General features: G+C 67.6%; 105 protein-coding genes, 1 tRNA gene and 4 pseudogenes (2 of these 110 only partly in view). 51 read left to right on the top strand and 59 right to left on the bottom strand.

All coding sequences use genetic code 11. The features are described from left to right. Positions 1-626, top strand: partial view of an anthranilate synthase component I family protein gene (locus tag V9G04_12895; protein ID MEI2714152.1) — the 3' portion only. 625 nt of this gene lie to the left of the window's left edge; only the last 626 of its 1,251 coding nucleotides appear in the window; its start codon lies off the left edge, out of view; it ends in the stop codon at positions 624-626. Between the two features lie 8 nt (positions 627-634). Here the strand turns inward: V9G04_12895 and V9G04_12890 are convergent, their stop codons facing one another. The 6 genes and pseudogenes from V9G04_12890 to V9G04_12865 form a co-directional block, all read right to left on the bottom strand. After that, entirely contained in the window at positions 635-2,032 is a 1,398-nt protein-coding gene (locus tag V9G04_12890) for a HAMP domain-containing sensor histidine kinase (protein ID MEI2714151.1), read from the bottom strand. Continuing rightward, positions 2,029-2,721: a response regulator transcription factor gene (locus V9G04_12885; GenBank protein MEI2714150.1), complete on the bottom strand. Its 693-nt coding sequence runs from the start codon at positions 2,719-2,721 to the stop codon at positions 2,029-2,031. Before V9G04_12885 ends, V9G04_12890 begins: the two co-directional genes overlap by 4 nt. 69 nt (positions 2,722-2,790) lie before the next feature. Beyond that, the gene (locus V9G04_12880; protein ID MEI2714149.1) at positions 2,791-3,648 is read right to left on the bottom strand and encodes a fructosamine kinase family protein; all 858 of its coding nucleotides are present in this window, start codon (positions 3,646-3,648) and stop codon (positions 2,791-2,793) included. Further along, positions 3,645-3,944 (bottom strand): hypothetical protein, encoded by a 300-nt coding sequence (locus V9G04_12875; GenBank protein ID MEI2714148.1) that lies wholly within the window; start codon positions 3,942-3,944, stop codon positions 3,645-3,647. Before V9G04_12875 ends, V9G04_12880 begins: the two co-directional genes overlap by 4 nt. Positions 3,945-4,062: 118 nt before the next feature. Beyond that, positions 4,063-4,161, bottom strand: a pseudogene (locus tag V9G04_12870) (low molecular weight phosphotyrosine protein phosphatase). A gap of 1 nt (position 4,162) precedes the next feature. Then, positions 4,163-4,561 carry a phage holin family protein gene (locus V9G04_12865; GenBank protein ID MEI2714147.1) on the bottom strand — a complete coding sequence of 133 codons (399 nt, stop codon included), beginning with the start codon at positions 4,559-4,561 and terminating at the stop codon, positions 4,163-4,165. Between the two features lie 42 nt (positions 4,562-4,603). Between V9G04_12865 and hisC the strand changes: the two genes are divergently transcribed. After that, a complete protein-coding gene (gene hisC, locus V9G04_12860) occupies positions 4,604-5,674 on the top strand; it encodes a histidinol-phosphate transaminase (protein ID MEI2714146.1) in 1,071 nt (356 codons plus the stop codon). A gap of 62 nt (positions 5,675-5,736) precedes the next feature. Here hisC and V9G04_12855 read toward each other — a convergent pair whose 3' ends face one another. Continuing rightward, positions 5,737-5,937 (bottom strand): hypothetical protein, encoded by a 201-nt coding sequence (locus V9G04_12855; GenBank protein MEI2714145.1) that lies wholly within the window; start codon positions 5,935-5,937, stop codon positions 5,737-5,739. A 337-nt stretch (positions 5,938-6,274) separates the two neighbouring features. Here V9G04_12855 and V9G04_12850 point away from each other — a divergent pair, with 337 nt between their 5' ends. Then, positions 6,275-6,496, top strand: coding sequence for a hypothetical protein (locus V9G04_12850; GenBank protein MEI2714144.1), 222 nt, complete (start codon positions 6,275-6,277; stop codon positions 6,494-6,496). Next, positions 6,462-7,016, top strand: a complete 555-nt coding sequence (locus tag V9G04_12845; GenBank protein MEI2714143.1) for a glutathione S-transferase C-terminal domain-containing protein — start codon at positions 6,462-6,464, stop codon at positions 7,014-7,016. The genes V9G04_12850 and V9G04_12845 overlap by 35 nt, the downstream gene beginning before the upstream one ends. A gap of 116 nt (positions 7,017-7,132) precedes the next feature. Here the strand turns inward: V9G04_12845 and V9G04_12840 are convergent, their stop codons facing one another. Together V9G04_12840 and V9G04_12835 are read right to left on the bottom strand one after the other, a co-directional pair. Next, entirely contained in the window at positions 7,133-8,179 is a 1,047-nt protein-coding gene (locus V9G04_12840) for a family 43 glycosylhydrolase (protein ID MEI2714142.1), read from the bottom strand. Between the two features lie 7 nt (positions 8,180-8,186). Further along, the gene (locus V9G04_12835) at positions 8,187-9,572 is read right to left on the bottom strand and encodes a PQQ-binding-like beta-propeller repeat protein (protein MEI2714141.1); all 1,386 of its coding nucleotides are present in this window, start codon (positions 9,570-9,572) and stop codon (positions 8,187-8,189) included. A 249-nt stretch (positions 9,573-9,821) separates the two neighbouring features. Between V9G04_12835 and pdhA the strand changes: the two are divergent. From pdhA to V9G04_12820, 3 genes and pseudogenes are all read left to right on the top strand, one after another. Continuing rightward, positions 9,822-10,953: pseudogene (gene pdhA, locus V9G04_12830) on the top strand (pyruvate dehydrogenase (acetyl-transferring) E1 component subunit alpha). Beyond that, a complete protein-coding gene (locus tag V9G04_12825; GenBank protein MEI2714140.1) occupies positions 10,953-11,936 on the top strand; it encodes an alpha-ketoacid dehydrogenase subunit beta in 984 nt (327 codons plus the stop codon). Before pdhA ends, V9G04_12825 begins: the two are co-directional and overlap by 1 nt. A 90-nt stretch (positions 11,937-12,026) precedes the next feature. Continuing rightward, positions 12,027-13,514: a dihydrolipoamide acetyltransferase family protein gene (locus tag V9G04_12820; GenBank protein ID MEI2714139.1), complete on the top strand. Its 1,488-nt coding sequence runs from the start codon at positions 12,027-12,029 to the stop codon at positions 13,512-13,514. A 119-nt stretch (positions 13,515-13,633) separates the two neighbouring features. Here the strand turns inward: V9G04_12820 and V9G04_12815 are convergent, their stop codons facing one another. Next, entirely contained in the window at positions 13,634-14,404 is a 771-nt protein-coding gene (locus V9G04_12815; protein MEI2714138.1) for an SDR family oxidoreductase, read from the bottom strand. Between the two features lie 173 nt (positions 14,405-14,577). Between V9G04_12815 and V9G04_12810 the strand changes: the two genes are divergently transcribed. Further along, positions 14,578-15,546 (top strand): DUF2804 domain-containing protein, encoded by a 969-nt coding sequence (locus tag V9G04_12810; GenBank protein ID MEI2714137.1) that lies wholly within the window; start codon positions 14,578-14,580, stop codon positions 15,544-15,546. Positions 15,547-15,556: 10 nt separating this feature from the next. Here V9G04_12810 and V9G04_12805 read toward each other — a convergent pair whose 3' ends face one another. From V9G04_12805 to V9G04_12780, 6 genes are all read right to left on the bottom strand, one after another. Further along, the gene (locus tag V9G04_12805; GenBank protein ID MEI2714136.1) at positions 15,557-15,910 is read right to left on the bottom strand and encodes a hypothetical protein; all 354 of its coding nucleotides are present in this window, start codon (positions 15,908-15,910) and stop codon (positions 15,557-15,559) included. Next, positions 15,805-16,416 carry a hypothetical protein gene (locus V9G04_12800; GenBank protein MEI2714135.1) on the bottom strand — a complete coding sequence of 204 codons (612 nt, stop codon included), beginning with the start codon at positions 16,414-16,416 and terminating at the stop codon, positions 15,805-15,807. The genes V9G04_12805 and V9G04_12800 overlap by 106 nt, the downstream gene beginning before the upstream one ends. Positions 16,417-16,517: 101 nt before the next feature. Further along, positions 16,518-16,865, bottom strand: a complete 348-nt coding sequence (locus tag V9G04_12795) for a carboxyl transferase domain-containing protein (GenBank protein MEI2714134.1) — start codon at positions 16,863-16,865, stop codon at positions 16,518-16,520. Further along, positions 16,865-18,058, bottom strand: coding sequence for a carboxyl transferase domain-containing protein (locus tag V9G04_12790; GenBank protein MEI2714133.1), 1,194 nt, complete (start codon positions 18,056-18,058; stop codon positions 16,865-16,867). The genes V9G04_12795 and V9G04_12790 overlap by 1 nt, the downstream gene beginning before the upstream one ends. A 9-nt stretch (positions 18,059-18,067) precedes the next feature. Further along, the gene (locus V9G04_12785; protein MEI2714132.1) at positions 18,068-19,528 is read right to left on the bottom strand and encodes a M1 family metallopeptidase; all 1,461 of its coding nucleotides are present in this window, start codon (positions 19,526-19,528) and stop codon (positions 18,068-18,070) included. Between the two features lie 9 nt (positions 19,529-19,537). Beyond that, positions 19,538-20,584: a phosphotransferase gene (locus V9G04_12780; protein MEI2714131.1), complete on the bottom strand. Its 1,047-nt coding sequence runs from the start codon at positions 20,582-20,584 to the stop codon at positions 19,538-19,540. A gap of 85 nt (positions 20,585-20,669) precedes the next feature. Between V9G04_12780 and V9G04_12775 the strand changes: the two genes are divergently transcribed. Next, positions 20,670-21,464: a hypothetical protein gene (locus V9G04_12775; GenBank protein MEI2714130.1), complete on the top strand. Its 795-nt coding sequence runs from the start codon at positions 20,670-20,672 to the stop codon at positions 21,462-21,464. 237 nt (positions 21,465-21,701) lie between these two features. Here V9G04_12775 and V9G04_12770 read toward each other — a convergent pair whose 3' ends face one another. Then, positions 21,702-22,391: an aldehyde dehydrogenase family protein gene (locus tag V9G04_12770; protein ID MEI2714129.1), complete on the bottom strand. Its 690-nt coding sequence runs from the start codon at positions 22,389-22,391 to the stop codon at positions 21,702-21,704. Then, a complete protein-coding gene (locus tag V9G04_12765) occupies positions 22,388-22,561 on the bottom strand; it encodes a hypothetical protein (GenBank protein MEI2714128.1) in 174 nt (57 codons plus the stop codon). Before V9G04_12765 ends, V9G04_12770 begins: the two co-directional genes overlap by 4 nt. A 126-nt stretch (positions 22,562-22,687) precedes the next feature. Here V9G04_12765 and paaA point away from each other — a divergent pair, with 126 nt between their 5' ends. The 5 genes from paaA (at position 22,688) to paaE (ending at position 26,564) form a co-directional block, all read left to right on the top strand. Then, positions 22,688-23,656 carry a 1,2-phenylacetyl-CoA epoxidase subunit PaaA gene (gene paaA / locus V9G04_12760; GenBank protein ID MEI2714127.1) on the top strand — a complete coding sequence of 323 codons (969 nt, stop codon included), beginning with the start codon at positions 22,688-22,690 and terminating at the stop codon, positions 23,654-23,656. Continuing rightward, positions 23,653-23,946 carry a 1,2-phenylacetyl-CoA epoxidase subunit PaaB gene (gene paaB / locus V9G04_12755; GenBank protein MEI2714126.1) on the top strand — a complete coding sequence of 98 codons (294 nt, stop codon included), beginning with the start codon at positions 23,653-23,655 and terminating at the stop codon, positions 23,944-23,946. The genes paaA and paaB overlap by 4 nt, the downstream gene beginning before the upstream one ends. Further along, a complete protein-coding gene (gene paaC / locus V9G04_12750) occupies positions 23,943-24,872 on the top strand; it encodes a 1,2-phenylacetyl-CoA epoxidase subunit PaaC (GenBank protein ID MEI2714125.1) in 930 nt (309 codons plus the stop codon). Before paaB ends, paaC begins: the two co-directional genes overlap by 4 nt. A gap of 114 nt (positions 24,873-24,986) precedes the next feature. Continuing rightward, positions 24,987-25,442, top strand: coding sequence for a 1,2-phenylacetyl-CoA epoxidase subunit PaaD (paaD, locus tag V9G04_12745; GenBank protein ID MEI2714124.1), 456 nt, complete (start codon positions 24,987-24,989; stop codon positions 25,440-25,442). 72 nt (positions 25,443-25,514) lie between these two features. Then, positions 25,515-26,564, top strand: a complete 1,050-nt coding sequence (gene paaE / locus V9G04_12740) for a 1,2-phenylacetyl-CoA epoxidase subunit PaaE (GenBank protein ID MEI2714123.1) — start codon at positions 25,515-25,517, stop codon at positions 26,562-26,564. 4 nt (positions 26,565-26,568) lie between these two features. Here the strand turns inward: paaE and V9G04_12735 are convergent, their stop codons facing one another. From V9G04_12735 to V9G04_12720, 4 genes are all read right to left on the bottom strand, one after another. Then, on the bottom strand, positions 26,569-28,161 hold the full coding sequence (locus V9G04_12735) for a hypothetical protein (protein MEI2714122.1): 1,593 nt from the start codon (positions 28,159-28,161) through the stop codon (positions 26,569-26,571). Between the two features lie 53 nt (positions 28,162-28,214). Further along, a complete protein-coding gene (locus V9G04_12730) occupies positions 28,215-28,835 on the bottom strand; it encodes a TetR/AcrR family transcriptional regulator (protein MEI2714121.1) in 621 nt (206 codons plus the stop codon). 20 nt (positions 28,836-28,855) lie between these two features. Then, positions 28,856-30,448 (bottom strand): hypothetical protein, encoded by a 1,593-nt coding sequence (locus V9G04_12725; protein MEI2714120.1) that lies wholly within the window; start codon positions 30,446-30,448, stop codon positions 28,856-28,858. A gap of 67 nt (positions 30,449-30,515) precedes the next feature. Then, positions 30,516-30,728, bottom strand: coding sequence for a hypothetical protein (locus V9G04_12720; protein ID MEI2714119.1), 213 nt, complete (start codon positions 30,726-30,728; stop codon positions 30,516-30,518). Between the two features lie 98 nt (positions 30,729-30,826). On the opposite strand from V9G04_12720, the gene V9G04_12715 reads away from it, so the two are divergent. Next, positions 30,827-31,066: a hypothetical protein gene (locus tag V9G04_12715; GenBank protein MEI2714118.1), complete on the top strand. Its 240-nt coding sequence runs from the start codon at positions 30,827-30,829 to the stop codon at positions 31,064-31,066. 765 nt (positions 31,067-31,831) lie between these two features. Here the strand turns inward: V9G04_12715 and V9G04_12710 are convergent. The 3 genes from V9G04_12710 to V9G04_12700 are packed head-to-tail and all read right to left on the bottom strand — an operon-like array spanning position 31,832 to position 35,610. Continuing rightward, positions 31,832-33,184 carry a hypothetical protein gene (locus V9G04_12710; GenBank protein ID MEI2714117.1) on the bottom strand — a complete coding sequence of 451 codons (1,353 nt, stop codon included), beginning with the start codon at positions 33,182-33,184 and terminating at the stop codon, positions 31,832-31,834. Beyond that, positions 33,174-34,217, bottom strand: a complete 1,044-nt coding sequence (locus V9G04_12705) for a hypothetical protein (GenBank protein ID MEI2714116.1) — start codon at positions 34,215-34,217, stop codon at positions 33,174-33,176. Before V9G04_12705 ends, V9G04_12710 begins: the two co-directional genes overlap by 11 nt. Continuing rightward, complete coding sequence (locus tag V9G04_12700; protein ID MEI2714115.1) at positions 34,162-35,610, bottom strand: helix-turn-helix domain-containing protein; 1,449 nt, start codon at positions 35,608-35,610, stop codon at positions 34,162-34,164. The genes V9G04_12705 and V9G04_12700 overlap by 56 nt, the downstream gene beginning before the upstream one ends. Before the next feature lie 92 nt (positions 35,611-35,702). Here V9G04_12700 and V9G04_12695 point away from each other — a divergent pair, with 92 nt between their 5' ends. Continuing rightward, the gene (locus V9G04_12695) at positions 35,703-36,836 is read left to right on the top strand and encodes a ferredoxin reductase (protein ID MEI2714114.1); all 1,134 of its coding nucleotides are present in this window, start codon (positions 35,703-35,705) and stop codon (positions 36,834-36,836) included. A gap of 10 nt (positions 36,837-36,846) precedes the next feature. After that, positions 36,847-38,112, top strand: coding sequence for an acyl-CoA desaturase (locus V9G04_12690; GenBank protein MEI2714113.1), 1,266 nt, complete (start codon positions 36,847-36,849; stop codon positions 38,110-38,112). Between the two features lie 145 nt (positions 38,113-38,257). Here V9G04_12690 and V9G04_12685 read toward each other — a convergent pair whose 3' ends face one another. Continuing rightward, positions 38,258-39,439 (bottom strand): hypothetical protein, encoded by a 1,182-nt coding sequence (locus tag V9G04_12685; GenBank protein MEI2714112.1) that lies wholly within the window; start codon positions 39,437-39,439, stop codon positions 38,258-38,260. A 314-nt stretch (positions 39,440-39,753) separates the two neighbouring features. Further along, positions 39,754-41,199, bottom strand: coding sequence for a hypothetical protein (locus V9G04_12680; GenBank protein MEI2714111.1), 1,446 nt, complete (start codon positions 41,197-41,199; stop codon positions 39,754-39,756). Positions 41,200-41,287: 88 nt separating this feature from the next. On the opposite strand from V9G04_12680, the gene V9G04_12675 reads away from it, so the two are divergent. The 3 genes from V9G04_12675 to V9G04_12665 all read left to right on the top strand — a co-directional run bounded on the left by V9G04_12675 (position 41,288) and on the right by V9G04_12665 (position 43,980). Next, positions 41,288-42,097: a hypothetical protein gene (locus V9G04_12675; GenBank protein MEI2714110.1), complete on the top strand. Its 810-nt coding sequence runs from the start codon at positions 41,288-41,290 to the stop codon at positions 42,095-42,097. Further along, positions 41,988-42,287: an N-acetyltransferase gene (locus tag V9G04_12670; protein ID MEI2714109.1), complete on the top strand. Its 300-nt coding sequence runs from the start codon at positions 41,988-41,990 to the stop codon at positions 42,285-42,287. Before V9G04_12675 ends, V9G04_12670 begins: the two co-directional genes overlap by 110 nt. Positions 42,288-42,468: 181 nt before the next feature. Further along, a complete protein-coding gene (locus tag V9G04_12665; GenBank protein ID MEI2714108.1) occupies positions 42,469-43,980 on the top strand; it encodes a DEAD/DEAH box helicase in 1,512 nt (503 codons plus the stop codon). 175 nt (positions 43,981-44,155) lie between these two features. On the opposite strand, the gene V9G04_12660 is transcribed toward V9G04_12665, so the two are convergent. Then, the gene (locus V9G04_12660) at positions 44,156-46,261 is read right to left on the bottom strand and encodes an MMPL family transporter (GenBank protein ID MEI2714107.1); all 2,106 of its coding nucleotides are present in this window, start codon (positions 46,259-46,261) and stop codon (positions 44,156-44,158) included. 77 nt (positions 46,262-46,338) lie between these two features. Between V9G04_12660 and V9G04_12655 the strand changes: the two genes are divergently transcribed. Beyond that, complete coding sequence (locus V9G04_12655) at positions 46,339-46,785, top strand: MarR family transcriptional regulator (GenBank protein MEI2714106.1); 447 nt, start codon at positions 46,339-46,341, stop codon at positions 46,783-46,785. Here the strand turns inward: V9G04_12655 and pgm are convergent. Then, positions 46,782-48,422 (bottom strand): phosphoglucomutase (alpha-D-glucose-1,6-bisphosphate-dependent), encoded by a 1,641-nt coding sequence (gene pgm / locus V9G04_12650; protein MEI2714105.1) that lies wholly within the window; start codon positions 48,420-48,422, stop codon positions 46,782-46,784. The genes V9G04_12655 and pgm overlap by 4 nt on opposite strands. A gap of 150 nt (positions 48,423-48,572) precedes the next feature. Between pgm and malQ the strand changes: the two genes are divergently transcribed. Then, the gene (gene malQ / locus V9G04_12645) at positions 48,573-50,648 is read left to right on the top strand and encodes a 4-alpha-glucanotransferase (GenBank protein MEI2714104.1); all 2,076 of its coding nucleotides are present in this window, start codon (positions 48,573-48,575) and stop codon (positions 50,646-50,648) included. Continuing rightward, positions 50,645-51,685 carry an alpha/beta hydrolase-fold protein gene (locus V9G04_12640; protein ID MEI2714103.1) on the top strand — a complete coding sequence of 347 codons (1,041 nt, stop codon included), beginning with the start codon at positions 50,645-50,647 and terminating at the stop codon, positions 51,683-51,685. Before malQ ends, V9G04_12640 begins: the two co-directional genes overlap by 4 nt. A 104-nt stretch (positions 51,686-51,789) precedes the next feature. Here V9G04_12640 and V9G04_12635 read toward each other — a convergent pair whose 3' ends face one another. Then, positions 51,790-52,467 (bottom strand): DNA alkylation repair protein, encoded by a 678-nt coding sequence (locus V9G04_12635; protein ID MEI2714102.1) that lies wholly within the window; start codon positions 52,465-52,467, stop codon positions 51,790-51,792. 86 nt (positions 52,468-52,553) lie between these two features. Here V9G04_12635 and V9G04_12630 point away from each other — a divergent pair, with 86 nt between their 5' ends. The 3 genes from V9G04_12630 to V9G04_12620 are packed head-to-tail and all read left to right on the top strand — an operon-like array spanning position 52,554 to position 56,245. Next, positions 52,554-53,306 (top strand): alpha/beta hydrolase-fold protein, encoded by a 753-nt coding sequence (locus V9G04_12630; GenBank protein ID MEI2714101.1) that lies wholly within the window; start codon positions 52,554-52,556, stop codon positions 53,304-53,306. A 10-nt stretch (positions 53,307-53,316) separates the two neighbouring features. Continuing rightward, positions 53,317-54,546 carry a hypothetical protein gene (locus V9G04_12625; protein ID MEI2714100.1) on the top strand — a complete coding sequence of 410 codons (1,230 nt, stop codon included), beginning with the start codon at positions 53,317-53,319 and terminating at the stop codon, positions 54,544-54,546. A 46-nt stretch (positions 54,547-54,592) separates the two neighbouring features. Next, complete coding sequence (locus V9G04_12620) at positions 54,593-56,245, top strand: hypothetical protein (protein MEI2714099.1); 1,653 nt, start codon at positions 54,593-54,595, stop codon at positions 56,243-56,245. Between the two features lie 174 nt (positions 56,246-56,419). Here the strand turns inward: V9G04_12620 and V9G04_12615 are convergent, their stop codons facing one another. Together V9G04_12615 and V9G04_12610 are read right to left on the bottom strand one after the other, a co-directional pair. Beyond that, a complete protein-coding gene (locus V9G04_12615) occupies positions 56,420-57,337 on the bottom strand; it encodes an oxidoreductase (protein ID MEI2714098.1) in 918 nt (305 codons plus the stop codon). Further along, positions 57,334-58,149 (bottom strand): maleylpyruvate isomerase family mycothiol-dependent enzyme, encoded by an 816-nt coding sequence (locus V9G04_12610; protein MEI2714097.1) that lies wholly within the window; start codon positions 58,147-58,149, stop codon positions 57,334-57,336. The genes V9G04_12615 and V9G04_12610 overlap by 4 nt, the downstream gene beginning before the upstream one ends. Before the next feature lie 261 nt (positions 58,150-58,410). Between V9G04_12610 and V9G04_12605 the strand changes: the two genes are divergently transcribed. The 4 genes and pseudogenes from V9G04_12605 to V9G04_12590 all read left to right on the top strand — a co-directional run bounded on the left by V9G04_12605 (position 58,411) and on the right by V9G04_12590 (position 63,776). Continuing rightward, positions 58,411-59,421 (top strand): hypothetical protein, encoded by a 1,011-nt coding sequence (locus tag V9G04_12605; GenBank protein MEI2714096.1) that lies wholly within the window; start codon positions 58,411-58,413, stop codon positions 59,419-59,421. Positions 59,422-59,514: 93 nt separating this feature from the next. Continuing rightward, positions 59,515-61,260 (top strand): DEAD/DEAH box helicase, encoded by a 1,746-nt coding sequence (locus tag V9G04_12600; protein MEI2714095.1) that lies wholly within the window; start codon positions 59,515-59,517, stop codon positions 61,258-61,260. 156 nt (positions 61,261-61,416) lie between these two features. Next, positions 61,417-63,082 (top strand): annotated as a pseudogene (gene ctaD, locus V9G04_12595) (cytochrome c oxidase subunit I). A gap of 34 nt (positions 63,083-63,116) precedes the next feature. After that, entirely contained in the window at positions 63,117-63,776 is a 660-nt protein-coding gene (locus tag V9G04_12590; GenBank protein ID MEI2714094.1) for a helix-turn-helix domain-containing protein, read from the top strand. A gap of 63 nt (positions 63,777-63,839) precedes the next feature. Here V9G04_12590 and V9G04_12585 read toward each other — a convergent pair whose 3' ends face one another. Then, positions 63,840-65,699: an acyl-CoA dehydrogenase gene (locus V9G04_12585; protein ID MEI2714093.1), complete on the bottom strand. Its 1,860-nt coding sequence runs from the start codon at positions 65,697-65,699 to the stop codon at positions 63,840-63,842. A 210-nt stretch (positions 65,700-65,909) separates the two neighbouring features. Between V9G04_12585 and V9G04_12580 the strand changes: the two genes are divergently transcribed. The 3 genes from V9G04_12580 to V9G04_12570 all read left to right on the top strand — a co-directional run bounded on the left by V9G04_12580 (position 65,910) and on the right by V9G04_12570 (position 67,940). Then, positions 65,910-66,803, top strand: a complete 894-nt coding sequence (locus V9G04_12580) for a sulfite exporter TauE/SafE family protein (protein ID MEI2714092.1) — start codon at positions 65,910-65,912, stop codon at positions 66,801-66,803. Positions 66,804-66,915: 112 nt separating this feature from the next. Then, positions 66,916-67,374, top strand: coding sequence for an Rrf2 family transcriptional regulator (locus V9G04_12575; protein MEI2714091.1), 459 nt, complete (start codon positions 66,916-66,918; stop codon positions 67,372-67,374). Between the two features lie 110 nt (positions 67,375-67,484). Beyond that, on the top strand, positions 67,485-67,940 hold the full coding sequence (locus tag V9G04_12570; protein MEI2714090.1) for a nuclear transport factor 2 family protein: 456 nt from the start codon (positions 67,485-67,487) through the stop codon (positions 67,938-67,940). Here the strand turns inward: V9G04_12570 and V9G04_12565 are convergent. The 10 genes from V9G04_12565 to dcd all read right to left on the bottom strand — a co-directional run bounded on the left by V9G04_12565 (position 67,937) and on the right by dcd (position 75,646). Further along, positions 67,937-68,617, bottom strand: a complete 681-nt coding sequence (locus V9G04_12565; GenBank protein MEI2714089.1) for a GNAT family N-acetyltransferase — start codon at positions 68,615-68,617, stop codon at positions 67,937-67,939. The genes V9G04_12570 and V9G04_12565 overlap by 4 nt on opposite strands. Beyond that, positions 68,610-69,242, bottom strand: a complete 633-nt coding sequence (locus tag V9G04_12560) for a DUF2461 domain-containing protein (protein MEI2714088.1) — start codon at positions 69,240-69,242, stop codon at positions 68,610-68,612. The genes V9G04_12565 and V9G04_12560 overlap by 8 nt, the downstream gene beginning before the upstream one ends. A 24-nt stretch (positions 69,243-69,266) precedes the next feature. Continuing rightward, positions 69,267-70,397 (bottom strand): hypothetical protein, encoded by a 1,131-nt coding sequence (locus V9G04_12555; protein ID MEI2714087.1) that lies wholly within the window; start codon positions 70,395-70,397, stop codon positions 69,267-69,269. A 1-nt stretch (position 70,398) separates the two neighbouring features. Then, the gene (locus tag V9G04_12550) at positions 70,399-71,751 is read right to left on the bottom strand and encodes a C39 family peptidase (protein ID MEI2714086.1); all 1,353 of its coding nucleotides are present in this window, start codon (positions 71,749-71,751) and stop codon (positions 70,399-70,401) included. 215 nt (positions 71,752-71,966) lie between these two features. Then, the gene (locus V9G04_12545; GenBank protein ID MEI2714085.1) at positions 71,967-72,224 is read right to left on the bottom strand and encodes a hypothetical protein; all 258 of its coding nucleotides are present in this window, start codon (positions 72,222-72,224) and stop codon (positions 71,967-71,969) included. A gap of 13 nt (positions 72,225-72,237) precedes the next feature. Continuing rightward, a complete protein-coding gene (locus V9G04_12540; protein ID MEI2714084.1) occupies positions 72,238-72,675 on the bottom strand; it encodes a hypothetical protein in 438 nt (145 codons plus the stop codon). A 420-nt stretch (positions 72,676-73,095) separates the two neighbouring features. Next, positions 73,096-73,695 (bottom strand): hypothetical protein, encoded by a 600-nt coding sequence (locus V9G04_12535; protein MEI2714083.1) that lies wholly within the window; start codon positions 73,693-73,695, stop codon positions 73,096-73,098. Between the two features lie 462 nt (positions 73,696-74,157). Then, positions 74,158-74,233: transfer RNA gene (locus tag V9G04_12530), tRNA-Gly, on the bottom strand. 73 nt (positions 74,234-74,306) lie between these two features. After that, positions 74,307-75,071 (bottom strand): SGNH/GDSL hydrolase family protein, encoded by a 765-nt coding sequence (locus V9G04_12525; protein ID MEI2714082.1) that lies wholly within the window; start codon positions 75,069-75,071, stop codon positions 74,307-74,309. After that, positions 75,071-75,646: a dCTP deaminase gene (gene dcd / locus V9G04_12520; protein MEI2714081.1), complete on the bottom strand. Its 576-nt coding sequence runs from the start codon at positions 75,644-75,646 to the stop codon at positions 75,071-75,073. Before dcd ends, V9G04_12525 begins: the two co-directional genes overlap by 1 nt. Positions 75,647-75,850: 204 nt before the next feature. On the opposite strand from dcd, the gene V9G04_12515 reads away from it, so the two are divergent. From V9G04_12515 to V9G04_12495, 5 genes are read left to right on the top strand one after another with little or no spacing between them, the layout of a single operon-like run. Next, complete coding sequence (locus V9G04_12515; GenBank protein MEI2714080.1) at positions 75,851-76,399, top strand: ABC transporter substrate-binding protein; 549 nt, start codon at positions 75,851-75,853, stop codon at positions 76,397-76,399. Beyond that, positions 76,293-76,883, top strand: a complete 591-nt coding sequence (locus V9G04_12510) for an ABC transporter substrate-binding protein (GenBank protein ID MEI2714079.1) — start codon at positions 76,293-76,295, stop codon at positions 76,881-76,883. Before V9G04_12515 ends, V9G04_12510 begins: the two co-directional genes overlap by 107 nt. Then, the gene (locus tag V9G04_12505; GenBank protein ID MEI2714078.1) at positions 76,883-78,940 is read left to right on the top strand and encodes an iron chelate uptake ABC transporter family permease subunit; all 2,058 of its coding nucleotides are present in this window, start codon (positions 76,883-76,885) and stop codon (positions 78,938-78,940) included. Before V9G04_12510 ends, V9G04_12505 begins: the two co-directional genes overlap by 1 nt. Further along, positions 78,937-79,734 (top strand): ABC transporter ATP-binding protein, encoded by a 798-nt coding sequence (locus V9G04_12500; protein MEI2714077.1) that lies wholly within the window; start codon positions 78,937-78,939, stop codon positions 79,732-79,734. The genes V9G04_12505 and V9G04_12500 overlap by 4 nt, the downstream gene beginning before the upstream one ends. After that, entirely contained in the window at positions 79,731-80,660 is a 930-nt protein-coding gene (locus V9G04_12495) for a siderophore-interacting protein (GenBank protein ID MEI2714076.1), read from the top strand. Before V9G04_12500 ends, V9G04_12495 begins: the two co-directional genes overlap by 4 nt. Before the next feature lie 115 nt (positions 80,661-80,775). Here the strand turns inward: V9G04_12495 and V9G04_12490 are convergent, their stop codons facing one another. The 7 genes from V9G04_12490 to V9G04_12460 form a co-directional block, all read right to left on the bottom strand. Continuing rightward, positions 80,776-81,918, bottom strand: a complete 1,143-nt coding sequence (locus V9G04_12490; GenBank protein ID MEI2714075.1) for an alpha/beta fold hydrolase — start codon at positions 81,916-81,918, stop codon at positions 80,776-80,778. Positions 81,919-82,069: 151 nt separating this feature from the next. Then, positions 82,070-85,357 carry a heterodisulfide reductase-related iron-sulfur binding cluster gene (locus tag V9G04_12485; protein MEI2714074.1) on the bottom strand — a complete coding sequence of 1,096 codons (3,288 nt, stop codon included), beginning with the start codon at positions 85,355-85,357 and terminating at the stop codon, positions 82,070-82,072. A gap of 135 nt (positions 85,358-85,492) precedes the next feature. Continuing rightward, entirely contained in the window at positions 85,493-87,961 is a 2,469-nt protein-coding gene (locus V9G04_12480) for a hypothetical protein (GenBank protein ID MEI2714073.1), read from the bottom strand. Positions 87,962-87,998: 37 nt separating this feature from the next. Then, a complete protein-coding gene (locus tag V9G04_12475; protein ID MEI2714072.1) occupies positions 87,999-88,457 on the bottom strand; it encodes a hypothetical protein in 459 nt (152 codons plus the stop codon). Between the two features lie 53 nt (positions 88,458-88,510). Then, complete coding sequence (locus tag V9G04_12470) at positions 88,511-89,827, bottom strand: hypothetical protein (GenBank protein MEI2714071.1); 1,317 nt, start codon at positions 89,825-89,827, stop codon at positions 88,511-88,513. 30 nt (positions 89,828-89,857) lie between these two features. Continuing rightward, positions 89,858-90,607: an IclR family transcriptional regulator gene (locus V9G04_12465; protein ID MEI2714070.1), complete on the bottom strand. Its 750-nt coding sequence runs from the start codon at positions 90,605-90,607 to the stop codon at positions 89,858-89,860. Beyond that, on the bottom strand, positions 90,604-91,473 hold the full coding sequence (locus V9G04_12460) for a GNAT family N-acetyltransferase (protein MEI2714069.1): 870 nt from the start codon (positions 91,471-91,473) through the stop codon (positions 90,604-90,606). The genes V9G04_12465 and V9G04_12460 overlap by 4 nt, the downstream gene beginning before the upstream one ends. An 89-nt stretch (positions 91,474-91,562) precedes the next feature. Here V9G04_12460 and hutH point away from each other — a divergent pair, with 89 nt between their 5' ends. Then, complete coding sequence (gene hutH, locus V9G04_12455; protein ID MEI2714068.1) at positions 91,563-93,533, top strand: histidine ammonia-lyase; 1,971 nt, start codon at positions 91,563-91,565, stop codon at positions 93,531-93,533. 2 nt (positions 93,534-93,535) lie between these two features. Here hutH and V9G04_12450 read toward each other — a convergent pair whose 3' ends face one another. After that, entirely contained in the window at positions 93,536-93,994 is a 459-nt protein-coding gene (locus V9G04_12450) for a hypothetical protein (GenBank protein MEI2714067.1), read from the bottom strand. Positions 93,995-94,029: 35 nt separating this feature from the next. On the opposite strand from V9G04_12450, the gene hutU reads away from it, so the two are divergent. From hutU to V9G04_12415, 7 genes are all read left to right on the top strand, one after another. Then, the gene (hutU, locus tag V9G04_12445) at positions 94,030-95,727 is read left to right on the top strand and encodes a urocanate hydratase (GenBank protein ID MEI2714066.1); all 1,698 of its coding nucleotides are present in this window, start codon (positions 94,030-94,032) and stop codon (positions 95,725-95,727) included. Positions 95,728-95,794: 67 nt separating this feature from the next. After that, complete coding sequence (locus V9G04_12440) at positions 95,795-97,033, top strand: FAD/NAD(P)-binding oxidoreductase (GenBank protein MEI2714065.1); 1,239 nt, start codon at positions 95,795-95,797, stop codon at positions 97,031-97,033. A 7-nt stretch (positions 97,034-97,040) separates the two neighbouring features. After that, positions 97,041-97,355 carry a TusE/DsrC/DsvC family sulfur relay protein gene (locus V9G04_12435; protein MEI2714064.1) on the top strand — a complete coding sequence of 105 codons (315 nt, stop codon included), beginning with the start codon at positions 97,041-97,043 and terminating at the stop codon, positions 97,353-97,355. 15 nt (positions 97,356-97,370) lie between these two features. Further along, positions 97,371-97,976 (top strand): DsrE/DsrF/DrsH-like family protein, encoded by a 606-nt coding sequence (locus V9G04_12430; protein ID MEI2714063.1) that lies wholly within the window; start codon positions 97,371-97,373, stop codon positions 97,974-97,976. Between the two features lie 23 nt (positions 97,977-97,999). Beyond that, positions 98,000-98,878, top strand: a complete 879-nt coding sequence (locus V9G04_12425) for a crotonase/enoyl-CoA hydratase family protein (GenBank protein MEI2714062.1) — start codon at positions 98,000-98,002, stop codon at positions 98,876-98,878. A gap of 3 nt (positions 98,879-98,881) precedes the next feature. Then, complete coding sequence (locus V9G04_12420; protein ID MEI2714061.1) at positions 98,882-99,514, top strand: DUF1345 domain-containing protein; 633 nt, start codon at positions 98,882-98,884, stop codon at positions 99,512-99,514. Further along, entirely contained in the window at positions 99,511-100,182 is a 672-nt protein-coding gene (locus V9G04_12415; GenBank protein ID MEI2714060.1) for a uridine kinase, read from the top strand. The genes V9G04_12420 and V9G04_12415 overlap by 4 nt, the downstream gene beginning before the upstream one ends. Here the strand turns inward: V9G04_12415 and V9G04_12410 are convergent. From V9G04_12410 to V9G04_12390, 5 genes and pseudogenes are all read right to left on the bottom strand, one after another. Continuing rightward, the gene (locus V9G04_12410) at positions 100,172-101,035 is read right to left on the bottom strand and encodes an SGNH/GDSL hydrolase family protein (protein MEI2714059.1); all 864 of its coding nucleotides are present in this window, start codon (positions 101,033-101,035) and stop codon (positions 100,172-100,174) included. The genes V9G04_12415 and V9G04_12410 overlap by 11 nt on opposite strands. A gap of 123 nt (positions 101,036-101,158) precedes the next feature. After that, positions 101,159-103,304, bottom strand: a pseudogene (gene katG, locus V9G04_12405) (catalase/peroxidase HPI). Positions 103,305-103,422: 118 nt separating this feature from the next. Further along, positions 103,423-103,842, bottom strand: a complete 420-nt coding sequence (locus V9G04_12400) for a Fur family transcriptional regulator (GenBank protein MEI2714058.1) — start codon at positions 103,840-103,842, stop codon at positions 103,423-103,425. A 135-nt stretch (positions 103,843-103,977) separates the two neighbouring features. Then, positions 103,978-104,844 (bottom strand): CoA ester lyase, encoded by an 867-nt coding sequence (locus tag V9G04_12395; protein MEI2714057.1) that lies wholly within the window; start codon positions 104,842-104,844, stop codon positions 103,978-103,980. Continuing rightward, positions 104,841-105,914: a CoA ester lyase gene (locus V9G04_12390; protein MEI2714056.1), complete on the bottom strand. Its 1,074-nt coding sequence runs from the start codon at positions 105,912-105,914 to the stop codon at positions 104,841-104,843. Before V9G04_12390 ends, V9G04_12395 begins: the two co-directional genes overlap by 4 nt. 145 nt (positions 105,915-106,059) lie before the next feature. Here V9G04_12390 and V9G04_12385 point away from each other — a divergent pair, with 145 nt between their 5' ends. Next, positions 106,060-106,623, top strand: a complete 564-nt coding sequence (locus tag V9G04_12385) for a DUF1992 domain-containing protein (protein ID MEI2714055.1) — start codon at positions 106,060-106,062, stop codon at positions 106,621-106,623. A gap of 4 nt (positions 106,624-106,627) precedes the next feature. Here V9G04_12385 and V9G04_12380 read toward each other — a convergent pair whose 3' ends face one another. From V9G04_12380 to V9G04_12370, 3 genes are read right to left on the bottom strand one after another with little or no spacing between them, the layout of a single operon-like run. Next, complete coding sequence (locus V9G04_12380; protein ID MEI2714054.1) at positions 106,628-108,076, bottom strand: MFS transporter; 1,449 nt, start codon at positions 108,074-108,076, stop codon at positions 106,628-106,630. Further along, the gene (locus tag V9G04_12375) at positions 108,073-109,401 is read right to left on the bottom strand and encodes a M20/M25/M40 family metallo-hydrolase (protein ID MEI2714053.1); all 1,329 of its coding nucleotides are present in this window, start codon (positions 109,399-109,401) and stop codon (positions 108,073-108,075) included. The genes V9G04_12380 and V9G04_12375 overlap by 4 nt, the downstream gene beginning before the upstream one ends. A gap of 19 nt (positions 109,402-109,420) precedes the next feature. Then, positions 109,421-110,011 (bottom strand): nitroreductase family protein, encoded by a 591-nt coding sequence (locus V9G04_12370; GenBank protein ID MEI2714052.1) that lies wholly within the window; start codon positions 110,009-110,011, stop codon positions 109,421-109,423. Between the two features lie 449 nt (positions 110,012-110,460). On the opposite strand from V9G04_12370, the gene V9G04_12365 reads away from it, so the two are divergent. The 4 genes in view from V9G04_12365 to V9G04_12350 are tightly spaced (at most 6 nt apart) and all read left to right on the top strand, a layout consistent with a single transcriptional unit that may run on beyond the window. Further along, the gene (locus V9G04_12365) at positions 110,461-111,672 is read left to right on the top strand and encodes an allantoate amidohydrolase (GenBank protein MEI2714051.1); all 1,212 of its coding nucleotides are present in this window, start codon (positions 110,461-110,463) and stop codon (positions 111,670-111,672) included. Next, positions 111,669-112,967, top strand: a complete 1,299-nt coding sequence (locus tag V9G04_12360) for a formimidoylglutamate deiminase (protein MEI2714050.1) — start codon at positions 111,669-111,671, stop codon at positions 112,965-112,967. The genes V9G04_12365 and V9G04_12360 overlap by 4 nt, the downstream gene beginning before the upstream one ends. Next, on the top strand, positions 112,964-114,148 hold the full coding sequence (hutI, locus tag V9G04_12355; protein ID MEI2714049.1) for an imidazolonepropionase: 1,185 nt from the start codon (positions 112,964-112,966) through the stop codon (positions 114,146-114,148). The genes V9G04_12360 and hutI overlap by 4 nt, the downstream gene beginning before the upstream one ends. Positions 114,149-114,154: 6 nt before the next feature. Continuing rightward, on the top strand, positions 114,155-114,797 hold the 5' portion of the coding sequence (locus V9G04_12350) for a CDP-alcohol phosphatidyltransferase family protein (protein ID MEI2714048.1). Its footprint extends 98 nt past the window's final position; 643 of the gene's 741 nt are visible here — the first part of the coding sequence; its start codon is at positions 114,155-114,157; its stop codon lies beyond the right edge, outside the window.

The following is a 114,797-nucleotide window of genomic DNA, read 5'->3' as shown; positions in this document are numbered from 1 at the left end:
GGCTGCTCAGCAGCAGCCCGGAAAGATTCGCGCTGATCACCGGCGACCGGGTGCTGGAGACCAAGCCCATCAAGGGCACGACGCCACGCTCCGACGACGCCGAGATCGATGGCGAGCGACGCGACGCGCTGGCGCGCGAGCCGAAGTTTCGTGCCGAGAACCTGATGATCGTCGATCTGCTGCGCAATGACCTGTCGAGGGTCTGTCGGCCCGGCACGGTCGAGGTGCCCGAGCTGATGGAGGTGGAGTCGTACGCGACTGTGCACCAACTGGTCTCGACGGTGCGCGGGGACCTGCGTGACGACGTGTCGACCGTTGCGGCGCTGCGCGCGCTGTTCCCCGCAGGATCGATGACAGGCGCCCCGAAACTGCGCACCATGCAGATCATCGACGAGGTGGAGGCGACGCCGCGCGGTGTCTATGCGGGCGCGTTCGGTTGGGTCAATGCGGACGGTCGCGCCGATCTTGGCGTGGTGATCCGCAGCGTCATGACGACAGGAGACGGGCGTTGGACTCTCGGCACCGGCGGCGGCATCACCGTCCAGTCCGACGTGGACGAGGAGTGGGCCGAGACCGAGTGGAAAGCCGAACGGCTGCTGCACGCCCTGCGTACGCCGAGGTCGTGACGCCCAACTCAACGGCCAGGGACACCCAACTCAACACGGGAGCCGGGCAGCCGCAGCACCAGGCGCGCGCCCCCGCTCGGTGATGCACCGGCCACGACCGAACCCGAGTGGCGTTCGGCGATCTGCCGCACGATCGACAACCCGAGCCCGGAGCCGGGCATCGTGCGGGACTCCGCCGAGCGATAGAAACGATCGAAGATGTGCGGCAGGTCCTGGGGGCTGATCCCCGGGCCCTGGTCGTCGACGGTAAGCACCCCGTCGTGCAGCGCCACGGTCACGATGCCGCCCGGTGGTGACCACTTGGCGGCGTTGTCGAGCAGGTTGGTGAAGGCGCGCTCCAGGGAGGATTCCTCGCCGTGCACGATCCACGGCGACGACGTGACATCGAAGGCCAGCAGCGGCGCCCGCCGCTTGACTCGCGCGAGCGCTCGATCGAGCACTTCGCCGATGTCGACCTCCTCGACGACCGCCTCGCGCAGCGGCTCGTCGCGCGCGAGCTCGACCAGGTCGCCGATCAGGGTCGTCATCTCCTCGATCTGCGCGCGTACGTCCGCCAACAACTCCGCACGCGCAGCCGCCGGGATCGCGAGTTCCCCGCCCTCCGCCTGCGAGAGCAGGTCGAGGTTGGTGCGCAACGAGGTCAGGGGCGTACGCAACTCGTGTCCGGCGTCCGCGACGAGTTGGCGCTGCCGATCCCGTGAGGCTGACAGCGCGGTCAGCATCCGGTTGAACGCAGCCGAGAGCCGCGCCAACTCGTCGGCTCCCTCGACGGGCAGCGGCGTCAGATCCTCGGTGCGGGCGATGTCCTCCACGGATGCGGTGAGGCGGCGTACGGGTCGCAGGCCATGTCGTGCCACCTGCCAGCCCGCGATCCCCGCCGCCAACACCCCGAGCAGGAAGAACAGCAGCGTCACGGAGCCCAGGTTGCGCAGCACCCGGTCCTGCGGTTCGAGCGACTGCGCCAGCATCAACGCCTGGTCCTCGCCCGCCTGCACGGTGACCACCCGCCAACGGGTGCCGTCCGAGGCCCGCACTGTGCGTACGACCGTCTCGCGCGAGCCGTTCGCCACCGCCAACTCGGGCCCGCCGACGCGAAAACTCGGTCCGTCGTCTAGCGAATAGCGCGGCTGCTTGTCGGCATAGATCACCGCGATCCGGACGTCCGCGGCGCCGATCACCCACGACGGCACCGCCGTGATCTCCGCGATCGCGCCGCCGACCGCCGCCTTGTGGGCGCGGTTGAGCAGCGAGGCGTCCATGCTGCTTTGCAACTGCTGGCGTACGACTGCGAAGGTCGCCGCCGACACGCTGGCGACCGACAGACCGACGACGATCGTGGTGAGCAGCGCGACCCGGCTTGCCAGCGAACGCCGGTAGTGCCAGCGCCGGTCGCCGGCCTCGCTCATGACTCCTTCAGGACATAGCCGACACCGCGCACGGTGTGGATGAGCCGCGACTCGCCTTCGGCCTCTGTCTTGCGGCGCAGATAGCCGACGTAGACCTCGAGGGAATTGGCGGTGGTCGGGAAGTCGTACCCCCACACCTCTTCGAGGATGAACGATCGCTCCAGGACTCGGCGAGGCCGATGCAAGAACATCTCCAACAAGGTGAATTCCGTGCGGGTCAACTCGATAGCGCGCTCGCCTCGGCGGACATCGCGGGTGGCCAGATTCATGGTCAGGTCCGCGAAGCCCAGCACCTCGTCCTGCTCGTCCTCGCGGGGGGCCGCCCGGCGCAACAGGGCACGCAGCCGAGCAAGGAGTTCTTGCAACGCGAAGGGCTTGGTGAGGTAGTCGTCCGCGCCGGCGTCCAGTCCGTCGACCCGGTCGCCGATCGCGTCGCGCGCTGTCAGGACGAGAACGGGGACGTCGTTGCCGCTCGTACGCAAGGCTCGGGTCGCCTCGAGGCCGTCCAGGCGCGGCATCATCACGTCCATGATCACCACGTCGGGCGCGGCTTTCCCGATGGTCGCCAGCGCCTCTGCGCCATCCGCGGCAGTCGCGACCGCGTACCCGTTGAACTCCAGCGAGCGGCGCAGCGAGTCGCGTACGGCCTTGTCGTCATCGACGACGAGGATCGTCGGTCGCGCGGCCATCTGGGGGTTGGGCAGGGCACTCACCTCTTCACTTTGCCAGGCGTGGCTGAAACATCCCTGAGAAGGGCCTCAGGCATAACGGGCGGCGGCAGTCGCGGTGCGCGCTCCGTACGCACCACCGAACAGGCACGCGTGCACCAACAGCGGGAAGAGTTGGTGCAGCCCGACCCGCTCCTCCCACCCGTCGGCCAGCGGCGTCTCCTCGCGATAGGCGTCGAGTACGCGGTGCAGGTGCGGCAGCCCGAAGAGCGCCAGCATCGCCAGGTCGGTCTCGCGGTGCCCGCCATGGGCTGCGGGATCGATCAACCAGACGGGGCCGTCCGTGGACCACAGCACGTTGCCGCTCCACAGGTCGCCGTGCAGCAGGGCCGGGGGCTCCTCGGGGACCAGTTCGTCGAGGCGGCCCGCGAGGGTCTCGATGACTCCGGCTTCTTCCGAGCCGAGCGCGCCGCGTTCGCGGGCCAGGCGGGCGTACGGCAGTAGGCGCCGCTGGGCGAAGAAGGCAGCCCAACTGTCGGCGGTGCCGTTGGGTAGGGGGAGCCGGCCGATGAAACCGTCGGTCGGTGCCCCGAAGCCGTCGGCCGCACGCGAGTGCAGTCGGGCGAGTGCGCGACCGAAGTTCTCGGCCGCATCCGGAGTCGGGCGACCCGTCTCGACCCAGCGCAGGATCAGCGCCTCGTGATCGACGGCGAGCACCTCGGGGATTCGTACGCTCGCGGTTGCCGCGAGACGACGCAGGCCTGCTGCTTCGACGTCGAAGAACCCTGGCGGCGCACCCGTGAGTGTCTTGAGCAGCGCGGTGCTGCCGTCGGAGAGGCGGAGTTTGGTGGCGGTCGCGATGTCGCCGCCGGCGACCGGTGCCGTGGCCGCGACCGACATGCCGAGGAGTTCCTCGGCCTTGCGGGCGAGCCCCGGCTGGCGGGTCATGGCCTCGGTGCCTCGTCGAGTGCGGCGCGTACGAGCGGGACGAGCGCATCCGTGGTGCGTTCGATCATCGTCAACACCTCCTCGAAACCTTCCGGTCCACCGTAGTAGGGATCGGGCACTTCTGCCCCCGGCGTCACGGGATCGAACTCGCCGTACAGGTGTACGCGTCCAGTCGCCCCACTCGGCAACTCGCGGGACAGGGCGTCGAGATGTCCCTGGTCCATGGCCAAGATCAGGTCGACCTCGTCGTACCAATTCCGCCGCGAATTGCTGGGCCCGGTGTCGGTCGGGGTCATAGCCCGCGCGACGCAGCTCGTCGGCCGAGCGGTCGTCCATGCGGTTGCCGACATGCCAGTCACCCAGGCCCGAACTGATCGTCTCGATCGGCAGGCCCGCCTCGTCGACGCGCGACTGGAGGACGACCTGTGCCGTAGGGGAGCGGCAGATGTTGCCCGAGCAGACGAACCCGACTCGATAGCGGTCGGGCACGTGAGGCGCTGGCACCGAAGGCATGTCAGTCGTCGTCCTTGAGCACGGCCACGTTGATGAATCCGGTGACCAAGGTGATCACGATTGCCCCGAGCAACGCGCTCACGAATCCGTCGACGACGAAGTCCAGGCCAGAACGGTCGGCGATCCACGCGGTGAGCAGCAGCATCAACGCGTTGATGACGAGCAGGAACAGGCCGATCGTCAGCACGATGAAGGGGATCGAGAAGAACTTCACGACCGGCTCGACGAAGAAGTTCACCAGGCCCAGGATCAGCGCCACCCCGAGGACCGTGGGGAACTTGTCCTGGATCTGCTCCAGCATCGGGGAGTCGGCGCCCCCGACTCGGATGCCGTCGACGAGCCAGGCGGCGACGGCGAGAGCGGCCGTGTTGGTGGCCAGCCAGGCGATGAGTCTCTTCACGCCGACGATCCTAGGCGGCGCGCGCTCACTAGGGTGCTGTCCATGAGCAGTCCGACCCCACGGGCCAATGTGCTGGCGATCCCGGCGTACGTGCCCGGCAAGCCCCCGACTCCGCGCGACGACATGACCGTCTTCAAGTTGTCGTCGAACGAGAATCCGTACGATCCCCTGCCCGGCGTGGTCGAGGCGACCTTGGTCGAGGTGCAGCGGATGAACCGGTATCCGGATATGGGTTCGACCGCGCTCTTCGCGGCGCTCTCCGCACGTCTGGGGGTGCCGGTTTCGGACCTGGCGCTGGCCACCGGCAGCGTGGCGCTGATCTATCAGATCGTGTCGGCGTTCTGCGAGCCCGGCGATGAGGTCGTCTTCGCGTGGCGATCCTTCGAGGCGTACCCGATCGCCGTCAGCGCGTGCGCGGCGACGTCGGTGCAGGTGCCGGTGACGGCTGACGGTCGCCATGACCTCGACGCGATGGCGGCGGCGATCACCGAGCGTACGAAGGTCGTGCTGGTGTGCACCCCCAACAACCCGACGGGACCGTCGGTGACCCAGGCCGAACTCGACGCGTTCTTGGCTCGCGTGCCGGCACATGTGCTGGTGGTGGTCGACGAGGCGTACGTCGAGTTCGTCCGGATGGACGACCCGGTCGACGGTGTGGCCACCTATGCGAAGCACCCGAACGTCGTGGTGACACGCACCTTCTCCAAGGCCTACGGACTCGCGGGGATGCGGGTCGGGTATGCGATCGCTTCGCCGGATCTTGCTGGGGCGTTGCGCGCGGTCTCGCTGCCGTTTGGCATCTCGGCGATGGCGCAGGCTGCGGCGATCGCGTCGCTGGAGGCAGAGTCGGAGTTGCTGGAACGAGTGTCTTTGCTGGTCGCCGAACGCGACCGGGTCGTGGCCGGGATCCGCTCGGCGGGCTGGGATATCCCCGAGGCGCAGGGCAACTTCGTCTGGTTCGGGCTCGGGGACCGGACCGCGGAGTTCGCGGCCGCCGCCGATGCCCGCGGGATCGTGGTGCGGCCCTTCGCGGGCGAAGGCGCCCGTGTCTCCATCGGCGAGGTCGAGGCCAACGACCGGCTGATCGAGTTGGCCCGCGACTTTGCGTCCTGAGTACGGACATACGGTCCCTTCGGGGCGTTCGCCTTCCGCTCGACCCATCGTCCGGGCACGACTTATGTCCGTACTCGGAGCGTCGACTGCGCGTCCATCGTCCGAAAGGCTGGGACGAGTGTCGGCGCCATCGTCGTCAGCAGATAGCACCCGCCGGCGATCAGGAAGACTGGCGCGAGGCCCAGGGCGGTCACGCCGAGACCGCCGAGCACCGCGCCGAAGGGCATCAGCGACCAGCACAGAGCAGTGTTGAGCGATGACACGCGGCCGAGCAGACCGGGGCGTCGAAGGCCATCACAAAGTAGCGCGGCCCGCCCGGATCCGGAAGGCAATAGGGTCGAAGGGTGAACGACGCGGCGACCACCTACACCGAGAAGGGCAAGCCCTTCGAGCGAGACATGACCTATCTGCCCGACCGGATCCTGGCCGGACAGCGGTCGGCAGATCCTCTCGACGACGACTTCCCCAGCGGTTCCAAAGACTCGCCACGCGACGTGGCCATCTGGCCGGTCGAGCCGGGCCGCTACCACCTCGTCGCGGCTCGTGCCTGTCCGTGGGCCAACCGGGCCATCATCGTGCGCGAACTGCTGGGCCTGCACGATGTCATCTCGCTCGGCACGCCTGGCCCCACGCACGACCGGAACTCGTGGACGTTCGACCTGGACGCCGGACGGACGCGATCCGGTCCTGGGCATCCCGCGGCTGAAGGATGCGTACGAAGCTCGCGAACCCGGCTACCCGCGCGGCATCACCGTGCCCGCGATCGTCGACGATCGAGTCGGGTCGCGTGGTCACCAACGACTTCCCGCAGATCACCCATGACCTCTTCTTCGAGTGGCGCGAGCACCACCGCTCGGACGCGCCCGACCTGTGGCCGGCCGACCTGCGCGCCGAGATGGACGCAGGTCATGAAGCGCGTCTTCACCGAGGTGAACAACGGCGTCTACCGGTGCGGATTCGCCGGCTCGCCAGGAGGCCTACGACGCAGGCGTACGACCGACTCTGGGCCGCGCTGGACTGGCTGGAGGAGCGGCTCGCCGCGCGGCGCTATCTCATGGGGGAGGCGATCACCGAGGCCGACGTACGGCTGTTCACCACCCTGGTGCGCTTCGACCCCGTCTACCACGGCCACTTCAAGTGCAACCGGCAGCAAGCTCAGCGAGATGCCCGCACCTGTGGGCGCTATGCCCGCGATCTCTTCCAGACCCCGGGCTTCGGGGACACGGTCGACTTCGACCAGATCAAGCGGCACTACTACGTCGTGCACACCGACGTGAACCCGACCGGCATCGTCCCGAAGGGCCCGGATCTGGCTGCCTGGCTGGAGCCCCCCACGCGCTGACCGGGCACGAACGCACGTATGAAACACGCTGACCGGGCACAAACGCACGCGTCAACGCGTGCGTTCGCGCCCGCTCGGCGTGTTCTGCGCGTGCGTTCGCGCCCGCTCGGCGCGGGTTAGCGCGGGCTGACCCAGTCGACGAACCTCGGGCGACCCCGCGTGTCGAAGCGTAGGGTCGCTGCGTAGAGCCCCCGGATCGGGAACAGGTCGGGGTCCACGCGGGAGCGGAAGTCGGTGGGGCAGGGGACGTCGCTGCGATAGCAGACCCAGCCGTGCAGATACATCCGCACTCGCTTCTTGCCCGCCGGGACCAGGTCGCCGCCCCCCGGTCCGCAGATGCCCGTCCGACTGTGATCGAACAACACCGAACCCGGCCCCGGGAAGCTCCATTTCGACGACGACTGGCGCCAGGTCGTGACGTAGTCACACCCGACGTACGACCGCTCCGACGTGAACAGCGTCCAGGTCCGGCCACGGCGCACCATCACCGGATTCTCGATCGTGTCGCGACTGTGCGCGATCTTGCGTGAGGGGTACGCCGCGTGCAGACCGTCGCGTGAGAGTGGCAGCATCCGGATCGTCGAGGGCTTGGACTGGGTCTTGTAGAGCAGGAACAGCCGACCGTCCTTCTCCTGGAAGACCGACGGATCGATCACGCCGCCTGCCGGCAGGAAGTGCTCCTTGTCGGCGAGTTCGTCCTCGGCGGAAGGCCAGCCCACACGTGGGGGACACACCAGGGGTACGTCCCCCGCGGGCGTGAACGGACCGGTCGCCGCAGGCCCGATCGCCACGCCGATGCACCGGCCGCTGCGCGCGACTCCCGCAGCGCGAGCGGAGTAATAGAGCACCCAACCGACAGTCGTACGGAAGACGTCGGGCGCCCAGATCCCGCCAGGCAGCATCCACGGCGGAGCCGAGGTGAGCGTGGGGCCGAGACTGGTGAACGGACCGGTGCCGCTGGGGGACACGAACCCGGGGATGTACGCCCCGGTGGCCAGCGCCACCCATCCGGAGTTGCTGCGTACGACCGCCGGGTCGGCCACGTCGGTCTGCCAGACCAACGGTGCGGGCGCTGTGGTGTCGCGTGCTTGGGAGGGACCTGGCAGCAGACTCGCGGCCGCGACGATCAGCGCGACGGCTGTCGTACGAAGGCCGCGGGTCATGCGTCGGCTACTCCGTCTCCTGGTCGGTCGGGAAGAGCGCCGACTCGGAGTCGCTCGGTTCGGGTTCGGTGGTCTCAGAGCCCGACGTCGGCTCGGACTCCGAGGTCGGCTCGGACTCCGAGGAGGTCTCCGACGAGGACGGAGTCGACCCATAGACCGGCACATAGAACGCGACGCCCATGTAGGTGTAGACGCCGCCGTCGGCGTTGACGTCGGTCGGCGCAGCACCCGCGTTGGTGACCAGGTCCTTGCCGGTCTTGGCGTCGAGTACGACCGAGGTCTCGTCGAGGAAGCCGAAGATCAGGCCGTCGGTCACGTTGGTCACCAGCGGCGCGCGACGAGCCGTCGTGGGCAGGCTCCACAGTCGCTTGTTGGCCTTGACGTCCCAGGCGATCACGGTGTTGTCGGGCGAGGCGCAGACCACCGCGCTGGCCGAGGAGGGGCGACAGTTCAGCGTGGTGCTCTGGATCGGCTGGTCGCTCTTGACCGGCGACTTGCCGGTGCGCAGGTTCATCGGCAGCACGATCGAGGCGTTGTAGTACGCGTCGGTCACGGCGACCAGCGCGTTGGGCCCGTTGCGTCCCAGCAGCGAGGCCGTCTTGGCTCCGGTGGTGGCGGCCCAGCGCTGCTTGCCGGTGGCGACGGTGATGCCCATGATGTCACCGGGCTTGACGTTGGTGCCGTTGGTCACCACGGCGAGGTCGCCTGCGATGCCCAGCGGGGTGGCGTTGTTGCGTCGCCAACTGACCTTCTTCTTCTCCATCTCGAAGTTCAGCGTCGTCGACGGCAGCGCGTCGCCACCGGAGACACCGACCAGGACGTTGTCGTCCAAGACCGCCGAGATGAAGCCGATCCGGAAGGAGCCGGTGCCGCTGGAGGACTGCTTCATCTCGAACTCGACGTTGGCGGACACGTCGCCGGTCTCGACGTCGAAACGCTGGACCGCGTAGTACTCCTTGCCGAGTTTGGTCCCGGCGCCGGGGACCTGACGCTGCGACAGGGCGTACCCGGTCTTCTCGTCCTCGGTGACGTAGACGTCGATGTACTGGTTCTCGTCGGGCGAGGTGACGGTGTAGAGGTCCTTGAGGTCCGGTGCCGTGCGTACGATCATCTCGGTCGCGCCGGCGGTGATCACCCGGGTTTCGGTGAGTGCCACGTCCTTGACGTCGGTCTCGGGGAACTCCGTCTCTTGCGAGGTGTCGAACTTCGTCGCGATGCCGCGGATCGCGCTGGGCTCGTCGTTGTCGAGGGCGTCCTCGGAAGCGCTGTCGGTGGGCGTGGCCGACGTGGTGCTCGACTTCTTCGATTCGGGGTCGTCGCTTCCCGAGCAGGCGGTGAGCGCGAACGTGCTCGCGAGCAGGACCGCGAGACCAGTGGTGACCGTGCGAGACATGAGCGCATCCTAAGTGGCGCCCGGTCGTCGATCACGGTCGCCGTCCGCGGGTGCGGTACGTTTGCCGAATCCACCCTGTGGCGCCGATCACACCCTCGTCGGTGTCATGGGAAATGCCAGGCGGAGACCCCGCCGGCTCCGTGAGCGCACGAAGGAGTGCAGGTGACAGCACAGACCCCAGCCGCAGGCGGTTTCGGCCCGGACCTCGTCGAGGTCTTCGGGCCGTCGCAGTCCGACGGTGGACCCGAACTGATCCAACTCCTCACGCCCGAGGGCGAGCGGCGACACGACTCCCGCTTCAACATGGAGTTCTCGGCCGAGGAACTGCGCGGTTTCTATCGCGACATGGTGCTCACCCGACGGCTCGACGTCGAGGCGACCGCGTTGCAGCGCCACGGCGAGCTCGGCATCTGGGCCCAACTGCTCGGTCAGGAGGCCGCGCAGATCGGCGCGGGGCGCGCGCTCAAACCGCAGGACTACGTCTTCCCGACCTATCGCGAGCACGGGGTGGCGTACTGCCGTGGCATCGACCCGCTCAAACTGCTCGGTCTCTTCCGCGGTGTCGACCAGGGCTCCTGGGACCCGGCGGCCAACAACTTCGGGCTCTACACGATCGTGATCGGCGCGCAGACGTTGCACGCCACCGGGTACGCCATGGGGGTCCAGCGCGACGGCCTGGTCGGCACCGGGGACGACGATCGCGACATGGCGGTGCTCGCACACTTCGGTGACGGCGCGTCGTCGCAAGGCGACGTCAACGAGTCCTTCATCTTCGCCGCGTCCTACAACGCCCCGGTCGTGTTCTTCTGCCAGAACAACCAGTGGGCGATCAGCGAGCCGATCGAGCGCCAGACGCGGATCCCGCTCTATCAGCGCGCACTCGGCTTCGGTTTCCCCGGCCTGCGCGTCGACGGCAACGACGTCCTCGCGACGTACGCCGTCACCAAGGCTGCGCTCCAGCACGCGCGCGAAGGCAGCGGCCCGAGCTTCATCGAGGCGTACACCTATCGGATGGGCGCGCACACGACCACCGACGACCCGACCCGCTATCGCCTCTCCGACGACGTCGAGAAGTGGAAGTTGCGCGATCCGATCGCGCGGGTGGAGGTCTATCTCAAGCGCAACGGCCTTGCCGATCAGGAGTTCCTCGACGACCTCAAGGCGGAGGCGGACGAAGCTCGGACACCACCTGCGCGAAGGCTGCAAGGCGCTGCCGGACCCCGGTCCGCTGGAAGGCTTCGACCAGGTCTTCAGCGAGATCACCGACGAGTTGGTCGCCCAGCGTGACGAGTACGCCGCGTACCTCGACTCCTTCGAGGGTGCCGCGGAGTCCGATGCCGATGATGCGACCGTCCGCGAGCAGACGGCAGGTGCGTTCTGATGAAGATCACGCTCGCCAAGGGTCTCAACGCCGGGCTGCGCCGGGCGATGGAGGACAACGACAAGGTTCTGCTGATGGGCGAGGACGTCGGCAAGTTGGGCGGGGTCTTCCGGATCACCGACGGCCTGCAGAAGGACTTCGGCGAGGACCGGGTCATCGACTCGCCGCTGGCTGAGTCGGGCATCGTCGGCACCGCGGTCGGGATGGCGCTGCGCGGCTACCGCCCGGTCGTGGAGATCCAGTTCGACGGTTTCGTCTACCCGGCGTACGACCAGATCGTGTGCCAGGTCGCGAAGTACACCTACCGCTCCCAGGGCAAGGTGAAGATGCCGATCGTCATCCGGATCCCCTTCGGTGGCGGCATCGGTGCGGTGGAGCACCACTCGGAGTCGCCGGAGGCGCAGTTCGCGCACACGCCCGGGCTCAAAGTCGTGGCGTGCTCCAACCCGGTCGACGGCTATTGGATGATCCAGCAGGCGATCGCCCACGACGACCCGGTGATCTTCCTCGAACCCAAGCGGCAATATCACGCCGACAAGGCCGAGCTCGACGACTCCGGCTCGCTCGCGGATGCGTACCCGCTGTTCAAGTCACGGCTGCTCAGACAAGGCGCCGACCTGACTTTGCTGGCGTACGGTCCGATGGTCAAGACGGCGATGAAGGCCGCCGAGGCGGCGGCGTCCGAGGGGCGTGCCTTGGAGGTCATCGATCTGCGTACGCTCTCGCCGCTCGACCTGGCGCCGGTCTATGAGTCCGTACGCCGCACGGGTCGCTGTGTGGTGGCGCACGAGGCGCACGTCAACCTCGGCATGGGCGCGGAGATCGCGGCGCGGGTGACCGAGGAGTGCTTCTATTCGCTCGAGGCGCCGGTGCTGCGGGTGGGGGCGTTCGACACGCCGTATCCACCCTCGCGGATCGAGGAGGAATACCTTCCCGACCTCGATCGGGTCCTCGATGCCGTCGACCGCACCTTCGAATACTGAGCCGCGCGGTGGTTGAGGAGTGACCGTCTCGAAAGCCCGCGCTGGTTGAGGAGGCCGAAGGCCGTCTCGAAACTCTTGGAAAGGAACCTGGTGTCTGAGTTCAAGTTGCCCGATGTCGGCGAGGGCCTCACCGAAGCCGAGATCGTGTCGTGGAAGGTCAAGGTCGGCGACACGGTCGCGATCAACGACGTGATCGTGGAGATCGAGACGGCCAAGTCGCTGGTCGAGTTGCCGTCGCCGTACGCCGGGCAGGTGCTCGCGCTGCTCGTCGCCGAAGGGGAGATGGTCGAGGTGGGCACGCCGATCATTTCGATCGGCGACCCGGCCGCTACTTCGGTGGTGGCGGAGCGTCCGGAGGACGCGTCACGAAACCAGGCGGTTTCTGACGAGATCGACCTGTCCAACCCCGCCGCGACCGGGGGCGGCGAGGGTGAGTCTCTGGTCGGCAGGATGAAGGCCGAGCGTGGCGCCACCCGGCGGGCCCGCCGCCGTGGCGGGGCCGACGAGATCGGTCGGGTCACTGCGCATGCCGAGGTGCACGACTCGTTCAATGCCGGCGCCGCTCCCCAGGTGGAGAAGGTCGAGGCGCTGGTCAGCACGCTGATCACCGACGTCGATGAGGAGCCGGTCGTACCACCTCCTTCCGAGCCTCCGGTCACTGCGCCCTCAAGCGGAGCGCGCGCGCTGGCGACGCCGCCCGTACGCAAACTCGCGCGCGACCTCGGCGTCGATCTGCAGTCGCTCATCGGGTCTGGCCCGTCGGGTTCGATCACGCGCGCCGATGTCGAAACCGCAGCGTCGGCTTCGGCTGCCGCGGCTGCGCAGCCGTCGGTTCCTGAGGAGCCGACTATGTCGGCGTCTCGAAGGGCTCGAAACCAGCGCGAGACCCGCGAACCGATCAAGGGCGTACGCAAGATGATGGCGGCGGCGATGAGCCAGTCGGCCTTCACCGCCCCGCACGTCACCGAGTGGATCACGATCGACTGCACCGCCACGGTGCAGCTCGTCGAACGGCTCAAGGCGCGCCGTGAGTTCCGCGAGGTCAAGGTCTCGCCACTGCTCGTACTTGCCCGCGCGGTGATCCTGGCTGCGCGCAAGACGCCGGCGATCAACTCGTTCTGGGACGAGGCCGCCCAGGAGGTGGTGTTCAAGTCGTACGTCAACCTCGGCATCGCGGCCGCCACCCCGCGTGGGTTGGTCGTGCCCAACATCAAGGACGCCGACAGTCTGTCGATGCTGGAATTGGCGGACGCCTTGACGGGATTGGTCGACACCGCCCGCGCCGGCAAGACTCAGCCGGCCGAGATGAGCGGCGGCACGTTCACCATCACCAACGTCGGCGTCTTCGGCGTCGATGCAGGCACGCCGATCATCAATCCGGGGGAGTCGGCGATCTTGGCGTTCGGCGCGATCAACAAACGTCCATGGGTCGACGAGACGGGCGAGTTGTGCGTACGCGATGTCACGACGCTGGCGCTGTCGTTCGATCACCGCCACATCGACGGCGAAGCCGGCTCGCGCTTCCTGGCCGATGTGGCCGGGGTGTTGAACGACCCGGGGACCGCCCTGCTCTTCTGACCTGTCGCGTCTGCATTTGCAACACCCGCCGACCTGTCGCTAATGCACAGTTTTCTTTACTTTAGGTGAGCAGATGCGACAGGTCGAGGGGGTTGGCCGGAGCAGATGCGACAGGTGGGCTAGGGGACGCGGGTCGGGTTGATGATCGCGTCGGTGCCGCCGTCCACGACGATCGTGGTGCCGACCACCAGCGATGACGCGTCGGAGAGCAGGAACGAGATCAGGGCCGCGACCTCCTCGGGGCGGCCCGGACGCCCGAGGGCACTGGGGTACGCCTCGACGAAGACCCCGAGTTCGGGATCGTTGCGCATCTGGGTCGCCATCGCGGTCTCGATGAGACCTGGTGCGATCGCGTTGAGCCGGATGCCGTCGGCCGCCCAGGCCACGCACTCGCGGCGTACCCACCACCGCAGCGCGGACTTGGACGCGGGATAGACCGACGGCGCGTCGGTCTCCGCAGCGGCGGCGCGCGCGGACTCCTCTGGCCCGGCGAAGATCGCCTCGGCCACCGACACCGGCCAGCCGGGCTGGCACTCGACCGAGTTCGAGGACAGGAGTACGACTGACGCGCCCTCGGCTGCCTTCAGCTGCGTACGCAGTCCTTCGACCACTTCGACCGAGCCATAGAAGTTGACCGAGGCGAGCAGAGCCGGGTCGCCGCCCGTGCCTCCGGCAAGACCGGCGCTGGCCACGATCCCATGAATAACCCCGGCCTGGGCTGCGATCGCCTCGACCACGGCGCCTCTGCCTTCGGCGGTCGCCAGATCGCCGACGACGTCGGCCGAGTGCCGATCGACACCGATCACCGTGTGTCCCTGGTCTTGGAGTGCCTGCGCCGTGGCCGCACCGATGCCCGAGGCCGAACCTGTTACTACATAAGTCTTCGTCACGTCAGGCACGATAGCGGCGCGGGTTCGCGGTTGGACAGGGGTCTGGTCACCTGTCGGCTCCGCACACGCGTGCACTTGCGCCCGGTCGGCGCCCCACACGCGTGCACTTGCGCCCGGTCGGCGCCGCACACGCGTGCACTTGCGCCCGGTCGGCGCCTTGGCAGAATCGGCCCATGCCCGAACGCGAGATCACCGAGCCGGTCGACCTGTGCAACCCCGACGGCACCCTCAACCGGGATGCGGTGGGCTGGACTCGCCAGCCGCTGCACCGCGGCAACCTCAAAGGCTGGGGGCGTACGAAACGCTGGGAATACTGGGGCATCGTGTCGCGAAAGCACATCTTGGGGATCGTGGTGTCGAGCCTGGACTACGCGGCTGTGCACGGCGTCTACCTGCTTGATCGCGACAAGGGCACCGAGCGAATGCAGGACGTGGTCGTCCCGCTCGCACGCAACACCACGATGCCCGAGCGTTGCGGGGACGGCCGGGTGAGCGGGTTCGCCAAGGACCTCGACATCCAGATCGACCACCTGCCGGACCTGACGCACATCACCGTGCGGGGGCGCGAGGTCAGTGCCGATCTCGCCCTTCCGAGGACCGGCCGAGACTCGCTCGGCGTCGTCGTGCCGTGGACCGACAAGCTCTTCCAATACACCGTCAAGGACGTCGGCCGCCCGGTCACGGGCCGGATCACGGTCGCCGGGGAGGCGTACGGTGTCGCGCCCGGTTCCTTCGCCGTGCTGGACCACGGCCGCGGCAGATGGCCCTACAAGATCCGCTGGAACTGGGCGGCCGGGCACCAGGAAGGGCTGAGTCTCAACCTCGGCGGTGGTTGGACCGACGGCACCGGCTCGACCGAGAACGGCATCGTCATCGGCGATCGCCTGCACAAGATCAGCGCCGACCTGGAGTGGACGTACGACACCCGCGACTGGCTACGGCCCTGGCAGATCACCGGGGCGGGGGTCGACGTGGGCTTCGAGCCTTTCCACGAACGCATCGCGAAGACCGAGCTCGGCGTGGTCGGCTCACACACCCACCAGTGCTTCGGACACTTCACCGGCCACGTCGAGGTCGAGGGCGAACGGGTCGCCGTCGACGGCCTCACCGGCTGGGCCGAAGAGGCCCGCCAGCGCTGGTGACTCGAAAGCTTCAGTAGAGCTGCGGCACGAACGTCTGCTCACCCATCGGCGGGCGGACGTACGGCATCTCCTTCATCACCGGCAACTCGACCACGTCGGGCGCGACGTCGTCGTAGTCGAACTGGCTCAGCAGGTGGCTGATGCAGTTGAGCCGGGCAGCCTTCTTGTCGTCGCTGGGCACGACGTACCAAGGCGCCTGTTTGATGTCGGTGTACTGGAACGTCGTGTCCTTGGCCATGGAGTACTTCGACATAGAGCTCATGCTCGGCCAGGTCCATGTCGGAGAGCTTCCAGCGCTTGAGCGGCTCGGCGTTGCGCGCCTCGAAGCGGCGCGCGCTGCTCGTCGTACGACACCGAGAACCAGTACTTGATCACCGTGATCCCCGACCGCACCAGCATCCGCTCGAACTCCGGGCAGGAGCGCAAGAACTCCTGGTGCTCGGCTTCGGTGCAGAAGTCCATCACCCACTCGACGTTGGAGCGGTTGTACCAAGATCGGTCGAACATCACCATCTCGCCGGCCGCCGGCAGGTGCTCGACGTAGCGCTGGAAGTACCACTGGGTCTTCTGCCGCTCGGTGGGTGCGGGGAGCGCGGCAACTCGGACCGTACGAGGTGACGTCCGCTCGGTGATGCGCTTGATCACGCCACCTTTGCCGGCGGAGCCGCGGCCCTCGAAGATCACCAGGACCTTCAGGCCCTGCCGCTGGATCCAGTACTGCAGCAGTACGAGTTGCTCCTGTAGGCGCTCCATCTCGGCGTCGTAGAAGTCGGCCCTGAGTCGGCCGTCCTTCTTGTAACGCTCGGGGTGTTCGTCGATCTCGACCAGGCCGATGTCGTCGGCGCCTTCAGGCAGGTGGTTCTTGGCCATGATCACTCTCCTACGCAACGTCGTTGATCGGTCCTAGCGTGCCGGACCGTCGGCGGTCGAGCAAAGCGGGGGTCGTGAGCAAAGTCGAGACCCGCACGTCCTCAGTAGTCATAACGCAACGTCCGCCGCCGCGCCGAGCCAGGTCCGACCCGCATCAGCGCCGCGAGTTCGTACTCCAAGACGGCTCCCACGCGGCGACAGAACTCCTCGGGCTCGTCGGCGGCGTCGGGCAACTCGGGCACGATCCGGTCGACGATGCCGAGGCGGTGCAGGTCCAGAGCGCGTACGTGTTGCGCGCGCGCCATGTCGGGTGCGTGATCGAGGTCGCGATGGATGATCGCCGATGCACCCTCGGGTGGCAGCGGAGAGAGCCAGGCGTGCTGGGCCGCGATGATCCGGTCGGCGGGCAACAACGCGAGCGCACCGCCGCCGTTGCCCTCGCCCAACATCAGGCACAGCGTCGGAAGCTTCGAGTGAAACCAGGTCTGCCAACGACCGGGCGATCTCGCCCGCGAGTCCGCCGTTCTCGGCATCGGCCGACAACGCGGCGCCCTGGGTGTCGATCACCGTGACGAGCGGGAGCCCGAGCTCCCGAGGCCAGCCGCATCCCGCGTCGCGCTTCACGCAAAGCCTCCGGCCCCATCTGGTGATCGGTGGTCTGACCGCGCCGATCCTGACCCAAGAACACGCACGGCGCGTCCTTGAACCTCGCCAACGCGATCAGCAGGCCGGGATCGGCCTCTCCCTGGCCGGTGCCGTTCAACGGCACCACATCGCTGGCGGCATAGCGCAACAGACGGCGTACGCCCGGCCGATCAGGACGCCGCGAACGCGTCACGCAGTCCCACGTCTCGACGTCGGGCACATCCCCATCGCCAGGATCGGCGACCGGCGCGATGCCCTCGCGCGGGGCGAGCAGGATCCGCAGTGCCCGGTCGAGGATGCCGCCGATCTCCTCGGGCGGCACGACGGCGTCGATGATGCCGCGTTCGTAGAGGTTCTCGGCCAGTTGGACTCCCTCGGGGAAGGGTTTGTCATAGAGCGCCTCATACACGCGCGGGCCGAGGAAGCCCACCAGTGCACCGGGCTCGGCAACGGTGACGTGGCCCAGCGACCCCCAGGAGGCGGAGACGCCGCCGGTCGTGGGGTGGCGTAGATAGACCAGGTACGGCAACCCGGCCTGGCGGTGCGCGGTGACGGCGGCGGTGATCCGGACCATCTGGACGAACGCCGGGGTGCCCTCCTGCATCCGCGTGCCGCCGCTGGTCGGGGCCGCGACGAGGGGCAGCCCCAGACGAGTGGCGCGCTCGACGGCCGCGACCACCCGGTCGGCCGCGTCCCGACCGATCGTGCCCGCGAGGAAGCCGAACTCTCCGATCAGGGCCGCGATCGGCCGACCGTTGAGCGTGCCCTGGCCGGTGAGCACCGCCTCGTCGGCGCCCGACTTCACGGCTGTCGCGTCGAGTTCAGCGGCGTACTCCGGCGACACACCACGTCGCGCCGGTGCGGTGTCCCAGGACACCCACGATCCGTCGTCGAGGACCAGATCGATCAACTGGCGGGCGTTGAGACGGCGCGGCTTGCCGGCAGGCTGGGCCTTCGCGAGGGCGGGTTCGGGAGTCGGCGTGGTGCGCTCGGGCATGGACGGAACTTAACCCGGTGTGCTCTCGCCGGTCAGCCATCGGTCGAAGAACGCGGTGAGTTCCTCGCCGGTCGTCGCCTCGATCCAGGCGAGGTACTCCTCTCGAGTCGCGGTGTCCGGTGCGACCTCCGGCCAGGCTCGGACGAGCTCCCAGAAGGCGTCGTCGCCGATCTGCTCGCGCAGGTCCGCCCACATCACCGCAGGGGAGGTGTAGACGATCGAGCCGCCGAAAGCGTGGGGGTCGTACGCCCCGGGCGGGCCCTCGTCGCCGCGCAGGAAGGAGTCGTTCGCGCGCCAACCCTCGATCGTCGCGCGCAAACTCGGTCCGCCGTGTTTGGCCTCGAAGACGGCCTGGAGGTACATCGCCATGCCTTCGTTCATCCACAGGTCACGCCAGTCGGTGGGGCCGACGAGGTTGCCGTACCACTGGTGCACCAGTTCGTGCACCAGGACTGGTGGCGAGGTGGCGTAGTCGGTGTCGCCCAGGGTGATCAGGGTCTGGGTCTCCATGCCGCTAGTGGATTCGGTGAGCAGCACGCCGGCGCTGTCGAAGGGGTAGTCGCCGAGCTTGGTCTCGACCCATTCCAGCGCCTGCTTGGTGACCCGGAGTCGCGCCAGGCGGTCGTGCTGCTCGGGCAGCACCCAATAGTTGAGCGGCGTGCCGGACGCGGTCTCGTCGGTCTCGTGGGTGTAGTCGCCGATGCCCAGCGTCACCAGATAGGACGCCATCGGGTCGGTGTTGTGGAACTTCGTAGTGGTGCGGCCGTTCTTCGTGGTGCGCTCGGTCAGAGTGCCGTTGGAGACGCCGACGAGCGGATCGGGCACGGTAATGGCCACGTCGTAGAACGCCTTGTCGGCCGGTTGGTCGTTGACCGGATACCAGGTGTACGCGCCGTACGGCTCCTGCATCGTCCACACGTTGCCGGCGCTGGTGAGGGTGAAGCCGAGACCGGGGATGTCGTCGCGGCGAGTCGGTGCGCGTACGGGCTCGGGCTTGCCGCGATAACCGATCACGACCTTGTAGACCTCGTTCTTGGTCACCGGGTGGTGGATCACGAGGTCCTTGCCTTCGTGGGTGGTCTCGGCGGCCTGCTTCTCGATGCGCACCTTGGTCGCCTTGAAGGTCGGCGACAGGTCGAGTTGGAACTCGTCGGCGTCGGTCGTCGCGCGGAACGTGATCGCGTCTCGCCCGGTGAGCGTGTGGGTCTCGGGGTTCCAGCGCAGCTTCAGGTTGTGGTGCAACGTGTCGACCCCTGGGTCGCCCACGTGCGGGTAGTAGGAGTCTTCGCGGGTGCGGCTCGCGGCCTCTTCGTACGCCCCGAGGTCGGCGTCGGTGATCTGCGCGTCTTCGGTGGCGACGGTCGCCGGGGTGAGGACGGGTTTGGTCTCCGGTTCGCTGTCGGGATCACCGGTGCAGCCGGTCAGGACACCCAGGCTCACGGTGATCCCGACGAGCGCGCGCAATCTCATCTTTGGAGCCTAGTGGGGCGGAACGAGCGCCCGCGCCGCTGCTATCTCGCGCAGTACGCGGTGGCACGTCGTCGTCGCGGAACCCTCGCCAAGGCGCGAACCGATCTCGATCAGCCAGAAGAGATCGGCGGCTCTCGCGCGCTCCCTGAGCGTCGCGACGTCGGCCTGCTCCGCAGCCGGGAGCGCCTGGTTGAGAGCTGTCAGCATCGCGTCGGTGAAAGCAGAGTCGGGCCGCTCGCGCAGCGCGTGTCCGACGTCCTCCAGTGGGTGGCCGGAGTGCGCGAACTCCCAATCGAAGAGTCCCGTAATCTCGCCCGACTCGGGATCGCACAAGATGTTGCGCAGGGACAGGTCGCCGTGCACGAGACAGGCGCGCGGGCTGCTCGCGAGGAGCTCGTCGGCGTACGCACACAACTCTCGCAGCGTTGCTCGTTGAGCTTGCGGAAGCTGCAGGATCGGGCCGCGGTGACACCAGCGGTCCCACCAGGTGACGAGCGACTCGGCGCCCTCCTGCCAGACGCGCCGTTTGAGGGTGGCGTCGAGGAAGTCGCCGGGTCCGCGCATCCCGATGTTGCCGAGTCGGGCTAGTGCGGCACCGAGGCTGGTGCCGAGATTTTCGCTGAGGTCGGGGCGCTCGGTAAGCACGTCGTCGAGGATGCTGCCGGGCAGACAGGTCGTGACGAGCACGGCGCTGTCCTCGCACTCGCGCAACTCGACGAGTCGCGGCGCTGGGATCGCGGGATCGATCAGCCGGAGCACGGCAGCCTGCACCCCGGGCGCCTCGGGACCGCGGGCTCGGTGGCCAGCGCCAAACACCCGCAGCACGACCTCTTCTCCGGTTTCTTCGCTGCACGCCAAGAACACCTCGCCGGAGTTGCCCCCGGTGGCCGGGCGTACGTCTCGATATCCCGCAACCTGCGGCGTGCTCCCCACGCGCACATTGTGCGCGCTCCCAGGCGGGATGTCGGCGTCGTGGCCCATCCAGCCGTGCCAGTCGCTGCGGCAGAGCCCTCCCGACTGACGATCCTCCTCGATGAAGAAGAGAACCGATGTCAAGGCTAAGGTCGAGGTGGGGGTTTAAAGAGGGCGTTTGTCTGTGACTGCCCCCGAGTCCCCCCGTTCCCCCCTTATTGGAGCCATCATGGTCATGCCTGCTGTCCCCCGTCGTTCGATCGCGAAGGGCGCCGCGTGGTCAGTGCCGGCCGTCGCGCTCGCCTCAAGTGCCCCGGCGTACGCCTCCTCTCAAGTGCTCTGCACGCCGGGCGAATGCCCGACCGTGACCTTCCTGCCCGGAACCTGGACACTGTCCAAACTGGGCGAGATCAAGGACAACACGGGCAGCACCGACGTGGTGTCGAGTTGGGAGCCGGAGCAGGGCACCAATGGGTGTCTGTGTAACGAAGCCCCCTCCGGCCAGCCGCCCTTGGCGTGTGCGGCCGGAGGTCCCGGCGGCGGTGGTCCGTACACCAACGTCGCCATCGCCGAACAGGACCCGGACGCCGACGGCGCTGGTCTGGTGCTCGCCCAGGGCGGCAAGTGCTTGGCCGCAGGCACAGTGCTGAACTTCACCTTCGACTGGGCCTCTTATGGCGCCAACCCGATCGGCACCAACTTCCGGGTGTTCATCGAGCCGACAACGAGCGCTAACAGCGGCTCGACCTATACCAACGTCACGTCGGCGACGACTGGCACGCAGTTGGGCACCACCGTGAGCGCCCCCGGCGCCGTGAAGCCGGTTGACGGCGAGTATCAGAACTCGTCGCACAACTACAACCAGAGTGGGTCCACCGGCGGCACTTACACGGTCCCGACTACGGGGGAATACACCATCAAACTGGTCTGGACCTTCGACGATGCCCCCAACGGCTACGGCGCCTGCCAGAATGCCAACGACATCGGTGTCTTCAACCCGGTGTTGACCTGCACAACCCCCTGACCACTCGCATCACGCACGTCTCAAGGTGCCCGGCAGTCCGCTGCCGGGCACCTTCGCTTTTGTACGACCGTCGCCAAGCTCCCCCAGATCTCCTGCGACACACTTGGCCTGCCCGAGACAGGAACAGGACATGGAGCCGACCGCAACCCAACTCGAGCGCGAGCAGCGCTTCCGGTCGGTCTATGACGCTGCGTACGTCGACCTGTTGAATTTCGTACGCCGACGCGTACCTGGACATCAAGCTGAGGACCTCGTCGGCGAGGTGATGCTGATCGCCTGGCGACGGCTGGACGACGTTCCTGCTGACGAGTCCGACGCGCGGGCCTGGCTGTTCGGCGTGGCTCGCAACAGCACCGGTGACATCAGCGCGCTCCGCTTTGAGTCCGCTGCGGACTCAAAGTGCAGGAGCGCGTCGCACGAGGAGCGCAACCGCCCGACCGCGGCGGTCACAGAATCGGCCAACGACGACGGCACGATCACGCGGCGGATCGCGGTGCACTTCTGGCCCGACTTCACCGTCATCTCGGTGACGACGGCGCGCACGAAGAGCTCGAACTCCGGATCGTCGACGCTGACGTCAGTGCCCAGGATCGAGCAGTTCAGCGAGTCGGCCTCGACTCCGAGGCGTACGCCGCCCGTCACCACGGCGGGGTGTTTTCGCAGCATGGCAGCCGTGCGCGCGGAGCCCGTGAAACCCACGTGGTCCTGCGGACCGAGCGCTTCCAAGAGTCCGTCCGGGGCACCGCAGACGAGTTGCAAGGTGCCCTCGGGCAGTAGGTCCGCGATCCGGCGTACGACCTCCTCGGCCAGGTAGGCCGTCTGCGCGGCGGGCTTCACGATCTTCGGCAGACCGGCCAGGAAGGCGGGCGCCAGCTTCTCCAACAGCCCCCAGACGGGAAAGTTGAAGGCGTTGATCTGCACACTCACGCCCGGCCGCGACGTGTTGAGGTGCTGGCCGACGAACGTGCCGCCACGCCCGAGTGGCTCCAGCGTGCCGTCGAGCAGATGAGTGGCGTTGGGGGGAGTTCGCGCTTGGCCTTCGAGGCATAGGAGAACACCGTGCCGAAGCCGCCGTAGTGCTCCAACAGGCGGGTCATGTCAGTCCTTTGGTCTCGACTTTGCTCGACCGGCCGCGTGGCGGAGCCGTACGACCGTTTGCCTGGGGATGTGACGCCTGCCACACTAGTTCCCGACCAATCGGTCGGTAAATCGCAAGGAGGGCCATGAGCACCACGCTCGAAGCCGACTTCGATGCCGTCATCGCGCGTCACGACCGGATCGAGCCGCGCGACTGGATGCCTGAGGGCTACCGCAAGACGCTGATCCGCCAGGTCGCCCAGCACGCGCACTCCGAGATCATCGGGATGCAGCCCGAAGGCAACTGGATCACCCGAGCGCCCAGCCTGCGCCGCAAGGCGATCCTGCTCGCGAAGGTGCAGGACGAGGCGGGTCACGGGCTCTACCTCTATTCGGCCACCGAAACGCTCGGGATCTCGCGCCGTGAACTCACCGAGATGCTGATCAGCGGGCGGCAGAAATACTCCTCGATCTTCAATTGCCCGACGCTTTCGTACGCCGACGTCGGCACCATCGGCTGGCTCGTCGACGGCGCCGCGATCTGCAACCAGGTGCCGCTGTGCCGCACGTCGTACGGCCCCTATGGACGCGCGATGATCCGGATCTGCAAGGAGGAGTCCTTCCACCAGCGGCAGGGCTTCGAGTTGCTGGCCACGATGATGCGCGGCACCGAGGCGCAACGCGAGATGGTGCAGGAATCGGTCGATCGATTCTGGTGGCCGGCGCTGATGATGTTCGGCCCTCCCGACGCGGATTCGCCGAACACCGCGCAGTCGATGGCGTGGGGGATCAAACGCAACACCAACGACGACCTGCGTCAGCGCTTCGTCGACATGACGGTGCCGCAGGCCGAGATCCTCGGCGTGACGCTGCCCGACCCGGACTTGAAGTGGAACGCCGAACGCGACTCCTATGACTTCGGCGAACCCGACTGGGCCGAGTTCAAGCAGATCATCAGCGGCAACGGCCCCTGCAACCGCCAACGGATGGCGCACCGCAAGAAGGCGTACGACGACGGTGCCTGGGTGCGCGAGGCGGCGATGGCGTACGCCGCCTCCCCGCTGGTTGAGGAGCCCGCGAAGCGGGCGTCTCGAAACCAAGGAGACCCCCGATGAACAACATCCACCCCGAGTGGCCCCTCTTTGAAGTCTTCGTCCGCGGCAAGCGCGGCCTCAACCACGTCCACGTCGGTTCCCTGCACGCCGCCGACGACGCGATGGCCGTACGCCACGCGCGCGACGTCTACACCCGGCGCAACGAGGGCGTCAGCATCTGGGTGGTGAGGTCGGTCGACATCACCGCGAGCAGCCCCGACGAGAAGGACCCGCTGTTCGCGCCCGCTGGCGACAAGGTCTATCGGCACCCGACCTTCTATGAGATCGCCGAGGACGTGCCGCACCTATGACCGGCACGCCCGACCCGACCCAGAGCGACGAGTCGATCTATGCCGAACTGGTCGACCACGCGCACGTCGATGACGCCGGACACTGGGCTTTCGGCACTGATTTCGAGGACCCGCTCGCGGGTGTCGACACCACGCTGCCCGCAGGCGTCGACGGCGCGGACCTCGCGGCGTACTGCCTCATGCTCGGCGACGACGCCCTGATCGCCTCGCATCGACTCAGCGAGTGGTGTTCGCACGCTCCCGATCTCGAGGACGACATCGCGCTGGCCAACATCGCACTCGACCTGCTCGGGCAGGCGCGGCTGTTGTTGGCGCGTGCTGCAGCGGCTCGCGACGACCGGGATGACGTACGCCCTCCCGAGGACACCCTCGCGTTCTTCCGTGAGGCCCAGGATTTCAAGAACGTACGCCTGGTCGAGGCCGAGAACGGTGACTTCGGCGAGACCATCGCGCGGCTGCTGGTCTTCTCGACGTTCCGGCTGGCGCTCCTGGAAGAACTGCGGCGAAGTCGTGACCACGTGCTGGCTGCGGTCGCGGAGAAGGGCGTCAAGGAGGTGACCTATCACCGCGACTACGCCGCGAGCTGGTTCGTCACCCTGGCGCGCGGCACCGAGGAGTCCAGGCGACGAATCAGCGAAGGGCTCGATCAAGTCTGGCCCTATCTCGACGAACTCTTCCAGGCCGATGACACCGAGACTCGCCTTTCCCAAGCCGGTGTGGCCGCCGATCCCAGCATTCTGCGAGCAGACGTCGACGCCGTGCTCGACCAGGTCTTCGAGGCCGCTGTGATCAGCCGTCCCGAGATCGCCCCGATGGCAGCGGTAGGCGGGCGTACGGGTCGCCAAGGGCTGCACACCGAAGCCCTGTCCCACCTGCTCGCGACCATGCAGTCGGTCGCCCGCGCGCACCCGGAGGGCCGATGGTGACCGAGCACCTCACCCTGCCCGCGACCGGGCACAAAAGCGCGCGTGAATCCCGCCGACCCGGCACAAAAGCACGCATGAATCCCGCCGAGCGGGCACAAAAGCTCGCCGAAATCCGTGGTCGATCCCGAGTTGCCCATGCTGACGCTCGCCGATCTCGGTGTGCTTCGCGGTGTCGAACTGTCCGAGGGCGTGGTCATCGTGACGATCACCCCGACGTACGCCGGCTGCCCGGCGCTCACCGCTATGCGCGACGACCTCACCCGCCGGCTCACCCAGGGCGGCTTCTCGAAGGTAGAGATCCGGCATCAACTCACTCCTGCCTGGTCCAGCGACGACATCACCGAGCGGGGAAGATCGCGACTGCGCGAACACGGCCTGTCCGCGCCGGGCCCGGCGCCACGACAGGCCGGACCAATCCCGCTCACTCTCGGCCCAAGCAGGCGTACGACCCGATGTCCACGCTGCGGCGAGCCGGGCGAACTCACCAGCGAGTTCGGCCCCACCGCGTGCACCGCGCTCTATGTCTGCGGGTCCTGCCACGAGCCCTTCGAGCACCTGAAGGAGCACTGAGATGTCGGGTAGTTCAGTGCGAAATGGCTGTCTCGACCCCCTTCAACACGACCATTTCGCACTGGACTATCCATGAGAGCGACCTTCCACAAACTCCGCGTGGGCAACGTCGAGACCCTCACTGACGACAGCGCGGCTCTCACGTTCGAGGTCCCCGAACACCTGCGAGAGGCGTACGCGTTCACGCCAGGTGAGTCCCTCACCCTCAGGCGCAGGATCGAGGGCCGAGACGAACGGCGTACGTACTCCCTGTGCACTCCAGCCGGACACCCCCTGCGGATCGGCGTTCGCGTCGTGCCCGACGGGCTCTTCTCGACCTGGCTCGTGCGCCAGGTCAAGCCGGGCGACGTGATCGAGGTCCAGCCACCGAGCGGCTCGTTCCGGCTGCTCGATCCGACGAGAAGACACCTGTGCATCGCGGCGGGTTCCGGCATCACCCCGATGCTCTCGATCGCGGCCACCGCACTCCACGAAGGTGGCGATGTCACGATGCTCTACGGCAACCGCACCAGCGCGACGGTGATGTTCGCCGAGGAACTGGCCGACCTGAAGAACTCGTACGGTGAGCGGTTCAACCTGATCCACGTGCTCTCTCGCGAGCCTCGCGACGTCGAGCTCTTCTCCGGTCGTCTCGACGGCGAGCGGATCGAGCGGCTGATCAACGCCTTCGTCCCGATTCGGGCAGTCGATCACGTCTGGGTCTGCGGGCCGCATGGTCTGATCGAGCAAGCCCGAGAGACGTTGCAGTGGCTGGGTGTCGATGCCGAGCGCATCCACTACGAGCTCTTCTATGTCGACGAGCCGCCGCCCGAGTTGATCCGCCCCGAGGCCACCGTGCAAGGAGCCACCACCGAGGTGACGATCACGCTCGACGGGCTGTCGTCGACGGCCGAATTCAGCCGCGCCCAGACCATCCTCGACGGCGCGCAACGGCTGCGATCCGACCTGCCGTTCGCGTGCAAGGGTGGGGTGTGTGGGACCTGCCGCGCGCTCGTCACCGACGGGGCGGTCGACATGCGCCGCAACTACGCGCTGGAGCCTGCCGAGGTCGAGGCCGGCTTCGTGCTCACCTGCCAGTCCTACCCGACCGGCGCACGATGTGCCGTGGACTACGACGCCTGAGCACTCACCGCGCGAGCCGCACTGTGCGGCTCTTGCGCGCCGGGAACCCGAATTGCGTCGGTACCTTCACGCGATAGACGCCACGACGCAGGTCGAGGGTGCGTACGTCCTTGGGCCCGCGCGTGCGCGAACGCTTGACGGTGTTCCACTTCCCGTGGACTCGGCGCTGCACCCGGAACCTGTAGTTGACCGCGGCCGAGTCCGGACCGATGTTGACACGCAACCTGGACCGTTTCTTCACCGCCTTCGCGCGGACCGTGAGCACCGGAGACGTCCCGTCGGGGTCGACGATGATGCCGCGGCTGGCGGGCGTCTCGTCACGGTTGTCCGCGTGGTCGGTGGCGCGCACCTCGAAGACGTGCGGTCCGGCGTCAAGGGTGCGGGTGGAGGGAGAGGTGCACGCCGTCCAGGCCTCGCCGTCCCAGGAGCACTCGAAGGTCGAGCCGACCTCGGTTGCCGAGAACGAGTACGACACCGTCGGCGAGGTGACCGTGCCCACCGGACCCGAGGTGACCTTCGTGTCCGGCGGGTCGACATCTCGGGGGATCCGCAGCGTCGTCGAACCGACGAGCGTGTTGTCGCCCGCAGTGCCCGGCGCGTTCAGGGCGTAGAGATAGAGCGGCTGGTCGCCGAACCTGTCGACCGGGACCGTGAAGTCGAAGCCGTGGTCGCCGGGAACACCGAAGGTCGAATTGACCCCGGGGTGCGGCAGTTTGGCGGGCCCGAGTTCGATCTTCTGTACGCCGGGGGTGTCGAAGTTGCCGCCCACGAAGAGCAGCAGCTGCAACGGCTGTGCGGGCGCGTCATAGTCGAAGGCCCAGCCCTTCACGCGTACGCGGCCTTCCGAGGCGGTCGCGACATCCATGGCGCCCCTGATGACGCCCGGCGGATTGACCGTGACGGTCTGACAACCCAAGTCGCCTGGGCTGGGGTAGCCAGACTCGCCCCACGCGAGCACACACACCTGGTGGGTGCCAGGGGGCACCTGCTGGGTGACTTCGAAGCCGGAGCCGGCCGGATAGCCGGGGTAGGCAGTGACGACGTCGGGACGCGCAACTCCGGTATAGACCTGGCCCATCGGAGCCCGAGGCTCGATCCGCACCGGGCGGTCCAGCTCGAGTGGATCGACGGCCCAGCCGCGGATCTTGATCAAGCCCGCGCCCGGCGAGCTGACACTGTCCAGCCGGCCGAAGGGCTCGCGCTGCAGATCGGGGAGGTAGAGCTCTCGGAAGGGCTGTCCCCCGGACGGTCGATACTCGGAGAAAGCCACGCGAATCTCCCCATAACGGGCGTCGCCGACACGGACGGGCAGATCGAAGGCGTGGCCGTCCCAAGGGGTGCCGGGGCTCGCCAGATCGGCAGTGCCGACGCGCTCGTACTCATAGCCGCCGCCCCGCAGCACCCACACGCCGAGGCGTGCCTGGGGCCAACTTTCCGACATCGCCCACCCCTTGATCCGGACCACGCCGGGGTAGGCGGCCACGATCTCGACGTTGCCCTGCACAGGTTCGTACGCCTGCGCGTGACCAGGCGCGAGCAGGGTGGCGCCGAGGGTCGCGGCGATCAAGGAAGCAAGGAGGCGTACGACGCGAGCCACGGCGGTGCCTTTCGGGGGATTGAGCGGTTCTGCTCGACCCTGCCCTCAGCCCATCACGGGCAAACGGCCGGGTCACGCAAGCCGTCGAAGGCGATCGCCGTCACCGCATCGGCCAACTCGACAGCCGAGGTCGGTCCGCCGGGGCGCCACCACTCCACGAGTGAGTTGACCATGCCGAAGAGCAGGCGTGACACCAGCAACGGGTCGAGATCGGAGCGCAACTCACCAGCGCTGATCGCGTCCGAGACCAGAGCCGCCAACTGTGCGTCGATCTCGCGGCGCCGGTCGAGGGCGGCGACCTCGACGGGCGAGTTCCCGCGTACGCGCAGGAGCAACGTGACCGCCGGCTGATGGGCGACCAGGATCTCGACCGACGAGTGGATCGTCGTACGCAATCGCTCGCCGGCCGACCCGCCGGCGGGGGCTCGCACCACCTCGACCAGCGCGTCGAGCGCCTCGTCCAGGGCTGCGGCGAGCAGCGACTCCTTGGACGCGACGTGGTGATAGATCGCGGACTTGGTCAGTCCGAGGGCTTCCGCCAGATCTCCCATCGACGTGTGGTCGTAGCCACGCTCGTTGAACAGGGTGATCGCCGTCCGCAAGACCGTCTCGGCGTCGGTGCCGGGGCGGCCACGTCGACGCGCACCGGGGACGGAGGACGTGGGCCGCGACATGCGGGCAGCCTGTCACAGGCTCAACGTGTGAGCCGGACCTTGCGGCTCTTGGCCGACGGCAGTCCGAACTGGCGGGGGACCTTCACCCGATAGACCCCACGACGCAGGTCGAGGGTGCGTACGTCCTTGGGCCCGCGGGTGCGCGCACGTTTCACGGTCTTCCACTTGCCGTTCGCGCGACGCTGCACCTTGAACCGATAGTTCACCGCGGCCGAATCGGGGCCGACGTTGACCCGCAGTCGCGACTTCTTCTTGACCGCCTTGACCGCGAGCGTGAGCTTGGTGATCGGGTTGGTCCCGCCGAGATCGACGATGATGCCGCGGTTGGCCGGCGTCTGGTCCTTGTTGCCGGCTGGGTCGACGGCCCGGACCGCGAAGGTGTGCGGTCCGTTGCCCAGTTCGCGGCTCGTGGGCGAGGTGCACGCGGTCCACGGCTCGCCGTCCCACGAGCATTCGAAGGTGGAGCCACCCTCGGTGGACGAGAAGGCGTACGACACGTTGCCGGTGTTGACCGTGCCCACGGGACCTGCCGTGATCTGGGTATCGGGAGGTGTCGTGTCTCGCGTGATGTGGACGGTCTTCGTCAGCACCAGACGATGGCCGCCGGGCGTGCCGTCGACGTTGAGGGCGTAGAGATAGATGGGCTGGTCGCCGAACTTCTTGACGGCCACGGTCTTGTCGAAGCCGTGGTAGTTGCCGACGCCGTACGACCCGCCGACATCGGTGCGCAGCCGGTCGGCCGGTCCGAGATTGAAGGCCTCGACGCCAGCCATGTCCGGAGTGCCCCCGACATACAGGTGCATGGTGACCGGCGTGTTGGGAGCGTCGTAATCGAACGCCCAACCGGCGACGCGTACGGACCCGGGCCCGCCCGTGGCGGCATCGATCCCGGCCTCGATCACCCCTGCCGGGTTGACCTTGACCACCCGACAGCCCAGCTCGGTCATCCCGTTGACGCCGAGGGCGTGAACGCAGATCGGTTTCGTCCCGGGGGAGGAGCCACCAGTGAGGTGGAAGCCGTGATCGGGTCCGTAGCCGGGGTAGGCGTTGCCGACATCGGTGCGGGGGAGCCCAGCGACGCCTTCGACCGCGGCCTCGGTCGCGAATATCCGGACCTTGTTGCCGGGCTGGGCAGGGTCCACAGCCCAGCCGGTGATCGTGACCTGCCCGGCCGCGTTGCTGACGATGTTGTCCACTGCCCCGAACGGCACGAGTGGCGGCAGGTAGAAGGACGCTTGAGCATCGGGGGGTGAACCAGGGTCGGGCTGGGTGTTGGAGAACCACACTCGTACGGCTGTCGATCCGGTGTTGTTGCGCACATGCACGCGCAGATCGAAGGCGTGGCCGTCATAGAAGGTGTTGGGTGCGGGGTCATCCGCGACACCGGCCAGTTCGATGTTCGAGCTGAGCCCGACCTGCACCCACACGCGCACACGGTCGCTGGGGTACTGATCGTGGCGTGCCCATCCTTTGACGTGGAGGAAGCCGGGGTAGGGCGCCGTGATCGTCGCCTGCCCCTGGTAGGGGTAGCCAGCGGTCGCCGTCGGCAGGGCCACGAGGGACACCCCGAGCAGGGCGGTGACGACAAGACAGAGGAGCCGGAGCGCGCGCATCGACCGAGACCTTTCGCGGGATTATGACTGCGACGATGCCCGGTCGATCCCGCGCGCAAACTGCCGCTCAGCGACGCAGCTTCACCCGCTTGCTCCGCTTGCCCTTCAGGCCGTGTTGCGCGGGCACCTTCACGCGGTAGACACCTCGCCTGAGGTTCAACACCTTGCGGTCTCGTGACCCCTTGGTGCGCGACTTCTTGACTCGCTTCCACTTGCCGTTGACCTTGCGCTGCACGACGAAGCGGTAGTTGTGCGTGGCCGAATCCGGTCCGACATTCACTCGAAGTCGCGAGCGCTTCTTGATCGCCTTGACCGCGACACTGACGCGAGAGCGAGTGGTGGTGATGATGACGCCGCGCTGCTGTGGCGTCGGGATCGATGTTGCCGACCTTGTCGATCGCGCGGACGGCGAAGACGTGCGGGCCAGAGGAGAGCGTACGGCTGGCCGGGCTGGTGCAGGCCTCCCAGCCGGCGTCGTCCCAACTGCACTGGAAGCTGCTGTTCGCCTCACTTGAACTGAACGCGTACGACACCGTCGGATTCGACACCGTGCCGGTCGGGCCGGCGGTGATCGAGGTCTCCGGTGGAGTGGTGTCGGGGGCGGCCAGGTGGGAGTAGCGGCCCGGCTTGCCCGCGTTCGCGATCGCATCGGGATCAGTCAGGATCCCCGCGTTCGTCGTGGTGTGGGGGATCGGTGCGCCGTCGACGATTCGATACTTCTTGCCGTCGGGCACGCGCAGGATCGTGCCTTCGTACGGTCGGTAGAGCAGGTGGTTGTAGAGGCCGCCGGAGCCGGCCTTCTCGATGACATCCATCCCCACCTTGATCAACGGCTGCGTGCCGCCGTAGACGCTCCAGGTGCTGACGAAGACGGGGGCGCCGCCGATGACGCGAAACACCTTCCAGTGATCGGGGTGTCCCTCTTGGATCGCGTGCAGGAAGGGGCCGGACAGGGGAAGCTTGCGGATGCGGTTGTAAGGCGCTGTCGAGCTCGCCTTCGCCACGGTCGTCTCATCCACATTGATGACCGTCGGCTTGGTCGCGATGGATGCCCAGAAGGTCGAGGACACATAGAGCGGTGCGCCGCCCGCCATCACGTAGACATGCTTGCTGGGCATGGTGCGGATGTAGGTGTTGTTGCGCGGATAGGTGGGCAGCGCGCTCCACTCCGCGGCAGTGAGGGCGTTGATCGGTGGCGCTGTCGACAGCGTGGCCAGATAGGTGGCGCTGGCGTAGATGGGGGCGCCACCGGCGATGCGGTAGACGCGCCCGCCGTAGGAGACGTACGACCCCTCGGCCGGCGCCGCGGCCTGCGTCGGCGGAGCCGTCAGCAGGCCCACGCCGAGCGTGAGTAGAACCGCGATGACGAGGTGTCGGATTCGATTAACGGACAAGACGCACCTTCTTCGTACGAGTGCCGCGCAGGCCGAGTTGCTGGGGCACCTTCACTCGATAGACGCCCTTGGGGAGGTCCAAAGTTCGCCGCTCCTTGGGACCCTTCGTGCGCGTGCGGCGCACGCGCTTCCACTTCCCGTTCGTTTTGCGCTGCACGACGAAGCGGTAGTGGCGCGAGGCAGAGTCCGGATCCAGGTCCACGCGCAGCCGCGAGGACTTCCGGACCGCCTTGACGCGGGCGACGATCCGCGTGGTGGTGGCGTCGACGATGACGCCGCGGCTTGCCGGGGTCGGGTCGACGTTGCCCGCGTTGTCGGTGGCACGCACCGAGAACACGTGCGCGCCACGGGACAGGTCGCGCGCCGCGGGACTGGTGCACGACTGCCAGGCGGCGTCGTCCCAACTGCACTCGAAGGTGCTGGGTTCGTCTGCCTGGAACGCGTACGACACAGTCGGTGTTGCGACGCTGCCCGTCGGGCCGGCGATGATCCAGGTATCGGGCGGCGTGGTGTCGGGCACGGTGGGCGGCGGGGGCGGTGCGGCCAGGTGAGACCACCTCCCCGGTTTGCCGGCGTTTGCGATGGCGGCCGGGTCGGTGAGCGCGCCGGCGCCGGTCGTGCTGAACGGGATCGGCGCACCCGATTCGACGCGATACTTGGTCCCGTCGGGCACCCGGAGGATGGTGCCCTCGGCCGGGCGATAACGCAGTCGGTTGTAGTAGCCGCCCGAACCCGCCTGCTCGATGGCATCCAGCCCCACGCGTACAGACGAGTGAACGCCGCCGAAGACGGCCCAGTCGCTCACGTGGACAGGCGCGCCACCGGCGACGCGATAGACGGTCCCGTCGTCGGGGCTCCCGGCCTGTACGCCCTGGAGGAACGTCCCGGTCGCCGGGAACGCCCGCAGGCGGTCATTGGGTGCAGCCGAACCCGCGCTGTTGACCGTCGTCTCGTCGACGTCGATCAGCGTGGGCTTGGTGGCCAGCGACGACCAGTAGGTCCACGACACGTACACGGGCGCACCACCGGCGATCACATAGACCGGGTTGCCTCCGGTGGGTGAGGCTGCCCGGATATAGGTGTTGTCGCGCGGGTAGGCGGCCAGCGCACCCCAGTCCGCAGCAGTCAGCGCAGTCACGGTCGGCTTGGTGGCGAACGTGGCCCAATAGGCGGCGGTGATGTAGAGCGGTGCACCGCCTGCGATGCGGTAGATGTGACCGCCATAGGACACGTACGCGCCCTCGGCGGGCGCAGCCGCCTGGCTCGACGGCACGGAGAGGAAGCCCAGGCTCAACGCGAGCAAGATCGCGACTGCGAGCCGTCGGGCGCGATCAGCGTGCAAGGCGGACCCTCCTCGTGCGAGTGCCACCGAGCCCGAACTGGCTGGGGACCTTGACCCGGTAGACGCCGCGTTTGAGGTCGAGCACGCGCCGGTCGCGCGGGCCCTTCGTACGCGCCTTCTTCACCTTGCGCCACTTCCCGTTGACCTTGCGCTGCACCACGAAGCGGTAGTTGAGGGCAGAGGAGTCCGGGCCGAGGTCCACGCGCAGGCGTGAGCGTTTCTTGACGGCCTTGAGTGCGGCGCTGATCTTGACGACGCCCGGGGGCAGGATCTCGAAGCCGCGTCCGACGGGCGTGGTCTCGACGTTGCCGCTGGCGTCGGTGGCGCGGACGTGGAAGTCGTGCGCGCCAACCGGCAGGTCGGCCGTCGAAGGACTGGCGCACGGACTCATCGGCGCCCCGTCCCAACTGCACTCGAAGGTCGCCGGCTCGTTGGCCGAGAAGCCGTACGCCACCACGGTGCCGAGCGGCACCGTGCCCGGTGACGCGGACGTGATGGACGTGATCGGTGGGGTGGTGTCGGGTGCGACGGTGACCATTCCGCACTCCAGGGCGACGTTGGTGCCGACGCCCACATTGAGTGCCTGGACACAGATCTGCTGCTGGCCTGACGGCACGTCGAGAGTCACGTCCCAGCCATGCAGTTCGCCGTAACCCGGGTACGCCCTCCCTACGTCCGTGCGTCGCACGTTCGCGGTGTGTTCGCCGAGGAGTGTGGTGCCGACGGGGCCGCGGAAGATCCGCACCTTCAGGCTCTGGGTCGGGGCGCTGGGGTCTGCGGCCCAGCCGGTGAGGTGCACTTTCAACGGCGCGGAGGAGGTCAAGGTGTTCATGTCACCGAACGGGTCGGGACTGGCGACCGTGACCGTGCCCTGGTGCAGCAACACCGGTGACCCGGTGACCGCGTCGAAGGTATAGACGGCCAGGTTCTGTGCGCCGGTGCCGGCGACCGTCATGGTGCTGTCGAAGCCGTGGTAGTCACCGATGCCGCCACCGTACGTCGCGTTGACGTCTGGGCGCGGCACCATGGTCATCCCCAGATCGAAGCCCTGGGCGCCGACGTAGACATGCACGGTGAGGGTGGCTTGAGGAGCGTCGTCGTCGAAGACCCAGCCGCGCACTCGCACCTGGCCAGGTTGGGGGGAGTTCGCGATGTCGAGCGCGAAGATCATCCGGTCGGCGGCCTGAGCCGGCGCCGGGATCAGCAATGCGGCGAGGAGGCTGAAGAGCGCGACGAAGGCCCGAGCGAACATACGCAGAGGATAAGTCGGCTCGACTCACGCCAGCGCCAGCGTGAGCTCCCCTGATCATCTCGGGGTCCTCCAGGCGATCGCCGTACGCCTCGCGCACCTGACTCATCCGATAGCGCACGGTCTGCGGGTGGACGAAGAGGGCGGCGGCGATGTCGTCGCGGCGGCCCTGGTGCAGCAGCCAGGAGCGCAGTGTCTCGGTGAGTTTGTCGCGGGTGGCAGGACGCAATCGCGCCAGCGGAGCGAGCACCCGCTCACGCAGGTCGCGCAGTGCCTCTGGGTCGGCGGACAAGATCAGCTCTGCCAGCCTGGCCTCGGTGTCGATCGACTCCTCGACAAGCATCGGCAGCGCGCGCAGCGCGCGGACGTACGAGCCGCGTACCTCCAGCCAGGGGCGGGTCGGCCCCGCCACCGCGGATCGGCCCGTGAGCAGCTTGAGCAGGCGCGCTCGGGTGGCGCCGGTGAAGCCGCCGACCATCAGCACCGCCGTCCCCTCAGGCAGCCCCGAGACACCGGCCGGCGCTCGCAGGGCGGGGGAGTCGAGCAGACCGATCACCGGTCGGACCTGTGCCTCGGGGAGCAGGACCGCAGTGAGGTTCGGCGGTGGCATCCACTCGGCGACCGCGGCAGCCTGCGTAAGGGCGTCCGCGGAGTCACCGCGCAACAGGGCTACGGCCAACTGGTCGAGTTGTGCCTGTCGTACCCGCCCGCTGCTCTCCATCTCATCGGCGTGCCCTGCGACACTGGCGGCCGACAACTCGTCGATGTAGGCGAAGACCAGTTCGGCGAAGGTGGCCAGTTGTCCTGCGCCCGCACCCCGCTCCACCGCGATCTGGGACAGCTCGTGCCACGCGACCCGAGCCCCCACCCGATAGGCCGACAACAACGCGTCGGCGCTGCGACCTGAGCGCGCCTCGCCGCGGCCCAGGGCGTACGCCCCTTCGAGCGTGGGGCTCTGCGGGCCTGCCTCCCCGACTCTTCCGGCGGCGGCCAGCCGCAGGAATCCACTCAGCGCCATCTGCACGGCCTGGGCGATGGTGACGCCCAGGGGACCGTCGAACTCCTCCTTGTAGGCAGGCACCTGGGTCATCACCGCGTGGATCGTGTGGGTGGCGACCTCTGCAAGGGGTTCTTGCAGCGCATGGAGCAGTCCGGGTGTCATCTGGGTCACGGTCATGGCCCAACTTTATTCGTAGTGAACAAAAAGTGCCCGAAGATTCACATGCAGATGCCAGGAATCCGCGGCCGGTTGTAAGCCACAGTTGTGTCATGACGGCATTGATGGGTGGCGACGCCGGAGCGCGCCCTTGGCGTGACCGCGCCGTACGCCTGGTCGAGTCGCTCACCACTCCGGCGCTGCCGGCCGACTACCTCGACCTTTTCGCACCGCTGCGCTCGGGCGCCGACCTGCGCGGACGCGTCGTGGCGGTCGAATCCGAGACGGCGGACGCGGCCACCATCGTGATCAAGCCCGGGCGCGATTGGGCCGGGCACGTGCCAGGGCAATACCTGCGACTCGGCGTCGACATCGACGGCGTACGGCACTGGCGGGCGTACTCCCTGACGCACGGACCGCGCAGCGACGGCCTGATCTCGATTACCGCCAAGGCGTTGGCCGACGGGCTGGTCAGCAACCATCTGGTGCGCGAGCTAAAGCCGGGCACGCTGGTGCACCTCGAGCAGGCGGCCGGCGAGTTCGTGCTGCCGGTCGAGCGGGATCGAGACCACGCGCCGCGCAAGCTCCTGTTCGTCACCGCCGGATCGGGCATCACGCCCGTGATGGGGATGCTGCGCAACCTGAGCGCCTCGGGTGCGTTGGACGGGGCGGATCGGCGCTACGACATCGTCGTGGTCCACCTCAACGTGGCGGAGACGACGTCGATCTTCCGGTCCGAGTTGCTCGACGCGCATCAGCGCGAGTCGATCGCATTGCACGAACACTTCGACGAGCGTGACGGCCTCTTCGACGTCACCGATCTGCCCACCCTCGTACGCGACCTCGACGAACGCGAGACCCTCGCGTGCGGCCCGGCCCCGTTGCTGGACGCGCTCGCAGAGTTCTTGGCGGGACGGGGCCTGAAGTTGCAGACCGAGCAGTTCCGGCTGACGCGCATCGAGCCCGGCGAAGGCGGCAGCGTCACCTTCGCCAAGCAGGACAAGCACCTCGACCTCGATGGCGCGACCCCGATCCTGCAAGCCGCAGAGGAAGCGGGCGTGCTGATGCCGAGCGGATGCCGGATGGGCATCTGCATGGCCTGCGTGCTGCCCATGAAGCAAGGCGCCGTACGCGATCTGCGCAACGGCTCCGTGACCACCGTCGACCCGGGTGCCGCCCCGCATGAGTGGACGAAGGTGCAGACCTGCATCAACGCCGCCGCGGGCGAGTGCCACCTCGATCACTGAAGGAGATCAGATGACCACGATCCAGAAGAAGCACCGCCTCGGTCAGACCGACCCCATCGCGCACCTCTCCCGAGCTGACATCGAACAGATCGGCATCGAACTCGACGCGATCCGTCAAGACGTCCTCGACTCCCGCGGCGCGTCCGACGCGGCGTACATCCGCCGGATGGTCAAGACGCAGCGCTACCTCGAACTCGGCAGCCGCGCCGTCCTGCTCGGCAGCATCTTCCCGCCGGCCTTCATCGCGGGCACGGTGGGGCTGTCGCTGGCCAAGATCCTCGACAACATGGAGATCGGCCACAACATCCTGCACGGCCAGTGGGACTGGATGCGCGACCCCAAGATCCACTCCTCGACCTGGGAGTGGGACATGGCGAGCCCCGCCGTGCAGTGGAAGCACGCCCACAACGATCTGCACCACACGTACACCAACGTCATCGGCAAGGACAACGACCTCGGCTACGGCATCATGCGCGTGGACGAGGACCAGACCTGGCACCCGCGGTATCTGGCGCAGCCGTTCTGGAACTTCCTCAACGCGCTGATCTTCGAGTACGGCATTGCGATGTACGACGTCGAGATCGGCGAGAAGATCCGCGGTCGCGGACTCAAGCAGGCGCTCGCCGACGACCCGAAATTCCGCGAGGACGTCGACCTGCTGCTGGCCAAGATCAAGAAGCAGGCCGGCAAGGACTATGTCGTACATCCCCTGCTGTCACTGGTGACGGGCTCGTTCCTGACCACGCTGGCCGCCAACGTGATCGCCAACGTGACCCGCAACGTGTGGAGCCACTCGGTGATCATGTGTGGTCACTTCCCCGAGGGCGTCGAGACTTTCGAGCGCGCTTCGATCGAGGGGGAGACCAAGGGCGACTGGTACGTCCGTCAGATGCTGGGCTCGGCCAACATCTCCGGCTCGAAGTTCATGCACACCATGACAGGCAACCTGTCGCACCAGATCGAGCATCACCTCTTCCCCGACCTGCCGTCCAACCGTTATGCCGAAGTCGCCCCGAAGGTGCAGGCACTTTTCGACAAGTACGACCTGGCCTACTGCTCGCGTCCGCTGGTGCCGCAGGTCGCCTCGGCGTGGCACCGAGTGTTCCGGCTTTCGCTGCCCAACGGCTGGCTTGAGCAGACCAACCGCACCAACGTGGTGTCGCAGGTCAAGAAGTTGTGGAAGCTCTCGCGCTCGGATTACCGGACCCGTCGCAAGATGCTGCGTGAGATGGATCGTGCGGCAGGTCGCCTCGAGTCCGACCGGATCGCTGCCTGACCCTTGTCGCGGGCTGATCGGGAATTCGCTTCGCCCAACCCACGAGCAGGGTCGGCCTCCGGGGGGACGAGGCCGCGACTCCTCGCCTGGAACGTGCGAGCATTTCGGCGATGACGCCGACGTACGCGTGACCTGCGACACCCGATCAGGAGATGGCCACCCGCCACAACGTCTCGTGAGGCGGCTGGCTGCGCGAGATGGTCCAGCGGGTCAGGTACGCCTGGCCGTCGAGGACGGCGAGATTGGTGACGTCGAAGACGGCGCGGGTGGTGTTGGTCCATGACCGGCGCGTGGCCAAGGTGACCGGGTCGACCTCCACGATCGCCTGCGTGGAGTTGTTCATGAACACATAGAGCATGCCGTTGTCGCCCAGGGTGATGCTCGCGGGGAAGCCCTCGGAGGCCGTGCGCAGCGGCACGTCGACATAGCGAGTGCCGTCGAACGCGACCAGGCGCCACTCGTCGAGCGTGAAGATCCTGTTCCCGGCCGAGAGCACCTTGCTGGCCCGGTTGACGCGGTAGATCGGAGGCGTGCCGCTCGTGGTCACCTTCGACCACGAGGTGCCGTCGAAGCGCATCATCGGCAGGGCCGGGCCACGGTTGCCCTGACTGGCCTGGGTGTAGACGTGGTTGCCGATCTGCCCCATCCAGTAGATGCGCTCGTAGCCGTCGCGGTAGGCCGGGTTGGTGTCTGTCTGGGACAACGATTCGGTCCAGGTGTCACCGCCGTCCGTCGAGCGCCACACCACGCCGCGGGCGTCGGACCACGTGGTGGTGTCGCGGGCGACCGCAGCCCCGGACAGGAGCAGGTCGGTGCCGTTCGAAGTCGCCACGTCGAAGACGTGTGCTGCCGCCACGCCCTGCGCGGGCAGTGCCCAGGTGCCGGTGCGGTTGCTCACGACCGACTCGTTCGGTTTGGCCAGTGCAGCCGGGTCGATGGCGGGGACGTGCAGGGCGCCATTGATGGTCCGGAAGGTGTTGATCTCCTCGGTCCTGAAGGAGTTGTACGAAACGCCGAACCCGCCGGTCGTGGGGTCGTAGTAGGCCACGTCCACACCGACGCGGGCCGGGATTGACCCCGCATTGTTGGTGTAGTCGCCATAACCGTAGAAGACCTTGCCGGAGTAGGTGGCGAGGGTGCGGATCCGCCGGCCGGATTCCATCGCCATCGCCTTGGCGCTGGGTGGCGCACCGAGTTGGATCGGGATGGCCGTCGAGGGGTCGATGGTGCCGGTCGAGTTGATCTGCGCGGCAGACGCGGAGCTAGTGGAGGGGGACACGCTGGCCAGGATGAGAGCAGCAAGAACTGCGGGAGCGAGGCGACGCATGGGGGGACGTCCTTCACGGGTGGGGGGAGCGCAGCAGCGCAGGCGCCACCGCGCTGGGGGATGCGGTGGCGCCTGCGTACTGCTGGGTGGGGGGATGCAGTGACTCGAAAATCTCTGCAGTTGGGGGGATGCAGTGACTCGAAGGTCGCTGCAGCTTTCTTGGGGGGACGCCCGAGACAGCCGACTTCATGGTGCGGAGTTTCGGATGATGCACGAGCGCTACTGCTTTACGTTGTAAGCCCGAATGTACAACGACAGCCGGTGTTCGCCAAGCCCCTGAAGGTGCGACGTTGACGGGTGGTCAGCGTGGTGACCTATCTGGCCGAGCCGTATCCCAACACCGCGGCCAGACCCAGTGCGGAGCGCGGCGCGAATCCCGTACGCCAGAGCCCTCCATGGACGGCGTCGTAGGCCTCGTCCTGCCACGGCTCGTCGAACGCCGGACGCTCGGCCATAAGATCGCGTACGAGCAGCGCGGCCATCAGCACTCGAGTCGTCTCGGGCTCGAAGATCTCGACACCGAAACGGTGTGCTCCCGCGTACGCAGCCGCGAGCGCCTTGTTCTTGACCACCGACTGGGTGCGAGTAGGTGGCGCGACGTTCATGGACACGCGTCGGCCGTCGGCTCGCTCGGCCGTCGCGCGCCAGCGGTGCAGGCGCTTGCCCAGGGCATAGTTCGGACCTTGCTGCGGCACCAGCGCATCGCAGACTCCTGGGTCTGATCCAGGCAGATAGGCGCGTGCGAGCAGCCGGCCACCGGTCGCGCCACGCAAGAGTCGGCCCGACATCCGCGAGAGGCCGCCGCGAGATTCGTACGCCCGTACGGAATGCTCGACCGCGTCTCCCGGCACCGCGAAGACATCCGTCGGGGTGGCCAGGAACGCCAACGTCGCCGTGCGTACGCCTTGGACCTGACCGGCCAACGCGTCCGTCGCGGCGGACAGCCGCAGGTTGGTGCCACCGTCGGCGTACACGTAATTGCCCAGGACCAGGTCGCCGTCGAGTGCTTCGATCCAGGCGGCGGCGTCGGTGAGTTCGCGCAGGAGATCGAGTCCGGCGGTGACAGCGCCGCCGCTGCCGCGTACGGGGACCAGGAGCCGTCCCGCGCTGCTCGAGGCGGTGCCCATCAGCGTCGACCAGCGCTTCTCGTCGGGAAGGTCGATGCCTGCGACCGTGGCTCCCCAGGACAGCAGCGTCGGGGTCGGTCCCATCTCGGACGAGGCGCCGAGGGCGACGAGGGTGTGTCCGGGCAGGCTGAGCCAGTCGGGGTTGTCGGCGACCAGGCGTACGGATTCGGCGACGGTGGGCTCCATGGCTCCGGCCTCGACCCAACGCTCGAGTTGGGCCGAAAGCGCTGCTCCGCGCAGTGCGCGGCCACCATGGGGGATCGCCAATTCGTCGACGCGTTCGCCGGTGCCCTCGACGGCCAGGGTGCCCGGTGCGGTGCCCGCCCAGTCGAGGGCGGTGAGCGGGACGTCTCCGTCCGGGCCGGTCCACGCCATCCGCTGGGACACCGAGGCCAGGCCGGCCGCAGCACTGGCGTGGGCGGAGCCGGGAGCGCCGATGCCGGCCTCGATCAGGCGCCGGAAATGGGGCAGATAGCCGCTGCGCCAGGAGGTCTCGGCTCGGGCTGCTCGCGCGCCTACCTGGTCGATGGGGTCCAATGCGTCGGCCACGACCGCGCGGCCGAAGGCGCTGGTGCTCCGCTCACCAGAGGTCTCGGCGGGGAAGTCCACGGTCGGGACGGGGGAGTCGGCCACTGAGCCAACCTAGCGAAGAAGCACGGACCAAAGTCGCAGGTGACACTTTGGTCCGTCCTTCGACGATCGGGCTGGCAAGATGACCCGAATGCCGGACGCGAACCTGCCCGAAGGATTCACCGCCCGTCCCGTCACGGCCGACGATCTCGACGACATCGTGCGGCTCGTGGAGAGATCCCGCGCGCACACCCGGGGCGCGGCGTCGGCCGATCCGGACGCGTTGCGCGCCGAGGCGATCGGCATCGGATCCTGGACCCGTCGCCAGATCGTGGTCCTCGACCCTGATGGTCGTCTCGTGGGCTGGGCGTCGGCGCATGACCGAGCAGCGGGACGTACCGACCTCACGATGTTCGTGGATCGCTCCTTGGACAACCCCGCTTCCATCGCGCTGCCGCTCCTGGACTGGTTGCAGGAGTCGTCGGTCGCGATCGCGATCTTTCGCGAGGAGCCCGAGGAACGTCTGGAGATGCTCGTCGACGAGGGCGACACTGACCTGCAGGCGTGGTTGGCCGCGCACGGTCACCATCACGCGCGGACCTGGTTGAACATGTCTCGTCCCGTGTCGACCGAATCCTTTCCGCCGCTGCGTGAGGGCGTCGAAGTGCGGCGCGTGGCGACCCACGACCTGGGTGACGGCACCACGATGCCGGTCGCGGAAGACCTGCGCTGCGTACACCGGATGTTGGAGGAGTCGTTCGCCGATCACTTCAACTCCTATCGCGAGAAGCTTCCCCGAGTTCGTGCAGCGGTTGCGAGAGGACCCGGGGCATCGCTGGGACCACTGGTGGTTGGCGTACGTCGATGGACAGCCCGGCGGTGCGCTGGTGTGCACCGTGACGCCACCGGACCCGGCGGGCGTACGCGGGTCGTACGTCGAATACATCGGCGTGCATCGTGACGCTCGCGGCCGGGGAGTCGCGAAGGCGTTGCTCAACACGGTGCTGGGTGACGCCGCGTCACGGGGACGTGATCGGGTCGGGCTCGAGGTCGACGCGGACTCGCCGACCGGCGCCGACGGGCTCTATCGCGCGATGGGCTGGGAGACGGCGTACGTCACGCAGAGTTGGCACAAGGACCTCGTCGTCTGAGGATGCGGTCGTTCTTGCCGTTGGTCGCTAACCTTGGCCTCATCAGCTCGTCGAAGTTCTCGTCGCGAGTTTGTCCGTACGTCGCCAGCCACACCTCGTGGCTCCGTGCGGGGCCTGGGTCTTGGGTGATCCGCCGGCCGCTGACGGGACACCTTGTTTCTCACCAGATTGCGATCTTCCCTTGTCTTTCACCGACCTTGGCGTGCCCGCGCGCCTTTCCGACATCCTCACCACCCAAGGCATCACCACTCCCACGCCCATCCAGGCCGCCACGCTGCCTGACTCGCTCGCGGGTCGCGACGTGCTCGGCCGGGGGCGGACCGGCTCCGGCAAGACCCTTGCCTTCGCGCTGCCTGTGGTGGCGCGCCTGACCGACGGCGGTCGACCGGTGACCAAGCGCCCGCGTGCTCTCGTCCTCGCCCCGACGCGCGAACTGGCCACGCAGATCAACGCGACCTTCGCGCCGCTTGCTGCTGCCGCCGGGCTCACGACGACGACCGTCTTCGGTGGCGTCGGCCAGAACCCGCAGGTTCGCGCCCTTCGTGATGGCGTCGACGTGCTCATCGCCTGCCCGGGGCGCCTCGAAGACCTGATCGGTCAGGGGCACGTGTCGCTCGACCGCGTCGAGATCACCGTGCTCGACGAGGCCGACCACATGGCCGACCTCGGCTTCTTGCCCGCCGTACGCCGGCTGTTGAATGCCACGCCACGCACCGGTCAGCGGATGCTCTTCTCGGCCACGCTCGACAAGGCGATCGACGTGCTGGTCAAGCAGTTCCTTTCGTCTCCGGTGACCCACGAGGCCGACTCGGCGCAGTCGCCGGTCGCCAAGATGAGCCACCACGTGCTGCACATCGCCCGCGATCAGCGGGTCCCGGTGCTGGTCGACCTGGCCAGCGCGCCCGGTCGTACGGTCGTGTTCACCCGCACCAAGCACGGCGCCAAGGCGCTGGCTCGCCAGTTGAACAAGAGCGGCGTCCCGACGGTCGACCTGCACGGCAACCTGGGCCAGAACGCGCGTACGCGCAACATGGCCGCCTTCCACTCCGGTGCGGCCACGACGCTGGTCGCCACCGATGTCGCCGCGCGCGGTATCCACGTCGACGGCGTCTCACTGGTGATCCACGCCGACCCGCCGGCCGAGCACAAGGCGTACCTGCACCGCTCCGGGCGTACGGCTCGCGCCGGCGCCGAGGGCACCGTGATCACGCTGATGACCGACGGCCAGCAAGGTGACGTACGGGCTCTCGCGCGCGCAGCCGGCATCTCGCCGCGTACGACGCGCGTCGGGGACACCGGCGCGCCGATCCTGCGCGAGTTGGCGCCGGGCGAGCGGACCCTGGTCCCCGGTGGGTTCGTCGTCGAGGCTCCGCACACGTCGGCTCCCTCCGGTTCGTCCACGGGCAAGCCGCGCCGCAACCGGCGCCGGTCGGGTGGGGGTGCTGGTGGTCAGTCGGGCGGTCAGTCTCGGGGCAGCCAGTCTCGGGGCGGCCAGTCTCGGGGCGGTCAGTCTCGGGGCGGCCAGTCTCGTGACGGCCAGTCCGGCACCCAATCACGCGGCAGCTCGTCGGGCGGTCAAGGTCGCCCGGCAGGGTCCAAGCCCAAGGGCCAGTCGACCCGTCGCCGCGGCGGCGCCCCGAGCGGCTCCGGTCGTACGCACAGCGCGGCGGGGTTCAGCTCCGGTCGCCGCTGATCCTGCTGCGGCCCTGGCCGGGGTTTGATCGGGGCTTTGGCCGGGCTTGTTCGGACAACCGTCCGAAGCGGCTCGCTGGATCGGGGTTTGGCCGGGCTTGTTCGGACAACCGTCCGAAGAGGCTCACCGCCGGCTCGGCCTCACTCAGCCGGGCCGGCGTGCCCAGCCGCTCCGGTCACCCACTGCGGCTCACTTTGCGCGGCCACCAGAAGCGGTCGCCGAGGATCAGCGCGATCGCCGGGACCAGCACCGTGCGTACGAGCAAGGTGTCCAGCAGGACACCCAGACAGATCACGATGCCGAGTTGGGCCAACACCACCAGTGGCAGCACGCCGAGGGCCGCGAACACCGCAGCGAGCAGCACGCCCGCGCTGGTGATCACGCCTCCGGTGGCGGCCAGGCCACGCAGCATCCCGACGCGGGTGCCGTGCTCGCGCGACTCCTCGGCGGCACGACTGACCAGGAAGATGTTGTAGTCCACGCCGAGGGCGCTGAGGAAGATGAAAGCGAAGAGGGGTACGCCGGTATCCATCGCCTCGAAGCCGAAAAGGCCGGTGTAGAGCCACCAGGCGGCACCCAAAGCCGCGAAGTTGGTCGCGATCACCGTCACCACCAGGATCGCGGGCGCGACGATCGAGCGCAGCAGCACCATCAAGGTGATCCAGATGACCAGCAGGACCAGCGGGATGATCAGCCAACGGTCACGCTCGGCGGCATCGGTCTCGTCCACTGCCTCGGCCTGGGTGCCACCCACCCACGTGTCGTCGAAGTCGCTCAGCGTGGTGCGCAGGTCCCGCACCAGGTCACCGGCCTCGGTGTCTCCCGCGCCGTCGTCGAAGACCACGTCGATCCGGCTCAGGCCATCGCCCTCGTTGGCGACGCGGGCGTTGGCGACACCGGTGCTGTCTTGCGCGGCCTCGACCACCTCCTGCGCGTCGGCGCGGGTCAGCACGATCGTCGGGTCACTGGTGCCGCTGGGGAACGACTCGCTCAGGCGCGCCGATGCGCTGATGCTCTCCGGGGTGTCGAGGAACTGATCTTCCACCGAGAGACCGCTCTTGATCTGGAGCAGCCCCAGCGACATCACACCCAGGAGCAGGGTTGCCGCGACCGCATAGAGCGCGGGCCGCTTGGCCACGGCGTCGCCGATGCGCCGCCAGAATCCATGTCCCTCGGCGAGCCCCTGATCGCCGACCTTCGGCACGAGGGGCCAGAAGATGCCGCGACCGAAGATGGTCAAGAACGCGGGCAGCACGCCGAGGACGAATCCCGCCGCGACCGCGATGCCCACCACGCAGGCCAAGCCCAGACCGCGGGTGCTGGGCACGACCGACAGCAACATCGCGAGCAGGCCGAGGAACACGGTGCCGGCACTGGTGATGACCGCTTCGAACGTACGCCGCCACGCGACGCCCATCGCCTCGAAGCGGTTCTCGTGGACACGCAACTCGTCGCGATAGCGAGAGATCAGCAGCAACGCGTAGTCGGTGCCCGCGCCGAAGACCAGCACCGACAAGATCCCGGTCGTCGAGGCGTCCCAGGCCACGTCGAACGCGTGCAGCACCTGGGTCGCCGCGACCACGGCCGTACGGTCGGCGAGGGCCACGGTCAGGAAGGGAACGATCCACAGCAACGGGCTGCGATAGGTGATCAGCAGCAGCAAGATGACCACCCCGCCGGTGACCATCAGCAGAGTGGTGTTGGCTCCGGAGAAGACGTCGGCCAGGTCGGCCTGGATCGCCGCCGGCCCGGTGACGGCGGACTCGACGCCCTCGGGCAGATCTGCTTTCGCGTCTTCGCGCAGTGTGGTGACGGCCTTGGCTGCCGCCACCTCTTCGGCCTCCAGGATGGGCACCACGCCGATGGCGGCCGTGCCGTCCTCGCTCAGGGTGAGCCCGGGCTGACCTTCAGGCCGGCCTGACTCCTTCGGCTGGCCTTCGGGTTGACCCGATCCCTCGGGCGGCTGGGCGCCTTCTGGTGCGTCCTTGACGGCCTCCATCAGCAGCGCGGCGTACTTCTTCTGCAAGGCGCCCACGTCGGACTTGGAGAACCCGCCGTCCTTGGTGAACAGCAGCACGGCGGCCGACCCGTCCCCGCTGGGGAGTTCGGGCAGCAACTCGGTGACCTTCGTCGAGTCATAGCCGCTCGGCGCGTTGTCGGTCGGGCTGGCCTCGCGCTCGGCCTCGCCGAGCCCGCCGATCAGTCCGCCCGCGAGCAGGAAGCCGAGCAGGGTGATGACGACAGCGCGCATGCGAGTCAGGAACGGTCTCGTGGAAGTCATCGAGGTCCTCGCCGAGTAGAATGGGGATAGAAAATCGCTAACTAAGTTAGTTAGTTAGTTGAGTGAAAGGCAAGCTGGTGGCGCGCACCAACAGTGACGTGGGGCTCGTCTCGTCGACCTCCGACCTGTTGCGCGCGTTGCTGGAAGCCGGCCGCAGCAGCGTGCCGTCGCTGGCTCGCCGCGCCGGTCTGAGCCACAGCGAGCTCGCCGCCCTCGAGGTGTTGACCCGCGAGGACTGGGGACCCAGCGAGTTGGCGCGCCACCTGGGCGTGACCACCGCCGCGGCTTCGGGGATCGTCGACCGGCTGGTCGAGCGCGGACATGTCCATCGCGTACCCCACCCCGAGGACAGGCGGCGTCGCATCGTCGAACTCACCCCCGACGGGCGCGCCGAGGTGATCGGACACCTGATGCCGATGTTCGTCCAACTGGCGGCGCTGGACGCCTCCCTCTCCGATGCCGATCGTGCGGTGATCGACGACTATCTGACCCGCGCGCTGGCGGCCGTACGCGCGGTGCTCTAGGCGAGCGCGGCGCTGACCACCTCGCGGGCCTCGGCCTGCACCTCGGCGAGGTGGTCGGGGCCCTTGAACGACTCGGCATAGATCTTGTAGACGTCCTCGGTTCCGCTGGGTCGCGCGGCGAACCACGCGTTCTCGGTCGTCACTTTGAGACCGCCGATCTTGGCGCCGTTGCCAGGAGCCTCGGTCAGCCGCGCCGTGATCTCCTCGCCGGCCAGCGACGTCGCCTTGACGTCGTCGGGGGAGAGGGCGGCGAGCTTGGCCTTCTGCTCGCGGTCGGCGGGCGCGTCGACTCGCGCGTACGCCGGGTCCCCGAACCTCGCGGTCAACTCCGCATAGTGTTGGCTGGGTGTCTTGCCGGTCGTTGCGGTGATCTCGCTGGCCAAGAGCGCCAGCAGGATGCCGTCCTTGTCGGTCGTCCAGACGCTCCCGTCGAAGCGGTTGAAGGACGCGCCTGCCGACTCCTCGCCGCCGAACGGGCCGGACCCGTCGAGCAGGCCGGGCACGAACCACTTGAAGCCGACCGGCACCTCCACCAGCTTGCGACCGAGGTCGGCGGCGACCCGGTCGATCATCGAACTGCTCACCAGCGTCTTGCCGACGAAACCGTCTGGTTGCCAACCGTTGCGGTTGGCATAGAGGTATTGGATCGCCACGCTCAGGTAGTGGTTGGGGTTCATCAGCCCGCCGTCGGGGGTGACGATGCCGTGGCGGTCCGAGTCGGCGTCGTTGCCGGTCGAGATGTCGTACGCATCCTTGTTCTTGATCAGCGACGCCATCGCGCTCGGTGAGGAGCAGTCCATCCGGATCTTGCCGTCCCAGTCGAGCGTCATGAAGCGCCACGTGGGGTCGACCAGCGGGTTGATCACGGTCAGGTCGAGGTGGTGGCGATCGGCGATCTCGCCCCAATAGCCGACGCTCGCACCGCCGAGTGGGTCGGCGCCGATGCGTACGCCCGCCTCCCGGATCGCGTCCAGGTTCAAGACGTGGGGCAGGTCGTCGACATAACTGCCGAGGAAGTCATAGGTCTGGCAGCTTTGCTTGGCGCGCGTGAAGGGGATGCGCTTGACGTCTTCGAGACCACCCTTGATCAACTCATTGGCGCGCTTGGCGATCACGCTGGTCGCATCGGAGTCGGCCGGCCCGCCATGGGGTGGGTTGTATTTGAAGCCACCGTCAGTGGGCGGGTTGTGCGAGGGGGTGACCACGATCCCGTCGGCGAGACCGGCGCCGCTGGTGCGGCCCGCGTTCGCGCGCAGGATCGCGTGCGACACCGCCGGTGTCGGCGTATAACCGTCGCGACTGTCGATCAGGGTCGTCACGTCGTTGGCGATCAGCACCTCGATCGCGGTGATCCAGGCCGGGCCGGACAGGCCGTGGGTGTCGGCGCCGAGGAAGAGCGGGCCGTCGTACCCCTGCTCCTTGCGGTAGTCGCAGATCGCCTGCGTGGTCGCCGCGATGTGGTCCTCGTTGAACGAGCCGTTCATCGACTTGCCGCGGTGACCCGAGGTGCCGAACACGACCTGCTGGTCGACATCGCCAGGGTCGGGCTTGAGCGTGTAGTAGGCCGAGACGAGCCAGGGCACGTCGACAAGGTCCTGCGGTTGGGCGAGTTGACCGGCGCGATCGGAGTTGGCCATGCCTTCATCTTGTCGCGAGGTGTGGGTGGCGTCGAGAGTGCGTTGCTAACTAAGGCAGTTCGGCACCTGCGGACCGGTCGTTATGCGTGTCACTCCTGTCCGTGCGCGCGAACTGCCTTAGTTGTGAACGCCGTGGCAGACTCACCGCCCGTGGATCAGCGGCTCAAAGACCTCGCGCACCGCCACGGTGTCGCCACGGAGTTCTACGACTGGCAAGGCATACACACCGAGACGTCCGAGCAGACGCTGCAGTCGGTGCTGGGCGCGCTGGGGGTCGACACGACAGATCTCGACGCGGCACTGGACGACACCGAGCTCGCCTCGTGGCGCGACGTGCTCCCCCCGACGGTGATGTCGCGGATCGGCTGGACGCCGTGGGTGCCGGTGCACGTGCCGGACGGGTCGGGTGCCCGCGTGCACGTCACGCTGGAGGACGGCACGCGTCGCGAGGTCAACCAGGTCGACCACTGGGTCGACCCGCGCGAGGTCGACGGTGAGCGGATCGGCGAGGCGACGTTCGAACTTCCCGGTGACCTTCCTGCGGGCTACCACGCATTGGTCGCCGTGCTCGACGACGGCCGTGAGGTGCGATCGACGTTGATCGTCACGCCCGAACGGTTGACACTGCCGCCCGCACTCGACCAGCAGGTCTGGGGTGTGATGACGCAGGCCTATCAGGTGCGGTCCGAGCAGTCGTGGGGCATCGGCGATCTCGGTGATCTGGCTGCGCTGACGCAATGGGCGGCGGGGTTGGGTGCGGGATTCGTCCTCGTCAATCCGATGCACGCGGCGCAGCCGAAGCCCCCGGTCGAGGCGTCTCCCTATCTGCCGACGACCCGCCGTTTCGCCAGCCCGCTCTATCTGGGCATCGAGGACACTGCGGAGTACGCCGCGGCCCCGGCGGACGTACGCACCCAGGTCCACGACCTCGGCGCCGCGGCTCGCGAAACCAACCACGACGACTCCCTCGACCGCGACCTGGCGCTGCAGGCCAAACTCGACGCGGCACGACTGCTCTTCGAGCAGATGCTGCCGGGAGATGACTTCCGCGACTGGGCGTCGCGGCAAGGCGAGGGGCTGACCAAGTTCGCCGTCTGGTGCGTGGCGGCGGAGGAATTCGGTGACGAAGATGCGTGGCCGTCTGGATTGGCACAGGCCGACGGCCAGGCCATCGAGGCGTTCCGGGTCGAGCACGCCGCTCGAGTGGAGTTTCACGAGTGGCTCCAGTTTCTGCTCGACCGTCAGTTCGAAGCGGTCCAGGGCACGGCTCGCGCCTCGGGCATGGCTCTCGGGGTGATCCACGACCTCGCCGTCGGCGTACACCCGACCGGCGCCGACGCCTGGTCGTTGCGGCATGCGATCGCGCAGGGGATCAGCGTGGGTGCCCCACCCGACCAGTTCAACCAACTCGGCCAGAACTGGTCGCAGCCGCCGTGGCATCCGCGCGGTCTGGCACAAGTGGGGTACGCGCCCTATCGCGACATGGTGCGCAACCTGCTCGCGCATGCGGGCGGCCTTCGCATCGACCACGTCATCGGGCTGTTCCGGCTGTGGTGGATCCCCGACGGACTCGGCGCTGGCGAGGGGGCGTACGTCCGCTATGACCACGAGGCGATGCTCGGCATCCTCGTGCTGGAGGCCTCCCGCGCTGGTGCGGTGATCATCGGCGAAGACCTCGGCGTCGTGGAGCCGAGTGTGCGCGACGTGCTCACCAGCCGCGGCATCCTGGGCACGTCGATCCTGTTCTTCGAGTGGGCTGACGGGCAGCCGTTGCCGCCTGAGTCCTATCGCGAGTTGTGCCTGTCGTCGGTAACCACGCACGACCTGCCGCCGACCGCCGGGTACATCGAGATGGCGCACGTGGAGTTGCGCGAGCGGCTCGGACTGCTCACGCGTTCGGTCGACGAGGAGCGCGCCGCCGAGAACGAGAGCCTCGACAAGATCAGAGCCGCCTTGGCCTCGCGCGGCCTGCTCTCGGCCGATGCCGGGGTGGAGGAGCAGGTGGTCGCGCTGCACGCCTGGCTGGGCCGTACGCCGTCGAAGCTGCTCGGCGTCGCACTCGCCGACCTGGTCGGGGATCGGCGGATCATCAACCAGCCGGGCACGAACGACGAATACCCCAACTGGCGGCTGCCGCTGACCGGTCCGGACGGCGCGGTGCTGACCTTCGACGACATCGTGGAGTCGCCACTGCCGGGTCGGATCATCGCAGGTCTCGACTCGTGAGCGAGTGGGCCAGCCATGCGGTCGAGGGCGGCGTGGTCATCCGGCATCCGGATCCGGGGCACGCGGCTTCGACCGTGACGTTGTGGTCGGACCTCGAGCTCGACGACACGACATTCGCCGCTGTCCCCGAGGGCTGGGAGCTGACTCTTTCGGACCTGCCGGTCGATCGCCTGGAATATCTCGTGGCGGTCGACGGCGACATGCGGCTCGACGCGACCCAACCGTTGCGGGTGGACGGCGCTTTCGGCGAGCACTCGTGGTTGCCGTTGGCCGGGTATTCGGAACCCTCGTGGCTCGGCTGGCCTCGGATCGAGGGTGAGTCGGACGACGCGCGTCTCGAGGACACTCCAGTCGGGGCGATCGACCTGACCGTATGGGCGCCGGCCGGCTCCTTGGTCGACGAACCCCTGCCGCTGTTGTTGTCTCACGACGGCCCGGAGATGGCGGCGTACGGCGGGCTGCTCGACTACGTCGCGAGTGGGATCGAGGCGGGGATCCTGCCGCGGATGCGGGTCGCGCTGCTGCACCCGGGCGCGCGCAACGAGCGCTATGCGGCCAACCCGGCGTACACCAAAGCCCTCACCGAGGACGTGATCCCGCACCTGCTGGCGGTCTGCCCGACCGAGCATCCGCCGGTGATCATGGGGCAGTCGCTGGGCGCGTTGGCGGCGTTGCATGCGGCGTGGACCGCCCCGACCGCCTTCGGTGGGTTGTGCTTGCAGAGCGGATCGTTCTTCACCCCCGATCTCGACCCGCAGGAGTCGGGGTTCGAGTGGTGGACCGAGATCACGTCGTTCGTACGCACGGTGTTCGACGCGCAGAGCGCGCGCCCCGACGCCCCGCGGATGGCGCTTGTGTGCGGGTCGGCGGAGGAGAACTACGCCAACAACCGGCTGATGGCCGCGCACCTGTCGCTGACGGGCGTACACCTGACCTGGGGCGAGGTCCGCGACGGCCACACCTGGACGTGTTGGCGCGACACCCTGCACCCGCACCTGACGGACCTGCTCACCGCCGTCTGGTCGACCGGGCACTAACGCACGCGTGAAACCCGCCGACCGGGCGGGAATGCACGCGTGAAACCCGCCGACCGGGCGGGAACGCACGCGTGAAACCCGCCGACCGGGCGGGAACGCACGCGTCAGCCCAAGTGTTTCAACGCCTCCCGCCTGCTGAGCCCCGAGAGCCCGGGGTGCCCAGCGACGTACGCCCGCACCCATGCACGGTCAGTGCGGGCGTACTCCCGCAACGCCCACCCGATCGCCTTGCGCAGCCAGAACGAGGTGTTGGCTTCGTTGGTTTCGAGGGCGTACGCCAGCAGTTCGGTGTCGGTGTCGGACTTGTGTCTCAACTGCGAGAGAACCGCCGTGCGTCGGATCCAGAGGTCGTCGTCGCCCGCCCATCGCCGCATCTCACGGGTGACCTCGGTCCGATGTCCAGCCAGTACGCCTCCCACCAGGTGCGCGGCGATCTCGTCGACGAAGTCCCACCATGCGCCGGTCGTGATCAGGTGTCGGTAGAGGGGCAGGCTCTTCGGATCTTGCCAACCGCGCGCCGCGCGGTGCCGAGCCAACGCGATTGCGGCATATCGCTCCTCGCGGTGCGTGGCTCCGTCCCACCACTCCCGGACGGTCGCTTCCCACTCAGTTCGACCCGCCGGGGCAAACTCTGCCAGCACCGGGCGCAGCAGCCTTCTGAGTTCGGGGCTGCGGATGCCGTGATAGGGCATCGATGACTTCATGTACGCCTGCTGGCCCGCCGCTCGCTCGGGATCACCCGCGGCCGCCAGCCTGACTCTCAACTCGTTCAACGAGATCACTTGGCAAGTCTTTCGTGCATTTGTGCCCGGTCGGCGGGTTTCACGCGTGCGTTTCCGCCCGGTCGGCGGGTTTAGGGTGACTGCCCATGGAGCGACACCAGTTCGAGCTCGACGCACCCGGCCTCGACAGGGCGGGCACCGTGATCAGGTACGGGCACTGGGGTCGGCCAGTCGTCGTCTTCCCGAGCGAGCAGGGTCGCGCCTGGGACTATGAGAACAACGGGATGATCGACGCGATCTCCAATCTGATTCAGGGCGGCCGAGTCAAGGTCTATTGCGTGGACTCCTTCGACCACGTCACCTGGTCGGATCGCAGTCAGCCGCTGGAGGAGCGCGCGCGGCGACACGGGGCGTACGCCAACTGGATCACCGAGCATGTGATGCCCGCCGTCGCGGCCGACTCGGGCGGCAGTCTCGGCGACGGTGCGATCGCGACCGGCTGTTCGATGGGCGCCTATCACGCACTCAACTTCGGCCTCACCCGCGCCGACCTCTTCCCGGTGGCGATCTGCCAGAGCGGTTCGTACGATCCGAGCCGCTGGCACGCCTGGGGTGAGCGCGGCGACGCGACGTACTTCAACAACCCGGTCGACTACGTGCCGAATCTGCACGGCGAGCACCTCGACTGGTTGCGTTCGAGGGCCAACATCTTGCTCATTGCCGGCGAGGGGCCCTGGGAGACGCACCCCACCGAGTCATTGCCGCAGGCGCGTCAGATGGGAGCAATCCTCGAAGGCAAGGGGATCCGCCACGAGCTCGATATCTGGGGCCACGACTCGGCGCACGACTGGCCCTGGTGGCAAAAGCAGATCGCCCACCACTTGCCGCGCTTCTGCTAGACACGACCTCATGAGCGAGCGCACTCACCTGATCGGGCTGCTGCTGGGCGCCGAGACCGACTGGCCGGACGCCTTCGAGTCGATCCTGCGGATGGTGGGTCCGATCCGGCAAGGGGAAGAGACGCACACCTTCACGTCAGAACGCCTCACCATCGAGCCCTTCGAGTTGACCGACGACGCGCGTCCGGAGTTGGTGATCGACCGGCTGGCGTACTGGTACTACCACCCCCGCGAGTGGCTCAAGAAGGCGTCGCTGGTCAACGACACCTACCTGCTCAACAGCCCGTTCACCTTCCAGAGCATGGAGAAGCACAGCGCGTACTGTGCGATGGTGCGTCTGGGCCTGAAGGTCCCGCGCACGGTGCTGGTGCCGTTCAAGAACCCGATCGACAACGTGCGTTGGGCCTACACAAGCGAGAAGTACAACCGCGAGTTCGACCTCGACGCGATCGCCGACGACCTCGGCTACCCGCTCTACATGAAGCCCTTCGACGGTGGCGGCTGGCGTGGGGTGTCGCGGATCAACAACCGGGCCGATCTGCACCGGGCGTACGACGAATCCGGCGAGATGCTGATGCACCTGCAGGCCACCGTCGACTACGAGCACTTCGCGCGGGCGTTGAGCATCGGCGCCGAGACGATGGTGATGGACTTCCGCCCCGACGAGCCGATGCACAACCGGTATGCGGTCAGTCACGACTTCCTCAGCGAGCGCGCCGGGCATGAGACGCGCGCGATCAGCCGGATCGTGAATGCCTTCTTCCGTTGGGAGTTCAACTCGGCGGAGATGCTGGTGGCCGGTGACGAGGTGTATCCGATCGACTACGCCAACGCGTGTCCCGACGTGGCCGTCACTTCGCTTCATTACTACTTCCCGTGGGCGATCAAGGCGCTGGTGAAGTGGTCGGCGTACTGCCTGGCGACGGGTCGTCGCGGGGCCGTGGATCTGCGCACGCGCGACTATTTCGAGATCGCGGACAGCGATCGGCCGTACGAGGAGAAACTCGACGCCTATCTGGCTCTCGCGGACGACTACTTCGAGACCGAGGCTTATGAGGACTGGTGCGCCACCAACCTCAAGCACCTCGACGAGGCCGTACACGAGTGGGTCGCGGGTCCGGCCTTCGATCGGCTGCTGCTGGAGACCGTACGAGCGACCTATCCCGCGCATGAACACGAGCGCTTTGCCGCCCACTTCCGTGGCCTCACCAGGATGTGGGTGGCGGACAACGCGTACTGAGTCGGGCACCGGCGAGTCCACTTAGCTGGAAGTTCGCTGCCACCCCATGGCAGTGATCTTCCCCGTAGTGGGTGGCGCCCCGTCCGATAACCTCCCGCACGTGCAGCGGGTCGCAGTGGTCTTCGGGGTCGTGCTGCTGACGTGGCTCTTCGGGCCGCTCGTCCTGGTGCTCGCGCTGATCGCGGCGATCCATCCGGGCGTACGCCGGTTCTTGCGCCCGCATCGCCCGTTGCGAACGCTGGGAATCGCGGCCGGGGTCGGCGCCGTGCTGTTGGGCCTGGTCGTGCTGATCCCCGACGGCTGGCTCCCGATCCCGCCGGGTGCGGGAGTGCTGGTCGGGCCGGACTATGTCGGGCGACCCGCGACGGCGCAGCCGATCGAAGGACCGGACCCGACTCAGAACCCCCACCTGGCGCCCAACGGGCGCAACTCCATGCACAACGATGCGGCGGCGAGCGACGCGTACGAGTGGGGCGGCCCGCTCGGACGCGACCCGCAGGTGGACACGGCTTGGTATGGACTGGAGGAGTGCGCCACGCTCGCCTTCGATTCTCGCGATCGGATCATCGGTCTGTGCGGCGATCTGCGCGGCCCGACGATGCACGTGATCGATCCGGATTCGATGCGCTTCGACGCCACGCTCAAGCTCCCGAAACGACCGGAGTCCGATGACGGCAAGAAGCCCTGGGAGAACCTCTGCGCCGGCGCGTACTTCTACCTCGACAACCAGGATCGAGCGGTTACCGCGACCACCGACCGGCGCATCCTCGCGATCGACACCGCCGATGGGGAGGGCAATCCGGATCTGACCATCGCGCGGTCGTGGTCGTTGCGTGACGTGGTGCCCAAGAGCGACTGCCCGATCGCTTTGATGCCCGGCTGGGACGGCCTGATCTGGTGGCTGACTCAGGACGGGCTGGTCGGCACGCTCGACCCCGCCACCGGGAAGACCCGATCGCTGGATCTGCAGGCTCCGATCGACAACTCGTTCGCTGTCGGCAACGACGGCGCGGCGTACGTCGTCACCACGCACGCGCTCTATCGACTCGAGGCAGGCGCCGACGGCACCCCGGAGGTCAGGTGGCGCAAGGCGTACGACCGAGGGTCTGCCACGAAACCGGGACAACTCGGCCAGGGCAGCGGCACCACGCCGACCATCCTGACCAACGGCTGGATCGCGATCACCGACAATGCCGAGCCGCGGATGAACGTGGTCGCCTACGACGCGATTACGGGTGCGCAGAAGTGCAGCGTGCCGGTGTTCGAGGCGGGCGCGTCCGCGACGGAGAACAGCCTGATCGGCGTCGGCACGTCGGTGATCGTGGAGAACAACTACGGCTACACCGGGCCTGGACGAGTGCTGCTCGGCCGGTCCACCTCGCCGGGAGTCGCGCGCGTCGACCTGACGACCTGCCGGGTCGCCTGGACCGCGGACGTGGCCGCTCCCACTTCGGTGCCGAAGGCCTCGCTGGCCAACGGGCTGGCGTACGTCTACGCCAAGCGCCGCACCTGGACCGGAGTCTCGGCGTGGTATCTGACGGCCCTCGATCTGCGTACGGGTCGGGTCGCGTGGGGCGTGCGTACGGGCACCGGCTCGATGTTCAACAACCACTACGCGGCGATCTATCTGTCGCCTGACGGGGCGGCGTACGTGGCGACGCTCGCGGGGCTGATCCGGGTGCGCGACGGGGGTTCGTGAGTGCCCGCGCATTTCGCGGGTTGAGCGGACTGTGGTGCGCTCAACCCCCGGAGATCCGGGTGCTGAGCGGCCAATTCGGGGGCTTAGTCCCGGCGCGGGGTCGGTCGTGGCCCGTGCCCGTACATTTTGGGGGTTGAGCGGACTGTGGTGCGCTCAACCCCCAAAAAAGTTGCCTCAGCGAGCCGGCCACTCCAACCCGACCGTTTCCTCCGACAACGACCACAACGCTTTGGCGACAGATTCGTCAGCGGCCAGCGACGAGGTGCCGACGACCTTGGGCGGTCCGCTCATCTGCCCCGGGCCCGAGGGTCCGCAATAGGTGCCGCCAGGCAGGTCGGCCGTGGCTGCCATCAGCGTCGGCAACGCACCGGCGGCCGGCGATTGCGAGATTGCCTTGGTCGCGGCATCCATGATCGAGATCCCCGGCAGCGTCGCCTGCCCGTTGACCATCAGATGCGTCCCGGCGACTCCGGGGTGCGCCGCGAGCGCGGACACGGGCAGGCCAAGGGAGTCGCAGCGGCGCTGCAACTCAAGAGTGAAGAGCAGGTTCGCCAGCTTGCTGCGGCCGTACTCCCGCCAACGCAAGTACGGCGACGGCTTCACCCGCGGGTCGCCCAACGGTGCCGACCAGGCGATCCGGTGCATCTGCGACGACACCGTGACCACACGCCCCGATGCGGCCAGGATCGAGTCGAACAGCAGTCCGGTGAAGAGGAACGGCCCGAAGTGGTTGGTCGCCATCTGTGACTCGAAACCGTCGACCGTACGCCGAAATGGCGACGCCATGATGCCGGCGTTGTTGATCAGCACGTCGATCGAGTCGAGGTCGGCCATTTCGGTGGCGGCAGTGCGTACGGATTCCAGAGACGCGAGGTCCACGATCACCGATCGCAACGAGGCATCCGGCACCTCGGCGAGGATCGCTAGCTCGGCCTCGTCGAGCTTGGCTGGCGTACGACCGCACAGCACGACGAGCGCGCCTCGCCGGGCCAACTCCAACGCGGTGAAATAGCCGAGTCCACCCAGCGACGGGCCGGTGACGACGACCGTGCGGCCGTTCTGGTCGCCGATGTCGGCAAGACTCCAGGTCATGGTGTGACGGCCATGCTGGCGAGCACCGAAGCCGCCAGAGCGGCGTCGCCAGACACGCGCACGGCGTCGGCTGCGACTGATCCCCGCCCGCCGGCCAACGTCACGAACGTGTCGCGGGACATCGTCAGCGTCGCGGCGGCATCGGCGGCCGCGCCGGCCTCGCGTACGCCCTTGCCCTCGTCAGTCACTCGCGCAGTCACCGGCGAATGTCCTGCGACGTCGAGCACCACCGAGGTGCCAGGCGGTGCGGCGACCTTCTTGGCCAACACATAGGAGAACGACTCGGCCAGATAGTCGGCCGTATGCACCGCCGCTGGCGAGTCCAGGTTGCCTGGTTGATGCACCGCCGCGCGTACGTCTTGCTCATGCAGCCAAATGTCGAGAGGGCGGTTACGCAGCAACGTGCGTTGCGTCCAGCCGATCGCGCCGAAGAGCCCGGGCGCGGGGTCGTTGCCGTCGCTGGGCGGATCGGACAACAGAGCCGTGTGGCGCGCCGTGGTCGCCTCGCGGATCTCGTTGATCAACTCGTCGGGCGTCCGGTCGCGGCGTGCCACGACACCCTGCTCGGTGAACGTGCCCATCATCCCGTTCACGTGGTCCGGCGAACCGACCTCGACGTCGTCGTGGCTGCCGCCGTTGAGCAGGTGCTCCAGGTGCGCGGTGTGCGCCGCGATGTCGTGCACGCTCCAGCCCGCCAACCGCGAGGGCAACTGCCACTCCTGCGGCGCCAGTGACTCCAGCAGCGCGGTGAAGTCATCCACAGCGCCCCACCAGATGTCGACGTACGTCCCCAACTCCTGCTCATCACTCACGAACAGCAACCTAGTGGGTGCCGCCGACAGTGCCTGGGAAAGTCAAAGTTAGATAAAAGATGAGTCTGGGCTGGCTGCCTGGCTGCATGCTTTTCTCAACCACGGTCGCCGGGAGCAGAGGAAACGACCATGAGCAGACGGCTTGGCACAGTTATCGCAGTAACTGCCGTATCCGCAGTCACGACTTGGGCCACTCTAAGCGCGCCCGCACAGAGCCTGGTGGACAGTCGAGATGCCGCTGCCGTGGGCGGGGCACACATCATGGGCCAAGTCATCGACGACGAGACGGGAGTCCCCGTTGAGGGGCAACGCGTCGACGTCTATATGTATGGCTTGTACGATGGGGGCAGTTATGGCTGGGGTTTGGAGAAATGGACCTACACCACTAGCGATGGCCAGTTCGACGTGGGCGGACTGCAGGATGCGCCCTACGACGACGAGGGCAACACCTATCGGGTGTGTATCAACGCCGAAAATCTCGTGAACAACTACAAGGCGATTCCCGAGTGCTGGCACGACCGGTCCAGCACCTGGGACCTCAAAAACGCTACGCCCGTCGTGGCTACGGCCGCTTCTCCCGCGACCATCGGCCCTATCAGGGTCTCGCCCAAGACCTACTACTTCACGACCGCGCCGTCTGCCTCATCGATGTCACCGATGTCCCATTCGGCAATCACCGCGAGCCCAGGTGTGTGGGCACCTGCTGGCGCCACCATCTCCTACACGTGGGTAGTGCGATCCGGCGAATACTCCTCATCAGAGGTCGGTTGGGAGAGCACCTTTGTGCCGCAGGACTACCAGGTCGGCAAACAACTTGAGTTGACCGTCAGGGCGACAGGACCAGCGAAGGAGGCGGGACACTTCAGGATTATCTTGGGCACCATCACGCAGGGCACCCCGCCCACGAGCCCAACGGTCTCTCCCACGGTGAGCCCCACGGTGTCTCCCACCGTGAGTCCCACCGTGAGTCCCACGGTCTCTCCCACGACTAGCGAAACCCCTCTCGCCAACACGGCGCGGCCAAAGATCAAGGGCACCGCCAAGGTCGGCAAGACTCTCAAGGCAACGTCGGGAGAGTGGAGCACCCAAACCGGGGTGACCTATTCCTACCAATGGTTGGCCAACGGCAAAGCCATCAAGAAGGCTAAGAAGGCCAAGTTCAAGCTCACCGCAAAGCAGGCAGGCAAGCGCATCAGCGTGCGCGTGACTGCCAAATTGGGCGCGCAATCGGTCAAGACGACCAGTGCGAAGACCAAGAAGGTCAAGCGCTAGCGCGCGCACAAACCCGCACGCCAAGGCATTGGTGAGCCAGCGCACCGCGACGAGAAATCCCCACGCGCGCGCGCGAGGGCCTACCGTTGTCGGATGAGCACAGACGAGGCCGACACCACCACCACCTTCGAGGATCTCGGCCTCGGCGACGCCGTCTTGAAGTCCCTGTCCGACATCGGGTACGAAGAGCCGTCCGCGATCCAGGCCGAGACCATCCCCCCGCTGCTGGCGGGACGCGACATGGTCGGTCTCGCGCAGACCGGCACGGGCAAGACGGCCGCGTTCGCGCTGCCGATCTTGGAGCAACTCGACCTGCGTCAGAAGACCCCGCAGGCCCTCGTCCTCGCTCCCACGCGCGAGCTCGCGCTCCAGGTGTGCGAGGCGTTCGAGAAGTACGCCGCGCACCTGCCGGGCGTACGCGTCCTGCCTGTCTATGGCGGCCAGGGTTACGGAGTCCAACTTTCCGCGCTGCGCCGCGGCGTGCACGTCATCGTGGGTACGCCGGGTCGCATCATGGACCACCTCGATCGTGGCACGCTCGACCTGACCGAGCTGCGCTTCCTGGTGCTCGACGAGGCCGACGAGATGCTCAACATGGGCTTTGCTGACGACGTCGAGAAGATCCTCGCCGACACCCCCGACACCAAGCAGGTCGCGCTCTTCTCGGCCACCATGCCGCCGGCGATCCGCCGCTTGGCCAAGGGCTACCTCAACGACCCGGTCGAGATCACCGTCAAGGGCAAGACCACGACGGCCGCCAACATCACCCAGCGCTATTTGATGGTCTCCTATCCGCAGAAGATCGACGCGCTGACTCGCATCCTCGAGGTCGAGTCTTTCGAGGGGATGATCGTCTTCGTCCGCACCAAGAACGAGACCGAGACCCTCGCCGAAAAGCTCCGCGCTCGCGGTTTCTCCGCGCAGGCGATCAACGGCGACGTGCCGCAGGCCCAGCGCGAACGCACAGTCAACCAACTCAAGGACGCCAAGCTCGACATCCTCGTGGCCACCGACGTCGCCGCGCGCGGGCTCGACGTCGAGCGGATCAGTCACGTCGTCAACTACGACATCCCGACCGACACCGAGTCATACGTCCACCGCATCGGCCGCACCGGCCGCGCCGGTCGCTCCGGTGACGCGATCTCCTTCATCACCCCGCGCGAGCGTTACCTGCTCAAGCACATCGAGAAGGCCACCCGCCAGCCGTTGACCGAGATGTCGCTGCCCAGCGTCGACGACGTCAACAGCACCCGGTTGGCGAAGTTCGACGACCAGATCACCGCCGCGCTGAGCGGCGACAAGGTCGACTTCTTCCGCGACGTGATCGGCCACTACGTACGCGAATACAACGTGCCCGAGGCCGACGTGGCCGCCGCGCTGGCGGTCGTACTCCAAGGCGACACTCCGCTGCTGCTGGACGAGGAGATCGTGCCGCCGCGCGAGCGTCCCGAGCGTGGTCGCCGAGAGCGCGAGCAGCGTGGCCCGCGTCCGGGACACAGCGGCCCGTACGCGCCCTATCGCATCGAGGTCGGCAAGCGTCAGCGTGTCGAACCGCGCCAGATCGTCGGCGCGCTGGCCAACGAGGGTGGTCTCAAGCGCAGTGACTTCGGCGCGATCACGATCCGTCCCGACCACACGATCGTGGAGTTGCCCGCCGAGCTGTCGCAGCAGACGTGGGACGCACTCAAGACGACCCGCATCAGCGGTCAGCTGATCGAGCTCAAGCGCGACTCCGGCCCGCCGTCGGCGCGTGCGGGTGGAAACCGCAGGTTCGGCGACAAGAAATTCGGCGACAAGAAGAAGTTCGGGAAGAAGCCGTACGACAAGCGCCGCGACTGAGTCGTGCGGTTGCCCTGAGCAACGTGCCGGTTCGAGCGTACGCGCGAAGCGGCACGGGTTCGGCCGTACCTGTTCGAGCAGGTGCGTGAAGGTGCCCGAATCCAACTCGGTGTATTCTTTTTCACAATCTATTCTGTGAAAAAAGGTGAAGCGTCCATGACCGCCACCGACAATCCGGTTCGGCAGCGTCCAGAGCGGGCCCATGTCGGCACTCAGATCGTGCGGGTGATCACGACCACCGACCACAAGGTGATCGGCAAGCTCTACTTGACGACGTCGTTCCTGTGGTTCCTCGCCGCCGGGATCATGGCGCTGATCATGCGCAGCGAGCTCTGCGTTCCCCGAGAACCAGTTGGTCAGCGACGAGGTCTACAACCAACTCTTCACGATGCACGGCACGATCATGTTGCTGCTCTTCGCGACGCCACTGTTCCTCGGCTTCGCCAACCTGATCATGCCGCTGCAGATCGGCGCCCCCGATGTGGCGTTCCCGCGGCTGAACATGCTGTCGTACTGGCTCTATCTCTTCGGGGGTCTGATCGTCGCCTCGGGATTCCTCACGCCCAGCGGTGCGGCTGCGTTCGGCTGGTTCGGCTACACCCCGCTGTCGGATGCCGTACGTTCGCCGGGCGTCGGCGGTGATCTCTGGGCGATGGGTCTGTGGATGGCCGGTCTCGGCACCATCCTCGGCGCAGTCAACCTGATGACGACCGTGATCTGCATGCGTGCGCCCGGGATGACGATGTTCCGGATGCCCATCTTCACCTGGAACATCTTCGTGACGAGTCTGATGTCGATCATCGTCTTTCCGATCCTCGGGGCCGCGCTCTTGGCGTTGGAAGCAGACCGCAGCCTCGGGGCGCACGTCTTCGATCCCTCGCACGGGGGGCCGATCCTGTGGCAGCACCTGTTCTGGTTCTTCGGGCACCCCGAGGTCTACATCATCGCCATCCCGTTCTTCGGCATCGTCTCGGAGGTGATCCCGGTCTTCGCGCGCAAACCGGTCTTCGGGTACGTCGGGTTGGTCGGTGCGACCGTCGCGATCGCGATGCTGTCGATCTCGGTATGGGCCCACCACATGTTCGTCACCGGGTCGATCGACCTGAAATTCTTCTCCGGCATGTCCTACCTGATCGCGGTCCCGACCGGGGTGAAGTTCTTCAACTGGATCGGCACCATGTGGGGTGGGTCGCTGTCCTTCGATACCCCGATGTTGTGGTCGCTGGGGTTCTTGGTGACCTTCCTCTTCGGCGGCCTGACCGGCGTCATTTTGGCGTCGCCCCCGCTGGACTTCCATGTCTCCGACTCCTACTTCGTGGTGGCGCACTTCCACTACGTCGTCTTCGGCACCGTGGTGTTCGCGATGTTCGCCGGCTTCTACTTCTGGTGGCCCAAGATCACCGGGCGGATGCTCGACGAGTTGCTCGGCAAAATCCACTTCTGGCTGCTCTTCTTCGGCTTCCACCTCACCTTCTTGGTGCAGCACTGGCTCGGCGTCGAGGGGATGCCGCGTCGCTATGCCGACTACCTGTCAGGCGACGGGTTCATGATGCTCAATCAGGTCTCGACCGTGGGCGCCTTCCTCCTGGCGTTGTCGAACATCCCGTTCTTCCTCAACGTCCTGCGCTCCTCGACGGCGCCGCTGGTCGGCGTGGACGATCCTTGGGGTTGGGGCCGCTCGCTGGAGTGGGCGACCGGTTCGCCACCGCCACGACACAACTTCCACGCCCTGCCGCGGATCCGTTCGGAGTCTCCTGCCTTCGACCTGCACCACCCCGACGCCGACGCCTTGGCCCACTCCGGGCGGCAGCCGACGAGATAGCCGGTCGGGGTTCGGCTGGGCGTACGATTTGTGGATGCAAGGGGACCCGGACGAGTCGAGACTCAGCGATGCGGGACGCCGAGTCCTGCGTACGCTGCGTGCCGCCACCACCCCACAGTCGGTCAAGGACGTGGCTACCGAACTCGACCTCCACGAGAACACGGCGAGGTTCCACCTCGAAGCGCTCACACGGGTAGGTCTGGCGGTGCGCGAGACGGAGCGGCGCGTACTGCGTGGCCGGCCGCGCACCCTCTATGCCGCCACTTCGGCGGGCGCGACCATGAGGAACTATCAGGCGTTGGCGTCAGTGCTCGTGCCAATGGTCGCCGAGGGTCTGGCCGACCCCGCGGGCGAGGCCGAGCGTGCCGGTGATGCATGGGGGCGCCGTCTGGCCACGCGCGCCGCACGACCCGGGACCAGTGCCGCAGCCGTGGCGGGGTTGGCGGCGCTGCTCGACGACATGGGATTCGCCCCTCAGCCCGATGGGTCGCCGCGCGCTCCCCAGATCAACATCCGCCACTGCCCGTTCGCCGCCTTGGCGCACCGGCATCCCGACATCGTGTGCGCGATCCATCTCGGCCTGACCCGCGGCTACCTCGACGAGCTCGGCGCGCCGGTGGCCGTGTCGGCACTGGAGCCACTGGTGGAGCCGTCGCTGTGCATCACCCGACTGGCCGCCACCTCCGCATCGTGAGCAGACGACGAAGGGGCCGCCCCGGTCACCCGGAACGGCCCCTGTCGTACGAGGGTCGCAGCCTCAGAAGGACGCCTCGTCGAGGTCCATCAGGCTGAGGTCGATGGACTCGGCGATCCGCCGCTCGGCGGTCAGCTTGGGCAGGAAGTGCTGCGCGAAGAACTGCGCCGCCATGACCTTGCCCTCATAGAACGTCTTGTCCTTGGCGGACACGTCGCCACCGAGCTTGTCCAAAGCGACCTCGGCCTGGCGCAGCAGCAGCCAGGCGCACACGACGTCGCCGAGCACCATCAGCAGGCGGGTGGTGTTGAGGCCGACCTTGTAGATGTTGCGCAGCTCGCCGCCGTTCGAGGCGTCTGCGGACATCAGGTCGTTGATCATGTGACCGACGATCGCGTTGGCGTCCTCGAGCGCGGTGGCGAGCAGGGCCCGCTCGTTCTTCAGACGGCCGTTGCCCGCATCGGAGTCGATGAACTTCTGGATCTCACCCGCGAGGTGGCCCAACGCGCGGCCCTGGTCCTTGACGATCTTGCGGAAGAAGAAGTCCTGGCCCTGGATCGCGGTGGTGCCCTCATAGAGGGTGTCGATCTTGGCGTCGCGGACGTACTGCTCGATTGGGTATTCCTGCAAGAATCCCGACCCGCCCAGCGTCTGGAGGGACTCGGTGCCGAGCAGCACCCATGAGCGCTCGGAACCGTAGCCCTTCACGATCGGCAGCAGCAGGTCGTTGACCGCTGCGGCCAGTTCGTTCTTCTCCTCGGCGTGCTCGGCGATCTGCACCGCGTCCTGCCAGGAGGCGGTGTAGAGCACCAGGGCACGCATGGCCTCGGCGAACGCCTTCTGCGTCATCAGCGACCGGCGTACGTCGGGGTGGTGCGTGATCGTGACCCGCGGCGCCGTCTTGTCGGCCGCCTGGGTCAGGTCGGCGCCCTGGACGCGCTCCTTGGCGTACTCCAAAGCGTTCAGGTAGCCGGTCGAGAGCGTGGCGATGGCCTTGGTGCCGACCATCATGCGGGCGTTCTCGATGACCTGGAACATCTGCGCGATGCCGTCGTGGACCTCGCCGAGGAGCCAGCCGACCGCCGGGGCGCCGTCGCCGTAGGTCACCTCACAGGTGTTGGACACCTTGATGCCCATCTTGTGCTCGACGTTGGTGACATAGACACCGTTGTGCTCGCCGGTGAGGTCGCCGGTCTCGGGGTCGAAGTTCCACTCCGGGACGATGAACAGCGACAGGCCCTTGGTGCCCGGGCCTCCCGCGCCCTCGACGCCGACCGGGCGCGCGAGGGTCATGTGGATGATGTTCTCGCCCAGGTCGGAGGTGCCCGAGGTGATGAAGCGCTTGACGCCCTCGATGTTCCAGGTGCCGTCTTCGTTGGGCGTGGCCTTGGCGCGACCGGCGCCGACATCGGAGCCCGCGTCGGGCTCGGTCAGCACCATCGTGGTGGTCCACTGCCGGTCAACGATGTGGCGGGCGATCTGCTTGTCGCGCTCGTTGCCGTTGCGGTAGATGATGCCCGCGAAACTCGGGCCCGCGCCGTACATCCAGATCGGCGCGTTGGCGCCCAGGACGAGTTCGCCCAGTGCCCACACCACACTGGAGGGCGCGGGGGTGCCGCCGAGGCCTTCCAGGGTCTGCAGGCGCCAGAACTCCGAGTCCATCCATGCCTGGTAGCTCTTCTTGAACGACTCGGGCAGGGGAGCGGTGTGGGTCTCCGGGTCGAAGACCGGGGGGTTGCGGTCGGAGTCGACGTACGACTCGGCGAGGTCTTCACGGGCGAGGCGCTCGACCTCAGCGAGGATCTCGCGGGCGCTCTCAGCGTCGATCTCGGCGAACGGACCCTGGCCCAGGATCTCGTCGCGCTTGAGCACCTCGAAGAGGTTGAACTCGATGTCGCGCAGGTTGCTCTTGTAGTGGCTCATGACCCCACCGTTTCTGTCTCGGACATTTGGCTACTCATCAGTAACAAAACGATCGTACGCCGTCTTGGAGCCAGCTTCCAGTCGAGATCTCGCAGCAACGGCCACGCGAGCATGTGAGGCCTGCCACTGGCGGGTCGGATTGACAGGGGTCTTCTAATCGTTCAAAGTCTACCAAGTTAGTTAATAAACCGATCTTAACGAGGATTCCTCATGCGCAAACTGATCGTGCTGGCATTCGTCGGCCTGCTTGCCCAACTCGTCGACGGCTCCCTCGGGATGGCGTACGGCGTCACGTCGACAACGCTCCTGCTGGCGTCCGGCATCGCCCCGGCGGCGGCGTCGGCCGCGGTGCACTTCTCCGAGATCGGCACGTCGTTGGCGTCCGGCATCTCCCACCACAAGCTGGGCAACGTCGACTGGAAGACGGTGAGCATCCTGGCGTTGCCCGGCTTCGTCGGAGCGTTCGCAGGCGCGACGTTCCTGGCCAGCCTGCCGGGTGATGTCGCCAAGCCGTGGGTCGCCGGTCTGCTGCTGGTGCTCGGTCTCTATGTGATCTACCGCTTCTTGCGCCTGGGAGGTCAGCGCCCCACCTTCAAGTCGCGTCCGTCGTGGCGCTTCCTCACCCCGGTCGGCCTGGTGGGTGGTGCGCTCGACTCCATCGGCGGCGGCGGGTGGGGCCCGGTCGGTACCACCACGTTGCTCTCGTCCGGTCGGTTGGAACCGCGCAAGGTGGTCGGCTCGATCGACACCTCGGAGTTCGTGGTCGCTGTGGGTGGTTCGCTGGGCTTCCTGTTGGCGTTGGGATCGCAGGGGATCTTGTGGTCGTACGCCGCCGCGCTGCTGATCGGTGGTGTGATCGCGGCGCCGATCGCGGCGTGGCTCGTACGGCATCTCCCTGCGCGCGTGCTCGGCACCGCTGCGGGTGGTCTGATCGTGCTGACCAACTCCAAGACGATCGCCGAGGCGCTCGGTGTCTCGGGGGCGGGCGTCGCACTGCTCGCGGCGACGGTGGCCGTCATGTGGATCTCGGCGATCATCTGGGCGGTCAAGCAGGAACGGGCTGCGCGTGTGGTGGAGCGCGCGGAGGTCCTCGTCTCGGTCTGACATCCGACGAAGTGGCTGCTCGGGCAGCCGCTTCGTCGCCCGTCTTGGTGCTGGCTGGTCCTTTCGCGTCGGCTGGACCGCTGGGGCTCCGTGTTGGTGACAGACTGACACCATGCGCGTCTCGACCAAGTCCGACTACGCCTTGAGGGCGCTGATCGAGATCGCCGTACGTGACGACGCCAAGGCGGTCAGCGCCGATGCGTTGGGCAAGGCCCAAGACATCCCGCACACTTTCCTCCAGGCGATCCTGGCCGACCTGCGCAAGGCCGACATCGTGGTGTCGCAGCGCGGGCAGAGCGGGGGCTGGCGGTTGGCGCGCGATGCTCGCGCGATCACCGTCGCTGACGTGATCCGCGCTGTGGACGGACCGCTGGTGTCGGTGTACGGCCTGCGGCCCGAGGCCGTGCAGTACAAGGGCGCCGCCGACGTACTGCAACCGGTCTGGATCGCCGCGCGAGCCTCGCTGCGTGAGGTCTTCGAGAAGGTGACCATTCGGGATCTGGCGTCGGGCAAGTTGCCCCGCGCGGTGACCTCGCGTACGGCGGCGGAGGATGCGTGGCAGCCGCATTGAGCGCGCCCGGGTGCGCCGTGGCGCTGGTCGAGCGGACCGTGGTCCGCTCAACCCCCGGAGAACCGGGGGCTGAGCGGACAATCTGGGTGTCCAGTCCCTAGGGTCAGCCCATGACTGAGTTCGAACTGCCCGAGTACGTCGTCTGGGACGCCCCCAATGGTGACCACCCCGCGCGGCGGGCGTCGCAGCGGTCGTACGCCGCCGTCGGTCGCGGAGTCTTCGAGGACTGGATCGCGCACTACGCCGAGGACGCGGTGATCGAAGACCCGGTCGGGCCGTCGATGTTCGATCCCGACGGCGTGGGACACCACGGCCACGAGGGGATCGGGAAGTTCTGGGACACCGCCATCGCCCCGATCAAGAGCTTCCGGTTCCACATCACCGACAGCCACGCCAACGGTTTGTCCTGCGCCAACATCGGCACCATCACGACCACCTTCGAGGACGGCGGCACGGTTGATACCGACCTGGTGATGATCTATTCGGTCAACGATGCCGGCCTCGTACAGTCGATGCGCGCCTACTGGGAGCCCGAGCGCGCGATGGCGACCTACCGCAAGGGCTAAGCGTCAGGACTGTGCAGCCACGGGCACACCTCGTCGCGTACGCGCAGCATGGCGCGGTCCGCTTCGCGCAGCACGGGGTGCAGTCGCCAGCCTGGCTTCGGTTCGACGACGGGCACCACCGGCCCCTGCTCAGGACCGAGGGTCAGGTCGATCTCGACGTCGTACCCACCGCTGCCGTTGGTCTGCAATGTGAGCCGACCCAGGTGCTCAAGCATCTTCAGTGATGCCGGATTGTCGGAGGACACCTCGGTCAAGATGCGCGTGACTCCGGGCGGCCGCTGGCGCATCAGTACGGGGAGCAGTGACGACGCGACCCCGCGGCCCTGCCAGGAGTCCTTCACCGTCACGGCCAGGTCCGCCGCATCGGGCAGGTCGGGATAGCGCACGATCCGACCGATGGCGACAGGGACGTACGCATCGCCGTCCTCGGCGAACATCACCAGCGCCACGTGGTTGACGCCGTCGACTTCGTCGACAAGTTGCGTGAGCATCGCGTCGGTCAGATGCATGACAGGAGCCAGGAAACGCTTGCGGCGCGATTCTTCGGAGAGTGTCTCGAACTCCCGCGCGAGAGCTTCACGGTCGGTGGGCAGCAGGGGCCAGACCCAGGCGTCGGTGCCGTCGCGAAGTCTCGCCTCGGTGACCGGGTGTTCGTACCCCTCGTCGTAGTTACTCATCGCCGTGCCTCGCGATCCACTCGACCAGCGGGCGCAGTGCCCGCCAGTCCCCACGGACGCGCTCGACCACCCCGGCGCCGATCGCGTCGGCCTCGAAGCCGTACGGCCTGCCGACGAAGAGTTGCTTGCGGCGCAACAGGTCCAGCCGTGGTGCGTCCTTGTCGAAGCCTCGGGGGGCTGTCTTGAGTTGCTCGCCGCCGATCTCCCAGCCGTCTTCGGCGAATCCGGTGACCAGTGCCTCCAACTCCGGTCCGGTCTTGTCGTCGTTGATCGCCTCGCGGATCGCGAGCAGCCTCGGTCCGGTCGCCTCGTAGAAGCCCGCACCCACGCGTACGCCTTGTGCCGACAACTCGACGTAGTATCCGGTGGCCGGACCGATGCCGACGAAGGCTCCCTGATGGGTCTTGTACGGCGTCTTGTCCTTGGCGAAGCGCACGTCGCGGTAGGGCCGGAAGATCTTTGCTTGACCGAATTCGGGGGCCAGTTCAGCGGTCAGCGCCTTCATGGGGGCCGCGACGGCCTCCGTGTAGGTCGCCTTGTGTGCCTCCCAGAAGGTCTTGGAGTTGTCGACCTCGAGGTCGTCATAGAAGTCGAGGGCGGCGGTGGGGAAGCCGGTGAAGGTCACGCCCGTGAGCCTACGCAGGAACTGTCACAGGGTGGCGAAAACCTGCACGTCACCTTGGTCACCAAAGGACGTCAGTGTGATCGTGTCGCCTCCACAGCGTGGGGCGCTGAGGAAGGCGTTGCCGCGGGATTGGGACTCGTACACGATCTCGAAACCGGCGGCATCCGTGAAGCGCATCAGTCGGGCCGGTTGGTCGGAGCCCTGCGGGTCGCGTACCCAATAGGCGGCACCGGCGCAGTAGGTGAGGGTGCCGGAGGTCCCTGGTCCGAGGTCGTACGACGAGTCGGCGCCGTTGGCATAGACGCGGGCTGCATCCATCTCGTTGTCCTTGGGGATCTCACTCCAGACGTTGAGCGACTCGAACGGCACGAACTCCCAGGCCTTGCACTTCGTCGGACCGTCGATGGCGGTGAAGTCGTCGCCGATCATTCCCACCTGGCGACACGAGGGACGTGAGTCGTCGAACTCCATCAGCGCAGTGCCGGTTGGGGTGACGCGGATGTTGTTGAAGCCGTGCCGCTCACCGGCGCACCAGGCGACGCCGGGTTCGCTGCCTTGGAGATCGGCCGTGGCCAGACAGTACGCGCCGTCCTGGACGGTGGGGTAGGCCAGCGTCGAGCCCGAGAGATCCCAGTCGCCACCAGAGGCCGGAGCCAGATCCGACTTCGCGGTGATCTTGGAGACGGTGCCGCTCGCCAGGTCAACGATGGTCGCCTCGGCTGGCTTCTCCTCAAGGGTGTCGGTGAGCACGACCACCGCGTAGTGGTTGGTGCCGTCGGTGGAGAGCAGGCCCTCCTTGATGCGGTAGCGCTTCGTGCCGGCGAACGTACGCGGCTCGGGACCGTCCAGGGTGGCCAGACTGCCCTCCTCGTCGACCGTCAGCGTCCAAGGGCCGCTCTTGGTGACGCGCTGCTTGACGTCGACACCGGTGTCTTGCCACTGCAGCAGTGCCAGGGTGGGATCGGCGCCGGCTCCGGTGGTGGCGTCGGTCGTCGGCTCGGTGGGCTGAGTCGTCGGCGTCGTGGTCTCGGTGGTGGGCGTGGACTCGGTCGGCGCCGAACTCGTGCTCGGGTCCGTGGGCTCGGGCTCGTCGGTGCCGCAACCCGCGAATCCGAGCGTGGCCACCAGGAGCAGTGCGGCGTACGACTTCTTCATCTCACACCCCGATGTTGTGCTGGAAGTGGGCCAGGTTGGCACGGTAACTCTTGTACGCGTTGCGCCATTGGACCCGCTCGATGAACGGCTCGGACGGGTCGAAGCGCTGCTGATTCCACGGCTCGAAGTAGCCGAGTTTCTCGGTCTTGCCCTCGCGCTGCCGGTAGCCGCGCCCGACCTGGAAATGGCCGCTGGCGTCGTCGTCGAGGTAGGGGTAGTACTCCTTGCGCAGCACCGGGTGGAGCAGGACGGGTGCGCGGTAGTCGGTGATGTGCCGCATGATCAGCAGCATCCACTCGTCATAGGTGAAGTCGGAGATGTCGAGCGTGACGTACGGGCCGGCGTACTCCGGCTTGTCCCAGCCCGTATGGCGGTTGATCACGCTGACGATGTCGGTGATCGACGAGCCGCTGCGGGTGGTGCCGATCCTGTCGGCCCAGTGCGCCTGGCCCTTGTCCACCTGCTTCCACCCCCAGGCGATCATCTGCATCGAGGTCGGGCCGCACCAATAGGTGGTCTCCTGCTCGGCTACCTGGTCGTTCTTCAGCACCTTGTCGCGCAGCGGATAGTCGGGTTTGGTCTTGGTGATGGTGGTGGGTGTCGCGGTGGCGGTCACGGCGGCGGTGGTCGTGGCGCTCGGGCTCACGCTCGGGCTGGTGGTGCCGGCGGCCAGGCGGGCACCTGCGGTCTCGCGAGCCTCGGGGTGGCGGTCTAGGAAACCCTTGGGCAGGCGCTCGCCGAGGATCTCGTGGCGCAGCAGCCAGACCTTGGCGACCGAGCGAGCGGCCTGGGTGAGTTCGGCGCGGTCTTGCGCAGCGCGCTGCTCGGCGGGAGCGGCAGCAACCCGGGCGGCTTCGGCGAGTGGGTCGAGGTCGCCGGTGGTCTCCGGCTGACCCTTGCCGCGCGCGGCGATCTCGCGGGCTGCGATGGTCGTACGTGCCTGGACCTGTGCTTGGGTCTGACTGGTCCAACCGGTGCCGAGGCAATAACGCAAGCCCTCGAAGTCGGCACAGCGTGTGGTGCGGGCGACCAGATCAGCAGGCAGCATCTTGGCGGCCGTACGCGCGTTGATCTCGCCCTGCGCTTCGCCCTCGCCGACGACTCGGTCGATCTCGGCCTGCATCTGCGTGCTGATCGCGCCGTACCCGGTTGCGTTGGCGGGTCGCGGCCGGTTGCCCGCTTGCTCGAGGCTGCCTTCGTCGTTGCCGCCCTTGGGAAGGAATGGCGTGATCGCCAGCAGCAGGAGGAGCGCGCCGAGCCCGATCAGGACGGCGCGATTGCGAAACGGGTGCTTCGGACCACTTTGGGGCGCGTGCGTGGGGTCGAGCGGTGATGGCGCGTGGCCAGAAGACATGCGGGAACCTCGCCGATGGGGAAGGAATCGGACACCCCAGGGTGCGCTCTTTTCACTTCAGGCGCAACTTTCACATCCGTCACAGTGGTGAGCCGGGCCGACCGGAGGTGCTGCGCCCTCTCTTCGCGTTGACCGTCGTACGGCGGTTCGGTTCGAGGATCAGCTGGCGGGGCTTGGTGGGCACAGGTGTCTCCTGAGAAGACGACCTGGCTGGGTCAGGCAGAGGGTGGATACGCCTTGGCCAGCGTGGTGACAAACACCTGGGCGACGATGTCCTGTTTGCCTGTGATCCACGTGTCTCGGATGGCGTCAACAAGATCTGGCGGCAGCGGAACGCCTTGCGCAACCACGAACTCCGCTGCGGCGTAATCCACACCGGCCTCGAGGTAACTCCGGACAAACGCCAATTCGTCGGAACGGAGGTGTCGGCGAGCAATAGCCACACACTGAGTGGCGAGCGCGTGCTCATCCATGTGGCGATTCTCCTCAGGATGCCGCCACGGGGGGCGCTTGACGTTGGGGCGACCTCGTCGGGCGACAGTTCCACGCTGGTCGACACCTGCGTGCCGGTGTTGCCCTGCCGGTCCCGCAGGTGGGGCCGATGGCGGGCTGGAGCCCGGCCGCGATCAACTCGTCAGCGTGGGCTTCGAAGTCCTCCTTGGAGGACCCGCGCAGCAGGGACGCGGTCAACCCCTTGGCCCTGGCCACTTCGTCACGCACCTTGAGCTGTTCGGCCCGGGCGTCGTGCTCGTCGAACCGCTTCGCCTTGTCCTGCAACGCGGTGAGTTGCTCGGCCGGGGTGATGGCGGCCTTGAGCTTGGCGACCTGGTCCTTCTGCGCGGCCAGGGTCTTCACCAGGGGGTGATCGTCAGGCAGCGTGATCGGGTTGCTGTTGTTGCTGGTGTCCGGCGCTTCGTCGGTCATTGAGTTCCTCCCGTTTCGGGTGCGAAGGGTCGACCGCTACGGCCGTTTGTCGTGCGGGTGCCGCCCGACCATCGAGAACAAAGGAAGGTCGGGAAGAGGTGAGAGAAATGACGAACACCCCGCCATTGACGGGGTGTTGCGGACCTTGAGCCAAAACTAAGTCAGGACTGGCTGAGATCGCAGCAAGTCATTGATTACCTCGACAATCGCTGGATCACAAAGTTCCTGGGCTGCAGTCACGAAGTCTGCTGGAAGCGTGAGTCCGTGGAGGATGGCGTCTTCGATTCCCAGTTTGATCGCGAGATCTGGCTCGCCCACGTCAACGAATTCCCGACTCCACCCACGCTGTTCAACGGTTCGCACGGCGAAGGTCAGCTCGATCAGAAGCTTCCGCGAGTGCGTATTCATCCATGCTCGACATCATACTGCTGGGCCATTGAGCGGGTAGGCCGTCAGGACGTATCGACTGCCGCCCCGTTCGATGATCACCACTCGGATCAGGCGCCGGCGCCACAGCCTGTGGTGCCGCCATGTGCGGTGTCCCTGTGCCACGCCAGGCGCTTGAAGGGTGTGAGCTACCGCGGACATGACGTCTCGTGGGTCACCGTCAAAGTAGGTGTGGTCCGCTCTCTCGCCGGGGCCGTATGCGTAGTGCGGGGCGAGATGCGAGTGGCCCCCCTTGCCGCGACTTGTGCCGTGCAGAATGTAGGACCAGCGCTCAGGGGAGATTGCGTCAATATCGGCAGGCCACGTGGTCGGGGTTGGCACCTTGAAGAGTGGGAGGTCCTCGACGGGCTGCAGTTTCCCCCTGGGGCCAGTTGCCTTGTGTCGACGCCACGTGAGCATGGGTCCGAGTTCGCCGTGGTCGCGGATCAGGATGTCCTGGTGGTCCACGACCTGGCCGTCTGGCATCGTCACGGCGCGACCCGCGCGGTTGGCGTCGCCGAACTTGTCGCCCACCTCGTAATGCATCTGTTCGAAGAGTTCGGCGTTGAGGACCTCGCCGGGGGTCGATGTCACCGAGGATTGGTGCGACCGAGCAGTCGCAACCTGGCTGCATCGGGGAGAGGACGCCCACGCGGTAACACTGAGTGGAGGCCGCCACACATAGCGCGCAGTTCTCGGCGCCGGTGAGTGCGCACGCGGTCATTGGTGATGGACGCCAGCGGTAGCGAGTTGAGGTCGCTGTAGTAGCGGCGCTGCAGGGACTCGTAGTCGCCCAGCGTGCCCGGAGTGACGTCAGTGAGCCCCTGAAGGTACCGGTCGAATCAGGTGGCGAAGGTGGTCGTTGCACCTGGCGATCCGGCACGGCGTTGGTCGAGCCAGTCAACGCGTGGGTGAGTGATGGTGCCGTCTTTGCCCTTGTTCTCGACGATCTTGCGCACACCGTACGCCCGATTCTTAGCCGTTCCCCGTGTTGGAAAGGGTACGTGGCACTTCCGACAGAAGGCGGGAAACCGTCTCTGACCTGGAGTTTGACCGTGGAGCGGATGACGAGACTCGAACTCGCGACATCGACCTTGGGAAGGTCGCGCTCTACCAACTGAGCTACATCCGCATACCGGTGAGACCGGCAGCCGGAATGGTAGCAACCAGGACTCGTCCGCGGCTCAACGCCCCGGAATCCGCGGTCAACGCTGGGGGCGGGTGAGGGTCGGGTGCTTGGGCGGCAGGCCGTCGCCGCTGGATCGGCCGGTGACGCGGCGGTGGATCCAGGGGCCGAGGTATTCGCGACTCCACTGGGCGTTGGCCCGCCAACGTTCGCGCCGACCGAGGACCGGAAGCTTGTGGCGTTCGGCGTGCTCGGGCTCGTGGGGGAGATCCAGGGCCTGGAGTACGGCGTGGGCGATGTGGCGGTGACCCGCGGCATTGAGGTGCATCCGGTCCTCGTCGAAGACCTCGGCCACGTCCTCGTCGCGCATCCGCCACATGTCGACCAGAGTCACGCCCCGCGAATCCGCGATCTCGCGGACGAACTCGTTGAACAGCGCGAAGCGACCCCGGATGGGTCCGTAGATCCCACCCGGGCCTGGGTCGAAGACGGTGAACATCACCACGTGGGCACCGGTCGTACGCAGTCTCGCGATCGCGTCGTCGTACGAGCGAGCCAGTGCGTCGACGTCGATGCGCGGGCGCAGAATGTCGTTGCCTCCGCCGTGGATGGTGATCAGATCCGGCTTCATCGCGATGGCAGGTTCGATCTGCTCCTCGATGATCTGAGGCAGCTTGCGACCGCGGATCGCGAGATTGGCGTACGTGAAATCGGGGTCGTGCTGCGCCATCGTCTCGGCAACCCGGTCGGCCCAACCGCGTACGCCATTGGGGCGCTGGGGATCCGGGTCGCCGACGCCCTCGGTGAAGGAGTCGCCCAAGGCGACAAAGCGTTGGTACGCCATCAGATGCCGGTGCGGTGGAAGCTCTGGAACGACCGCGACGGCGTCGGGCCACGCTGGCCCTGATAGCGCGAGCCATATTTCGCGGAGCCGTATGGATTCTGCGACGGCGACGACAATTTGAAGAAGCAGAACTGGCCGATCTTCATGCCCGGATAGAGCTTGATCGGCAGGGTTGCGACGTTGGCAAGCTCGAGCGTGACGTGCCCGGAGAAGCCCGGGTCGACGAAGCCGGCGGTGGCGTGGGTGAGCAGGCCGAGACGGCCGAGCGACGACTTGCCTTCGACGCGCGCGGCCAGGTCGTCGGGCAGTGTGATGACCTCGAACGTGGAGCCGAGGACGAACTCGCCCGGGTGCAGGATGAACGGCTCGTCGCCCTCGGGCTCGACCTCGCGGGTCAGGTCCGACTGGTCGACCGCGGGGTCGATGTGCGGATAGCGGTGGTTCTCGAAGACGCGGAAGAAGCGGTCGAGGCGGACGTCCACCGACGACGGCTGCAGCATCTCGTCGTCCCAGGGATCCAGCACGATGCGGCCGGCGTCGAGCTCGGCGAGGATGTCGCGGTCGGAGAGCAGCACGGCGACAACTTACCCGCCGCAGGCGGGGTCGAGCGGACAAAGCGGGTGTCTAGTCGGGCCGGGGTAGCCCCGACGCGGGGCCGGTGGCCGTGGCAGGGGCCGATCCCCGCGAAACCGAATAACCAAACGCCCGACTTGCGAATATCCACCCGAGTGTTGTTAGGGTCGGCTTAGTTAGGGAACCCTAAGACGAAAGTTCGGCTGATGAATCGCACCTTCAAGACGCTCACCGCGTCCCTCCTGCTCCTCGGCGCCACGGCGTGCAGCACCGGCTCGACCGACGCCACGGACGGCACCCCCGGCGCCACGACCACCACGAAGGCCGAAGCCAACGCGTTCCCGGTCACGATCGAGCACGCCTTCGGCGCGACCACGATCGAGGAGGAGCCCGTACGCGTGGCCACGGTCGGCTGGACCGACCAGGATCACGTGCTCGCCCTCGGAGTCGTCCCCGTCGGTGCCACCAAGATCACCTGGGGTGGCAACGCCGACGGGTCCAGCGACTGGTTCGACGCCAAACTGGAGGAGATCGGCGGCGAGGCGCCCGTACGTTATGACGACACCGACGGCCTGCCGATCGACGAGATCGCCAAGCTCGAGCCGGACGTCGTACTCGCCACCAACTCCGGGCTCACGCAGGCCGACTATGACAAGCTTCTCGAAGTTCACCAAGGTCGTCGCGTTCCCCGAGCACCCCTGGGTGACCGACTGGCAGGACTCGCTGGAGATGGTGGGCGAGGCGCTCGGCCGTGAAGAGCAGGCAGAGACGCTGGAGGACCAGGTCGAGGCACAGATCGACCAGGCCAAGTCAGACAACCCCCAGCTCGAGGACAAGGAGCTGATCTACGGCTACCTCACGCCCACCGACCTCTCGCAGATCGGGATCTATTCCGAGGAGGACCCGCGCGTCGCGCTGTGGGACGACTTCGGGCTTGAGGACGCCGAATCGGTCGACGGGATCGTCGAGGACGGGCAGTTCTACGGGATGGTCTCCGCCGAGCGGGCCAACGAGTTGACGTCCGACGTGTTCTTCACCTGGGTGGAGAACGAGGCCGACGTCGAGACGATCACCTCCGACAGACTGCTCGGCCAGATCCCGGCCGTGAAGTCGGGCAACGCCTACTTCGAGAGCGACAAGCAACTCGCCTCGGCCTCCACCAACCCGACGCCGCTGTCGATCCCGGTGATCATCAGCGACGTACTGCCCAAGGTCGTGAAGGCGATCGACGGCAACTGATGCCTTCGCTCGTACGCACTCGAGACGCCGCGGTCGCCACGCCGCGGCGTCTCGCGTGGCCGGTCACCGTCGTTAGCTGGGGGGCGACGGTGACCGTTGCGGTGGCCGTGTCGATGCTGGTGGGCGCGCGTGCGATCCCGTTCGACGCCTTGACCGACTCGGCGCACCCGCTGCACGCAGTCGCGCAGGCGCGCTGGGAGCGTACGGCTCTCGCGCTCGCCGTCGGCGCTGCGCTCGGACTGGCCGGCGCCCTGATGCAAGGACTCACCCGCAACCCGCTGGCCGACCCCGGCATCCTCGGCGTCAACGCCGGGGCGACCTTCTCGATGGTGGTCGGCATGTCCGTCTTGGGGCTGTCCTCGCTGCACGAGTTCCTGCCGATGGCCTTCCTCGGCGCCGCGGTCGCCGCGATCCTCGTCCACGTCATCGCCTCGCTGGGCCGTGGCGGCGCTACGCCCATGAAACTCGTGGTCACCGGCGCCGCGCTCACCGCAGGATTGACCAGTTGGACCTCGGGGCTGCTGCTGACCGATCAGCGCACGATGGAGTCGTTTCGCTACTGGCAGGTCGGCACGGTTGCCGGTCGCGGCTTCGACGTCCTCACCACCGGCCTGCCCTTCCTCGCGGTCGGGACGGCTTTGGCCCTCGCGGGTGCCCGACTGCTCAACATGCTCGCGCTCGGCGATGACCTCGCCCGTGGGCTGGGCAGGCGTACGACGCTCGACCGGATCGTGGTGTCGGTCGCCATCGTGTTGCTGGCTGGCACGGCCACCGCGATGGCCGGCCCGATCGCGTTCGTCGGTCTCGTGGTGCCGCACGTCGTACGCGGGTTCGTCGGTCCGGACTATGCGCGCATCCTGCCGCTGTCGGCGGTCGCCGGAAGCTTCGCTGGTCGTGCTGGCGGACACGCTGGGACGCGTCATGTTGCCGCCCTCGGAGGTCCAGGTCGGCGTGATGGCTGCGGTGCTCGGCGTGCCCGTCTTCCTGGCGCTGATCAGGCGTACGGGGAGCGGGCTGTGATCGAGACTCTGGAACAGCCCGTGACACGGGTGAGTGCCGACCCCGAAGCCGTACGCCGAGCCCGTCGCGCGCCGCGACGTCGTACGCGCGTGTTGTTGTCGGCTCTCGCGCTCGCCGTTTTCGCGGCGTTCGTCGTCCGAGTCCTGCTGGGTGACTACACGATCACGATCCCGGACTTCTTTCGGATCCTCTTCGGGGCCGACATCCCGGGCGCGACCTACATCCTGATGGAGTCCAAGCTTCCGCGCGCCGTGCTCGCGGTGCTGGTCGGACTCGCCTTCGGCATCGGTGGCGCGATCTTCCAGACGACCCTGCGCAACCCGCTCGCCAGCCCCGACATCATCGGCGTCAGCCTCGGCGCCAGCGCGGCGGCGGTCTGGGCGATCGCGATCGTCGGCTGGCGTGGCTGGAACGTGTCGGTGGTGGCCGTCCTGGGCGCCCTGGCGGTTGCTGCGGTCGTACGCCTCCTCGCCGGTCGCCGGGGTGGCTTCCGGCTCGTGCTGGCCGGGGTCGGGATGGCGGCGGCGATGCACTCGGTGATCCAGTACGTCTTCACGCGGGTCGACGAGTGGGACATCCAGTTGGTCCTGCGTTGGCTCACCGGCAGCGTCAACGGCCTGACCTGGTCGGTCATCGGGGTGCTGGCTCTCGCGCTGCTCGTGCTGCTGCCGATCGTGTGGTGGCTGGCCCGTGCCCTGCCCGTGACCGAGCTCGGAGACGACACCGCGGCCGGGCTCGGCGTGGGTCCGGGTCGTACCGATGCGTTGCTCTTCGTCGGCGTCCTGCTGGTGGCGGTCGCAGTGGCCGCGGCCGGTCCGGTCGCCTTCGTCGCGTTCCTGGCCGGCCCGCTCGCGCGGGCGCTCAACCGCGGGCGTACGACCCTGCTCGGTGCCGGGCTCGTGGGCGCGCTGATCGTGGTGACGGGCGACTACGTCGCGGCGTACGCCATCCCCGACACCAACCTGCCCGTCGGCGTGATCACCGGCGCGATAGGCGCGCCGTTCCTGCTGTGGCTGATCGGAAGGAGGACGAGATGACCGTCCTGATGGCTTCACATGTCTCGTTGGGCTATGGGGATCGGGTGATCGTCGACGACCTGAGCACGCAGATCCCCACTGGTCGGATCAGTGTCGTGGTCGGCGCGAACGCGTGCGGCAAGTCGACCTTGCTGCGCGGGATGGCCCGGCTGCTCAAGCCCACGTCGGGTGCGGTGCTGTTGAACGGGTCGCAGATCCACCGGTTGCCGACCAAGCAGGTGGCGCGTCGTCTCGGGCTGCTGCCGCAGAACCCCATCGCTCCCGAGGGGGTCACGGTCGTCGACCTGGTCAGCCGGGGTCGCCACCCCCATCACGGCGCCTTCCAGCGCTGGACCTCCCGCGACGACGAGATCGTCGCCGAGGCGCTGGCGCTGACCGACACCGCGTCGCTGGCCAGTCGTGTCGTGGACGAACTCTCCGGTGGCCAACGGCAACGGGTCTGGATCGCGATGGCCCTGGCCCAGCAGACCGAACTCCTGCTGCTCGACGAACCGACCACCTATCTCGATGTCGCGCACCAGATCGAGATGCTCGACCTGCTCGCCGACCTCAACGCGACCCGGCGTACGACCGTCGTGATGGTGCTGCACGAACTCAATCTCGCCGCACGCTATGCCCATCACCTGCTCGCGATGAAGGACGGCCGACTCGTCGCAGCCGGACCTCCGGCCGCGGTGGTGACCGAGGCGTTGGTGCTGGACGTCTTCGGCCTGCGCTCGCGGGTCGTCCCGGATCCGGTCACGGGCACGCCGCTCGTGGTCCCGATCGGCCGCTTCTCAGGAGGAGAATCATGACCGTCGCCGCCCCTTCGTCCCTGCCGATGGTGCTCACGGAGGTCGAGGTGACCGCGGTGTCGCGGCTCTCGCCGTCGTTCGTACGAGTGACGCTGGCCGGTGCCGGGCTGGGTGATGTCGGTGTCGACGGCTCGTGGTGGGACCAGCGATTCAAGCTGATCGTGCCGGCATCGTCCGGCGCGCTGACCTCGGTGGCCGACGCCGACGAGACGTGGCTGTCGACGTGGCTGGAGCGTCCGGTGGAGGAGCGCGGCCACATGCGGACGTACACGATCCGCTCTCTCGTCGGCGCGGGTGACGACACCCGCCTCGTGGTCGACATCGTGGTGCACCCGGGCGCAGTTGGGCCGGGGTCTGACTGGGCTGCGTCGTGCTCCGTTGGCTCGCGGGCGGTGGCGCTGCTGCCGCGGCGGGGGCTCCCGTTCGGGGGGATCGAGTTCGCGCCACCTGCGGCCTCGCCTCTCCTGCTGGTGGGCGACGAGTCGGCCGTGCCGGCGATCTGCGCGATCGTGGAACAGTTGCCCGCTTCAGCTGTGGGGCGGGCGTTCCTCGAGGTGCCGACCGCCGAGGACGTGTTGCCGGTGACCGGCGAGTCCGGTGTCGAGGTGACGTGGTTGGTGCGTCAGTCCGGCGAGGTCGGCTCGGTCCTGCACCCCGAAGTGCTGGCCTACTTGGGGGCGGGTCCTCTGGCATTGGAAAGGCCAGTCGAGATCGATCCCGACCTGTGGGAGACGCCGGTGTGGTCGTCGTCGGGAGAGACGTTTTCGCCATCCCCGGCGCCGGACGGGTCGCTCTATGCCTGGATCGCGGGGGAGTCTGGGATGGTCACTGCGCTGCGTCGCCATCTCGTACGCGAACTCGGCTTCGATCGCAGTCAGGTGGCGTTCATGGGGTACTGGCGGCGCGGGGTCGCGATGCGCTCGTGAGCGCCGGCTTTGCCGGGGTCGAGCGGACCGGAGTCCGCTCAACCCCCGGAGGATCGGGGGCTTAGCGGACAAATCAGGTGCCTAGTCGGCCGATTCGGGGCGCCAGCCCGATGCCTCACTGGCTCAACAGAGGCTCCAGGAAGTCCCGGAGATTCTGGTCGTACGCATCCGGGTTGGTGTTCCACGCTCGGATGTGACCGGTGTCGGGGAGTTCGACGTACGTCACGTCTGGCGCCCGCTCTGCAAACTCGCGACTGGTCGCCACCGGCACGGTCACGTCGTCGGCGCCGTGGAACAGGAGCACAGGTGCAGTCACCCAGTTGGTGTCGGTCAGGTAGTCGGTCTCCTGCCACGGCACGTGATAGCGCAGCGACGCGATCCGCTTGGCGGTCCAGGTGATCGTGGGCGGCAGCTTCAGTCCGGCGGGCAGTGCGACTTGATCGGCGCCGTACTCCACCGTCCGCTCCAGGCTCAGTGCGGGCGAGTCGAGGACCACACCGCGTACGAAATCCGGGTCCTCGGTGTGACGCAGGTAGGACGCCACGATCGCACCGCCCATCGAAGAACCGATGAGTACGACCCCCTTCGCGCCCTCGTCGCGCGCGTGCTCGACCGCTGCGTCGAGGTCCGCCCACTCGGTGTCGCCGAACCAATACTTCGCACTCGGATCCGCTGGCTGGCCCTGGTCGTTGCGGTAGGCGATATCGAGCGTCGGCAGGCCAAGCGCCTGTGTGGTCTGCATGGTGCGGTAGCCCTCCGCCACAGTGCCACCACGGCCATGCACGAAGATCGCCCAGACGTCCTGGTCGCCGGGCGCGAACACGGCGCCGGTCTCGCCGAGCGGTGCGTCGTACGTGGTGAGTTCGGCACCCTCGGGCGGCGTGCCCTGGAAGGCGAAGAGGTCGATCGACACCTCTGTGCCCTCCTCGGGCAGGGTGCCGACGAGCACCTCGAAGCTCTTCGTGACCTGCTTGCCGTCAATCTCGGGAGCGCCGGTGATCTGGCCGTAGCCACCGTCCCACTCGACGCCGTACGTCCCCTGGCTCGCCAGGCTCTGATTCTGCGCGTCGTCGGTGCCTTCGGCGATGGTGATCTGGTTGGCGCCGATATTCGTGACTTCGTTGACCGCTTCCGGGGTCCAGGGGTCGACCTTCAGTGCGCCCGCGTTGATCTGGGTCGCGTAGTAGTAGCCGCCTGCCAGATTGAGTACGACGAACAGCGTCACCAAGAGCAGCAGGATGCGTCGCAGTCGCCTCATGGGTGAAGCATCCCTGTTCCTCGCCCACCTGTCGCGTTTGCTTTGCGGAAATGGGCTCGACCTGTCGTGTTTGCTCAGCGCTGTGACACGGGGCCGACGCAAACGCGACAGGTCGAGATGTGTGCCTGGAGCAGATGCGACAGGTCGATGCTCAGAGGTCGAACAGCGAGCTGGCTCCCGAGATGTCGGCGTCCTTGCGCGGGGTGTGCCCCGGCTCGGAGTCGTTCGACGCGGCTGCCTCTGGCTCGGTCGGCGCGTCCTCGGAGTCCAGGATCGTCTCCGGGTCGCCGGGCTGGTCGCCTGGGGCGTCGGCGGTGGTTTCGAGACGGGCTTCGCCCTCCTCAACCACCGGCGTTGTGGGGCCCTCCTCAACCATCGGGGTGGTGGGGCTCTGGTCGGCCACCCCGGACGCCGGGGCACTCGTGGCCTCCGGGGCCTGAATGTCGAAGAGCGACACCCCCTCGGGGATCTCGGTCGCCGGTGTGTAACCACCCGACGCTGGGGCTGGGCTCACCTTTGAGTCTTCTGCGGACTCAGAGTGGAGCGTGGCCGGTGCGGGCGAACTCGGCGCATCCTCGGAGTCGAGGATCGTCTCCGGGTCCCCGGGTTGGTCGCCTGGGGCGTCGGCGGTGGTTTCGAGATGGGCTTCGCGCTCCTCAACCACCGGAGCCGGGGCCTCGTCGAGGACGGGGGCCGTGGGGGCCTCAATGTCGAAGAGTGACCCGCCCTCGGGGATGGTCGTAGCCGGCGTCACGCTCTCGGCGGCTTGGGCCGGCTGCTCAGCAGCCGGAGCCTGGGTTTCGAGACGGGCTTCGCCCTCCTCAACCACCGGTGCGGCGGGCGCATCCTCGACCGGGGCAGGGGCCGGCTGTGTCGGGATGTCGAAGAGGGAGCCTCCGGAGCCGAGGTCGGCGGTGGGCTTGGCAGTGGTTTCGAGACGGGCTTCGCCCTCCTCAACCACCGGGGCCTCGGTCGGGGCGACGTCGAAGAGCGAGCCGCCAGTGGTTTCGAGACGGGCTTCGCCCTCCTCAACCACCGGCGCTGGGGCCACGTCGAAGAGCGAGCCGCCCGAGCCGAGGTCTGCCGCGGGTGCGGCAGTGGTTTCGAGACGGGCTTCGCCCTCCTCAACCACCGGGGCCTCGGTCGGCGCCACGTCGAAGAGGGAGCCGCCTGCGGTTTCGAGACGGGCTTCGCCCTCCTCAACCACCGGTTGAGCGGCAGTGGTTTCGAGACGGGGTTCACCCTCCTCAACCACCGGGGCAACGGCGGGGCTCGCGGCGCGCTGGCGCGTCGCCGGGACGCCCTTGACCGACGCCAGCAGCATCTGGGCGACGTCGAGCACCTCGACCTCTTCGCGGGCGTTGCCTGCCGACTGCTCCGAGGTCAGACCATCCGACAGCATCACGCGGCAGAACGGGCAGCCGACGGCGATCTGGTCGGCACCGGTGGCAACTGCCTCACGCGTGCGGTTCTCGTTGATCCGCGACCCGATGGTCTCTTCCATCCACATCCGCGCACCGCCGGCGCCGCAGCAGAAGGACCGCTCACCAGAGCGCTCCATCTCCACGTACGAGGCGCCCGGCAAGACTTGCAGCAGTTCGCGCGGGGGCTCGTACACCTTGTTGTGGCGGCCGATGTAGCACGGGTCGTGGTAAGTGATCGAGCGCTTCGCCGCGCCCGGGCCGGTCGCGACCGGGGTCAGCTTGCCCTCGCGTACGAGCCGGTTGAGCAACTGGGTGTGGTGGGTGACTTCGAGCTCGATCCCGAATTCCTTGTATTCGTTCTTGAGCGTGTTGAAGCAGTGCGCGCAGGTCGAGACGACCTTCTTGACCTTGTATTCCTTGAAGGTCTCGATGTTCTGCTGCGCCAGTCCCTGGAACAAGAACTCGTTGCCCGCACGACGAGCCGAGTCACCCGTACATGTCTCACCGTTCCCGAGCACACCGAAGGAGACGCCGGCGATGTTGAGCAGTTCTGCGACGGCGCGCGTGGTCTTCATGGCGCGGTCTTCGTACGCTCCCGCGCAGCCGACCCAGAACAGCCAGTCGACGGACTCGAGCGACTCGAGGTCCTCGCCCACGACCGGCACCTCGAAGTCGAGGCCCTTGGCCCAGTCCATCCGCGCCGACGCGGACATGTTCCACGGGTTGCCCTTGGACTCCATGCCCTTGAAGAGCTGGTTGAGTTCGGCGGGGAAGTTGGACTCCACCAGCACCTGATAGCGCCGCATGTCGACGATGTGGTCGACGTGCTCGATGTCGACGGGGCACTGTTGCACGCACGCGCCACAGGTGACACACGACCACAACACGTCCGGGTCGATGATGCCGCCCGCAGTCGGCGCCCACGGGTCGCCCTCGGTCTCGCCGACGAGAGGACGTGAAGCCTCCTCGCGGGCCGGACCGTCGTACGACTCCCGAGCCGATTCGTCGCGCAGCAGATAGTCGCCAGAGCCGTACGCGTGGTCGCGCAGCGCCATGATCATCAGCTTGGGCGACAGCGGCTTCTCGGTGTTCCAGGCCGGGCACTGGCTCTGGCAACGCCCGCACTCGGTGCAGGAGTACATGTCGAGTAGGCCCTTCCAGGAGAAGTCCTGGATCGACCCGACGCCCAGCGTGGTCTCCTCGTGCATCTCCTCGATGTCGTCGAGGGTGACGGGCTTGCCTTCGGCCATCAGCGGCTTGGCGGCACCGAGCGCGATCGGCTGGCGCTTGAACAGCACGTTGAGGGGAGCCACGAGCACGTGCAGGTGCTTGGAGTGCACGACCTCGACCAGGAACACGAGCATCACCAGCAGGTGCAGGATCAGACCGCCGCCCTCGAGGAACTCCAAAGTGCGGGGGGAGAGGCCCTCAAGCAGGGCGCCGACGCCGTTGGAGACGTACGCACCGGGGTTGTGGAAGTTGTCCAGCGCCTCGGCAGCACCGCGGAAGAGGAACAGCGTCCAGACCACGCAGAAGATGAAGAACAGCACGAGGTACGCGCCGAACTCGTGCGAGCCCTTGAAGCGTGACTTGCGACCGAGTTTGGCCGGGGCGTTCTTCATCCGGATCCACCAGAACACCACGATCGAGACCAGCACGAGCAGCGCGATCGTGTCCTGGGCGAAGCCGAGGATCCACCAGTCGCCGATGACCGGGATCGCCCACGACCAATTGCGGCTGATCAGGATGCCGTACGCCTCGACGTACACCGTGCCGAGGATCACGAACGCCCAGAACGTGAAGAAGTGCGCCAGACCGGGCACCGTCCACTTCAGCAGTCGCCGCTGCCCGAAGACCTCAGTCAATACCGACTTCACGCCCTCGCCCGCGCTGGCGAAGCGGTCGGGCGCGGGCTGGGCGCTGCGCGCCAGCCGGAATAGGAACCACAGTCGGCGTGCCACGATGGGCAGCGCGATCAGGTGGATCAGCAGGGCGATGATCAGGACCCATTTCACGGCAGGACTCCTCAAGCAAAGCCGGCGTCGCCCGCGCGCGCGGACGGTCACCGAGACACGTGGCGCTGACACTACGCGGGGTCGCGCGGCGCCGCAGCCGACGGGGACGTGAGAAATGCTACCCAGCGGTAGCCGTCAGCGGATCCGGACCACCTTGCGCACCTTCCCGGCCGTCCCGAACCGCACCTTCGCCCGGCCCTGAGTCGTGCAATAGGTGTACGTCGCGCCGAGGCGGCGATAGGGCTGTCCGACCGCGCGCAGCACGTCGGTCGTACGCATTCCCGCGCGCACTGCACGAGTGAACGCCCGCGGCGAACGCTGCAGCGACGGATTGCGGCACGAGTCCGGTTTGATGCCCTGGGCGCGCTCCCAGGTCTGGAGGTACGCCTCGGCGCCGCGCGCCAGGTCGGCGGCGATCTTCGGCCCGTCGCCCGCGCCCGCGACGTGCTGCACGTCGCGGATCCAGTCGGGGTAGAGCCCGTAGTGCGCGACGCCGTCCGTATTGATGTCCCAGGTGCGCTCGCCGGCGTGGTTGCGGTCGACGGTGACGCCCCCGAGGCCGGTGAAGGGGTACGTCACCGGGTCGGGCGCACCGGCTCCGCGCGGATCACCCTGCGCGCCGAGGCCGTTGATGTCGGCACCGAAGCCCATCCCGAAGTAGTAGCGCGAGTCGGCCCAGGTCAGGTGGCGGCGCCACTTCTCCACGAAGCCGGCCGAGTCACCGGCGTACGGCGCGACGAACCCGCCGAGCGCATAGATGCGGGGGTACGCATCCGGCGTCGACCACGAGTGCGAGGACAAGATGCCCGAATAGCCCAACGCCTCGACCTGGTCCAAGGCGGCGTTGCGCGCCTTCCACGACATGTGATCGGGATCGAACATCATCTTGCGTTGCGCCAGACGATTGATCAGATGCTTGCCGAGCGTCGTCAGCCCGCGCTGGTTGCAGTGCTGGGGCGGGCCGTAGAGCGGCAGGGCGGGCAAGGCGTTGAGGCCCGCGATCGTGGCGATCGCGCCGAAGAGCGCGTCCTGCTGCTGGGCGTCGATCGGGACCGACGTCAGTTGGGTCTTGTCCGCCGACTCGCCGTCGGCAGGAGCGCAGTGCAACATATTCCAGTACGACCCGGTCTCCAAGAAGTTGGCCGAGTTCACGGCCACGCCGACCGCACCTTCGTCGCCGGCCACACCCGACAGGGCGTTGTCGAACTTGTTGACCAGCTCCATCTGGCGTACGCCCCAGCCGTGCACCTTGGCCAGCTGAGCGTCGATCTGCTCGGGGCTGCAGGCGGGCACGTCGAGCTTCATCGTGCAGCCGAACGGGATCGAGGTCTCGATGCCCAAGATCACGGCGAGCTTGCCGTCGTTGATGACTCGCCGTGCCTCAAAGGGGTTCTTCACGATCCGGAAGAAGCCCTGGCCCGGCCCGCCATATTGCGCGTCGATGTAGTCCTGCAAGGCGTACGTCGCCTTGGCCTCGCGCTCCATCGTGTCCATGTCGTCGCAGGTGACGTCCTTCAGATCACGCTTGAAGGGATAGAGCCGGCAGAGCTGGTTGTTCTCGACGAGCAGGTTGACGAACAGCCGCTGCCCGCCGAGCCAGGCGCGCTCCAACCACTTCCAATAGGTGCCCTCGTGGGTCAACGAGTCAGGTGCGGGCCAGTCCTTGAAGGTGGGCCAACCCGTGGGGTCATGCGAAGGCCTGCCCGACAGCACGGACTCCAACGGGTTGACGCCAGTCATGTGGTCGGCGCAGTCCTGGAGTGCGTACGCCACGCCATAGCGGTGCCAGGGCCGACCGCAGTGCGCACCACCCAGGAACTCGTACGCCATCAGGTGCGTGTGGGCATCGGCATAGCCGGTGACCTCCTGGAAGGCCGTCTTCCCGCGAAACGGCGACCCGGTCACGTTGGTCTCGGCCTCGGGGTAGGGCGTGCAGCCGCTGCGCTCGACCAACCGGAAGGGGGTGCCGGTCGGCCCGGTGGAGAGGTTGCCTTCGGTCAAGGTCAGAGCCCGGTTGCCGCTGGTGAGCGTGAACAGCCGCTTGCCCGCGCGGCGTACGACCCACTCGCCGGCGGGACTGGGGCTCGGTGCGTTCGTGACGCCGGTCGCGGTCGCGCTCAGGAACGTCCGGTCGGCGCGGTAGAGCAGGTAGATGCCGAGGTCGGTCGCCTGGAAGTGGAAGTCGTCGGCGATCGGGTCGCCGTTCTTTGACGCCAGCGTGTAGCAGCCACCCGCGGCTTCATAACGGGTGCGGGCGGTGCGCACCTTCGTTACGACGTCGCCTGCGGTGGCCACCTGGCTCTCGACCTGTGGTGCTCGCGTGGAGCGTTGCGTCGAGACGTACGCCCGCCGCTGCCGCGCCTGCTCGGGGGTCGTCGGGTCGTCGGCCTCGCCGTCTGCCTCGCCGGAGCGGGAGACCGCGTTCTTGGTCTTGGCGTCGCCGAGCGTCGCGTCGCGTACGGCACGGCGTTGGTCCACGGTGTCGCGGAAGACGACGGCCTCGGCCTCGGTCTCCTCGGACGGATTCACCACCACCGCGCCCGCGACCAGGATTCCCCCGACGCCGAGCGCCAGCCCGAGATGACGTACCCACTCGTTGCCCATGCGGGTTCAACGAGAGCGGCGCCGCGAGGTCACTCGACTAACTGCGGTGACGGTCGTCGGTGTCGTCGTAGCGGGAGTCGTTGCCCGTGTCGGCCGGTCGGTCAGTCGTCGTCGTGTCTTGCGCTCCCGGGGTGGTGGGGGAGTAGTCACGCGCCGAGGTGTCGACGTCGGGGTCGAGTTCGTCGGCGCGACGCAACTGCTCCTCTTGGCGAGCCTCTTCGTACGCGTGCCCCTGCTGGGCTTCCTGGGCGCGCGCCTCGGCCTGCTCGGCCTCGAGACGGGCACGATCGGCCTCCAACTGGCGCTCGCGCGCCTCCAGGTCGGCGTCGCGGACGGTGGTGCCGGTGCCGACGTCGCGGCGCAACTCGTGGGCCTGCTCCCGGTGGGCCTCCGCCTGCTGGATCTTCTTGCGACCGGCGATGACAGCGCCGATGGCGACCGCCAGTGCGAGGACGACGAGCACGACGATGAGCACGATCACGGTGGATTGGGACATTCCACGACGCTAGAGCCTGGCTAGAAGCGCGGCCTCCCCCGCAGGGGTGGTGCTCACCCGGGGGGTGGCGGCGAGAAGTTCAAGGTGACCGGGCCGGATTTGTTCGACCAAACCTCGAACATCCAGGTAGCCAGGTCAGGGCCGATCAGCTGGGTCGTCCTGATGCCGCCCGGCGCGTTGGTCAGGCTCGGCAGCACGCTCGGGCAGAACTTCACGCAGTTCTCTCGCAGCGCACCCTCCGGCGCGCCGAAGACACCCCAGGCCGCGCCGTCGGGCAGTTGTGAATCATTCAGGCTGAGGGTGCTGCCGCGAGGGGCCGTGACTCGTACGACGGTGCTCCGCAGGCCGGTCAGTTGCAAGGGGATCGCGCCGGGGGCGGTCGCGTCGATCACGGTCGGTGTTTCCGCGAGCATGCGACCTCGCACCGACGGCGCGATCACGTGATAGGTGCCGGTGCTGGGCGCGATCCAACCGCCCGCGATCGGTCTTTCGACAGAACTGCCGTCAGGACCGGTCACCACGACGGGCGCCTCGTGGTTCAGCCAGAGATTCGGGGCGGCATCGATGATCCGTTGGCCGGCCTGGGCCGTGAAGGTGAGGTCGAGTTCGCGGCCCAAGATCTGGGCGCGATCGAGAGCTGTCGGCCGGTTGAGGGTGACCGGGACCGCAAAGGGGGTCGAGACTCTGAGGTCGACCCGGCCAGGCGACTTGGCCTGGAGCACGCTCAGCCGATAGCGGCCAGCGGGGAAGGTCGGCGCCATGAAGGTCATCACCTTCTGTTCCGGGATCCGCAGGATCGGACCCTGTGGTCCGTCCACCAGGATCCGCCACCCGCTGACACCGGTGTTGCGCGCGAACGTGTTGCGCAGCTCGGCCAGCGTCACTCGCTGGCCTTTGCGGACCCGGAACTGCAACACGGCCGCGGAGCCCGCGCCGTCGAGCCGCACCTTGGTGGCCGCCCCGTTGAGCGGCATCTTGGTGAACTTCGCCTTGGCGAGGGTGAGTCGGGGTTTCGTACGCGCGGTCAGGCAAGGCTTGTAGGCCACCTTGTACGTGCCGCTGCTCGGCAACCGGAAGAGCGGTGCCATCGGCTGCGGCGTCAGCCATTTCGACTTGCCGGCGGGGGTCGTGAAGATCCAGCTCGGGCAGGGCGCGCCCATGTCGCCCTGCTCCTGGTCGTCGAGTTGGACGAAGTCGCCCTTGGCGCCCTTGAACCGAACTGTGGTGACCTTGCCCGCACCTCGGGAGGCGACCGAGTCGCCGTACGACATCAGCGACGGCCCGGACGGTGCTGGTGCTGGGTCCTGATTCGGGGCGCAGGCCGTCACTGCTCCGGCAAGGAGCAGTCCCGTGGCGAGAGCCAGCCGCATTCTCGAAATATAGGGCAAACGCGGCGCGCGTCAGCCGTGCCCGCCGAGGCGCTGGGTGAGGGCGAGCGCAACGCGGGCGACGGCCTTTTCGTACGACGTCGACTCCTGGTCGGCTGCGAACGTCACCGCGACCGCGGCCACGGGATGCTCGTTGTGGTCCAACACTGGCGCCGCGACGCTGGCCAGCCCCGGAGTGACCTCGCCGTCTTCGGACGCGTAGCCGCGGGCACGAGTCTCGGTCAGCACCCGGCGCAACGCCGAGAGTGATCGCGGTCCCCGGTCGTGCCGGTCCACGAAGGCCGCGGAGTCAGGGAACAACGCCCGCACCTGCGCGGCCGGCAGGTGGGCCAGGATCGCTCGGCCGGTCGCGGTGAGGTGCGCGGGCAGGCGTACGCCCACGTCGGTGACCAACGGCGGCCTGCCCGGCGCCCGCTCCTCGACGACGTAGAGGACGTCGCGACCGTGCAGCACGGCCAGGTGGGTGCTCTCGTGGGTCTCGTCGGCCAACGCCGCCACGTGTCGGCGCGCAATCCGGGCGAGGTGGTCCTGTCGAGCGAAACCGGAGCCGACCTCGAATGCGGCCGGTCCGAGACCGAATCGTCGCTCCTCGGCCAGATGCGTCACGAAACCCTCGGCCACCATCGCCGTCATCAGGTGATAGGCCGTCGAGCGGGGCAGGTCGCAGGCGCGCACGATGCTGGCGAGTGGCACCGGGTCGGGTTGTCGGGCCAGGTAGCGCAGGACACGCAGGGTCCGGGTGGCGGCGGGGACGTTGGTCATAGCGGTCGTACGCCCAACCGCGGGTTGGCGAAGGGTCGATAGCCGAGTCGATCGTTGACCGCGACCATCGGTGCGTTGTCGCCGTCGTTGCCGGCGAAGCAGCGCTTGATCCCGGCGTTCGCCGCCGCGTTGAGCGCGTGCTGTTTGCGCAGCAGCGCCAGGCCCAAACCGCGATGGTCGGGCCGGGTGCCGGTCATGTTGGACCACGCGCGTACGCCTGCGCTGCCGACCTGGGTGAACGCGACGAGCGCTCCGTCGACGAGCACGCCACGGCTGAGTTCGGCACGGTTGCGCGGGTCCTCCCAGTCGGCGAGCCACTCGTCGTACGACGTCTGCAGCGAGAGGCCGGAGGGATCGTCGGAGACGACCGCGTTGAAGAGCGCGTGGATCTCGCGAGGGTCGATCCGAGTCAGGTCGACGACCCGAGCGTCGGTCGCAGCCTGCGGAATGAGACGCGGATCCACGGCCGACATCCGAAACGTGCGAGTCAGTTCGAAACCCCACGCCGCCGCAGCACGTCGCGAGTCCTCGCCGTCCTCCACGATCGCGTGGAGGGTGTCGCGATGGGTCGCCTCGGCCCAGCGGAGCATCCGGTCGAGCAGCGCGCGCCCGACCCCGCGTCGGCGAGCGGAGGGCAACACCATCAACTGCAACGACGTGTGCTCCTCGTCCTCGTACGCGCGCAGGCGCGCGAGCGCGACGACCTGCCCCTCGACCTCGGCGACCAGTCGTACGGCATCGGGCGCGTCCGTACGCATCTCGTGGTGGGTCGAGCGGGCGTCCTGCACGAGATAGGGAGACGACTCCTCGACGATCCGCGCCCACGCCGCGGCATCGTCGAGAATGGCGTGGCGGATGTCAGGCATTGGCGAATCCTACGTCCAGTCTCGGATCCGAGACTGGGAACGGTTGTGAGTGGTGCCCCCGGAACGCGTTCGCGAGTTTGCTGGATCCCATGAGCACTGACCCCGTGGCCGTCGACGTCGGGCCGCTGAGCATCGCAGACGTCGTACGCGTGGCCCGCGACCTGGCTCCCGTACGCCTCACTGACGATGCGCTGGCGGCGATCGATCGGGCCCGTCTGGTGATCGACGAGTTGGCCTCGTTGCCGACCCCGGCCTACGGCGTCTCCACCGGCTTCGGGGCGCTGGCGACCCGGCACATCCCGGTCGAGATGCGCGCGCAGTTGCAGAAGTCGTTGGTCCGCTCACATGCGGCCGGGTCGGGTCCCGAGGTCGAGCGGGAGGTCGTACGCGCCCTGATGCTGCTGCGGCTCTCGACGCTGGCGACGGGGCGTACGGGCGTCCGCCGCGAAACCGCCGAACTCATGGCCGCGCTGCTCAACCACCAGATCACGCCGGTCGTGCGGGAGTACGGCTCGCTCGGCTGCTCCGGTGATCTGGCGCCGCTGTCGCACTGCGCGCTGGCGCTGATGGGGGAGGGCGAGGTACGCGACGCGACGGGCGTATTGATGCCGGCGGCATCGGCCTTGACCGCAGCCGGGTTGGCTCCGGTGGAGTTCGCGGCCAAGGAGGGACTCGCGCTGATCAACGGCACCGACGGGATGCTCGGGATGCTGGCGATGGCGATCACCGACCTGACGATGCTGCTGCGTACGGCCGACATCGCCGCGGCGATGAGTGTCGAGGGACAACTCGGGACCGACCGGGTGTTCGCGGCCGAACTGATGGCGATCCGCCCGCAGCCTGGCCAGGCGGTGTCTGCTTCCAACCTGCGCGCGCTGCTGAGTGGCTCGCAGATCATGGCCTCGCACCAGACCGGCGACTGCAACCGGGTGCAGGATGCGTACTCGCTGCGCTGCTCGCCCCAGGTGCACGGCGCGGCACGCGACACGGTCGCCTATGCCGCGACGGTTGCGGGATATGAACTCGCGAGTGCCGTCGACAACCCGGTGGTGATGGGTGGTTTCGACCCGATGGTTGAGGAGGGCGGAGCCCGTCTCGAAACCACAGCCCCGGTGTCGGGTGGTTTCGAGACGGTGGTTGAGGAGGGCGGAGCCCGTCTCGAAACCACATCCCCGGTGTCGGGTGGTGTGTCGGTCCCGGTGGAAGGTGGTTTCGAGACGCCCGCTGGCGCGGGCTCCTCAACCACCGGTTCTTCGGTCTCGGGTGGTGTGTCGGTCCCGGTGGTGATGGGTGGTTTCGACCCGGTGGTTGAGGAGGGCGGAGCCCGTCTCGAAACCACAGCCCCGGTGTCGGGTGGTTTCGAGACGCCCGCTGGCGCGGGCTCCTCAACCACCGGTTCTTCGGTCTCGGGTGGTGTGTCGGTCCCGGTGTCGGGTGGTTTCGAGACGCCCGCTGGCGCGGGCTCCTCAACCACCGAATCCAGCGGGCGCGTCGAGTCCAACGGGAACTTCCACGGCGCCCCCGTGGCGTACGTCCTCGACTTCCTCGCGATCGTCGCGGCCGACGTCGCCTCGATCAGCGAACGGCGTACGGATCGCTTCCTCGACCGGGCCCGCAACCACGGGTTGCCGCCCTTCCTGGCTGACGACCCGGGGGTCGACAGCGGCCACATGATCGCGCAGTACACCCAGGCCGCGATCGTGTCCGAGCTCAAGCGCCTCGCGGTGCCCGCGAGCGTTGACTCGATCCCGAGCAGCGCGATGCAGGAGGACCACGTCTCGATGGGCTGGAACGCCGCGCGCAAACTGCGGCGCTCGGTCGACGGGCTCGGCCGGGTCGTCGCGATCGAAGTGCTCACCGCCGCCCGTGCCCTCGACCTGCGGGCGCCGTTGACGCCGTCACCCGCGACGGCGGCGGTCGTACGCCTGCTGCGTGCGCACGGCATCGAAGGTCCAGGCCCTGACCGCCACCTCTCGCCCGAGATCGAGGCCGCAGTCGGCCTCGTCCAGTCCGGCGAGGTGCTCGCAGCGGTGCAGAACGTGATCGGAGAGTTGGCGTGACGTCAGCCCGCCGCCGCGGCGCGATTCATCCGCTGGAAGGTCTGCGCCAGCCACACCACAAAAAGGATCAGCAGCGGATCGACCTCGTCCTCGACCTCAAGGGTCAGTTGCGCGCTCAGCAAGCCCTTGCGCTTGACCGCGATCATCACGCGATCGGCCAACATCAGCGAATAGCGACCCGACATCTGCGACTCGACCCGAAGCTCATAAGACTTGCCCTGCCATTGCACGGCGCCAGAGTGATTGCGCATCCCGTTGCGATCCCACGTGCCCAGCGCGGTGCCGTGGCCGTCGCGCGCGGCGGCGTGCCACTGCATCAGCCCCGAAACCTTGGCCTCGCACGTGGCCCCGGATGTCGTACGCAACTCGGCCGTGTGGCTCATCCAGCCGGTGCGCGCCACAGTGCCGACGCCCGATACCTCGGTGGCGCCCGTGGCGTTCTTCTCCGTCGTCAGTTCCATGCCAAGCCCCATTCTCTCGCCATCAGGAGTCCTCGATGACCAACCCACGCCTACCCATCCACGCCCCGCACGGAACGTCCTTGAGTTGCGGCTCCTGGCAGACCGAAGCGCCGCTGCGGATGTTGATGAACAACCTCGATCCCGACAACGCCGAGCGCCCCGAGGACCTCGTCGTCTATGGCGGCACCGGCAAGGCGGCGCGCAACTGGGAGGCGTACGACGCGCTCCTCGCCACTCTCAAGACGCTGAAGGACGAGGAGACGCTGCTGGTGCAGTCCGGCAAGCCGGTCGGCGTGATGCGTACGCACGAATGGGCGCCCCGCGTGCTGATCGCCAACTCCAATCTGGTCGGGGACTGGGCCAACTGGGAGGAGTTCCGGCGCCTCGAAGACCTGGGGCTGACGATGTACGGCCAGATGACCGCCGGGTCGTGGATCTATATCGGCACCCAGGGGATTTTGCAGGGGACATTCGAAACGTTCGCGTCGATCGCGGATCTGCGGTTCGACGGCACGCTGGCCGGGACGATCACGTTGACGGCAGGCCTCGGCGGGATGGGCGGCGCACAACCGCTCGCGGTCACGATGAACGACGGCGTCGCGATCTGCATCGAATGCGATCAACACCGGATCGACCGGCGGTTGGAGACGCGCTATCTGGACGTGCAGGCCGACGATCTGGACGACGCTCTGGCTCGGGCTGTGGAGGCGCGAGATGCCAGAACCCCTTTGTCCATCGGGCTCCTCGGCAACGCCGCCGACCTCGTGCCCGAGATTCTGGAGCGCCACCACGATGCGGTTGAGAAGGGTCGAGGGTTGATCGACATCGTCACCGACCAGACCTCCGCACATGATCCGCTGTTCTACCTTCCGAGTGGCGTCGACCCCGACGACTGGGCGCGCGAACGCGAGGAGGACCCGCGCGGCTTCACCAAGCGGGCGCAGGAGTCGATGGCCAGGCACGTGCGCGCGATGGTGGAGTTCCAAGACGCGGGTGCGGAGGTCTTCGACTACGGCAACTCGATCCGTGACGAAGCTCGAAAAGGTGGCTACGACCGGGCGTTCGAGTTCCCGGGATTCGTCCCCGCCTACATCCGGCCACTCTTCTGTGAGGGCAAGGGCCCGTTCCGTTGGGCGGCGCTGTCCGGCGACCCGGCCGACATCGCGGCCACCGACCGTGCGATCAAGGAACTGTTCCCGGCCGAGGAGAAGCCGGCGTACGCCCGCCTGCACAAGTGGCTCGACATGGCAGCCGAGCGGGTGCAGTTTCAAGGGCTGCCGGCTCGGATCTGCTGGCTCGGCTATGGCGAACGCCATCGTGCCGGGCTGAAGTTCAACGAGATGGTCGCGTCGGGTGAGTTGAAGGCGCCGATCGTGATCGGGCGCGACCACCTCGACTGCGGCTCGGTGGCCTCTCCCTATCGCGAGACCGAGGCGATGGCCGACGGCTCCGATGCGATCGCCGACTGGGCGATCCTCAACGCGCTGGTCAACACCGCCTCGGGCGCGACCTGGGTGTCGTTCCACCACGGCGGCGGTGTCGGGATCGGGCGGTCCCTGCACGCCGGGCAGGTGTGTGTGGCCGACGGGACCGACCTGGCCGCCGAGAAGATCGAACGGGTGCTGACCAACGACCCCGGCATGGGCGTGATCCGGCACGTCGACGCGGGCTACGACCGCGCGGTCGAGGTCGCGCAGGAGCGAGGCGTACGCATCCCGATGCGAAGCGTGTGACCTGCGGATCATGTGATCTGACAGTCATTCTCTATACCCTGGGGGGCATCGGTCGTACGCTCCGAATATGCCCACTCTGCTGATCCTCGGCGGGGGCACGGCTGGCACCATGGCCGCGAACCTGCTGCGCAAGAAGCTCGATGACGACTGGTCCATCACGGTCATCGATCAGACCAATGAGCACCACTACCAGCCCGGGTATCTCTTCGTGCCCTTCTGGATGGAGCCTGACCGGATCGTCAAGCCGCGTGACCGATTCCTGCCCGAAGGCGTCACCTACCGGCAACAGAAGATCGAGCGCGTGGACCCCGACGCTCGGGTCGTTCATCTCGAGGGCGGCGACACCACGTCGTACGACTGGCTGATCGTGGCCAGCGGCTCGCACCCGCGCCCCGACATGGTGCCGGGCATGGCCGACGGCGCGTTGTGGCGCGATCGGGTGCACGAGTTCTACACCCTCGAAGGCGCCAAGGCACTGCACGACAAACTGAAGAGCTTCGAGCGCGGTCGGCTGCTGGTGCACGTCAGCGAGATGCCGATCAAGTGCCCCGTGGCGCCGCTGGAGTTTGCCTTCCTGGTCGAGGATCACTACCGCAAGCGCGGCATCCGGCACCTCGTCGACATCACCTTCGTCACCCCGCTCGACGGCGCCTTCACCAAGCCGGTCGCCTCCAGCGCCTTCGGTGACCTGCTCGACGAACGCAGCATCCGGCTCGCCGCCGATTTCGCGGTGGAGCGGATCGACAACGACGCCTCCACTCTGGTGGCGTACGACGGCCGCGCCCTCCCCTTCGACCTGCTGGTCACCGTGCCGCCGCACACCGGGGCGCAGTTCGTGATGGATTCCGGCCTGGGCGACCCGATGGGCTGGATCCCGGTCGACAAGCACACCTTGCGTTCGACGCAACACGAGCGGATCTGGGTGTTGGGCGACGCCAGCGACATCCCGACCTCCAAGGCGGGGTCGGTGGCGCACTTCGCGACCGAGTTGTTCGTCGACAACTTCGTCGCCGCGACGCAAGGTCGCGACCTGCCACACGCCTTCGACGGGCACGCCAACTGCTTCTTGGAGTCCGGCCGGGGCAGGGCGCTGTTGCTCGACTTCAACTACGAGACGCAGCCGTTGACCGGCACCTTCCCGGTGCCGGGAATCGGCCCGATGTCGCTGCTTCGCAACACCAGACGCAACCACCTGGGCAAGTTGGCGTTCGAGCAGATCTATTGGCGGATGCTGCTGCCCGGTCACCGGCTCCCGGTGCCGCTGAACATGTCGATGGCCGGCAAGGTCCCGGCCGAGAAGGGATGACTCGACGATGCCCACCAACACGCTCCACGAGCATGTCTTCACCGTCGACGACGAGGGCTTCTTCACCGACTCGAGTCAATGGAACGAGGCACTCGCAGCCGATCTCGCCGAGTTGGTCGACCTGCCCTGGGATGACGCCCACGCCGCACCGATCCGCTTCATGCGAGATGACGCCGCCAAGACCGGCGCCACCCCCACCCTGCGCCGGATGCAGACCGTCGGCGGCTTCGACATCGCCGAGCTCTATCGACTCTTCCCCGGCAAACCAGCCAAGAAGATGGCCTGGCTCGCAGGCCTGCGCAAGCCCGTCGGCTGCGTGTGAGAAGGAGGACCTCAGATGGCACAGATCCCCGACGGCTTCGTGATGCCGGACTTCGGAGCCACTCGTACGACTCCCGCCGCAGCGGCGGTCGCCACCGGTGACGTCCAGGCTTACGCCGGGCCTCGCAAGATGGCCTTCATCTGCTCCAAGGGCAATCTCGACATGGCCTACCCGGCGTTGATCATGGGCAACGCAGCGTTGGGCGAAGGCGTCGAGGTGCATATCTTCTTCACCTTCTGGGGCCTCGACATCGTCAACCGCAAGCAGAACAAGAAGTTGGCGTTCACGATGCTGGGCAACACCGCGATGCACATGCCCGAACTCGCCAAACTGCGGCCCGGCTGGGAGCACAAGTCGATGCCGCAAGGGATGGGCGGGCTTCCCGGAGTGACCCGCTTCGCCACCTGGATGATGAAGAAGCAGATGCGCGACCTGGAGATCCCCGACGTACCCGAATTTCTCGACCTGCTGCAGGCTGCCGGAGCCCACATGTATGCCTGTCGGCTCACGTTCGACATGATGAAGGTGATCGAGGCCGACCTGCACCCAGGTGTCGAAGGCGTCATCTCCGCGACCGACTTCATCGAGATCGCCGAAGGGGCGCAGATCGTCTTCGTCTGACCCGCCTACTCGAAGGACGACGCATGACGTACGAAACCCTGCGGATCGAGCACCGCGACGGCGTGGCTGTCCTCCACCTCGACCGGCCGGACGCGATGAATGCCTTCACGGTCACGATGGCCGAGGAGTTGGAGGCGTACTTCCGTGCGGTCAACACCGACGATGACGTACGCGCGGTCGTGGTCACCGGCAGCGGGCGAGCCTTCTGCGCCGGGATGGACCTCAGCATGGAGGGAAACGTCTTTGGTCTCGACGAGTCGCGTGATCCGGGGCTCGCCGACATGGCCGACCTCGACGATCCGGCGATCGCCCGCGTACGTGACACCGGCGGGCGCGTCACGCTCGCGATCCACGACTGTCGCAAGCCGGTGATCGCTGCCATCAACGGTGCCGCTGTCGGGATCGGCGCCACGATGACCCTCGCGATGGACCGCCGAGTGATGGCCGAGGGAGCCCGGATCGGGCTCGTCTTCGGTCGGCTCGGCATCGTCCCCGAGGCCGCGTCGAGTTGGTTCCTGCCGCAACTGGTCGGGCTGCCGACCGCGCTGGACCTGATGCTGCGCGCGGACATCCTCACCGCTTCGCAAGCGGCCGAAGCGGGGCTCGTCGACGAGGTCGTAGCCGCTGACGCGCTCCTCGATCACGCGGTGAGAATCGCGGATGCGTGGACCCGCGACCGGTCACCCGTGGCAGTCGCGCTGACGCGCCAGATGGTGCGCCGCAACGCGGGTCTGACGAACCCGACCGACGCGCACCGGATCGACTCGCTGGCGATGTTTCACACCAGTGTCGGCGACGGCAAAGAGGGTGTCGCAGCGTTCCTGGAGAAGCGACAGACTCGCTTCGAAGGCAAGGCTTCGCGGCTTCCTGACTTCTACGACGACTGGGTGCGCGAAGATTGAGCCATGCTGCGTCCTGTGCCTGCGACCGTGCGCATCGGCGCAGCTTTCGGTGCTGGGCTCGTCGTTGGCGCTGTGACCGGATGGGTTGCCGGGTTGGCGATGGGCGTGCTGGCTGGACTGTGTGTGACGTACGCCGTGATCGTCGTCGGCGGCTGGTTGACGCTGTGGCCGATGGATGCGCGTCAGACGCGAGACAACGTACGTCGACAAGACCTCTCGACCCGCGCTGAAGAGGCGTTGGTCGTGTTCATCACCACCACCGGGGTCGTCGCGATGGCCACGGTGCTCGCGATGCGTACGGTCGCCTCGCAAAGCGCGGGCGCGGTCCTGGCTCTCGTGGGCGTCTTTTTGGCCTGGGGCACTCTGCATTTGATGTATGCCGCTCGCTATGCCGATCTCTACTTCGGCGAGCCTGAGGGCGGCATCGACTTCAACGATGGCCAGGAGCCGGCCTACCGCGACTTCTTCTACTTCTCCTACAACCTCGGGATGACCTTCCAGGTCTCCGACACCAACGTGACGTCGGCCCAGGTGCGCGCGGTGGTGCTGCGGCACTGCCTGCTCGCGTGGGTCTTCGGCGCGGTGATCTTGGCCAGCACTATCAACCTGGTGGCGGCTGTGGTGGCCCGAACATGACGGTCCTTGGGCATGTGGCCGATCAACTCGGCTATCCGTCCCGCCCGCTGCTGGTCGCGATCGACGGGCCGGACGGTGCCGGCAAGACCTGGTTCGCCGATGCGCTCGCCCGGTTGTTGATCGAGAGGTCGTACGACGTCGTGCGCGCCAGCGTCGACGATTTCCATCACCCGCGGGCCTTCCGGCACGGCGCGGGACGCACGGCCGAGACCGTGTGGGAGCGGTCGTACGACTATCGCGCGCTGCGCACAGAACTGCTCGACCCGTGGCTCACCGGACCCGGCAGCGCCTTCCGGCATCGCTTCCATGACCTCGACGGCGATGGCTATTTCGACGACCCTGCGCAGCAGGTGCCCGAGCGTGGGGTGCTCGTGCTCGACGGGGTGTTCGCCCAGCGTCGCGAACTCTCGAATGCGTGGGATTTCGTGGTCTATCTCGATGTGCCCGAGTCGGAGACCGTGTCGCGGATGGCCAATCGAGACGGTGTGCCCGATGACCCAGCGCACCCCGACCAGGCGCGCTATCTGGGTGCGCAACGGTTGTATCGCGCACACGTGGATCCCGTGCGTTATGCCGATGTCGTGATCGACAACAGCGACTTCCACGCGCCGAAACTGATCGGGGCGACGGCGTCGATGTGCCCGACCTGCGGTCATGTCACCTCTTGAGGGCGCTCGGCTTGATCGCGGCCGTGACGGCGGCGGTGTAGGCGGCGTACCCCGCGACGTTGGGGTGCAGCGCCACCGGGTCATTCAGGGGAGTCAGGTAGGGCTCGGGCGCGTTGACGCCATGGTCGAGGAACCGCTTGGTCACGTCCACGAAGACATAGCCGTGGCTTTGCGCCTGGGCCTTCATCGTCTTGTTCAGCAGGTCGGCGGCGTCGTTGAGTGCCGTCTGCTCGGCAGGCGACGCGCCGAAAACGGCGCCGTACTCCGGCGAGAACAACCGCGGATACCCGGTGACGTACACCTTTGCGTCTGGCGCCTTCGAGTCGATGCCGTCATAGACCGTCTCGAGGCGCTCAGGCAACACCGTCGTGGCAGTCTGCTTGGCGGTGGCGATCGCGCTGGCACAGGCCGCGTCGCCCAACGCGACGCACGACACGGTCACGCTCGACCAGCCGGTGTCGTTCCCGCCGATCGACAGCGTCACCACGTCGGTGTCAGCGTCGAGTGCTTCCAGTTGCCCGCCCGCGATCAAGGACGTCGTCGTCGCGCCGCCACACGCGACGAAGTCGTCGAGCTTGAGTCGCATCCGCCCGTCGATCTGCACGCCGTACGCGGACTGCGAGCGCCCGCACGCGGAGTACGGCGGCACCCCCGCACCCGAGCCGTACGAATCGCCGAGCACGTCGAGGACGTACGACTTCTTCGCCTTCGGCGGCTTCTTGCCGGGGTGCTTGGTGTGGCCATTCGCGTGACCGTTGCCCCCACCTCCCGCGATCGCCGGTGCGGAGACCGCAGATCCGGTGAGGACGAGCGTGGCGGCGGCAGCGAGAGCGGCGAGACGGCGCGAGGTCATCTCGGCAGGGTACGTCGGGATGGGCGGCCGCGTCACCACCCCCAAGAACTGCGGCCGGAGTCGAGGCGCTGGGCACCTCGATGGCTCCCGCGGCCGCAGTTCTTCCGGGTGTGGAGTTAGACCTCAGCGGTGCAGGTCGAAGCGATCAAGCTCCATCACCTTGACCCACGCCTTGACGAAGTCGGCCACGAACTTGTCGGCCGCGTCGTCGGCGGCGTACTCCTCCGCGAGGGCGCGCAGTTCGGCGTTGGAACCGAAGACCAGGTCGGCACGCGTGCCGGTCCAGGACTTCTCGCCGTTGCTGCCCTCGAAGGTGTCGGACGGCTCGCCGTCGGTGGCGGTGCCCTTCCAGATCGTGTCGATGTCGACCAGGTTGACGAAGAAGTCATTGGTCAGTTCGCCGACGCGGTCGGTGAGTACGCCGGCCGCCGAGCCGCCGCTGTTGGCGCCGAGCACCCGCAGACCGCCGACCAGCACGGTCATCTCGGGTGCGCTCAGGTTGAGCTGGTTGGCGCGGTCGACCAGGAGGTATTCCGCCGGGAGGCGCGCGCCGGCCTTGCCGACCCAGTTGCGGAAGCCATCGGCGTGCGGCTCCAAGAAGGCGAACGACTCGACGTCGGTCTGCTCCTGGGTGGCATCCGTACGACCGGGCGTGAACGGCACCGTGAAGTCGAAACCAGCCGCGCGTGCGGCCTGCTCGACGCCGACGCCGCCCGCAAGCACGATCAGGTCGGCCAGCGAAATCTTGCCGTCGAGCGAGGCGTGCAGGTCCTCGAGCGTACGCAGCACCGTCGCGAGCTCACCGGGATTGTTGACGTCCCAGCTGCGCTGCGGCTCCAGGCGGATGCGGGCACCGTTGGCGCCACCGCGCTTGTCGCTCTGGCGGAACGACGCGGCCGAGGCCCACGCCGTCGACACCAGTTGCGACACGGTGAGTCCGGTGTCAGCGATCTGCTGCTTGATCGCGGCGACATCGGCGTCGGTGACCAGATCGCCTTCGACCTCGGGCAGCGGGTCCTGCCAGAGCAACTCTTCCTGCCGGCACCTCGGAGCCGAAGTAGCGCGAGACCGGACCCATGTCGCGGTGGGTCAGCTTGAACCACGCGCGGGCGTACGCATCGGCGAACGCGTCCGGGTTTTCCAGGAAGTGCTTGGAGATCGGCCCATAGATCGGGTCGAAACGCAGCGCCAGGTCAGAGGTCAGCATCCGCGGCTCGCGACGGCCGTCGCCGAACGCCTCGGGCACCATGTCGGAGCCGCCGCCGTTCTTCGGCCGCCACTGGTGTGCACCCGCCGGAGACTTGGTGAGCTCCCACTCGTACCCGAACAGGATGTGGAAGAACTCGTTGTCCCAACGGGTCGGGTGGTAGGTCCAGGTGACTTCCAGGCCGCTGGAGATGGTGTCGGCGCCGACGCCACTGGCGTACGAACTCTGCCAGCCCAGGCCCATCTGCTCCATCGGGGCGGCCTCGGGCTCGGGGCCGACCGCAGCGGCGTCGTCCGCGCCGTGAGTCTTGCCGAAGGTGTGTCCACCGGCGATCAGCGCGACGGTCTCCTCGTCGTTCATCGCCATCCGGCCGAAGGTCTCGCGGATGTCGATCGCAGAAGCTAGCGGGTCGGGGTTGCCGTTCGGCCCCTCCGGGTTGACGTAGATCAGACCCATCTGCACCGCCGCGAGCGGGTTGTCGAGGTCGCGCTCGCCGGTGTAACGCTGGTCGGCGAGCCACTCGGTCTCGGGACCCCAGTAGACATCGTCGTCAGGCTCCCACGCGTCGATGCGACCGCCGGCGAAGCCGAACGTCTTGAAGCCCATCGACTCCATCGCCACGTTGCCCGCCAGCACGATCAGGTCGGCCCAGGAGAGCGACTTCCCGTACTTCTTCTTCACCGGCCACAGCAGGCGTCGCGCCTTGTCGAGGTTGACGTTGTCGGGCCAGGAGTTGAGGGGGGCGAAGCGCTGCTGGCCAGATCCTGCGCCGCCGCGCCCGTCCTGCACGCGATAGGTGCCGGCCGCGTGCCAGGTCATCCGCACCATCAGCGGGCCGTAGTGGCCGAAGTCGGCCGGCCACCAGGGCTTGGAGTCGGTGAGCACGGTCTCGATGTCGCGCTTGACCTCGGCCAGGTCGAGGGCCTCGAACGCCGCCGGGTAGTCGAAGTCGGGGTCCTGCGGGTTGGCAACCGCCGGGTTCTTGGCCAGGACCTTGAGGTTGAGACGCTTGGGCCACCAGTCGCGGTTGGCGTCGCCCTGGGTGGGCTCGGCGCCGTGCATGACGGGGCACTGCTGAGCAGGACTCTCGGTGTTCAAGTCGTCGAGTTCGGCTGCGTCGGGGACGTTGTCTGCCACGGGGACCTCTCTGGTGTGCTGTGTCGGGTTGGTGAGCGGATGCTCACTCAGGGGTGGAGCAGGCGGGGCAGGTGCCCCAATAGACGACCTCGGCCTCGTCGATGGTGAAGCCGTGGTCCGAGGGTGCCGTCAGGCACGGCGCCTCGCCGGTCGTGCAGGGCACGTCGGTCACCTCGCCGCATCCGCGGCAGACGAGGTGGTGGTGGTTGTCTCCGCGTTTGAGTTCATAGCGAGCCACCGATCCCGCAGGTTGGAAACGGCGTACGACACCCGCGGTGGTCAAGGCCGCCAGGCAGTCGTAGACCGCCTGATGCGAGACCGAGGGAATCGTCGTGCGTACGGCGTCGATCACCGTCGCTGTTTCCGCGTGCGGTTGTGCGGCGAGGGCTTCGAGCACGGCGAGGCGCGGCCGGGTGACCCGGAGCCCGGCAGCTCGTACGCGCTCATCGAAGTTTGCCTGCACACCCCTAGGTCTATCGTCTTTTCTGGAAAGATTCAAGAAAAGAATCAGAGCAGGGTGCGGACCGGGACTCAGTGGCTCACCCGCCGGATCGTACCTCCGAACGAGCGGGTGGCGACCCCGAGATCGAGTCCGATCTCAGGCTTCGAGCGCCCCGATCGCCTCGTGGATGTCGAGGGTGCGCCGAGCCGACTCGACGTGCAGGTTCTCGACCATCTTGCCGTTGTAGGTGACGACCCCCGACCCACGGCCGTCTTCCCAGGCTTGGATCAGGCCGCGGGCGTCCTCGACTGCCACGTCGCTGGGCGCGAACGCCGCGTTGGCGCCCTCGACCTGACCGGGGTGGATCAGCGTCTTGCCGTCGAATCCCATCACCCGGCCCTGCTCGCACTCGGCGAGGAAGCCGTCGGTGTCCTTGACGTTGTTGTAGACGCCGTCGATCACCGCGATGCCGGCGGCGCGACCGGCCAGCAGGGCGGTGTGCAGGCTCGGCAGGATCGGCGCGCGGCCGGGGGTGTGCTCGGCGTACAACTCCTTGACCAGGTCGTTGGTGCCGAGCACGAATGCGGTCAGGCGTTCAGAGGCCCGGGCGATCTCCAGCGCGCTGAGGATTGCGATGGGGGTCTCGATCATCGCCCAGAGCTTGGTGTGCTCCGGTGCGCCCGCGTTCTGCATCGCCGTGACGAGTTGGGCGACCTCGGCGGCGCTGTTGACCTTGGGTACGACGATCGCCGCGGGTCCGGCCTTGCTGGCCGCCGCGATGTCGTCGTCGTGCCACTGCGTGCCGATGCCGTTGACGCGGATGGTGACCGTACGACGGCCGTACTCACCGCTGGCCGCTGCCGCGCAGGCCGCCGCTCTTGCGGCTGGCTTCGCGTCGGGTGCGACCGCGTCTTCGAGGTCGAGGATCAGCCCGTCACAGGGGATCGACTTGGCCTTCTCCAACGCCCGCTCGTTGGAGCTGGGCATGTAGAGGACCGAACGCAGGGGAGTGAAGTCGCTCATGCCTGGATCCCTTCATAGAGCGCCTTGAGGTCGGGGTCGATCGCCGCGAGCTCCTCGGCCAGGCGCACCATCACCTGGCATTGCTTGACGCTGGCGTCGTCCTCCATCTTGCCGTCGAGCATCACCGCGCCGGTGCCGTCACCCATCGCCGCGATCACACGGCGGGCGTGCGCGACATCCTCGACGCTGGGCGAGAAGACCTTGTTGGCGATCTTGATCTGCACCGGGTGCAGGGACCAGGCGCCGACGCAGCCGAGCAGGAACGCGTTGCGGAACTGTTGCTCGCAGGCCACGGTGTCCTTGATGTCCCCGAACGGGCCGTAATAGGCGTAGATGCCGTGCATCGCGCACGCGTCGACCATCCGGGCGATCGTGTAGTGCCACAGGTCCTGCTCCGCGCGGGTGCGCGAGCCCTCGAAGTCGTACGCGCCATCCTCGCCCTTCGGTGCGTCGCCGACGACGTTGTAGCCGGGGTGACCGCCACCGACGCGCGTGGTCTTCATCCGGCGGTCGGCGGCAAGGTCGGCCGGGCCGAGGGAGAGGCCCTGCATGCGTGGTGAGGCGCCACAGATCTCCTCGATGTTGGCGACGCCGCGCGCGGTCTCGAGGATCGCGTGGATCAGGATCGGCTTCTTGATCCCGGCCTTGGCCTCAAGTTGCGCCAGGATCCGATCCACGTAGTGGATGTCCTCGGCGCCTTGCACCTTCGGCACCATGATCACGTCGAGCTTGTCGCCGATCGCGGGCACCAGCGTGGTCAGGTCGTCGAGGATCCACGGGCTGTCGAGCGAGTTGATCCGGGTCCAGAACTGAGTCGGCCCGAAATCCGTACTCTGGCCGATCTTCACCAAGCCCTCGCGCGACTTCTCCTTGTTCTCGGCCTTGACGGCGTCTTCGAGGTTGCCGAGCAGCACGTCGACCGTCCCGACCATGTCGGGCACCTTGGCCGCCATCTTCTCGTTGCCGGGGTCGAAGAAGTGGATCGCCCGGCTGGGTCGGGCCGGAATCTCGGTCAGCGGTTGGGGCGCGCCCACGGCGAGCGGGCGGAAGAAGTCCTTGGCAGTACGCATGGTGCGGAAACTACCCGCTGCTCGCGCGTCGGCGGTATGAGCGATTTCTCATTCCCCCCGCGGGCGTAGTCCAGTGCGAAATGGTCGTTTGCGGGCCGCCTGGACGACCATTTCGCACTGGAGTACGTCACGTATCGTCGGGCAAATGGGCGACGAGCGCGCACCCGATCGAGGCAGGGAGACCGACAGCCGTACGGGCCAGTCGGCCGCCGCGGCGCGCATCCACCACCAGACCCAGTGGGTCGACCTGCAACTGAAGCAGGCCGTCGAGCGTGGGGACTTCGAGGATCTGCCCGGGTTCGGCAAGCCGTTGGAGAGCATCGGTCAGGACCACGATCCCGACTGGTGGATCAAGCAACTGATCGAGCGGGAGAAGATCACCGGCGTCCTCCCGCCGGCGTTGCAACTGCGCAAGGACGACGCCGAACTCGACGACCGGTTGGACGCGTTGACCAGTGAACGCGAGGTCCGCGCGGCCGTCGACGAGTTCAACGAGCGCGTCCGCAAGGCGCTCTATGGCAACCCCGGTGGGCCGCCGTTGATCACCCAGCGTCGCGACGTGGAGGAGTGCGTACGCCGGTGGCGCGCGCGCCGGGAGCAGGGCCGCACCGCATCAGCCGAAGAACTGCGGCCGGGGGAGGGGCCGGCCGCAACTCCGGGCCGCTTTTGGCCGCAGTTCTTCCGACGGCGTGGGGGGCACCCCGACTGACGCGTCAGCTCACGTGCCCACGATCCGAGAACGCGTGTTTGGGCGCCGCCAGCAACGTCAACGCCGCCAGCAACGCGGCGCCTGAGCAGACCGCCCAGACGGTCAGATAACCACTCATCGGGGCCACCTTCTCGGCAGCCGCATCCAGCGACCCCGTCGCCGTCAACGCGATCGCGAAGATGGCCGACGCGATCGCCCCGCCGACCGTTTTGATGCCGTTGGTCATGCCGGTCGCGATGCCGGTGCGTTCGGGTGGTGCCGCCGCAGCGGCCGCCGCGGGCAGCGCCGCGACCAGGGCGCCCGAACCGAGTCCGGCGATGGCCATATTGAGCAACGCCTGGCCGGTGGTGTCGTGGAACGGGATCCACAGGGCGTACCCGATCGCGACCAGCAGGCTCGCGAGCATCAAGGCACCTCGCATCCCAAGCAGGCGGGACGTGATCGGCAACGTGAAGGCGCCGATCGCCAGGGTCACGACATAGAGCCCGATCAAGGTGGAGATGAAGGCGGGCTCGGCGCCGAGGCCGTACCCGCGTACGGCCGGATCGGCCTGGGCGTACGTCGACAGCGGGATCTGCCCGCCCAGCACCGGGATACCGAAGAGGAAGGCAGTCAATTGCACCGGCCATTGCGCCGGGCGGGCGAAGAGACGGACGTCGACGATCGGCTCGGCGTGTGACATCTCCCAGCGGATGAACGGCACGAACGCCGCCAGACCGACCAGTACGGCCGCCCAGCCTCGCAGGGACAGCGGCCCGTCCAGACGCAACAGCACCAGTCCGCCCATCAAGATCAGCAACGCAACCGTGACGAGGAAGAGCCCGACCCAGTCGATGCCGCCGCGGCTCTCGCCGGGGGCGTTCTCGATGCCGAAGAGGATCAGGAAGAAGACGGCCGTGATCACGATCGCGGGGATGGCCAGCATCAGGTTCATGTCCATGCTCTCGACCAGGATGCCGCTGGCGAGGGCGCCGATGATCACCGACAACTCCAGCGCGCCCACGAGCACGCCGGCACCGCGGCGGGTGAGAAGTTCCTGACGGCCGGAGTCACGCGTACGCCGGTGGATGATCGCCACTTCCATCGGCAGCCAGATGACTGCCGCGCCCTGCAACGCCCACCCGATCAAGAACGAGGTGAACGATGGGGCGAAGGCCAGCACCCACGAGCCCAGCGCAGTGACCGCGGTCGCGATCAGCAGCACCTTCTTGTGCCCGATCAGGTCGCCCAGGCGCGCGAGCAGCGGCACGCACAGCGCCGACACGACCAACTGCGCGGCCTCGAACCAGTTGATGTCGCCTTCGTGAATCGTCAGGTGCTCGGCGATCTGGGGATAGATCGGCGTGTAGTAGCCCTGGAGGATGCCGCTGGCGAACTCGACCGCGACCAGGAAGCCGACGATCGCGACCAGGCCGTGGACCGGCTTGATCTCTCGGGTGGTGTTGGTGCTCATGCGACCCTCTCGATCAGTCGGTGGTACCACTCGACCCCCGCGAGGAAGTCGTCGACGCCGAGGCGTTCGTCGTACGAATGGATGGCTTGGCGCTGCTCCTTGCTCATCCGGAACGGCGCGAACCGATAGACCCGCTCGCAGATCGCGGTGAAGTGGCGCGAATCGGTGGCGGCCATCATCACGTAAGGCGAGACCACCGCGTCGGGGAACTGCTCGGTGATCGTGGACGCAAGGAGGTCGAACGCTTCGTCGTCCTCGTAGGGCGACAGCGGGCTCGGTTCGCCCGCGTCGGCGACCTCGATGGTGATCGTCTTGTCGCGGATGGTCTTGCGTACGTGCTCGATCACGCTCGCGACCGTGTCGCCGAGCATCACTCGGATGTTGAGTCCGGCGGTCGCTTTGCCCGCGATCACGTTGAGCGCGGGGGAGCCGGTCAGCGTGGTGACCGCGATGGTCGTACGCGTCATCGCCGCCGACTCCGGACCTGCGGCGATCAGCGCCTTGGTCAACAGCGGGGTGAGTCTGGCGGCGTTGGCCATCAGTGGTCGCAGCGGTGCGGGGGCGTGCGGGGCGAGGCGTTCCATCAGGGCGATGGTGGGTGCGGGGGTGGAGGCAGGCAGCGGGGCCTTCTCCAGGCGGGTGATCGCACGCGCGATTCGTGCGGTGGGTCCCCACTTCGCGGGCGTGGACGCGTGCCCGCCGCGGCCTTCGGCGGTGAGGACCAGACTCGTGGTGCCTTTTTCCGTCACGCCGATGACGGCGACGTGGGGGCGTACGCCCGGAAACGCGCCACCTGCGACCGCGCCGCCCTCGTCGATCACGAACCATGGCTGCACGTCACGCTTCTTGAGCTCGTCGACCGCCAGTTGGGCGGCGACGCCGGAGACCTCCTCGTCGCAGCCGAACGAGAGCCAGACGTCTTGTGCTGGGGTGAAGCCGGTGGCGAGGTGGCGTTCGACCGCTTCGCAGATCCCGACCAGACAGCCCTTGTCGTCCAGCGTTCCGCGACCCCAGATCTCGCCGTCGATGATCTCGCCCGAGAAGGGGGGATGGGTCCAGGGGCCTTCCACGGGGACGACGTCGAGGTGTGCCATCAACACGACGGGTCGGTTGTTTGCCCTGCCGGGCCACTTGAAGAGCAGGCCGTGGGTGTGGATCCGGGTGAGTTCAAGGTGCTGGTGTAACAGCGGGAATTGGTTTTCGAGTTCGGTCAGGAAGCGGTCGAACTCTTGTGTCTCGACCTTGGCCGGGTCGGTGTTGGAAACGGTCGGGATGCGTACGAGCGCCTGAAGTTTGGCGACCGCCGCGTCTGTGTCCTGGACCACAGGCGCACCCTAGGTGAATTCACCAGCGGTCGTGGTGGATCACGTCGTCACGTCGCGCTCGCCTGGTGGGCGATCCTCTTTTGGTGGCATCGGTGCGGGGGTAGCCGAGCGTGATCGCGCCGATCGGGTCGTGGTCCTCGGGGATCCCGAACTGCTGTTTGACGGCTGCCACGCGGTCGACGGGGATGCCGAAGAAGCAGCCCCCCAGGCCTTCGTCGACGGCGGTGAGCAGGATCAGCAGGCTCGCCATCGCGGTATCGAGATGCCAGTACGGCATCGCCCAGCGGGTCTCGTCGGTCCAGCCCTTGTCTGGCTCGGCGTAGCGGGAGACGTACGCCGCCTTCGACGAGCAGGGGAGCACCACGACGGGCGCGGTCATCATCCCGGCCAGCCAGCGATCGGGGCTTTCGGTGTCGTCGCTGGTCGCGCGCCAGAACGTGCGTACGGCCTCCGGGTCGCTGAGCGCGAGGAACCCCCAGCCTTGGGAGAAGCCCGCGTTGGGCGCCCGGGTCGCGTCGCGCAGCGCCCGGTCGAGGATTGTCTTCGGGACCGGCGTGGGTTCGTACGCCCGCACCATCCGGCGCCGCCGCACCACCTCGCCGTACTCCATGTCGCCATTGTGGCGCCGCTGGTTTCGAGACGGGCTTCGCCCTCCTCAACCACCGGGGGGTCGCTCTTGCCGGTGGTTGAGGAGCCCGCGGAGCGGGCGTCTCGAAACCACCACCGGTGGGTCTGGCCCTCCTCAACCACCGGGGGGCGCTCTTGCCGGTGGTTGAGGAGCCCGCGGAGCGGGCGTCTCGAAACCACGTTGTGCACTTTCGTTGGAGGGCTTCGCGCTCCTCAACCACCGGGTTGGGTGGTGGTTTCGAGACGCGCCTGCGGCGCTCCTCAACCACCGGTGGGTCTGCCCCTCAACCACCGGGGGGGTCGCTCTTGCCGGTGGTTGAGGAGCCCGCGGAGCGGGCGTCTCGAAACCACACCACCGGTGGGTCTCGGATTCGAGACCGTGGCCGGCGCGGGTCGGTTGCTGCGGATGCGCGCACGCGGTGGGATGGGGCCATGACGTTCGAGGCGATGTGGCGTGACCTGGCGCCGGTCGGGCGGTCGGCGCTCAGCGGGGGCTATTTCCGGCAGCCGTTCGAGTCTGCCGAACTCGAACTCCGGACCTGGTTCGTCGAGCAGGCGCTGAGCCGCGACCTGACCACCGAGTGCGATGTCTTCGGCAACCTCACGGCCTGGTGGCGACCGGACGGCCGCGACGACGACGGCGTCCTCACCGGCTCGCACCTGGACTCCGTGCTCGACGGCGGGGCGTACGACGGGCCGCTCGGCGTGATCAGCGCGTTCGCTGCCGTGGACCGACTTCGCGAGCGCGGCTTCGCGCCCACCAGACCGCTCGGCGTGAGCGCGTTCATGGAGGAGGAAGGCTCGCGGTTCGGCCTCGCCTGCCTCGGCTCGCGGCTGGCGACCGGCGTGACAAGTTGGAGCCAGGCACGCACATTGGCCGACCGGGACGGCGTACGCCTGGAAGACGCGATGACCACCGCTCGACTTGATCCCGGCAGTGCTTCGGCATCCCAGGAGTGGACGACGCACGAATTGCGGCGCAGGGTCGGCGTCTTCGTCGAACTCCATGTCGAGCAGGGCCGCCACCTCGTAGACCTCGACGCACCCATCGGATTCGCGAGCGGCATCTGGCCGCACGGCCGCTTCCGCTTCGACTTCACCGGCGAGGCCAACCATGCGGGCACGACCCGGATGGAGGATCGGCGCGACCCGATGCTGACCTATGCGATGACCGCGCTCGCGGCCAACAAGCAGGCCAGGCTGAGCAATCAGCGCGCGACGTTCGGCCGGCTCCAGGTCGAACCCAACGGCACCAACGCCGTCCCGAGCAAGGTCACCGCCTGGCTCGACGCTCGCTGCGACAGCGACGACGCCGTGACTGATCTCGTACGCTCGATCGAGCGCCAAGCCACCCAACGCGCCGAGCGTGACGGGACGACTGTCACCGTGACGGCCGAGTCGGTCTCGGGCAGCGTCGACTTCGATCCCGACCTGGCCACCCGACTCGCGCACGGGCGCCCGATCATCCCCACCCAGGCCGGCCACGACGCAGGCATCCTCTCGGCCGCCGGCATCCCGACCGCGATGTTGTTCGTACGCAACCCCACCGGCATCTCCCACAGTCCGGCCGAGCACGCCGAGATGGCCGATTGCCTGGCCGGGGTCGAGGCGCTCGCCGACACCTTGGAAGAACTCGCGCGATGAGGGCGTACGTCCTCGAACGCGCCTGGGTCGACGGAGCCGTCCGCGACGACGTGCTCGTCGAGATCGAGGGCGGCAGGTTCACCAGAGTCGAGCCGGGGGCGGCGCACGCCGAGAAGATCCCCGGTCTCACCATCCCCGGCTTCGCCAACACCCACAGCCACGCCTTCCACCGCGCATTGCGAGGGCGCACCCAGCGCGGGCGCGGCACGTTCTGGACCTGGCGCGAGCAGATGTACGCCGTCGCAGCCCGTCTCGACCCGGACTCCTACTTCGAGCTTGCCCTGGCGACCTACCGCGAGATGGCCGGCACCGGGATCACCTGCGTCGGGGAGTTCCACTACCTCCATCATCAACCGGACGGGACGCCGTACGCCGACCCCAACGCCATGGGCAACGCCCTGATCGCAGCCGCCGAGCAGGCAGGCATCCGGATCACGTTGCTCGACACGCTCTATCTCTCCAGCGGTTTCGGTGCACCGGTGCAGGGTGTGCAGGTCAGGTACGACGACGGCTCGGCAGCGCAGTGGCTCGACCGGATCGCCGAGTTCGCGCCGACGGCGGGTGCCCGGATCGGTGTGGCCGCGCACTCCGTACGCGCCGTGCCGCCGGACGCACTCGCGGTGCTCGGCGGTCATACGGCCGAGTCCGGCGTGCCTGTCCACGTGCATCTGTCCGAGCAGATCAAGGAGAACGCCGACTGCCTGGCCGAGCATGGCCGGACGCCGACCCAAGTGCTCGCGGACACCGGAATCCTCGGGCCGATGACCAGCGTCGTACACGCCACCCATCTCACCGACGACGACCTGGCACTGCTGGGCGCTGCGCGGGCGTACGCGTCCTTCTGTCCCACCACCGAGCGCGACCTCGGTGACGGCATCGGCCCCTCTCGTCGGCTCCACGACGCGGGCGTGCGGTTGACCCTCGGTAGTGACAGCCATGCGGTGATCGACCACTTCGAGGAGATGCGGGCGCTGGAGATGAACGAGCGTCTGGCGACCCGGACGCGCGGCAACTGGAGTGCTGCCGAACTCCTCACCGCCGCCACCCGACACGACTCGCTCGGGTGGCCCGACGCGGGCGAGATCGCCGTTGGGCGGCGGGCCGATCTGGTCACGCTCGACGTCGAGACCCCGCGTACGGCGGGCACCGGGGCTGACGAGCACACGGCGGTATTCGCGGCCACAGCCGCGGACGTCACGACGACCATCGTCGACGGACAAGTCGTCTACCGCGCCGAGGATCGAGCCGACATCGGCCGAGCACTGACAGCCGCTGTCGAGAGGGTCCAGCCATGACCGCCACCCTGATCACCGGCATCGGCGAACTCGTCACCCACGACGAGGCCATAGGTCTGCGCACCGACGCGGCGCTCGTCATCGAGGCAGGGCGGATCGCCTGGGTGGGGGATGCGGGCGCCGCCCCTGCCGCCGACTTCGCCGTCGAGGCGGGAGGTCGAGCGATGATCCCCGGCTTCGTCGACTCGCACTCCCACCTGGTCTTCGCAGGCGACCGCGCCGCCGAGTTCGAGGCGAGGATGACCGGCACGCCCTACTCCGCGGGCGGCATTCGTACGACCGTCGCCGCCACCCGTGCCGCCTCCGACGAACACCTCACCGCAGGCACCGCACGGCTCGTCCAAGAGATGCTGCGACAGGGGACGACGACGGTCGAGATCAAGAGTGGGTACGGACTCTCGGTGCGCGACGAGGCGCGCAGTCTGGCCGTGGCCAGGCAGTTCACCGACGAGACGACTTTCCTGGGTGCGCACGTCGTGCCGGCCGACACCGACGCCAGCGCGTACGTCGACCTCGTCACCGGCCCGATGCTCGCCGCTGCCGCGCCCTACGCCAAATGGATCGACGTCTTCTGCGAGGACGGCGCCTTCGACGTCGACCAGGCGCGTACGATCCTGGCGGCCGGCGCGGCACAAGGTCTGCGTGGACGCCTGCACGCCAACCAGTTGACCTATGGCGCTGGTGTGCGGTTGGCCTGCGAACTCGGCCTGGCTGCGGTCGACCACTGCACCTATCTGTCCGACGCGGACGTGGCTGCCCTTGTTGACTCGGGCACGATCGCGACGCTGTTGCCCGGCGTGGAATTCTCCACGCGCCAGCCCTATCCGGACGCGCGCGGCCTGCTGGATGCAGGCGTACGTGTCGCGATCGCCAGCGACTGCAACCCCGGCTCGTGCTTCACCTCGTCGATGGCGCTGTGCGTGGCGTTGGCCGTGCGGGAGATGCGGATGTCGCCCGCGGAGGCGTTGTGGGCGGCGACAGCGGGGGGCGCGGCTGCCCTCGGGCGTACGGATGTCGGGCGACTCACCGTGGGCTCGGCCGCCGACCTGGTGCTGCTCGATGCCCCGTCGTACGTCCATCTGGCCTATCGCCCCGGGGTCCCCCTGATCGCGGGCGTGTGGAAACAGGGGCGACCGGTCGTGTCCGAAATCAACCCAAACGGCTTCGAGCAAGTAGGCTGACCGACCATGTCAGCGGCGGAGTACTCCACTGGCCGTCGCCTCGCTGCGGCGGCCGTGCATGTCTACACCGCGATCGGCTCGGTCCTCGCCCTGCTGATGGTCCACTACTCCTACCAAGGGGAAGTCAAGACCGTCCTGTGGCTCTTCTTCGTCGCGATGTTCATCGACGGCACGGACGGCATGTTGTCGCGCCGCGTCGGGGTCAAGACGGTGATGCCCGGGTTCGACGGGGCGCTGCTGGACAACATCGTCGACTACATGACCTACACGCTGGCGCCGATGGCGCTGCTGTGGGCCAACGGCTACCTGCCCGGCGGTTGGTTCGGCGGCTTCTGCGCGGCGGCACCGCTGCTCGCCTCGTGCTATCAGTTCTGCCGCACTGACGCCAAGACCGATGACCACTTCTTCCTGGGTTTCCCGTCCTACTGGAACATCCTGGCCTTCTATGTGATCGCGACCGGCCTCGGCACGACCGCGACGGCGGCGTTCGTACTCTTCTGTGTCGTGATGGTCTTCGTGCCGATCAAGTACGTCTACCCGTCTCGTACCGAGCCGATGTGGCAGCTGACGTTCGTGCTGACCGCGCTGTGGTTCGTGGCGTACGCCGTGATTACCGCCGGCCTGCCCGACCCGAGTCGCTGGGTGGTCT

The organism is Nocardioides sp. (assembly GCA_037045645.1).
Taxonomy (GTDB): domain Bacteria; phylum Actinomycetota; class Actinomycetes; order Propionibacteriales; family Nocardioidaceae; genus Nocardioides.
Note: the sequence above shows the minus strand (reverse complement) of the source record. Positions and strands in the feature narration are given on the sequence as shown.

Bases quoted from the DNA above. Each gene is read 5' to 3' on its own strand.
- V9G04_12890 (MEI2714151.1), bottom strand. From the start codon at position 2,032: ATGAGCGAGGCCGGCGACCGGCGCTGGCACTACCGGCGTTCGCTGGCA.
- V9G04_12885 (MEI2714150.1), bottom strand. From the start codon at position 2,721: ATGGCCGCGCGACCGACGATCCTCGTCGTCGATGACGACAAGGCCGTA.
- V9G04_12880 (MEI2714149.1), bottom strand. From the start codon at position 3,648: ATGACCCGCCAGCCGGGGCTCGCCCGCAAGGCCGAGGAACTCCTCGGC.
- V9G04_12875 (MEI2714148.1), bottom strand. From the start codon at position 3,944: ATGACCCCGACCGACACCGGGCCCAGCAATTCGCGGCGGAATTGGTAC.
- hisC (MEI2714146.1), top strand. From the start codon at position 4,604: ATGAGCAGTCCGACCCCACGGGCCAATGTGCTGGCGATCCCGGCGTAC.
- V9G04_12850 (MEI2714144.1), top strand. From the start codon at position 6,275: ATGTCATCTCGCTCGGCACGCCTGGCCCCACGCACGACCGGAACTCGT.
- V9G04_12840 (MEI2714142.1), bottom strand. From the start codon at position 8,179: ATGACCCGCGGCCTTCGTACGACAGCCGTCGCGCTGATCGTCGCGGCC.
- V9G04_12835 (MEI2714141.1), bottom strand. From the start codon at position 9,572: ATGTCTCGCACGGTCACCACTGGTCTCGCGGTCCTGCTCGCGAGCACG.
- V9G04_12825 (MEI2714140.1), top strand. From the start codon at position 10,953: ATGAAGATCACGCTCGCCAAGGGTCTCAACGCCGGGCTGCGCCGGGCG.
- V9G04_12810 (MEI2714137.1), top strand. From the start codon at position 14,578: ATGCCCGAACGCGAGATCACCGAGCCGGTCGACCTGTGCAACCCCGAC.
- V9G04_12800 (MEI2714135.1), bottom strand. From the start codon at position 16,416: ATGGCCAAGAACCACCTGCCTGAAGGCGCCGACGACATCGGCCTGGTC.
- V9G04_12795 (MEI2714134.1), bottom strand. From the start codon at position 16,865: ATGTTGGGCGAGGGCAACGGCGGCGGTGCGCTCGCGTTGTTGCCCGCC.
- V9G04_12790 (MEI2714133.1), bottom strand. From the start codon at position 18,058: ATGCCCGAGCGCACCACGCCGACTCCCGAACCCGCCCTCGCGAAGGCC.
- V9G04_12785 (MEI2714132.1), bottom strand. From the start codon at position 19,528: ATGAGATTGCGCGCGCTCGTCGGGATCACCGTGAGCCTGGGTGTCCTG.
- V9G04_12775 (MEI2714130.1), top strand. From the start codon at position 20,670: ATGGTCATGCCTGCTGTCCCCCGTCGTTCGATCGCGAAGGGCGCCGCG.
- V9G04_12765 (MEI2714128.1), bottom strand. From the start codon at position 22,561: ATGACCCGCCTGTTGGAGCACTACGGCGGCTTCGGCACGGTGTTCTCC.
- paaA (MEI2714127.1), top strand. From the start codon at position 22,688: ATGAGCACCACGCTCGAAGCCGACTTCGATGCCGTCATCGCGCGTCAC.
- paaB (MEI2714126.1), top strand. From the start codon at position 23,653: ATGAACAACATCCACCCCGAGTGGCCCCTCTTTGAAGTCTTCGTCCGC.
- paaC (MEI2714125.1), top strand. From the start codon at position 23,943: ATGACCGGCACGCCCGACCCGACCCAGAGCGACGAGTCGATCTATGCC.
- paaE (MEI2714123.1), top strand. From the start codon at position 25,515: ATGAGAGCGACCTTCCACAAACTCCGCGTGGGCAACGTCGAGACCCTC.
- V9G04_12730 (MEI2714121.1), bottom strand. From the start codon at position 28,835: ATGTCGCGGCCCACGTCCTCCGTCCCCGGTGCGCGTCGACGTGGCCGC.
- V9G04_12725 (MEI2714120.1), bottom strand. From the start codon at position 30,448: ATGCGCGCGCTCCGGCTCCTCTGTCTTGTCGTCACCGCCCTGCTCGGG.
- V9G04_12715 (MEI2714118.1), top strand. From the start codon at position 30,827: ATGTTGCCGACCTTGTCGATCGCGCGGACGGCGAAGACGTGCGGGCCA.
- V9G04_12705 (MEI2714116.1), bottom strand. From the start codon at position 34,217: ATGACCATGGTGCCGCGCCCAGACGTCAACGCGACGTACGGTGGCGGC.
- V9G04_12700 (MEI2714115.1), bottom strand. From the start codon at position 35,610: ATGACCGTGACCCAGATGACACCCGGACTGCTCCATGCGCTGCAAGAA.
- V9G04_12695 (MEI2714114.1), top strand. From the start codon at position 35,703: ATGACGGCATTGATGGGTGGCGACGCCGGAGCGCGCCCTTGGCGTGAC.
- V9G04_12690 (MEI2714113.1), top strand. From the start codon at position 36,847: ATGACCACGATCCAGAAGAAGCACCGCCTCGGTCAGACCGACCCCATC.
- V9G04_12685 (MEI2714112.1), bottom strand. From the start codon at position 39,439: ATGCGTCGCCTCGCTCCCGCAGTTCTTGCTGCTCTCATCCTGGCCAGC.
- V9G04_12675 (MEI2714110.1), top strand. From the start codon at position 41,288: ATGCCGGACGCGAACCTGCCCGAAGGATTCACCGCCCGTCCCGTCACG.
- V9G04_12660 (MEI2714107.1), bottom strand. From the start codon at position 46,261: ATGACTTCCACGAGACCGTTCCTGACTCGCATGCGCGCTGTCGTCATC.
- pgm (MEI2714105.1), bottom strand. From the start codon at position 48,422: ATGGCCAACTCCGATCGCGCCGGTCAACTCGCCCAACCGCAGGACCTT.
- V9G04_12630 (MEI2714101.1), top strand. From the start codon at position 52,554: ATGGAGCGACACCAGTTCGAGCTCGACGCACCCGGCCTCGACAGGGCG.
- V9G04_12625 (MEI2714100.1), top strand. From the start codon at position 53,317: ATGAGCGAGCGCACTCACCTGATCGGGCTGCTGCTGGGCGCCGAGACC.
- V9G04_12620 (MEI2714099.1), top strand. From the start codon at position 54,593: ATGGCAGTGATCTTCCCCGTAGTGGGTGGCGCCCCGTCCGATAACCTC.
- V9G04_12615 (MEI2714098.1), bottom strand. From the start codon at position 57,337: ATGACCTGGAGTCTTGCCGACATCGGCGACCAGAACGGCCGCACGGTC.
- V9G04_12605 (MEI2714096.1), top strand. From the start codon at position 58,411: ATGGGCCAAGTCATCGACGACGAGACGGGAGTCCCCGTTGAGGGGCAA.
- V9G04_12600 (MEI2714095.1), top strand. From the start codon at position 59,515: ATGAGCACAGACGAGGCCGACACCACCACCACCTTCGAGGATCTCGGC.
- V9G04_12590 (MEI2714094.1), top strand. From the start codon at position 63,117: ATGCAAGGGGACCCGGACGAGTCGAGACTCAGCGATGCGGGACGCCGA.
- V9G04_12585 (MEI2714093.1), bottom strand. From the start codon at position 65,699: ATGAGCCACTACAAGAGCAACCTGCGCGACATCGAGTTCAACCTCTTC.
- V9G04_12580 (MEI2714092.1), top strand. From the start codon at position 65,910: ATGCGCAAACTGATCGTGCTGGCATTCGTCGGCCTGCTTGCCCAACTC.
- V9G04_12575 (MEI2714091.1), top strand. From the start codon at position 66,916: ATGCGCGTCTCGACCAAGTCCGACTACGCCTTGAGGGCGCTGATCGAG.
- V9G04_12570 (MEI2714090.1), top strand. From the start codon at position 67,485: ATGACTGAGTTCGAACTGCCCGAGTACGTCGTCTGGGACGCCCCCAAT.
- V9G04_12565 (MEI2714089.1), bottom strand. From the start codon at position 68,617: ATGAGTAACTACGACGAGGGGTACGAACACCCGGTCACCGAGGCGAGA.
- V9G04_12555 (MEI2714087.1), bottom strand. From the start codon at position 70,397: ATGAAGAAGTCGTACGCCGCACTGCTCCTGGTGGCCACGCTCGGATTC.
- V9G04_12550 (MEI2714086.1), bottom strand. From the start codon at position 71,751: ATGTCTTCTGGCCACGCGCCATCACCGCTCGACCCCACGCACGCGCCC.
- V9G04_12545 (MEI2714085.1), bottom strand. From the start codon at position 72,224: ATGGATGAGCACGCGCTCGCCACTCAGTGTGTGGCTATTGCTCGCCGA.
- V9G04_12540 (MEI2714084.1), bottom strand. From the start codon at position 72,675: ATGACCGACGAAGCGCCGGACACCAGCAACAACAGCAACCCGATCACG.
- V9G04_12525 (MEI2714082.1), bottom strand. From the start codon at position 75,071: ATGGCGTACCAACGCTTTGTCGCCTTGGGCGACTCCTTCACCGAGGGC.
- V9G04_12515 (MEI2714080.1), top strand. From the start codon at position 75,851: ATGAATCGCACCTTCAAGACGCTCACCGCGTCCCTCCTGCTCCTCGGC.
- V9G04_12510 (MEI2714079.1), top strand. From the start codon at position 76,293: ATGACAAGCTTCTCGAAGTTCACCAAGGTCGTCGCGTTCCCCGAGCAC.
- V9G04_12505 (MEI2714078.1), top strand. From the start codon at position 76,883: ATGCCTTCGCTCGTACGCACTCGAGACGCCGCGGTCGCCACGCCGCGG.
- V9G04_12500 (MEI2714077.1), top strand. From the start codon at position 78,937: ATGACCGTCCTGATGGCTTCACATGTCTCGTTGGGCTATGGGGATCGG.
- V9G04_12495 (MEI2714076.1), top strand. From the start codon at position 79,731: ATGACCGTCGCCGCCCCTTCGTCCCTGCCGATGGTGCTCACGGAGGTC.
- V9G04_12490 (MEI2714075.1), bottom strand. From the start codon at position 81,918: ATGAGGCGACTGCGACGCATCCTGCTGCTCTTGGTGACGCTGTTCGTC.
- V9G04_12480 (MEI2714073.1), bottom strand. From the start codon at position 87,961: ATGGGCAACGAGTGGGTACGTCATCTCGGGCTGGCGCTCGGCGTCGGG.
- V9G04_12475 (MEI2714072.1), bottom strand. From the start codon at position 88,457: ATGTCCCAATCCACCGTGATCGTGCTCATCGTCGTGCTCGTCGTCCTC.
- V9G04_12470 (MEI2714071.1), bottom strand. From the start codon at position 89,827: ATGCGGCTGGCTCTCGCCACGGGACTGCTCCTTGCCGGAGCAGTGACG.
- V9G04_12465 (MEI2714070.1), bottom strand. From the start codon at position 90,607: ATGACCAACGTCCCCGCCGCCACCCGGACCCTGCGTGTCCTGCGCTAC.
- V9G04_12460 (MEI2714069.1), bottom strand. From the start codon at position 91,473: ATGCCTGACATCCGCCACGCCATTCTCGACGATGCCGCGGCGTGGGCG.
- hutH (MEI2714068.1), top strand. From the start codon at position 91,563: ATGAGCACTGACCCCGTGGCCGTCGACGTCGGGCCGCTGAGCATCGCA.
- V9G04_12450 (MEI2714067.1), bottom strand. From the start codon at position 93,994: ATGGAACTGACGACGGAGAAGAACGCCACGGGCGCCACCGAGGTATCG.
- hutU (MEI2714066.1), top strand. From the start codon at position 94,030: ATGACCAACCCACGCCTACCCATCCACGCCCCGCACGGAACGTCCTTG.
- V9G04_12440 (MEI2714065.1), top strand. From the start codon at position 95,795: ATGCCCACTCTGCTGATCCTCGGCGGGGGCACGGCTGGCACCATGGCC.
- V9G04_12435 (MEI2714064.1), top strand. From the start codon at position 97,041: ATGCCCACCAACACGCTCCACGAGCATGTCTTCACCGTCGACGACGAG.
- V9G04_12430 (MEI2714063.1), top strand. From the start codon at position 97,371: ATGGCACAGATCCCCGACGGCTTCGTGATGCCGGACTTCGGAGCCACT.
- V9G04_12425 (MEI2714062.1), top strand. From the start codon at position 98,000: ATGACGTACGAAACCCTGCGGATCGAGCACCGCGACGGCGTGGCTGTC.
- V9G04_12420 (MEI2714061.1), top strand. From the start codon at position 98,882: ATGCTGCGTCCTGTGCCTGCGACCGTGCGCATCGGCGCAGCTTTCGGT.
- V9G04_12415 (MEI2714060.1), top strand. From the start codon at position 99,511: ATGACGGTCCTTGGGCATGTGGCCGATCAACTCGGCTATCCGTCCCGC.
- V9G04_12410 (MEI2714059.1), bottom strand. From the start codon at position 101,035: ATGACCTCGCGCCGTCTCGCCGCTCTCGCTGCCGCCGCCACGCTCGTC.
- V9G04_12395 (MEI2714057.1), bottom strand. From the start codon at position 104,844: ATGAGCGACTTCACTCCCCTGCGTTCGGTCCTCTACATGCCCAGCTCC.
- V9G04_12390 (MEI2714056.1), bottom strand. From the start codon at position 105,914: ATGCGTACTGCCAAGGACTTCTTCCGCCCGCTCGCCGTGGGCGCGCCC.
- V9G04_12385 (MEI2714055.1), top strand. From the start codon at position 106,060: ATGGGCGACGAGCGCGCACCCGATCGAGGCAGGGAGACCGACAGCCGT.
- V9G04_12380 (MEI2714054.1), bottom strand. From the start codon at position 108,076: ATGAGCACCAACACCACCCGAGAGATCAAGCCGGTCCACGGCCTGGTC.
- V9G04_12370 (MEI2714052.1), bottom strand. From the start codon at position 110,011: ATGGAGTACGGCGAGGTGGTGCGGCGGCGCCGGATGGTGCGGGCGTAC.
- V9G04_12365 (MEI2714051.1), top strand. From the start codon at position 110,461: ATGACGTTCGAGGCGATGTGGCGTGACCTGGCGCCGGTCGGGCGGTCG.
- V9G04_12360 (MEI2714050.1), top strand. From the start codon at position 111,669: ATGAGGGCGTACGTCCTCGAACGCGCCTGGGTCGACGGAGCCGTCCGC.
- hutI (MEI2714049.1), top strand. From the start codon at position 112,964: ATGACCGCCACCCTGATCACCGGCATCGGCGAACTCGTCACCCACGAC.